Annotated in this window: 100 protein-coding genes, 4 pseudogenes and 1 riboswitch (2 of these 105 running past the window's edge); of the genes and pseudogenes, 68 read left to right on the forward strand and 36 right to left on the reverse strand. The window is 70.8% G+C overall.

Features of this window, described 5'->3' with window-relative positions; genetic code table 11:
• Window positions 1-1,209, forward strand: partial view of a DAK2 domain-containing protein gene (locus ACIRP2_RS33740; protein ID WP_404257049.1) — the 3' portion only. The gene continues 405 nt to the left of window position 1, outside the view; the window shows 1,209 of its 1,614 coding nt (coding positions 406-1,614); its start codon lies off the left edge, out of view; its stop codon occupies window positions 1,207-1,209.
• A 333-nt stretch (window positions 1,210-1,542) separates the two neighbouring features.
• Here the strand turns inward: ACIRP2_RS33740 and ACIRP2_RS33745 are convergent, their stop codons facing one another.
• Both ACIRP2_RS33745 and ACIRP2_RS33750 read right to left on the reverse strand, forming a co-directional pair.
• Window positions 1,543-2,475 (reverse strand): hypothetical protein, encoded by a 933-nt coding sequence (locus ACIRP2_RS33745; protein WP_404257051.1) that lies wholly within the window; start codon window positions 2,473-2,475, stop codon window positions 1,543-1,545.
• Window positions 2,476-2,528: 53 nt separating this feature from the next.
• Window positions 2,529-2,969: pseudogene (locus ACIRP2_RS33750) on the reverse strand (HSP90 family protein); the annotation flags it as partial.
• A 52-nt stretch (window positions 2,970-3,021) separates the two neighbouring features.
• On the opposite strand from ACIRP2_RS33750, the gene recG reads away from it, so the two are divergent.
• From recG to ACIRP2_RS33805, 11 genes are all read left to right on the forward strand, one after another.
• Window positions 3,022-5,253 (forward strand): ATP-dependent DNA helicase RecG, encoded by a 2,232-nt coding sequence (gene recG, locus ACIRP2_RS33755; RefSeq protein WP_404257053.1) that lies wholly within the window; start codon window positions 3,022-3,024, stop codon window positions 5,251-5,253.
• Between the two features lie 115 nt (window positions 5,254-5,368).
• A complete protein-coding gene (gene rsmD, locus ACIRP2_RS33760) occupies window positions 5,369-5,953 on the forward strand; it encodes a 16S rRNA (guanine(966)-N(2))-methyltransferase RsmD (protein WP_404257056.1) in 585 nt (194 codons plus the stop codon).
• Between the two features lie 26 nt (window positions 5,954-5,979).
• Window positions 5,980-6,459, forward strand: a complete 480-nt coding sequence (gene coaD, locus ACIRP2_RS33765; RefSeq protein WP_404257230.1) for a pantetheine-phosphate adenylyltransferase — start codon at window positions 5,980-5,982, stop codon at window positions 6,457-6,459.
• A gap of 98 nt (window positions 6,460-6,557) precedes the next feature.
• Window positions 6,558-7,631 carry a cell division initiation protein gene (locus tag ACIRP2_RS33770; protein WP_404257058.1) on the forward strand — a complete coding sequence of 358 codons (1,074 nt, stop codon included), beginning with the start codon at window positions 6,558-6,560 and terminating at the stop codon, window positions 7,629-7,631.
• Window positions 7,632-7,808: 177 nt separating this feature from the next.
• Complete coding sequence (locus ACIRP2_RS33775) at window positions 7,809-8,480, forward strand: YceD family protein (RefSeq protein ID WP_404257060.1); 672 nt, start codon at window positions 7,809-7,811, stop codon at window positions 8,478-8,480.
• A gap of 2 nt (window positions 8,481-8,482) precedes the next feature.
• Entirely contained in the window at window positions 8,483-8,656 is a 174-nt protein-coding gene (gene rpmF, locus ACIRP2_RS33780; RefSeq protein WP_003965982.1) for a 50S ribosomal protein L32, read from the forward strand.
• 19 nt (window positions 8,657-8,675) lie between these two features.
• On the forward strand, window positions 8,676-9,500 hold the full coding sequence (rnc, locus tag ACIRP2_RS33785) for a ribonuclease III (protein WP_404257062.1): 825 nt from the start codon (window positions 8,676-8,678) through the stop codon (window positions 9,498-9,500).
• A 101-nt stretch (window positions 9,501-9,601) separates the two neighbouring features.
• On the forward strand, window positions 9,602-10,471 hold the full coding sequence (gene mutM / locus ACIRP2_RS33790; RefSeq protein WP_404257064.1) for a bifunctional DNA-formamidopyrimidine glycosylase/DNA-(apurinic or apyrimidinic site) lyase: 870 nt from the start codon (window positions 9,602-9,604) through the stop codon (window positions 10,469-10,471).
• Between the two features lie 139 nt (window positions 10,472-10,610).
• Window positions 10,611-11,249 carry a LysE family translocator gene (locus ACIRP2_RS33795; RefSeq protein ID WP_404257066.1) on the forward strand — a complete coding sequence of 213 codons (639 nt, stop codon included), beginning with the start codon at window positions 10,611-10,613 and terminating at the stop codon, window positions 11,247-11,249.
• A gap of 269 nt (window positions 11,250-11,518) precedes the next feature.
• Window positions 11,519-12,124, forward strand: a complete 606-nt coding sequence (locus tag ACIRP2_RS33800) for an RNA polymerase sigma factor (protein WP_404257068.1) — start codon at window positions 11,519-11,521, stop codon at window positions 12,122-12,124.
• Window positions 12,114-12,473 carry a hypothetical protein gene (locus ACIRP2_RS33805; protein ID WP_404257070.1) on the forward strand — a complete coding sequence of 120 codons (360 nt, stop codon included), beginning with the start codon at window positions 12,114-12,116 and terminating at the stop codon, window positions 12,471-12,473. The genes ACIRP2_RS33800 and ACIRP2_RS33805 overlap by 11 nt, the downstream gene beginning before the upstream one ends.
• Window positions 12,474-12,655: 182 nt before the next feature.
• Here the strand turns inward: ACIRP2_RS33805 and ACIRP2_RS33810 are convergent, their stop codons facing one another.
• Window positions 12,656-13,060 (reverse strand): winged helix-turn-helix transcriptional regulator, encoded by a 405-nt coding sequence (locus tag ACIRP2_RS33810; RefSeq protein ID WP_404257072.1) that lies wholly within the window; start codon window positions 13,058-13,060, stop codon window positions 12,656-12,658.
• Between the two features lie 1,861 nt (window positions 13,061-14,921).
• Window positions 14,922-15,845, reverse strand: a complete 924-nt coding sequence (locus tag ACIRP2_RS33815) for a CAP domain-containing protein (RefSeq protein ID WP_404257074.1) — start codon at window positions 15,843-15,845, stop codon at window positions 14,922-14,924.
• Between the two features lie 145 nt (window positions 15,846-15,990).
• On the opposite strand from ACIRP2_RS33815, the gene ACIRP2_RS33820 reads away from it, so the two are divergent.
• The 4 genes from ACIRP2_RS33820 to ACIRP2_RS33835 all read left to right on the forward strand — a co-directional run bounded on the left by ACIRP2_RS33820 (window position 15,991) and on the right by ACIRP2_RS33835 (window position 22,708).
• Complete coding sequence (locus ACIRP2_RS33820) at window positions 15,991-16,272, forward strand: acylphosphatase (protein WP_404257076.1); 282 nt, start codon at window positions 15,991-15,993, stop codon at window positions 16,270-16,272.
• 439 nt (window positions 16,273-16,711) lie between these two features.
• On the forward strand, window positions 16,712-16,924 hold the full coding sequence (locus tag ACIRP2_RS33825) for a hypothetical protein (protein WP_018551753.1): 213 nt from the start codon (window positions 16,712-16,714) through the stop codon (window positions 16,922-16,924).
• A 316-nt stretch (window positions 16,925-17,240) separates the two neighbouring features.
• On the forward strand, window positions 17,241-21,065 hold the full coding sequence (locus ACIRP2_RS33830) for an AAA family ATPase (RefSeq protein WP_404257078.1): 3,825 nt from the start codon (window positions 17,241-17,243) through the stop codon (window positions 21,063-21,065).
• Between the two features lie 224 nt (window positions 21,066-21,289).
• Window positions 21,290-22,708 (forward strand): sugar porter family MFS transporter, encoded by a 1,419-nt coding sequence (locus ACIRP2_RS33835; protein WP_404257080.1) that lies wholly within the window; start codon window positions 21,290-21,292, stop codon window positions 22,706-22,708.
• Window positions 22,709-22,787: 79 nt separating this feature from the next.
• Here ACIRP2_RS33835 and ACIRP2_RS33840 read toward each other — a convergent pair whose 3' ends face one another.
• Window positions 22,788-23,753 carry an LLM class flavin-dependent oxidoreductase gene (locus tag ACIRP2_RS33840; RefSeq protein ID WP_404257082.1) on the reverse strand — a complete coding sequence of 322 codons (966 nt, stop codon included), beginning with the start codon at window positions 23,751-23,753 and terminating at the stop codon, window positions 22,788-22,790.
• A gap of 58 nt (window positions 23,754-23,811) precedes the next feature.
• Complete coding sequence (locus ACIRP2_RS33845; protein WP_404257084.1) at window positions 23,812-25,221, reverse strand: purine-cytosine permease family protein; 1,410 nt, start codon at window positions 25,219-25,221, stop codon at window positions 23,812-23,814.
• A 110-nt stretch (window positions 25,222-25,331) separates the two neighbouring features.
• Here ACIRP2_RS33845 and ftsY point away from each other — a divergent pair, with 110 nt between their 5' ends.
• Window positions 25,332-26,543, forward strand: a complete 1,212-nt coding sequence (gene ftsY / locus ACIRP2_RS33850; protein WP_404257086.1) for a signal recognition particle-docking protein FtsY — start codon at window positions 25,332-25,334, stop codon at window positions 26,541-26,543.
• Between the two features lie 166 nt (window positions 26,544-26,709).
• Here the strand turns inward: ftsY and ACIRP2_RS33855 are convergent, their stop codons facing one another.
• On the reverse strand, window positions 26,710-27,369 hold the full coding sequence (locus ACIRP2_RS33855; RefSeq protein WP_404257088.1) for a bifunctional DNA primase/polymerase: 660 nt from the start codon (window positions 27,367-27,369) through the stop codon (window positions 26,710-26,712).
• A gap of 425 nt (window positions 27,370-27,794) precedes the next feature.
• Between ACIRP2_RS33855 and ACIRP2_RS33860 the strand changes: the two genes are divergently transcribed.
• The 5 genes from ACIRP2_RS33860 (at window position 27,795) to ffh (ending at window position 35,532) form a co-directional block, all read left to right on the forward strand.
• Complete coding sequence (locus ACIRP2_RS33860) at window positions 27,795-29,267, forward strand: hypothetical protein (protein WP_404257090.1); 1,473 nt, start codon at window positions 27,795-27,797, stop codon at window positions 29,265-29,267.
• A 371-nt stretch (window positions 29,268-29,638) separates the two neighbouring features.
• Window positions 29,639-30,997, forward strand: coding sequence for an ammonium transporter (locus ACIRP2_RS33865; protein ID WP_404257092.1), 1,359 nt, complete (start codon window positions 29,639-29,641; stop codon window positions 30,995-30,997).
• Entirely contained in the window at window positions 30,994-31,332 is a 339-nt protein-coding gene (locus ACIRP2_RS33870; protein ID WP_093899110.1) for a P-II family nitrogen regulator, read from the forward strand. Before ACIRP2_RS33865 ends, ACIRP2_RS33870 begins: the two co-directional genes overlap by 4 nt.
• Window positions 31,333-31,391: 59 nt before the next feature.
• Window positions 31,392-33,854, forward strand: coding sequence for a [protein-PII] uridylyltransferase (locus ACIRP2_RS33875; protein WP_404257094.1), 2,463 nt, complete (start codon window positions 31,392-31,394; stop codon window positions 33,852-33,854).
• 130 nt (window positions 33,855-33,984) lie between these two features.
• On the forward strand, window positions 33,985-35,532 hold the full coding sequence (gene ffh, locus ACIRP2_RS33880) for a signal recognition particle protein (RefSeq protein ID WP_376285279.1): 1,548 nt from the start codon (window positions 33,985-33,987) through the stop codon (window positions 35,530-35,532).
• A 69-nt stretch (window positions 35,533-35,601) separates the two neighbouring features.
• Here ffh and ACIRP2_RS33885 read toward each other — a convergent pair whose 3' ends face one another.
• The 8 genes from ACIRP2_RS33885 to yhfZ form a co-directional block, all read right to left on the reverse strand.
• A complete protein-coding gene (locus ACIRP2_RS33885) occupies window positions 35,602-36,843 on the reverse strand; it encodes a phosphopentomutase (protein WP_404257096.1) in 1,242 nt (413 codons plus the stop codon).
• A gap of 26 nt (window positions 36,844-36,869) precedes the next feature.
• A complete protein-coding gene (locus tag ACIRP2_RS33890) occupies window positions 36,870-38,033 on the reverse strand; it encodes a YhfX family PLP-dependent enzyme (RefSeq protein WP_404257098.1) in 1,164 nt (387 codons plus the stop codon).
• A gap of 2 nt (window positions 38,034-38,035) precedes the next feature.
• Window positions 38,036-39,151, reverse strand: coding sequence for an aminotransferase class V-fold PLP-dependent enzyme (locus ACIRP2_RS33895; protein WP_404257100.1), 1,116 nt, complete (start codon window positions 39,149-39,151; stop codon window positions 38,036-38,038).
• Window positions 39,148-40,110: a phosphotriesterase gene (locus ACIRP2_RS33900; protein ID WP_404257102.1), complete on the reverse strand. Its 963-nt coding sequence runs from the start codon at window positions 40,108-40,110 to the stop codon at window positions 39,148-39,150. Before ACIRP2_RS33900 ends, ACIRP2_RS33895 begins: the two co-directional genes overlap by 4 nt.
• A gap of 35 nt (window positions 40,111-40,145) precedes the next feature.
• A complete protein-coding gene (locus tag ACIRP2_RS33905; RefSeq protein WP_404257104.1) occupies window positions 40,146-41,480 on the reverse strand; it encodes a YhfT family protein in 1,335 nt (444 codons plus the stop codon).
• 42 nt (window positions 41,481-41,522) lie between these two features.
• Window positions 41,523-41,879: a DUF2620 domain-containing protein gene (locus ACIRP2_RS33910; protein ID WP_361452592.1), complete on the reverse strand. Its 357-nt coding sequence runs from the start codon at window positions 41,877-41,879 to the stop codon at window positions 41,523-41,525.
• A 69-nt stretch (window positions 41,880-41,948) separates the two neighbouring features.
• Window positions 41,949-42,335, reverse strand: coding sequence for a PRD domain-containing protein (locus ACIRP2_RS33915; protein ID WP_391742861.1), 387 nt, complete (start codon window positions 42,333-42,335; stop codon window positions 41,949-41,951).
• 90 nt (window positions 42,336-42,425) lie between these two features.
• A complete protein-coding gene (gene yhfZ / locus ACIRP2_RS33920; RefSeq protein WP_404257107.1) occupies window positions 42,426-43,364 on the reverse strand; it encodes a GntR family transcriptional regulator YhfZ in 939 nt (312 codons plus the stop codon).
• A gap of 154 nt (window positions 43,365-43,518) precedes the next feature.
• Here yhfZ and ftsH point away from each other — a divergent pair, with 154 nt between their 5' ends.
• Window positions 43,519-45,432: an ATP-dependent zinc metalloprotease FtsH gene (ftsH, locus tag ACIRP2_RS33925; RefSeq protein WP_404257109.1), complete on the forward strand. Its 1,914-nt coding sequence runs from the start codon at window positions 43,519-43,521 to the stop codon at window positions 45,430-45,432.
• Between the two features lie 56 nt (window positions 45,433-45,488).
• On the opposite strand, the gene ACIRP2_RS33930 is transcribed toward ftsH, so the two are convergent.
• A complete protein-coding gene (locus tag ACIRP2_RS33930) occupies window positions 45,489-46,337 on the reverse strand; it encodes an SAM-dependent methyltransferase (RefSeq protein ID WP_404257111.1) in 849 nt (282 codons plus the stop codon).
• A gap of 238 nt (window positions 46,338-46,575) precedes the next feature.
• On the opposite strand from ACIRP2_RS33930, the gene proS reads away from it, so the two are divergent.
• The 18 genes from proS to ACIRP2_RS34020 all read left to right on the forward strand — a co-directional run bounded on the left by proS (window position 46,576) and on the right by ACIRP2_RS34020 (window position 61,125).
• Entirely contained in the window at window positions 46,576-47,991 is a 1,416-nt protein-coding gene (gene proS / locus ACIRP2_RS33935) for a proline--tRNA ligase (protein ID WP_404257113.1), read from the forward strand.
• A gap of 229 nt (window positions 47,992-48,220) precedes the next feature.
• The gene (locus ACIRP2_RS33940) at window positions 48,221-48,814 is read left to right on the forward strand and encodes a hypothetical protein (RefSeq protein ID WP_030928573.1); all 594 of its coding nucleotides are present in this window, start codon (window positions 48,221-48,223) and stop codon (window positions 48,812-48,814) included.
• Window positions 48,815-48,971: 157 nt separating this feature from the next.
• On the forward strand, window positions 48,972-49,415 hold the full coding sequence (rpsP, locus tag ACIRP2_RS33945; RefSeq protein WP_404257115.1) for a 30S ribosomal protein S16: 444 nt from the start codon (window positions 48,972-48,974) through the stop codon (window positions 49,413-49,415).
• A 2-nt stretch (window positions 49,416-49,417) separates the two neighbouring features.
• Window positions 49,418-49,657, forward strand: coding sequence for an RNA-binding protein (locus tag ACIRP2_RS33950; RefSeq protein ID WP_005311361.1), 240 nt, complete (start codon window positions 49,418-49,420; stop codon window positions 49,655-49,657).
• Window positions 49,658-49,736: 79 nt separating this feature from the next.
• Complete coding sequence (gene rimM / locus ACIRP2_RS33955; protein WP_404257117.1) at window positions 49,737-50,321, forward strand: ribosome maturation factor RimM; 585 nt, start codon at window positions 49,737-49,739, stop codon at window positions 50,319-50,321.
• On the forward strand, window positions 50,321-51,142 hold the full coding sequence (trmD, locus tag ACIRP2_RS33960; RefSeq protein WP_404257119.1) for a tRNA (guanosine(37)-N1)-methyltransferase TrmD: 822 nt from the start codon (window positions 50,321-50,323) through the stop codon (window positions 51,140-51,142). Before rimM ends, trmD begins: the two co-directional genes overlap by 1 nt.
• A gap of 167 nt (window positions 51,143-51,309) precedes the next feature.
• Window positions 51,310-51,660: a 50S ribosomal protein L19 gene (rplS, locus tag ACIRP2_RS33965; RefSeq protein WP_351083108.1), complete on the forward strand. Its 351-nt coding sequence runs from the start codon at window positions 51,310-51,312 to the stop codon at window positions 51,658-51,660.
• A gap of 45 nt (window positions 51,661-51,705) precedes the next feature.
• On the forward strand, window positions 51,706-52,476 hold the full coding sequence (lepB, locus tag ACIRP2_RS33970) for a signal peptidase I (RefSeq protein WP_404257122.1): 771 nt from the start codon (window positions 51,706-51,708) through the stop codon (window positions 52,474-52,476).
• A complete protein-coding gene (lepB, locus tag ACIRP2_RS33975; RefSeq protein ID WP_404257124.1) occupies window positions 52,469-53,548 on the forward strand; it encodes a signal peptidase I in 1,080 nt (359 codons plus the stop codon). Before lepB (ACIRP2_RS33970) ends, lepB (ACIRP2_RS33975) begins: the two co-directional genes overlap by 8 nt.
• Window positions 53,445-54,344, forward strand: a complete 900-nt coding sequence (gene lepB, locus ACIRP2_RS33980) for a signal peptidase I (RefSeq protein ID WP_404257232.1) — start codon at window positions 53,445-53,447, stop codon at window positions 54,342-54,344. Before lepB (ACIRP2_RS33975) ends, lepB (ACIRP2_RS33980) begins: the two co-directional genes overlap by 104 nt.
• Before the next feature lie 51 nt (window positions 54,345-54,395).
• Window positions 54,396-55,142 carry a signal peptidase I gene (gene lepB, locus ACIRP2_RS33985; protein WP_404257126.1) on the forward strand — a complete coding sequence of 249 codons (747 nt, stop codon included), beginning with the start codon at window positions 54,396-54,398 and terminating at the stop codon, window positions 55,140-55,142.
• Window positions 55,132-55,620: an NUDIX hydrolase gene (locus tag ACIRP2_RS33990; RefSeq protein WP_404257128.1), complete on the forward strand. Its 489-nt coding sequence runs from the start codon at window positions 55,132-55,134 to the stop codon at window positions 55,618-55,620. The genes lepB (ACIRP2_RS33985) and ACIRP2_RS33990 overlap by 11 nt, the downstream gene beginning before the upstream one ends.
• A gap of 64 nt (window positions 55,621-55,684) precedes the next feature.
• On the forward strand, window positions 55,685-55,993 hold the full coding sequence (locus tag ACIRP2_RS33995; RefSeq protein ID WP_003965949.1) for a DUF2469 domain-containing protein: 309 nt from the start codon (window positions 55,685-55,687) through the stop codon (window positions 55,991-55,993).
• A 126-nt stretch (window positions 55,994-56,119) separates the two neighbouring features.
• Window positions 56,120-56,479, forward strand: a complete 360-nt coding sequence (locus tag ACIRP2_RS34000; RefSeq protein ID WP_404257130.1) for a YraN family protein — start codon at window positions 56,120-56,122, stop codon at window positions 56,477-56,479.
• Window positions 56,479-58,104, forward strand: coding sequence for a YifB family Mg chelatase-like AAA ATPase (locus tag ACIRP2_RS34005; protein ID WP_404257132.1), 1,626 nt, complete (start codon window positions 56,479-56,481; stop codon window positions 58,102-58,104). The genes ACIRP2_RS34000 and ACIRP2_RS34005 overlap by 1 nt, the downstream gene beginning before the upstream one ends.
• A 149-nt stretch (window positions 58,105-58,253) precedes the next feature.
• Entirely contained in the window at window positions 58,254-59,363 is a 1,110-nt protein-coding gene (gene dprA / locus ACIRP2_RS34010) for a DNA-processing protein DprA (RefSeq protein WP_404257234.1), read from the forward strand.
• A gap of 242 nt (window positions 59,364-59,605) precedes the next feature.
• On the forward strand, window positions 59,606-60,442 hold the full coding sequence (whiG, locus tag ACIRP2_RS34015) for an RNA polymerase sigma factor WhiG (RefSeq protein WP_361452546.1): 837 nt from the start codon (window positions 59,606-59,608) through the stop codon (window positions 60,440-60,442).
• Window positions 60,443-60,558: 116 nt separating this feature from the next.
• Window positions 60,559-61,125, forward strand: a complete 567-nt coding sequence (locus ACIRP2_RS34020) for a TetR/AcrR family transcriptional regulator (protein WP_402286706.1) — start codon at window positions 60,559-60,561, stop codon at window positions 61,123-61,125.
• A gap of 80 nt (window positions 61,126-61,205) precedes the next feature.
• Here the strand turns inward: ACIRP2_RS34020 and ACIRP2_RS34025 are convergent.
• A pseudogene (locus ACIRP2_RS34025) lies at window positions 61,206-61,841 on the reverse strand (murein hydrolase activator EnvC family protein); the annotation flags it as partial.
• 277 nt (window positions 61,842-62,118) lie between these two features.
• Here ACIRP2_RS34025 and rpsB point away from each other — a divergent pair.
• The 10 genes from rpsB (at window position 62,119) to ACIRP2_RS34075 (ending at window position 72,700) form a co-directional block, all read left to right on the forward strand.
• Window positions 62,119-63,027, forward strand: a complete 909-nt coding sequence (rpsB, locus tag ACIRP2_RS34030; RefSeq protein WP_404257134.1) for a 30S ribosomal protein S2 — start codon at window positions 62,119-62,121, stop codon at window positions 63,025-63,027.
• 99 nt (window positions 63,028-63,126) lie between these two features.
• On the forward strand, window positions 63,127-63,963 hold the full coding sequence (gene tsf, locus ACIRP2_RS34035) for a translation elongation factor Ts (protein ID WP_351083129.1): 837 nt from the start codon (window positions 63,127-63,129) through the stop codon (window positions 63,961-63,963).
• 159 nt (window positions 63,964-64,122) lie between these two features.
• On the forward strand, window positions 64,123-64,899 hold the full coding sequence (gene pyrH / locus ACIRP2_RS34040) for a UMP kinase (RefSeq protein ID WP_351083131.1): 777 nt from the start codon (window positions 64,123-64,125) through the stop codon (window positions 64,897-64,899).
• Between the two features lie 178 nt (window positions 64,900-65,077).
• Entirely contained in the window at window positions 65,078-65,635 is a 558-nt protein-coding gene (gene frr / locus ACIRP2_RS34045) for a ribosome recycling factor (RefSeq protein WP_391742882.1), read from the forward strand.
• Entirely contained in the window at window positions 65,635-66,720 is a 1,086-nt protein-coding gene (locus tag ACIRP2_RS34050; RefSeq protein ID WP_404257138.1) for a phosphatidate cytidylyltransferase, read from the forward strand. Before frr ends, ACIRP2_RS34050 begins: the two co-directional genes overlap by 1 nt.
• 101 nt (window positions 66,721-66,821) lie before the next feature.
• Complete coding sequence (gene rlmN / locus ACIRP2_RS34055) at window positions 66,822-67,928, forward strand: 23S rRNA (adenine(2503)-C(2))-methyltransferase RlmN (RefSeq protein WP_351083138.1); 1,107 nt, start codon at window positions 66,822-66,824, stop codon at window positions 67,926-67,928.
• Window positions 67,929-67,969: 41 nt separating this feature from the next.
• Window positions 67,970-68,086, forward strand: a riboswitch (TPP riboswitch).
• Between the two features lie 73 nt (window positions 68,087-68,159).
• Window positions 68,160-69,272 (forward strand): thiamine ABC transporter substrate binding subunit, encoded by a 1,113-nt coding sequence (locus ACIRP2_RS34060; protein WP_404257140.1) that lies wholly within the window; start codon window positions 68,160-68,162, stop codon window positions 69,270-69,272.
• 128 nt (window positions 69,273-69,400) lie between these two features.
• Window positions 69,401-71,014 (forward strand): ABC transporter permease, encoded by a 1,614-nt coding sequence (locus ACIRP2_RS34065; RefSeq protein ID WP_404257237.1) that lies wholly within the window; start codon window positions 69,401-69,403, stop codon window positions 71,012-71,014.
• A 2-nt stretch (window positions 71,015-71,016) separates the two neighbouring features.
• Window positions 71,017-72,042, forward strand: coding sequence for an ABC transporter ATP-binding protein (locus ACIRP2_RS34070; protein ID WP_404257142.1), 1,026 nt, complete (start codon window positions 71,017-71,019; stop codon window positions 72,040-72,042).
• 205 nt (window positions 72,043-72,247) lie between these two features.
• Window positions 72,248-72,700: an SRPBCC domain-containing protein gene (locus ACIRP2_RS34075; protein ID WP_404257144.1), complete on the forward strand. Its 453-nt coding sequence runs from the start codon at window positions 72,248-72,250 to the stop codon at window positions 72,698-72,700.
• A gap of 226 nt (window positions 72,701-72,926) precedes the next feature.
• Here the strand turns inward: ACIRP2_RS34075 and ACIRP2_RS34080 are convergent, their stop codons facing one another.
• The 4 genes from ACIRP2_RS34080 to ACIRP2_RS34095 all read right to left on the reverse strand — a co-directional run bounded on the left by ACIRP2_RS34080 (window position 72,927) and on the right by ACIRP2_RS34095 (window position 77,023).
• Window positions 72,927-74,114, reverse strand: a complete 1,188-nt coding sequence (locus ACIRP2_RS34080) for a hypothetical protein (RefSeq protein ID WP_404257146.1) — start codon at window positions 74,112-74,114, stop codon at window positions 72,927-72,929.
• Window positions 74,096-74,833 carry an ABC transporter ATP-binding protein gene (locus ACIRP2_RS34085; RefSeq protein WP_404257148.1) on the reverse strand — a complete coding sequence of 246 codons (738 nt, stop codon included), beginning with the start codon at window positions 74,831-74,833 and terminating at the stop codon, window positions 74,096-74,098. The genes ACIRP2_RS34080 and ACIRP2_RS34085 overlap by 19 nt, the downstream gene beginning before the upstream one ends.
• A gap of 334 nt (window positions 74,834-75,167) precedes the next feature.
• Window positions 75,168-76,547, reverse strand: a complete 1,380-nt coding sequence (locus ACIRP2_RS34090; RefSeq protein WP_404257150.1) for an aspartate aminotransferase family protein — start codon at window positions 76,545-76,547, stop codon at window positions 75,168-75,170.
• Entirely contained in the window at window positions 76,532-77,023 is a 492-nt protein-coding gene (locus ACIRP2_RS34095; protein WP_176740396.1) for an Lrp/AsnC family transcriptional regulator, read from the reverse strand. The genes ACIRP2_RS34090 and ACIRP2_RS34095 overlap by 16 nt, the downstream gene beginning before the upstream one ends.
• A gap of 178 nt (window positions 77,024-77,201) precedes the next feature.
• Between ACIRP2_RS34095 and ACIRP2_RS34100 the strand changes: the two genes are divergently transcribed.
• Both ACIRP2_RS34100 and ACIRP2_RS34105 read left to right on the forward strand, forming a co-directional pair.
• The gene (locus tag ACIRP2_RS34100; RefSeq protein WP_404257152.1) at window positions 77,202-78,641 is read left to right on the forward strand and encodes a gamma-aminobutyraldehyde dehydrogenase; all 1,440 of its coding nucleotides are present in this window, start codon (window positions 77,202-77,204) and stop codon (window positions 78,639-78,641) included.
• A gap of 182 nt (window positions 78,642-78,823) precedes the next feature.
• A complete protein-coding gene (locus ACIRP2_RS34105; protein ID WP_404257239.1) occupies window positions 78,824-79,987 on the forward strand; it encodes a PotD/PotF family extracellular solute-binding protein in 1,164 nt (387 codons plus the stop codon).
• Between the two features lie 189 nt (window positions 79,988-80,176).
• Here ACIRP2_RS34105 and ACIRP2_RS34110 read toward each other — a convergent pair whose 3' ends face one another.
• On the reverse strand, window positions 80,177-80,674 hold the full coding sequence (locus ACIRP2_RS34110) for a carboxymuconolactone decarboxylase family protein (protein ID WP_404257154.1): 498 nt from the start codon (window positions 80,672-80,674) through the stop codon (window positions 80,177-80,179).
• Between the two features lie 97 nt (window positions 80,675-80,771).
• On the opposite strand from ACIRP2_RS34110, the gene ACIRP2_RS34115 reads away from it, so the two are divergent.
• On the forward strand, window positions 80,772-81,767 hold the full coding sequence (locus ACIRP2_RS34115; protein WP_404257156.1) for a pirin family protein: 996 nt from the start codon (window positions 80,772-80,774) through the stop codon (window positions 81,765-81,767).
• The gene (locus ACIRP2_RS34120) at window positions 81,764-82,102 is read left to right on the forward strand and encodes a GNAT family N-acetyltransferase (protein ID WP_404257158.1); all 339 of its coding nucleotides are present in this window, start codon (window positions 81,764-81,766) and stop codon (window positions 82,100-82,102) included. The genes ACIRP2_RS34115 and ACIRP2_RS34120 overlap by 4 nt, the downstream gene beginning before the upstream one ends.
• A 145-nt stretch (window positions 82,103-82,247) precedes the next feature.
• On the opposite strand, the pseudogene ACIRP2_RS34125 reads toward ACIRP2_RS34120, so the two are convergent.
• The 5 genes and pseudogenes from ACIRP2_RS34125 to ACIRP2_RS34145 all read right to left on the reverse strand — a co-directional run.
• Window positions 82,248-82,790 (reverse strand): annotated as a pseudogene (locus ACIRP2_RS34125) (ferritin-like domain-containing protein); the annotation flags it as partial.
• A pseudogene (locus ACIRP2_RS34130) lies at window positions 82,787-83,239 on the reverse strand (alpha/beta fold hydrolase); the annotation flags it as partial. The pseudogenes ACIRP2_RS34125 and ACIRP2_RS34130, both read right to left, overlap by 4 nt.
• Before the next feature lie 36 nt (window positions 83,240-83,275).
• Window positions 83,276-84,247, reverse strand: a complete 972-nt coding sequence (locus tag ACIRP2_RS34135) for an alpha/beta hydrolase (RefSeq protein ID WP_404257160.1) — start codon at window positions 84,245-84,247, stop codon at window positions 83,276-83,278.
• 488 nt (window positions 84,248-84,735) lie between these two features.
• The gene (locus tag ACIRP2_RS34140) at window positions 84,736-85,737 is read right to left on the reverse strand and encodes a helix-turn-helix domain-containing protein (protein ID WP_404257162.1); all 1,002 of its coding nucleotides are present in this window, start codon (window positions 85,735-85,737) and stop codon (window positions 84,736-84,738) included.
• 428 nt (window positions 85,738-86,165) lie between these two features.
• Window positions 86,166-88,463, reverse strand: a complete 2,298-nt coding sequence (locus tag ACIRP2_RS34145) for an ATP-binding protein (protein ID WP_404257164.1) — start codon at window positions 88,461-88,463, stop codon at window positions 86,166-86,168.
• Window positions 88,464-88,730: 267 nt separating this feature from the next.
• Between ACIRP2_RS34145 and ACIRP2_RS34150 the strand changes: the two genes are divergently transcribed.
• Entirely contained in the window at window positions 88,731-89,276 is a 546-nt protein-coding gene (locus tag ACIRP2_RS34150; RefSeq protein ID WP_404257166.1) for a hypothetical protein, read from the forward strand.
• Window position 89,277: 1 nt separating this feature from the next.
• On the opposite strand, the gene ACIRP2_RS34155 is transcribed toward ACIRP2_RS34150, so the two are convergent.
• The 6 genes from ACIRP2_RS34155 to ACIRP2_RS34180 form a co-directional block, all read right to left on the reverse strand.
• Window positions 89,278-90,471, reverse strand: coding sequence for a serine hydrolase domain-containing protein (locus ACIRP2_RS34155; RefSeq protein WP_404257168.1), 1,194 nt, complete (start codon window positions 90,469-90,471; stop codon window positions 89,278-89,280).
• 73 nt (window positions 90,472-90,544) lie between these two features.
• Window positions 90,545-91,273 carry a response regulator gene (locus ACIRP2_RS34160; RefSeq protein WP_404257170.1) on the reverse strand — a complete coding sequence of 243 codons (729 nt, stop codon included), beginning with the start codon at window positions 91,271-91,273 and terminating at the stop codon, window positions 90,545-90,547.
• Window positions 91,270-92,445 (reverse strand): sensor histidine kinase, encoded by a 1,176-nt coding sequence (locus ACIRP2_RS34165; protein WP_404257172.1) that lies wholly within the window; start codon window positions 92,443-92,445, stop codon window positions 91,270-91,272. The genes ACIRP2_RS34160 and ACIRP2_RS34165 overlap by 4 nt, the downstream gene beginning before the upstream one ends.
• Window positions 92,446-92,459: 14 nt before the next feature.
• Window positions 92,460-93,287, reverse strand: coding sequence for an SAM-dependent methyltransferase (locus tag ACIRP2_RS34170; RefSeq protein WP_404257241.1), 828 nt, complete (start codon window positions 93,285-93,287; stop codon window positions 92,460-92,462).
• 37 nt (window positions 93,288-93,324) lie between these two features.
• A complete protein-coding gene (locus ACIRP2_RS34175) occupies window positions 93,325-94,029 on the reverse strand; it encodes a glycerophosphodiester phosphodiesterase (RefSeq protein ID WP_404257174.1) in 705 nt (234 codons plus the stop codon).
• Window positions 94,030-94,051: 22 nt separating this feature from the next.
• Entirely contained in the window at window positions 94,052-95,086 is a 1,035-nt protein-coding gene (locus ACIRP2_RS34180; RefSeq protein WP_404257176.1) for an adenosine deaminase, read from the reverse strand.
• Between the two features lie 134 nt (window positions 95,087-95,220).
• Here ACIRP2_RS34180 and ACIRP2_RS34185 point away from each other — a divergent pair, with 134 nt between their 5' ends.
• A complete protein-coding gene (locus ACIRP2_RS34185; protein WP_404257178.1) occupies window positions 95,221-95,919 on the forward strand; it encodes a DUF4190 domain-containing protein in 699 nt (232 codons plus the stop codon).
• A 105-nt stretch (window positions 95,920-96,024) separates the two neighbouring features.
• Here the strand turns inward: ACIRP2_RS34185 and ACIRP2_RS34190 are convergent, their stop codons facing one another.
• Window positions 96,025-96,573: an NADAR family protein gene (locus ACIRP2_RS34190; RefSeq protein WP_404257180.1), complete on the reverse strand. Its 549-nt coding sequence runs from the start codon at window positions 96,571-96,573 to the stop codon at window positions 96,025-96,027.
• 206 nt (window positions 96,574-96,779) lie between these two features.
• Between ACIRP2_RS34190 and ACIRP2_RS34195 the strand changes: the two genes are divergently transcribed.
• From ACIRP2_RS34195 to ACIRP2_RS34230, 8 genes are all read left to right on the forward strand, one after another.
• Window positions 96,780-98,294, forward strand: a complete 1,515-nt coding sequence (locus tag ACIRP2_RS34195) for a gamma-aminobutyraldehyde dehydrogenase (protein WP_404257182.1) — start codon at window positions 96,780-96,782, stop codon at window positions 98,292-98,294.
• A gap of 43 nt (window positions 98,295-98,337) precedes the next feature.
• Window positions 98,338-99,588, forward strand: coding sequence for a spermidine/putrescine ABC transporter substrate-binding protein (locus tag ACIRP2_RS34200; protein ID WP_404257184.1), 1,251 nt, complete (start codon window positions 98,338-98,340; stop codon window positions 99,586-99,588).
• 52 nt (window positions 99,589-99,640) lie between these two features.
• Window positions 99,641-100,789, forward strand: coding sequence for an ABC transporter ATP-binding protein (locus ACIRP2_RS34205; protein WP_376284451.1), 1,149 nt, complete (start codon window positions 99,641-99,643; stop codon window positions 100,787-100,789).
• Window positions 100,786-101,715: an ABC transporter permease gene (locus ACIRP2_RS34210; protein ID WP_404257186.1), complete on the forward strand. Its 930-nt coding sequence runs from the start codon at window positions 100,786-100,788 to the stop codon at window positions 101,713-101,715. The genes ACIRP2_RS34205 and ACIRP2_RS34210 overlap by 4 nt, the downstream gene beginning before the upstream one ends.
• The gene (locus tag ACIRP2_RS34215) at window positions 101,715-102,515 is read left to right on the forward strand and encodes an ABC transporter permease (protein WP_093899058.1); all 801 of its coding nucleotides are present in this window, start codon (window positions 101,715-101,717) and stop codon (window positions 102,513-102,515) included. The genes ACIRP2_RS34210 and ACIRP2_RS34215 overlap by 1 nt, the downstream gene beginning before the upstream one ends.
• Window positions 102,516-102,539: 24 nt before the next feature.
• Complete coding sequence (locus ACIRP2_RS34220) at window positions 102,540-103,955, forward strand: NAD(P)/FAD-dependent oxidoreductase (RefSeq protein WP_404257189.1); 1,416 nt, start codon at window positions 102,540-102,542, stop codon at window positions 103,953-103,955.
• A 136-nt stretch (window positions 103,956-104,091) separates the two neighbouring features.
• Window positions 104,092-104,553: a hypothetical protein gene (locus ACIRP2_RS34225; RefSeq protein ID WP_404257191.1), complete on the forward strand. Its 462-nt coding sequence runs from the start codon at window positions 104,092-104,094 to the stop codon at window positions 104,551-104,553.
• 117 nt (window positions 104,554-104,670) lie between these two features.
• Window positions 104,671-106,497: a chitinase gene (locus ACIRP2_RS34230; RefSeq protein WP_404257193.1), complete on the forward strand. Its 1,827-nt coding sequence runs from the start codon at window positions 104,671-104,673 to the stop codon at window positions 106,495-106,497.
• On the opposite strand, the gene ACIRP2_RS34235 is transcribed toward ACIRP2_RS34230, so the two are convergent.
• Both ACIRP2_RS34235 and gabT read right to left on the reverse strand, forming a co-directional pair.
• Entirely contained in the window at window positions 106,448-107,263 is an 816-nt protein-coding gene (locus ACIRP2_RS34235) for a phosphatase PAP2 family protein (RefSeq protein ID WP_404257195.1), read from the reverse strand. The two genes, ACIRP2_RS34230 and ACIRP2_RS34235, sit on opposite strands and share 50 nt — an antisense overlap.
• A gap of 127 nt (window positions 107,264-107,390) precedes the next feature.
• The gene (gene gabT, locus ACIRP2_RS34240; RefSeq protein ID WP_404257197.1) at window positions 107,391-108,731 is read right to left on the reverse strand and encodes a 4-aminobutyrate--2-oxoglutarate transaminase; all 1,341 of its coding nucleotides are present in this window, start codon (window positions 108,729-108,731) and stop codon (window positions 107,391-107,393) included.
• A 300-nt stretch (window positions 108,732-109,031) separates the two neighbouring features.
• Between gabT and ACIRP2_RS34245 the strand changes: the two genes are divergently transcribed.
• The 3 genes from ACIRP2_RS34245 to ACIRP2_RS34255 form a co-directional block, all read left to right on the forward strand.
• Window positions 109,032-111,425: an ATP/GTP-binding protein gene (locus tag ACIRP2_RS34245; protein WP_404257199.1), complete on the forward strand. Its 2,394-nt coding sequence runs from the start codon at window positions 109,032-109,034 to the stop codon at window positions 111,423-111,425.
• Between the two features lie 123 nt (window positions 111,426-111,548).
• Window positions 111,549-113,138 carry a PucR family transcriptional regulator gene (locus ACIRP2_RS34250; protein ID WP_404257201.1) on the forward strand — a complete coding sequence of 530 codons (1,590 nt, stop codon included), beginning with the start codon at window positions 111,549-111,551 and terminating at the stop codon, window positions 113,136-113,138.
• Window positions 113,139-113,344: 206 nt separating this feature from the next.
• Window positions 113,345-114,325 carry the 5' portion of an aldehyde dehydrogenase family protein gene (locus ACIRP2_RS34255; RefSeq protein ID WP_404257203.1) on the forward strand. The gene runs 465 nt beyond the window's last position, so 981 of the gene's 1,446 nt are visible here — the first part of the coding sequence; its start codon is at window positions 113,345-113,347; its stop codon lies off the right edge, out of view.

Consider the following 114,325-nt stretch of genomic DNA (forward strand, 5'->3'; position numbering starts at 1 on the left):
CCCGTCGAGGGCACCGTGCTGACGGTGGCCTCCGCGGCCGCCGAGGCCACCGGGCGCACGGCGGACGACGCCGGGACCGCGGAGGTCGCACGGGCGGCGTACGAGGGGGCGCGGGCGGCCCTGGAGGAGACCCCCGGACAGCTTGAGGTCCTCGGGCGCGCAGGCGTCGTGGACGCGGGGGGCCGGGGCCTGGTGACGGTGCTCGGGGCGCTCGTCGAAGCGGTCTCCGGGAGGGCGCCCGAGCACATGTACACGGCCGCGCCCGCGCCCCAGGTCACGGTGGTGGAGAGCTGCGCGCAGGGCGGACCGGCCTTCGAGGTCATCTACCTGCTGGAGGCCGCGGACGACGCCGTGGACCGGCTGCGGAACCGGCTCGACCGACTCGGTGACTCGCTCGTGGTGGTGGGCGGCGACGGGCTGTGGAACGTCCATGTGCATGTCGACGACGCGGGTGCGGCGGTGGAGGCGGGCGTCGAGGCGGGGCGGCCGTACCGGATCCGGATCACCCACTTCGGCGCGGACCGGGTGCACACCCAGGCCGAACCCGTGCAGCGCGCGGTCGTCGTGGTGGTCCCCGGCGACGGGCTCCGCGGGCTGTGCAAGGAGGCCGGCGCGACGACGGTCCTGGCGCGCCCCGGCGAGCCGCCCGCCAGCGGCGAACTGGTCGATGCGATCCGCCGGGCACACGCCCGCGAGGTGGTACTGCTGCCCAACGACGCCGAGTTGCGCCACACCGCGGCCGCCGCCGCCGAACAGGCCCGCGCGGAGGGAGTCAGGGTCGCCCTGATCCCGACCCGGGCCGCCGTCCAGGGCATCGCCGCCCTCGCCGTCCACGAACCCGACCGCAGCTTCGACGAGGACGTGGTGGCGATGACCGCCGCCGCCGGCGCCACCCGCTACGCCGAACTGGCCGTCGCCGAGCGGCAGTCGTGGACCATGGCGGGCATCTGCCAGGCCGGCGACGTGCTGGGCCTGATCGACGGGGATGTCGCGGTGATCGGCGAGGACGTGCCGGAAACGGCCCGCACCGTGCTGGACCGCATGCTGGCGGCAGGCGGCGAACTGGTCACCCTGGTCCTGGGCGAGGACGTCCCCGACAGCCTGGCCGACGCGCTGGAGGAGCACGTGCGCGAGGGCCATCTGGCGGTCGACACGGTGGTGTACCGGGGCGGCCACCAGCGCGCTCCCCTGCTGATCGGCGTGGAGTAGGGCCGGGGCGGGACGTCCTCAGCCGCCGGACGGGCCCGATCTCCCGTCCGCGTACTTCAGCAGCGCCTCGGCCTCCGCACGACGCTCCCGGCCCGTCTCGTCCGGCTCCCCGGTCCGTGGATCTCAAGGACCCTGCGGGCCCGGGTCCGCGCGGCGTCCGGGTGGCCCAGGTCGGCCTCCGGCCAGGCGGCCGTCGGCTCGGTGGCGGTGCGCGGTCCGAGGAACTCGGGGCCGGCCTCCGTGAAGCGGTCGATCGCCCGGCGCACATGGCCGAGAGCCTCCTCGAACTCCGGTACCCGGCCCGGTTCGCCCCGGAAGAGGTGCGTGATCAGCTCACCGGCCTGGCGGTGGGTGTCCGCCGGCTCCGCCGGCAGCCGGGGCGCGCTGCGAAGGTCCGGACGCCGGCGCCGCCTCGCACTCCCGCTCGGCCGCCGCCATGAACTGCCGTGCCGCGTCCGGGCCCGACCGCCCCTTCCGGGTCGCGATCCGGGCCCGCACCCGCAGCGTCCGGACGAGCGCGAGGACGTCACCCAGCTCGCGCCAGAGCTCCCCGGCCTCCGGCGCGTGCTCGGTCGCCTCGTCGAACTGCCCGGCGGCGCCGAGGACTTCGGCGAGCCCGAGGTACAGCTGGGCCCGTCCCGGAGCCGGGACGAACGCCGCTCGGTGCTCCAGCGCGGCGCGTGCGGCGCGCTCGGCCCTGTCATGCTCGTCGAGCCGGGTGGCAAGTGCGGCGGTCCTGGCCTCGTACTCGACGGCGTACCACGGCAGCCCGGCGTCATGGATCCCGGCGGTGGCCCGCACGTACAGCTCCGGCCCGCCCCGCGGATCGCCCCGGTACCGCGTGACGTCGCCGAGAGGATCCAGCGCCTCCGTGAACCGGGTGACGACCGAACGCTCCGCGCGCAGCGGTTCGGTGAACGCCGGCAGTTCCCGCGCACCCTGCTCCGGACCGGCGACAGCCGCCTCGGCGGACTCCTCGTCCGGGGCCTCGCGCACCGGCCGGCCGAGGACGCGGGCCCGGCACATCAGCACGGTGCGCGTCTGCCGGGCGGTGGCCCCGCCCCCGGCGTGCGGGGCGAGGGCCCGGTCCAGGAGCGGCGCGAGCTCGGCCAGCGCCTCCCGCGCACGACCGGCCTCCAGCGAGCGGGCGTACGCGGCCCCGGCCGCCGCGGCCGTGGCCTCGCCCGGGTCGCCCGCGGCCTCGTACGGTCCCGAGGCGGTCCGGAAGGACGCGACCGCCTCGGCGGGCGGCAGGGAGCCGTCCATCGCCCGGTGGTCCTCGACGCATGCGCGGTCGTGGTCCGACAGCCCCGCGGATCGCCGGGCTCCGGACGGGCGCTGTCCGGCAGCGTACGCACGGTGTACGAACCGTCGTCGCGGGCGCACCACTCCACGGGCGGTGAGCCGGGTGTCCGCGCCGACCGGCCGATCACCCGGATCTCCGCCGCCGCCACGACGAAGCAGGCCAGCAGCCCGATGCCGAACTGGCCGAGGAACTCGGCACGCGCCGACGCCAGACCCTCGGCCCCGTCGCGTTCGGAACTGCGGCCGATCGTCGGGAGCAGGCTGTGCACATCGGTCTCGGTCGGCCCGGCCCCGCTGTCCTCGATCCGCAGCCGCCCGCCGTCCGCGTACAGCCGCGCCGGGGCGGGCGCGTCCGGCTGCTCGGCGCGGCGGGCCGTGACGGCGTCCACCGCGTTCTGCAGCAGCTCACGGAGGTAGACACGAGGGGAGGAGTAAAGATGGTGGCGACCAGGGATTCCGGTGATCCGGGTGGTGCCCGCCGGACATCTGTCAGTGGTGTGGTGTGCAATGGAACGCGTGTCTGCGTTCGATGAACCTCTCAAGAAGCTGCTCGGCGGAGCCACCGCGAAGGTGATGGCCGAACACCTCGACCTGCACACGGTCGGTGATCTGCTGCACCACTACCCGCGGCGGTACGAGGAGCGCGGCCGGCTCACCGCCCTGGCCGACCTTCCGCTGGACGAGCACGTGACGGTGGTCGCCCAGGTCGCCGACGCCCGCATCCTGATGTTCAACAACGGCCGCGGCAAGCGCCTCGAAGTGACCCTCACCGACGGCAACGGCCGCCTCCAGCTGGTCTTCTTCGGCCACGGCGTCCACAAGCCGCACAAGGAGCTGCTGCCGGGACGGCGCGCGATGTTCGCGGGCAAGGTCTCCGTCTTCAACCGGAAGATGCAGCTGGCCCACCCCACGTACCAGCTGCTCGACGCCGAGTCCATCGACGGGGCCGAGGCCGCGGAGGCGGTGGACGCCTTCGCCGGGCGGCTGCTGCCCATCTATCCGGCCTGCAAGCAACTGGACTCCTGGCGGATCGCCAAGGCCGTCGACACCGTGCTGCCCAGCGCCGCGGAGGCCGTCGACCCGCTGCCACCGGGTCTGCGCGAGGGCCGCGGATTCACCCCGCTCCCGGAAGCGCTGCTGAAGGTCCACCGCCCGCAGACCAAGGCGGACATCGCGCAGGCCAGGGACCGGCTGAAGTGGGACGAGGCGTTCGTCCTCCAGGTCGCGCTGGCCCGCCGCAGATACGCGGACGCCCAGCTCCCGGCGGTGGCGCGCAGACCCCGGCCCGACGGACTGCTCGACGCCTTCGACGCCAAGCTGCCCTTCACCCTCACCGAAGGACAGCGGAAGGTCTCCGGCGAGATCTTCGACGACCTGGCGACCGAGCACCCGATGCACCGGCTCCTCCAGGGCGAGGTCGGTTCCGGGAAGACGATGGTCGCCCTGCGCGCCATGCTCGGCGTCGTCGACGCGGGCGGACAGGCCGCCATGCTCGCGCCCACCGAGGTGCTCGCCCAGCAGCACCACCGGTCCATCACCGAAATGATGGGCGAGCTGGCCGAGGGGGGAATGCTGGGCGGTTCCGAGCAGGGGACGAAGGTGGTGCTGCTCACCGGCTCCATGGGGGTCGCGGCCCGCCGTCAGGCGCTGCTCGACCTCGTCACCGGCGAGGCCGGGATCGTGATCGGCACGCATGCGCTGATCGAGGACAAGGTGCAGTTCCACGACCTGGGCCTGGTCGTGGTCGACGAACAGCACCGCTTCGGGGTGGAACAGCGCGACGCCCTTCGGTCCAAGGAGAACTCCCAGGGGGAACGCAGGCCCCCGCATCTGCTGGTCATGACCGCCACCCCCATTCCCCGTACGGTCGCCATGACCGTCTTCGGCGACCTGGAGACGTCCGTGCTGGACCAGCTCCCGGCCGGCCGCTCGCCGATCGCCAGCCATGTCGTCCCCGCCAAGGACAAGCCGCACTTCCTCAGCCGCGCCTGGGAACGGGTCCGGGAGGAAGTGGAGAACGGGCACCAGGCCTACGTGGTCTGCCCCCGCATCGGTGACGACGCCGAGGACGAGGCGGCCGGCGGGAAGGGGAGGAAGAAGGCACTCGAGGACGACGGCGAGAAGCGCCCGCCGCTCGCCGTCCTGGAGATCGCCGAACAGCTCGCCAAGGGCCCCCTGGCCGGTCTGCGCATCGAGGTGCTGCACGGCAGGATGAATCCTGACGACAAGGACGACGTGATGCGCCGCTTCGCCGCGGGCCAGGTCGACGTCCTCGTCGCCACCACCGTCATCGAGGTCGGGGTCAACGTCCCCAATGCCACCGCCATGGTGATCATGGACGCCGACCGGTTCGGGGTCTCCCAGCTGCACCAGCTGCGCGGCCGGGTCGGCCGTGGCTCGGCCCCCGGGCTCTGTCTGCTGGTCAGCGAGGCCCATGAGGCCGGCCCCGCCCGTGCCCGGCTCTCCGCCGTCGCCGCCACGCTCGACGGCTTCGAGCTGTCCAGGATCGACCTCGAACAGCGGCGCGAGGGCGATGTCCTGGGCCAGGCCCAGTCCGGCGTCCGCTCCTCGCTGCGGATGCTCACCGTCATCGACGACGAGGAGGTCATCGCCGCCGCCCGCGAGGAGGCCGTGGCGATCGTCGCGGCCGACCCGGAGCTGGAGCGTCTGCCCGAGCTGCGGATCGCGCTGGACGCGCTGCTCGACAAGGAGCGCGAGCAGTACCTCGACAAGGGCTGACACGGTCGGCGGGGGGCGACGGGTGCGCGGGCTCGATCCGCCACGACGCCATATCGTGGGTGCCACGGCGCCGCAGCACCCTGTGGGCCACCCACGAACCGAGGACCAGACACCCATGACCCGCGTGATCGCCGGCTCGGCCGGCGGACGCCGCCTGGCCGTCCCGCCCGGCACCGGCACCCGCCCCACCTCCGACCGTGCGCGCGAGGGACTCTTCTCCACCTGGGAGGCGTTCCTGGGCAGTCTCCACGGCACCCGAGTCGCGGATCTCTACGCGGGCTCCGGCGCCGTCGGTCTGGAGGCGCTCTCCCGCGGCGCGGTCCACGCCCTGCTCGTCGAGGCCGACTCCAAGGCCGTCCGCACCGTCCGGGACAACGTCCGCACGCTCGGCCTGCCCGGCGCCGAGGTCCGCACCGGCAGAGCGGAACAGGTCGTGACCGGCCCGGCGCCCGCGGAGCCGTACGACGTGGTGTTCCTGGACCCGCCGTACGCCGTGACCGACGGCGATCTCGGGGAGATACTGCTCACACTCCGTGCTCAGGGGTGGCTCACGACCGACGCGCTCGTCACCGTGGAACGGAGCACACGAGGCGGAGAATTCAACTGGCCCGAGGGATTCGAGCCACTGCGGGCCCGTCGCTACGGCGAGGGAACGCTTTGGTACGGTCGCGCCGCCTCTACGTGCGAAGACGCACGATGACCGGACCGGAGAGCGAGGGAATCAAGTTGCGCCGCGCCGTCTGTCCGGGGTCATTCGACCCCATCACCAACGGACACCTCGACATCATTGGCCGTGCCTCGAAGCTGTACGACGTCGTACACGTCGCGGTGATGATCAACCAGTCCAAGAAGGGTCTGTTCACGATCGACGAGCGGATCGACCTGATCCGTCAGGTGACCGCGGACTTCGGCAACGTCCAGGTCGAGTCCTTCCACGGGCTCCTGGTCGACTTCTGCAAGCAGCGCGACATCCCGGCGATCGTGAAGGGCCTGCGGGCCGTCAGCGACTTCGACTACGAGCTGCAGATGGCCCAGATGAACAACGGCCTCTCCGGCGTCGAAACGCTCTTCGTGCCGACCAATCCCACCTACAGCTTCCTGTCGTCCTCCCTGGTCAAGGAGGTCGCCACCTGGGGCGGAGACGTCTCCCACCTGCTTCCCCCCGCGGTCCACCAGGCCCTCACCGAGCGTCTCGCCGGACGCTGAAGCACTGACTGTCCGTCACCAGGTGTCGGACGGGCGCCGACTGGCCGTACAGTCGTCCCGTCCGTCTCCAATCGGCTGTAGAGAGTGGCGAGCACACGGTGGACGTGCAGAAGAAGCTCGACGAGATCGTCGAGGCGGTCGGCAGCGCCCGGTCCATGCCCATGTCGGCTTCGTGCGTGGTCAACCGCGCCGAACTGCTCGCGATGCTCGATGAGGTGCGCGAGGCCCTGCCCGGCTCGCTCGCCCAGGCCCAGGAGCTCATCGGCGGGCACGAGCAGCTGGCCGAGCAGGCCCGTCAGGAGGCCGAACGGATCATCGAGGCGGCGCACGCCGAACGCACCTCGCTGATCGCCGGTACCGAGGTCGCCATGCAGTCGCGCAGCGAGGCCGACCGCATCCTCGAGGAGGCCCGCCGGGAGGCCGCGGAGGTCCGCGCCGAGGCCGACGAGTACGTCGACAGCAAGCTCGCCAACTTCGAGGTCGTCCTCACCAAGACCATCGGCTCCGTCGACCGGGGCCGCGAGAAGCTCCTCGGCCGCGGCCAGGCCTTCGACGAGCAGGGGTACGAGGACCCGGATTTCGCGGAGGCCCCCGAGCGCAGTACCGACCCGGCCACGCTCCAGCGCCGTGCCGACGAGTACGTGGACACCAAACTCGGTGCCTTCGAGGCCGTGCTCGCCAAGACCCTGGAGGCGGTCGGCCGCGGCCGGCAGAAGCTGCACGGACGGGTCGCCACCGACGAACTCGGCGTGCACATGGCCGCCCAGGACGCGGCGGGCAACCAGGGGCACATGAGCGACGAGGACCACTGGGCCGGCCTCGCCGAGCTCGCCACCCCGGAGCCGCAGCCCGCGCACCAGCAGGTCCAGCCGCACTTCCCGGCCCAGACCCAGCCGAGCTACGCGGAGACGTACGGGTACCAGGAGCAGCCGCAGCAGGACGTCTACCAGTACCAGCAGCAGCCGGACCCGTACGCCGCCTATCAGCAGCAGGGCTACGACCAGGGCCAGGCCCAGCCGCCGGCCCAGAACTACGACGGCTGGCAGCAGCAGCCCGTGCACCACCAGCAGACCCTTCAGCCGCAGGGTGAGAGCGCCCTCGACGAGACCAGCCTGTTCGACACCAGCATGATCGATCTGGAACAGCTCCGCCGGTACGAACAGGAGCGCTGACCGGTCCCCGCGGCGGCGGTCCGGTCGCCACGGCGGTCCGGGCCGTGCGGGGAGACCGGATTGGGAGCTGAGCGGCGCGTCCAGTATCCTGGCTCTTCGGTCGCGCGTATGACCGCGATCCCTGCTGCCCGATTCGAATCCGAATCCGGTCAGCCCTCCCCACGCTGCGTGACGCACATGATTTTGAAAGCAGGAAAAGCCCTGAACGGCCACCTCGACCACCGAAACCCCCTCGTGTTCGACACGCACGAGCTGGGTCGGCGTCCCGGTGCCCTCCAGCGGCTGACCCGCACGGTGGACGCACCCGGTTCGCCGGCCCTCGGTATCGACGGGGTCATCGGTGTGCCGGAAGGCGCGCCCGTGGAGCTGGATCTGCGCCTCGAATCCGTCATGGAAGGGGTGCTCGTCACAGGCACCGCCCGTGCGTCGGCCGAGGGGGAGTGCGTAAGGTGTCTGGAGCCGCTGCACCAAGAGGTCGCGGCGGACTTCCAGGAGATGTTCTCGTACCCTGACGCCGATGACCGTGGCCGCAGCAGCAAGGCGGAACCGGCCGACGACGCCGAGGACGACGAGGACAGGCTCTTCATCGAGGACGGCCTGTTCGACCTCGAACCAGTGCTGCGCGATGCGGTGGTGCTCGCACTGCCGATGCAGCCGGTGTGCCGGGAGTCCTGTGCCGGACTGTGTTCCGAATGCGGAATCAGGCTGGACGAGAACCCCGGTCACCACCACGATGCCGTCGACATTCGTTGGGCGGCACTGCAAGGACTCGCCGACACCGTTCAGGACGGCGAGAAGGACAACATGGGCGGCGCCGAAGCGGGCGTCGACGAGAAGCAGGAGAAGTAGCCGTGGCTGTTCCGAAGCGGAAGATGTCGCGCAGCAACACGCGCCACCGCCGGTCGCAGTGGAAGGCTGCGGTCCCCACCCTGGTTTCGTGCGAGCGTTGCCAGGAGCCGAAGCTGCAGCACATCGCGTGCCCCAGCTGCGGCACGTACAACAAGCGCCAGGTCCTCGAAGTCTGAGCGGCTGGTGAGAGGCCCGATGTCTGAGTTGTCCAACGCCAAGAAGCAGGCAGACAACGTCAACACAGCCTCGTCCCACACGCTTCTGGAAGGGCGGCTCGGGTATCACCTCGAGTCCGCCCTTCTGGTGCGTGCGCTGACCCATCGCTCCTACGCGTACGAGAACGGCGGTCTGCCCACCAACGAGCGGCTCGAATTCCTCGGGGATTCGGTGCTCGGCCTGGTGGTCACGGACACGCTGTACCGCACCCACCCCGACCTGCCCGAAGGCCAGCTGGCCAAATTGCGGGCCGCGGTGGTCAACTCGCGTGCGCTGGCGGAAGTGGGCCGCGGCCTCGAACTCGGCTCCTTCATCCGGCTCGGCCGCGGTGAAGAGGGCACGGGCGGCAGGGACAAGGCGTCCATCCTCGCCGACACCCTCGAAGCGGTGATCGGCGCGGTCTATCTCGACCAGGGTCTCAGCGCGGCCTCGGAGCTGGTCCACCGGCTCTTCGACCCGCTGATCGACAGGTCCTCCAACCTCGGCGCCGGCCTGGACTGGAAGACCAGCCTCCAGGAACTCACCGCGAGCGAGAGCCTCGGCGTCCCCGAGTACCTCGTCACGGAGACCGGCCCGGACCACGAGAAGACCTTTACTGCTGCTGCTCGCGTCGGTGGTGTCTCGTACGGCACCGGCACCGGCCGTAGCAAGAAGGAAGCGGAGCAGCAGGCGGCGGAGTCCGCCTGGCGCGAGATCAGCGCCGCCGCGGAAGCACGGGAGGCCGCGGCGAAGTCCGCTGCCGACGGAGGGGCCGCCGACACCCCTGCCGACCCCTCGCCGTCCACGGACGTCGCTCCGGCCTGACCCGAGAACCCCTCGGTGCCCTGCGCACCGAGGGGTTTTTCCTGCCCGGATATGCTTTTCATCTCCCCGTTCACTTCTCGCACTTCTCCAGGAGCGACACCGTGCCCGAGCTGCCCGAGGTCGAGGTCGTACGACGGGGTCTCGCGCGCTGGGTCACCGGCCGTACGGTCGGCGAGGTCGAGGTGCTGCACCCGCGTGCGGTCCGCCGCCATCCCGCGGGCGGCGTGGACTTCGCGGCCCGGCTGGGCGGTGCCCGCTTCGGAACGGCCATGCGCCGCGGGAAGTACCTCTGGATACCGCTGAACGACGCGTCCAGCTCGCTCCTCGGCCACCTCGGTATGAGCGGACAACTGCTCGTACAGCCGCAGGACGCCCCCGACGAGAAGCACCTGCGCGTCCGGATCCGCTTCGACGACGACCTCGGTACCGAGCTGCGCTTCGTCGACCAGCGGACCTTCGGCGGGCTCTCGCTCCACGAGTGCGCCGCCGACAGCACGGACGGGCTGCCCGACACCATCGCGCACATCGCCCGCGATCCGCTGGACCCGGCCTTCGACGACGCGGCGTTCCAGACGGCCCTGCGGCTGCGCCGGACGACGATCAAGCGCGCTCTGCTCGACCAGTCGCTGATCAGCGGCGTCGGCAACATCTACGCGGACGAGGCGCTGTGGCGCACCAAGCTGCACTACGACCGGCCGACCGCCACCCTCACCCGCCCCAGGTCCGCCGAGTTGCTGGGGCATGTCCGTGACGTGATGAACGCGGCGCTCGACCAGGGCGGCACCAGCTTCGACAGCCTCTATGTCAATGTGAACGGCGAGTCCGGTTACTTCGACCGCTCGCTCGACGCCTACGGACGCGAGGGCGAGCCCTGCCACCGCTGCGGTACGCCGATGCGGCGCCGGGCGTGGATGAACCGCTCCAGCTACTTCTGCCCGCGCTGCCAGCGTCCGCCGCGCACGGCTTCCTGAGGGCGGTCCGGCGAGTCGTCGCCGGAGGAGAGCCCCGGCGTCCGACGGCGTACGTCGCGGATGGGTCTCTCCGACCGGCGCGGGGCCGCTCCACGGAAACGGCTGCAGACATGCCTCGTTCCCGTGTTACATGGGTGTCATGGTGACCACCGACCGACTGCTGGCCTTCGCGGCCATGTCGTTCCTGCTGATCGTGGTTCCCGGCCCCAGCGTGCTGTTCGTGATCGGGCGGGCACTGGCGCAGGGGCGCCGGGCCGCGCTGACCACGGTCGCGGGGAACACGCTCGGAGCCTACGTGCTCGTCGTGGCCGTGGCGCTCGGGGTCGGGGCCGTGGTCGAGCGCTCGGTCCTCGTCTTCACGGCGCTGAAGCTCCTGGGCGCCGCGTACCTGGTGTATCTCGGTGTCAAGGCGGTGCGGCAGCGCGGGGCGCTGCACGCCGCGTTCACCGGTGACGGTCCCGCGCACGGCGGTCTGCGCACGTTGTGGGAGGGGTTCGCGGTCGGCGTGGCCAACCCCAAGACCATCGTGTTCTTCGCCGCCGTGCTGCCCCAGTTCGTCGACCCTCGTCAGGGGCACGTCACAGTTCAAATGCTGGTGCTCGGCCTGGTCTTCAATGTCATCGCGGTGGCCTCCGACAGCGTGTGGGGGTTGGTCGCGGCCACCACGCGAAGCTGGTTCGCCCGCTCACCGCGGCGGCTCGCCCTGATCGGCGGGGTCGGCGGGTTCACGATGATCGGCCTCGGTCTGACCGTCGCCGTGACCGGCCGCAAGGACTGAGGTCCCTCGGCCGGACCGTCGCCCGGCCGGACACCGCCGGGCTCGACCCCGGCTGCAGTTCGCACGCGCCGGGGCGCCCTGAACGACCGGACCGCGGACCGGGGTGAATCCTTCCGGGCCCGCCGCGCCTCTCATAGGCGTGCGGACGACCGCGTCCGCCGCAGCCCACCGGGAGGACCCCATGACCACCGTCGTCATCGCCGTCGCGGCCGCCGCGCTGCTGCTGTGCGCGTGCACCGTCACGCTGCTGCGCCGCCGGAGGCGTCAGCGTGGCTGACCACAGCTGGCCCGGCGCGACCCTGGTCGCCGCGGCGCAACGCGGCGACGTCGACGCGCTCACCGCGCTGGTGTACGGCTCCTACCCGCACGTGCACCGGTTCGCGCGCACGCTGTGCGCCACACCCCAGGACGCCGAGGACGCCGCCCAGGAAGCGCTGATCATCCTCTACCGCAAGATCGGCATGCTGCGCGCCTCCGGGGCGCTGGCCTCGTGGATGTTCCGGATCGTCCGCAACGAGTGCCTGCGCCGCACCCGCACCCTGGTTCGGCGCGGACCGGTCGACGAGCCCGGCCTGCTCGGCACGGCCGGCTGGTCGTCGGACGCGTTCGGCGGCACCGTGCAGTCCGCCGAGGAGGACGTCCTGCTGCGCCTGGAAGCCGAACGCGTCGCGGCCGCCGTTGCCGCCCTGCCCGACGACCAGCGGCAGGTGCTGGTCATGCGGGACATCCAAGGCCTGCCCGGCCGCACCGTCGCCGACCGGCTCGGGCTGAGCACCGCCGCGATGAAGTCCCGCCTGCACCGGGCCCGTTCGGCGGTACGCGAGGCACTGCGCGACGAACCGGCCAGAACGAGGGGAACCGACGATGACATCTGATCCGACCACCGCGACACGCACCGCCGTGCCCCCTTCCACACCCGCCGCCGTGCCCGCTTCCACACCCGCCGCCGGTGCACCCGATGCGCCGACGAGCGGCGGCTTCGCCGGCGACACCCTCCCGCGCCATCTGGCCATCGGAGTCATCGGGTTCGGCGCGCTCGCCGGGTCCCTGGCCCTGCTGCCGGTCGTCGGCCCGGCGAGCCTGCTGCTCGCCCCGGTCGGCCTGGTCGCGCTGCGCGGATGCCCGATGTGCTGGGTGATCGGCCTCATGGAGACCATCTCGGCCGGGCGGCTGCGTCGGTCCTGCGCGGACGGGAGGTGCGAACTGACCCGCGCCACGCCCTGAGGTCGTTCGTGCGCATCAGGCCGGATCGGCGGGTGGGTCCGATGCTGGGGATCGCACGGCGAGGGGACATCCGCATACCGGACGTATGCGGATGTCCCGACAGTACGTCGCGGTGCCGTGGCCGCCGTCGTGCGTCCGCCGGGAAATACGTCCGCCGGGGAATACCGGACAGCGACAGCCCTTCAGTCCCGGTTCCCAGGGCCCGGGTGGGCCTCGTCGTAGCGGTCGCGGGCCCGTAGCACCTCGGGCATCCGGCCCTCGACGAGCTGGATCAACCCGAGCAGCCGCTCGGCCACCTGTCGGCCCAGGGGCGTCAGCTCGTAGTCGACGCGCGGGGGATTGGTCGGCTGGGCCTCACGGTGCACCAGACCGTCCCGCTCCAGGGCGTGGAGCGTCTGCGAGAGCATCTTCTCGCTCACTCCGTCGACGCGGCGGCGCAACTCGTTGAAGCGGAAGCCGCCCTCGTACAGGGCTCCCAGCGTCAGGCTGCCCCAGCGCCCGGTGACATGCTCCAGCGTGCCGCGCGAGGGGCACTGCCGGGAGAACACATCGAAGGCGAGCGCGTCCAGACGGGAGTTCTCGTCCATACGCACGAGCTTACGCCCGCACAGCGCTTACCGGGGGGTGGCGCTTTCTGAGGGTGAGTGTGTGCTGTGGCTCGGGCGGGCTACAGGGCATCCTCCATGTTGGCACCGGGCGACAACGGGTAATTGGGCTAGCAGGACTGGCTGCTCGTGGGGCGACTACGACCGGCGATGCAGCGGTAGATCACGTTCGGTATCGGGGCGTTGCATGGGGGGCAGACAGGTGGACTCGGACACGGTCATTGCTACGGCCGCAACAACCATCGCGCTGGGTTCTCTCTGGGTCAGCTATACGCAGACCAGGGCTACACGGTTACATAACCGCCAGACCGTAAGACCCTTGCTTGTGATGCGACGCGTTAAGGAGCACGAAGGGCACGAGGCCGGCCTTCAGGTCATCAATGCCGGACTTGGGCCAGCCGTCGTAACAAACTCTGTGGTGCACTTGGACGGAGACCATATCGGCCAATGGCACTATCACCACGCAAGAACGTGTCCTAGCGCCGTTGCCTGTGCGGCCCAAGGCTCACTCCCTCCGTCCGGGTGCCGCGGTCCTTGCTGGACAGTCCGCCTTCTTGTTGCATCTCGACGAGTTCAGTGAAAACCAACACGGCTGGTTCTGGGATCTCATCACTCGGCGTCTGGTGATCGAGATTCGATACGAGTCGCTCTACGGTGGTGAGGATTTCAGGGCGACACCTCCACTGTTCTGACGTGGTCGAGGCCAGGAGCCTTCCGCCCGTCGCTCCTGTCGCCAACACGCGCACTTGGAGCGGTTCGAGCTGCCTTTCCCCGTGGTTCCCCGCCCGGTCGGGCACGGAATGGGCACGCGCCGCCTTCATCGCCCACCCCAACCCACCACTTACCTCAGCTCCCATCCCGTCCGCCTTCGACCCGCACACCGTGGAGCAGGCGTGGTTCAGGGCGTCAAGGTGGAGCGCGCCACTGTACGAACGACCTTGACGCCCTGGGTCGCGGCTGCTCGGCTCTGCCTGGGGCGAAGGTGGTCGGCATGGGAGCCCACGACGCTCGCCACGCTCCGGCCGACACTCGCGTACGGCGCCCCTGCCATGCCGGAGTCTGAGCGCCCCCGCTGGAGGCATGTCTGGAAGCCGCGGACTTGGTTCTCGTCTCATGCCCTCCGGGCCTGTCCACTGCGGGCGCGCGTCGGCAACGGCAGCGCCGAGCGGACCGGAGGCAGGAGCGCGGGCGCAGCCAGAGCTGGGAAGAGCGCCCGGCGGGGCGGAGCGCAACCGGGCGCTCGCGCAAGGTCAAGCCGTGGTCTGCTGACCGCGTGAAGGCTGTGCAGGCTGCTCTGCCTGAGAGGTACCGAGCCTTGGTGGACCCTGCTGCGGCCTTCGGCAGGGCGAGGTGTTCGGCCTCGCAGTCGAAGACGTGGATTTCCTCGGGAGCGTCGCCCACGTGGCCCGGCAAGTGAAGTTGCTCCGTAACCGGCCTGTGTTCGCCCCGCCCAAGGGGGGAAAGGAGCGGGATGTGGCCCTGTCCGAGTCCATCGCCTTCGCGTTGGCCGGCCACCTGACGCGCTTGCCCGTTGCGGAGGTGACATTGCCCTGGAAGACGTTGGATGGTGCGCCCGTCGCTAGGGCGCTGATCTTTCGAAGTCCCGAGGGTCTTTCCCTGAACCGCAATCGGTTCACGGTCGACAGTGGCGGCCCGCTCTGCGTGCTGCCGAATATTTGGGCCATTATGACCCCGGTTTCACGCTGCGGACCTACACGCACTTGATGCCGTCGAGCGGCACCCGTACGCGAGACGCTGTCGACGCGGTCTGGGCTGCTTCGGCGACCGATGACGACCCTGAGACGGCCCAGAAGGGCTCATAGCTCGATGACCTGCGGAAATCTCAGAAGCCGAAGTCCTGCGTCCACCAGGGGCCGCCCGCGCCGTGGTGCACGCCGACGCCGAGCGTCTTGTAGTCGCAGTTGAGAATGTTCGCCCGGTGACCGTCGCTGTTCATCCAGGAGTCCATGACGGCCTGCGCGTCGGCCTGGCCCCGGGCGATGTTCTCGCCCCCGAGCCCCTGCACACCGGCCTTCGAGGCGCGGTCCCAGGGGGTCCGGCCATCCGGGTCGGTGTGGTCGAAGAAGCCGCGCGCGGCCATGTCGTCGCTGAAGTTCTGGGCGAGCGAGGTCAGTGCGGAGCTGGTCGTCACCGGACTGCAGCCGACCTTCGCGCGTTCCTGGTTGACCAGGGCGAGCACGGCGGCCTGGGCGGAGTCGGCCGTGGCCGACGCCGTGGACCTGCGGGCGGCCGGAGACGAGGGTGCGGAGGCCTCCGGAGCGGCCGACGGCGCATCGGAAGCGGCCGGGGCGGCGCTCTTCCCGGTTTCCTCCGTGCCGGTCCTCGGTGCCGAGGTCGACGGGGACGGGTTCGCCCGTTCCTTCGGCCGGGACGTCTTCGACGGGGAACCGGACGACGGGGAGCCCGTCCGGGACCGCGCACTCGCCGGTCCATCGGTGCGTCCGGCATCGCGGCCTGCCTCGGCCGACGCGGTGGACGAGCCTCCCTGGCCCAGGAGATCCGGAGCCCCCTCGGTGCGCACCTGGTCGGCGGCCGAGCCGCCGTTCGTGTAGGTGTCACCGCCGGGCAGCAGACCGGAGGCGACCGCTACGGCCCCCACGGCAAGGGCCGCGGAGACGCCGACCAGCCCCGTACGAACAGGTGCTCCGGACCGCTTCCCGTGGCGCTTTCCCCGGTGCCGACCGGTGTCCCCCGTCCCGTGGTCCTGAGCGGCAGGAACTGCTGCGGAGCGTCGATGACGTCCCATGTGCCGAGCCCTTCCGACGATCCGGACGCCGCTCTCGGCGTCAACGTGCCTCACTCGATCGGGTGAGGCTATTGCGACGGGACTGTACGCCATGGGCTATAGGGGGAAGGTGCTCCGAGAGCAATTGGCCGGTTAGCGTTCGGGCATGAACGAAGACGTACGACTCACCGCCTGGGTACGCGGCCGAGTGCAGCAAGTCGGGTTCCGCTGGTTCACCAGGGCAAACGCCCTGGAGATCGGTGGTCTCACCGGTTTCGCCCTCAATCTCGACGACGGCAGGGTGCAGGTCGTCGCCGAGGGGCGGCGTGAGAATTGCCACCGTCTGCTGGAGTGGCTGCGCTCGGACGACACACCCGGGCGCGTTGACGGAGTCACTGAGATCTGGGACACGCCGCGCGGCGGTTACGACGGTTTCGCGATCCGCTGATACGGGCTTGCAACGGGTCCGACGCGAGCGCCGTGTTCGGACGGTGTTCGACGGACGGCGCGGGGTGACGGGGCGGGGGGCTCATCTGCGTACACATGAAATGACCTGCGAAATGACCGGGTGGTTGCCAAGATTCGGTTGGCGTGCCAGGCTGCGGCAGTAAGGATGATCTCCACGCCCTCCAGGGCCCCGCAGGAGAGTCGCGCCGCATGATTGTGAAGCCGCGCGCCCCAGGGCCGCCCGTCTCTACGGGGTGTGATCGTGTTGACCGTCAAACTTTTTGGTGAGACGCTGAAATCCCCGCGCACCTTAGCTGTTCGGCAGAGCTGTTTGGCAGCAGAACAGCAGTGAATACAGAGCACTGCCGAGCACCGCGGGTGCGAATCCCTCACGACCCACACCGCATCGGTCGGTCACTCAGTGTGGAGGACCATCCATCATGGCAAAGGCGCTTCTCGGTTACGTCGGCGGTTCCGACCCGCGACTCCTCGCCGAGATGCGACGGCTCCAGCAGCGCGTCCAGGATCTCGAATCCGAGCTTGTACGGATTCAGGACGAGAACGACGCGCTCAATGCCGCCGCCCAGCACCAAGAGTCGCTGCTCGACAGCATCGACATCGACGTACCTCAGGCGGAGCCGGCGCTGACCTGACCGATGGCCACAGGGCCGGTCGGGCTGTCCCGCGTCAGCCGTCCGAGATCATCACCCGGATCGTCGCCGGATCATTGAAGATCACTGCTCTTGATCTGTCACCTTCGTGACATGTCCTTGATCCGTCATGTGCCGCTGCACCACTACACCGCACACGCAACACCGCACAAGATTTAAAGGGGCGCTTCGGCGTCCCTTCTTTCTTTCTGCTCGGACCTGTGCGGCCCCGCCCCGGACGTGCACCCCTTCCCTTAACGTCTGATGTGCCCTGCACCTTCATCAGCGAAACCGAGAGTGAAAGGTAGAGTCCGGCGGCGTGCACCTCAAGGCCCTGACCCTGCGCGGTTTCAAATCGTTCGCCTCCGCCACGACGCTGCGGTTCGAACCCGGCATCACGTGCGTCGTCGGTCCCAACGGGTCGGGCAAGTCCAATGTGGTGGACGCGCTCTCCTGGGTCATGGGAGAACAGGGTGCCAAATCTCTGCGCGGCGGCAAGATGGAGGACGTCATCTTTGCCGGCACCACCGGGCGGCCGCCGCTCGGGCGGGCGGAGGTTTCGCTGACCATCGACAATTCCGATGGAGCGCTGCCCATCGAGTACGCCGAAGTGACGATCACTCGGATCATGTTCCGCAACGGTGGCAGCGAATACCAGATCAATGGCGACACCTGCCGACTCCTGGACATCCAGGAACTCCTCTCGGATTCCGGTATCGGCCGGGAGATGCATGTCATCGTCGGGCAGGGGCAGCTGGACTCCGTGCTCCACGCCGATCCGACGGGGCGGCGCGCATTCATCGAGGAAGCCGCGGGCGTGCTCAAGCACCGCAAGCGGAAAGAGAAGGCGCTGCGGAAACTGGACGCGATGGGAGCCAATCTGGCCCGCGTCCAGGACCTGACCGACGAGCTGCGGCGCCAGTTGAAACCGCTGGGCCGGCAGGCGGCCGTGGCACGCCGGGCCGCAGTCATCCAGGCCGATCTGCGCGACGCCAGGCTGCGACTGCTCGCCGACGACCTGGTGCGACTGCACACCGCGTTGCGCAGCGAGATCGCCGACGAAGCGGCGCTCAAGCAGCGCAGGGAGGCCGCGGAGGCGGAGCTCAGGGCGGCCCTGGCGCGCGAGGCGGAGCTGGAGGACGAGGTACGGCGGCTGGCGCCGCGGCTGCAGCGGGCCCAGCAGACCTGGTACGAGCTGTCCCAGCTGGCCGAGCGGGTGCGCGGCACGATCTCGCTGGCCGACGCCCGGGTCAAGAGCGCCGGAGCGGCGCCGGAGGAGGAGCGGCGCGGCACGGGATTCAGGGACCCTGAAAGCATGGAGCGGGAGGCGGCCCGCATCCGTGAGCAGGAGGCGGAGCTGGAGGCCGCGCTGGAGGCGGCGGAGCACGCGCTGCAGGACACCGCTGCCCACCGCGGTGACCTGGAACGGGAGTTGGCGGCCGAGGAGCGCAGGCTCAAGGACGCCGCGCGGGCCATCGCGGACCGCCGCGAAGGGCTTGCCCGGTTGAACGGGCAGGTCAACGCGGCCCGCAGCCGGGCCGGTTCGGCGCAGGCGGAGATCGACCGGCTGGCCGCATCCCGTGACGAGGCGCAGGAGCGGGCGGTCGCCGCACAGGAGGAGTACGAACAGCTCAAGGCCGAGGTCGAGGGACTGGACGCGGGCGACGCCGAGCTGGGCGAGCGGCACGAGGCCGCCAAGCGGGAACTCGCGGAGGCGGAGGCGGCGCTCTCCGAGGCCAGGGAGTCCGCCACCGCCGCCGAACGGAAGCGGGCGGCGGTGGCGGCTCGCCACGATGCTCTGGCCCTCGGCCTGCGCCGCAAGGACGGCACGGGCGTGCTGCTCGGCGCGCAGGACCGCCTGACGGGCCTCCTCGGCCCGGCCGCCGAACTCCTGACGGTGGCGCCGGGGCACGAGGTGGCGGTGGCGGCGGCCCTGGGCGCGGCGGCGGACGCGGTCGCGGTGACGGATCCGGCCACGGCCGCGGAGGCGATCCGGCTGCTGCGCAAACGGGACGCGGGCCGGGCGGCGATGCTGCTGGGCGGGGTGCGCGTCGGCGTCCCCGATCAGGGAGGGGTCTCTGATGCCGGTGTCGCTGCTGGGGATTCTGGTGCCGGTGAGGCCGGTGAGGCCGGTGAGGCCGGTGAGGCCGGTGAGGCCGGTGAGGCCGGTGAGGCCGGTGAGGCCGGTGGTGCCAGCGGTGGCTATGACGCTGCTGACGGCGGGGCCGGCGGAGCCGATGCGTCTGCTGTGCACCTGCCGGGCCAGACACACGGCCGGGCGGGCGGGCTCCACGCGCCCGCCCACCCCTCGCACGTCGCCGTGGCCGGAGCGCCCGCCGGAGGTCCGCCCGCCGTGGCCGACCTCGTCCGCGGGCCCGTCGAACTGGTGGACGCCGTGCGGAGGCTGGTGCGGGACATGGTGGTCGTCGGCACCTTGGAGGATGCCGAGGACCTTGTTGCCGTGCGCCCGGAGCTGACGGCTGTGACCGCTGAGGGGGACATCCTCTCGGCGCACTTCGCGCACGGCGGTTCCGCCGGTGCGCCGAGCCTCCTCGAAGTGCAGGCCTCGGTCGACGAGGCCGCCCTCCAGCTGGAGGAACTGGCAGTGCGCTGCGCGGAGTTGACCGAAGAGCAGCGCCTCGCGACGGAGCGGCGCCGAGCGTGTGCCGGACTGGTCGAGGAGCTGGGGGAGCGGCGCCGGGCCGCCGAGCGGGAGAAGTCCGGGGTGGCCCAGCAGCTCGGGCGGCTCGCCGGGCAGGCCCGTGGCGCCGCAGGCGAGGCCGAGCGGATGACCGCGTCCGCCGCCCGAGCCCAGGAGGCACTGGAGCGGGCGACGGAGGAAGCGGAGGAACTGGCCGAGCGGCTGCTCGTCGCCGAAGAGATGCCGGTCGAGGAGGAGCCGGACACCTCCGTGCGCGACCGGCTCGCCGCCGACGGTGCCAACGCCCGTCAGACCGAGATGGAGGCCCGCCTCCAGGTACGTACTCACGAGGAGAGGGTCAAGGGGCTCGCGGGGCGTGCGGAAGCCCTCGACCGGGGCGCCCGAGCAGAACGGGAGGCCCGCGCCCGAGCCGAGCGGCGCCGCGCCCGGCTGCGGCACGAGGCGGAGGTGGCGTCGGCCGTCGCGTCGGGCGCCCGTCAGCTGCTCGCCCATGTCGAGGTGTCCGTCGTGCGGGCCGAGCAGGAGCGGGGAGCGGTCGAGGCGGCGAAGGCGGAACGGGAGCGGGAGCTGGCGGCCGAGCGCAACCAGGGCCGCGAGCTCAAGAGCGAGCTGGACAAACTGACCGACTCCGTCCACCGCGGCGAGGTGCTCGGCGCCGAGAAGCGGTTGCGCATAGAGCAGCTGGAGGCGAAGGCGCTGGAGGAACTGGGCGTCGAGCCGACCGGGCTGGCCGCCGAGTACGGCCCCGACCAGCTCGTACCGCCGTCGCCGGCGGCGGAGGGCGAGGAGCTGCCGGAGGATCCGGAGCATCCGCGCAACCAGCCGAAGCCCTTCGTCAGGTCCGAGCAGGAGAAGCGGCTGAAGTCGGCCGAACGGGCGTACCAGCAGCTCGGAAAGGTGAATCCGCTCGCCCTTGAGGAGTTCTCGGCGCTGGAGGAACGGCACAAGTTCCTCTCCGAGCAGCTGGAGGACCTGAAGAAGACCCGGGCCGATCTGATACAGGTCATCAAGGAGGTCGACGAGCGGGTCGAGCAGGTGTTCACCGAGGCGTACCGGGACACGGCCCGCGAGTTCGAGGGTGTCTTCTCACGGCTTTTCCCGGGAGGCGAGGGGCGGCTCGTCCTGACCGACCCGGACAACATGCTCGCGACCGGTGTGGACGTCGAGGCCCGGCCGCCCGGCAAGAAGGTCAAGCGGCTCTCGCTGCTGTCCGGCGGGGAACGCTCACTGACGGCGGTGGCATTGCTGGTCTCGATCTTCAAGGCCCGCCCGAGCCCGTTCTACGTGATGGACGAGGTCGAGGCGGCGCTCGACGACACCAACCTGCAGCGGCTGATCCGGATCATGGAGGAGCTCCAGGAGAGCTCGCAGCTGATCGTGATCACGCACCAGAAGCGGACGATGGAGGTCGCCGACGCACTGTACGGCGTCTCGATGCAGGGTGACGGGGTCTCCAAGGTCATCAGCCAGCGGCTGCGCTGAGCCCTCCTGTCCTTCAAGGCTTCAACTTACTCGCCGGTTGCTTCTTGGCTGACTCACGCGAATGGTCGAATATTGACTTCGCAACTTGAACGCATATTCTCTGCATCGTCGTCTTTATCTTCAAGTGGTGGCAGGCGGAAAGTTATGCCCCACTTGGAGGAGCTCGCGCCCCACAAGAGCTCGCCCCCCACACCTGACGACGCGGCAAGGCATCAGGAGTTCAAGTGACCAGCACCTCTCAGGGACCGGCGTCCGGAGCCCGAGCGGCCCATCCGGACCACCTCGGCCATGTCATCTTCATCACGGCGGCCGCGGCGATGGGCGGTTTCCTGTTCGGCTACGACAGCTCCGTCATCAATGGCGCCGTCGAGGCCATCCGCAGCCGGTACGAGATCGGTTCGGGAACGCTCGCCCAGGTCATCGCCATCGCCCTGATCGGCTGTGCGATCGGCGCGGCCACGGCGGGACGCATCGCCGACCGTATCGGCCGCATCCGCTGCATGCAGATCGCCTCCGTGCTGTTCACCATCAGTGCCGTCGGTTCCGCGCTCCCGTTCGCGCTCTGGGACCTGGCGATGTGGCGCATCATCGGCGGCTTCGCCATCGGCATGGCCTCGGTGATCGGCCCGGCGTACATCGCCGAGGTCTCGCCGCCCGCCTACCGCGGTCGCCTCGGTTCCTTCCAGCAGGCCGCGATCGTCGTCGGCATCGCCATCTCCCAGCTGGTCAACTACGGCATCCTGCAGCTCGCCGACGGCGATCAGCGCGGCAAGATCGGCGGCATCGAGGCCTGGCAGTGGATGCTCGGCGTGATGGTCGTCCCCGCCGTGCTGTACGGGCTGCTGTCGCTGGCGATCCCCGAGTCGCCGCGGTTCCTGATCTCGGTCGGCAGGAAGGACCGCGCCCGGCAGATCCTGGCGGAGGTCGAGGGCACGTCCGTCGACCTCGACGCCCGGGTCTCCGAGATCGAGACCGCCATGCGCCGTGAGCACAAGTCCACGTTCAGGGACCTGCTCGGCGGACGCGTCGGCTTCCTGCCGATCGTCTGGGTCGGCATCGGCCTCTCGGTCTTCCAGCAGCTCGTCGGCATCAATGTGGCGTTCTACTACTCGGCGACGCTCTGGCAGTCCGTCGGTATCGACCCGTCGGCCTCGTTCTTCTACTCGTTCACCACGTCCATCATCAACATCATCGGCACCGTGGTCGCCATGGTTCTGGTGGACCGGGTGGGCCGCAAGCCGCTCGCGCTGGTCGGCTCGACCGGTATGGCCATCGCCCTCGCCTTCGAGGCCTGGGCCTTCTCGGCCCACCTGGTCGACGGCAAACTGCCCCACGCCCACGGAGTCGTGGCACTGGTCGCGGCCCATGTGTTCGTGCTCTTCTTCGCCCTGTCGTGGGGTGTCGTGGTCTGGGTCTTCCTCGGCGAGATGTTCCCGAACAGGATCCGCGCCGCGGCGCTCGGTGTCGCCGCGTCCGCGCAGTGGATCGCCAACTGGGCCATCACCGCGAGCTTCCCGAGCCTGTCCGACTGGAACCTGTCGGGCACGTACATCATCTACGCATGCTTCGCCACGCTCTCGATCCCCTTCGTGCTCAAGTTCGTGAAGGAGACCAAGGGCAAGGCGTTGGAGGAGATGGGCTGATCCCCGCTGTCCCTCTCCTCGTACACGGAACGCCCCGGCCCGCACCCGCGGAGCCGGGGCGCTTCCGGGTCGGGCGCGGTCAGCGCGCGACCGCGCCGCAGAACAGCCGCAGACTGCGCCATCCCTCCTCGACCGGCATCCCGCCGCACAGCGGATGCAGCACCAGGCTCTCCGCTTCCCCGGCCGCGGCGGCGCACTCGTCCGGGGTGACGACCCGGTAGACCCCTTCGTCCCGCAGCTCCGTCACCGTCGTCGCCGCCGAACGCACGGCCGAGCGGATGTCCTTGGACTGCCAGGAGGCGTACGTGCGCGCCTCGTGGAGGAAGTGCTCGCCGTACTTCGCCCATGTCCGGTCCGGGTCCTCGGAGACGTGGAGCAGCGGTGTCCGGGCGGCCGGCATCATGCAGAAGCCGTCCGTCCCGAACCGCTCGCGCTGCTCGTGGTAGTACGCCTCCAGCTCCGGCAGGTGTGCGCTCGGGAAGAACGGCAGCCCGTACCGGGCCGCCCGCCGCGCCGCGGCCCGCGAACTGCCGCCCACCAGCAGCAGCGGATGCGGCCGGGTGTACGGGCGCGGAGTGATCCGGACCGTACGGCCCCGGTACGGGAACGGCTCCCCGGTCCATGCCCGCAGCAGGGTCTCCAGCAGCTCGTCCTGGAGCCTGCCGCGCCTGCCCCACTCGACGCCCGCCTGTTCGTACTCCTCCGGCCGGTAGCCGATCCCCGCCACGGTGACCAGCCGGCCCGCGCTCAGCAGGTCCAGGACCGCGATGTCCTCGGCCAGCCGCAGCGGGTCGTGCAGCGGACCGATGATCGCCGAGACGGTGACCGCGATCCGGCGGGTGGCGCCGAAGACCGAGCCCGCGAAGACGAAGGGGGAGGGCAGCCAGGAGTCGGCGACGCCGTGGTGCTCCTCGGTCTGTACCGTGTCGACGCCGTGCTCGTCGGCGTACGCGGCCATCTCCAGCGCGGCGCGGTAGCGGGCCGAGAGCGACTCGTGGGTGGCGTCGGGATCGACGAGATTGAACCGGACCACGGTGAAAGCCATGACGCTTGTCCCCTTCGTCGGGCGGGCTCGGCGAGCCGGGACACTAGCTGACGCAGCGTCAGAAGTGTAGGGGTGCGTCGCCTCCGGGCTCGCTCCCGCCCTTCCGTACGGCGGGGCGCGGCAGGATCGCGTACAGCGCGGCGGAGACGGCGATCGTGGCCGCCCAGCCCAGTCCGTGGCGCCCGATCCAGGTGTCGGCGAACGGGCCGGAGAACCACCGCACACCGGTGAAGAGCAGTCCCACCACGAGGCCCACGAGCCACGCGGTCACGGCCGTGACGGCGAAGCCTCCCGTGTACCAGTAGGCGCCGGACGGCGTGGTGTCCAGGAGCGCCGCCGGATCGTAACTGCGCCCCCTCAGCCGATCCACGCCGAAGACCCCGATCCACGCCGAGAACGTCACCGCGAGGAGTGTCAGAAAGGAGACGAAGGAATTCGTGAAGCCCGCCGTCGTCATCATCAGCAGTGCGCCCAGCAACAGACTGATGCCGGCGTTCACCCCGACCGCCCATGCCCGCGGGATCCCGAATCCCAGCGTTTGCGCGGTAAAGCCGCCCGAATAGAGCGACATCGCATTGATCAGCACCATGCCGATGACGGCCATCAGCAGATACGGCACCGCGAGCCAGCCGGGCAGCAGAGCCCCGATGAACGACACCGGGTCGTGAGTGACGGCCAGCCCCGGCGTGGCGATCGCCATCACGGCGCCCATCAGCGCCAACGGCAGGCACACGACCCCGGCGCCGCTCACGGTCGCCCCGACCACGGCGGCGCCGGACGCGGTGCGGGGCAGATAGCGGGCGAAGTCGGGACCCGCCGGAACCCAGCTGATCCCGCCGCCGACCAGTGTGCCGACCCCGGTGATCACCATCGCCGTCGACCCGGTGGGCCTGTCCAGGACGTCGTGCCAGTCGGTCCTGCCGATCAGATGGATCAGTACCAGGACGCTGAAACAGGCGAAGAGGTACATCGACCAGATGCAGCAGGCCCGCACCGCCCGCATCCCCAGCCCCGACACCAGGAAGCTGCTCCCCACGAAGGAGACCAGGGTCACGATGATCAGGGTGCTGCCGCCGGTGATGGAGAAGAGCAGATTCAGCACGGCCAGCAGGGCGTAGGTGCCGGTGACCGCGTTCACCGTCTCCCAGCCCCAGCGGGCGATCCAGATCAGCGCGCCCGGCAGCAGGTTGCCGCGCTGGCCGAAGACGGCCCGGGAGAGCGCCATGCCGGGAGCCCCGCCCTCCCGGCCCGCGACCGAGACCAGGCCGACCAGTCCGAAGCTGATGACCGGCGCCACGATCGCGACGGTGAGCACCTGCCAGAAGTTCAGTCCGTTGAAGACGATGAGCCCCGCGCCCATCGTGAGCAGCAGCACGGTCAGATTCGCACCGGCCCAGGTGGCGAAGAGGGTCCGGACCCGGCCGGTGCGCTCGCTGTCGGGGACGGGCTCCAGGCCGCGGGTCTCCACGGACAGGATCGTACATTTACCGCCAAAAGGTGCATAACGGTTGGAGTGGATGCGGGGGTGGTCGTTCGGGGCGGTCCGTGCGGGCGGTCGTGGCTGATACTGGGTGGGTTATGGAATTCGTCATCCTTGCTGTAGTCATCGCCCTGGTCGCGGTCGGCGTGATCAGCGGGCTCGTGGTCAGCGGCCGCAAGAAGAAGCAGCTGCCCCCGGCGCCGTCGAGCACGCCGACCATCACTCCTCCCGCCGAACCTCATGTCGGCGAGGAGGCCGAGACGCCGCGCGAGGAACCGCGCCGCACCATCGAGGAGGTCGGCCCCCCTTCGGCCGAGGCTCCCGCCGAGGAGGCCCCCGAGGCCGTCGAGCCGGAGGCGCCCGCCGCCCCCGCCCTCGAAGTGCCCGAGCCCACCGCAGGCCGACTGGTACGGCTGCGTGCCCGGCTCGCCCGCTCGCAGAACTCCCTCGGCAAGGGGCTGCTCACGCTCCTGTCCCGTGACAACCTCGACGAGGAGACCTGGGAGGAGATCGAGGACACGCTCCTCACCGCCGATGTGGGCGTCGCACCCACCCAGGAACTGGTGGAGCGGCTCCGGGAACGCGTCCGTGTCCTCGGCACGCGAACCCCCGAAGGGCTGCGCACGTTGCTGCGCGAGGAGCTCCTCACCCTGCTGGGCACGGACTTCGACCGTGAGGTCAAGACGGAGAGCGGCGTCGACACCCCCGGTGTCGTGATGGTCGTCGGCGTCAACGGGACCGGCAAGACCACCACCACCGGCAAGCTGGCCCGGGTGCTCGTCGCCGACGGCCGCAGTGTCGTGCTCGGTGCGGCCGACACCTTCCGGGCCGCCGCCGCCGACCAGCTGCAGACCTGGGGCGAGCGCGTCGGTGCCCGCACCGTGCGCGGTCCCGAGGGCGGTGACCCCGCGTCGATCGCCTTCGACGCGGTGAAGGAGGGCATCGCCGAGGGTGCGGATGTCGTCCTCATCGACACCGCGGGACGCCTGCACACCAAGACCGGGTTGATGGACGAGCTCGGCAAGGTGAAGCGGGTCGTCGAGAAGCACGGGCCGCTGGACGAGATCCTGCTCGTCCTCGACGCCACGACCGGGCAGAACGGCCTCGTGCAGGCCCGGGTGTTCGCCGAGGTCGTCGACATCACCGGCATCGTGCTCACCAAGCTGGACGGCACCGCCAAGGGCGGCATCGTCGTCGCCGTCCAGCGCGAACTGGGTGTGCCGGTGAAGCTGGTCGGTCTCGGTGAGGGGCCGGACGATCTGGCTCCGTTCGAGCCGGGGGCGTTCGTGGACGCCCTGATCGGGGACTGACGCCGCGCGCACACGAGAAGCCCGACCGCATGAGGCAACTGCGGTCGGGCTCTTCCGTTCTCAGGAGCGGCCGTTCTCGGGAGCGGCCGCCGGTCGCTTCGGGGGCGGCCGCCCGCGGAGCGATGGCGCCGTCGGCGGGCGCCTTCTTCTTCGCGGAGGAGGTGGTTCAGCCGCAGAGAGGGGTGCGATGACAGCTGTATGCCAGCGTGCCCAGCAGCAGCCGTGCCTGCGGCGGCGCGGCCGCCGTGTCCAGCACCGGCGGGCGCAGCCACCGGACGGGGCCGAGGCCGCCCTCGTCGGACGGCGGGGCGGTGATGTGACAGCCGGGCCCCAGCGCCCTCAGATCGAGCCCCGCGTCGTCCCAGCCCATCCGGTACAGCAGCTGGGGGAGTTCGGCGGCGGCCCCCGGGGCCACGAAGAACTGTGCCCGCCCGGACGGCGTCACCGCGATCGGGCCGAGCGGCAGCCCCATCCGCTCCATGCGGACCAGGGCCCGGCGTCCGGCCGCTTCGGTGACGTCGAGGATGTCGAAGGTGCGGCCCACCGGCAGCAGCATCGAGGCGCCCGGGACCCGGGCCCAGGCCGCTGCCGCCGCGTCGAACGTCGCGCCGGCGGGGACCTCGGGCGCGAAGTCCAGCGGATGGGCGCCGGGGGAGGGGCACGTCCGCTCCCCGCACGAGCAGCGGCCGGAGGCGGCCCGCGTCCCCGGCACGACGGCCCAGCCCCACAGTCCCGTGTACTCGGCCAATGCCATGCACTCGGCCGCACGGCCGCGGCGCCGTGAGCCGGTGCGCATCTCGCGGATGCCGCCGATCGTGAAGCCCATGCCCCCTCCAACGGGTCCGACTTGCCGGTGGTTACGACGCGGAGCCGAGGTGTGACACTCCGGAGTCTCCGTCGAGCCGTGGTGCGCCCGGCGCGCTCGGGGGCGTGCGACGCCGGGTGCGCGCTCCGAGGTGCGTCACTGCACCGACTGGCGATCGTCGTGTGTCAAGTGAATCGCGCCGGGTGGTGGTGGCGTTCATCCGAAGGGGTGGCGAATGGTGGCGTTTCCGTCGGCGCCCTCGTCGGGGTGGTGATCGTAGGATTACCGTCGGTACACGAACCATGGAAGTATGTGCGCCCATGGGTATGCCGGAGGCAACCCGATTTCCTGTTCCATTGCGCGCGACCTCCGTATGGGCGGCATGGGGCCAGGGCATTCTGATAGTGGTTCGCGCGACAACATTTCGGCGGGATGGGGGCGTTCCAGTGAGTGGCAGCGGCGCAGGCGATGCGAATGCCGGTAAGCGCCCCAATGAGCAATTGAGCTCATGGTTCGTGCGCAGCGGCTGGTCGAAGGGCGAGCTCGCGCGGCAGGTGAACCGCCGGGCGCGCCAGATGGGCGCCCACCACATCAGCACCGACACCTCCCGGGTGCGGCGCTGGCTCGACGGCGAACAGCCGCGCGAGCCGATCCCGCGCATCCTCTCGGAGCTCTTCTCGGAGCGCTTCGGCTCCGTCGTCGCGATCGAGGACCTCGGACTGCGCTCGGCGCACCAGTCACCATCCGTGGCCGGTGTCGACCTGCCCTGGGCGGGTCCGCAGACCATCGCCCTGCTCAGTGAGTTCTCCCGCAGCGATCTGATGCTCGCCCGTCGCGGGTTCCTCGGCTCCTCCCTCACCCTGGCCGCGGGGCCCGCCCTGATCGAACCCATGCAGCGCTGGCTGGTGCCCGTCGCCGCCGTACCGGCGGATCCGGAGCCGTCCGCCGCGGACCGCCGCCCCTCCAGGCTCTCCGGACCCGAACTCGACCTGCTGGAGTCCACCACCGCGATGTTCCGCCAGTGGGACGCGCAGTGTGGCGGCGGACTGCGTCGCAAGGCCGTCGTCGGGCAACTCCACGAGGTCACCGACCTGCTGCAGGAACCGCAGCCGGCCGCCACCGCCGAGCGGCTCTTCCGCTGCGCCGCCGAACTGGCGGAGCTGGCGGGCTGGATGAGCTATGACGTCGGCCTCCAGCCCACCGCCCAGAAGTATTTCGTTCTCGCGCTCCATGCCTCGAAAGAGGCCGGCGACAAACCGCTCGGTTCGTATGTTCTGTCCAGCATGAGCCGCCAGATGATCCATCTCGGCCGGCCCGACGACGCGCTCGAACTGATCCATCTGGCGCAGTACGGCAGCCGGGACTGCGCCACCCCGCGTACCCAGGCCATGCTGTATGCGATGGAGGCCCGCGCGTACGCCAACATGGGCCAGCCCAGCAAGTGCAAACGAGCCGTCCGGATGGCCGAGGACACCTTTCTCGACGTCGGCATCGACGGCGAGCCCGAGCCCGACTGGATCCGTTTCTTCTCCGAGGCCGAGCTCAACGGCGAGAACTCCCACTCGTTCCGCGACCTCGCCTATGTCGCGGGCCGCAGCCCCACCTACGCCACACTCGCCGAATCCCGCATGCAGAAGGCCGTCGAGCTCTTCGGCGAGGACGACGAGCACCAGCGGTCGTACGCGCTCAACCTGATCGGCCTCGCCACCGTCCATCTCCTCAAGCGCGAGCCCGAGCAGTCCACGGTGCCGGCCGAGCAGGCCCTGCGCGTGGCCAGGAAGATCCGCTCCGAGCGCGTCAACACCCGGCTCCGCAAGACGGTCGACACCGCCGCCAGGGACTTCGGGGACATCCCCGATGTCGCCCGGCTCACCGAGATGCTCACCGAGCAACTGCCCGAGACCGCAGAGGCGGTCTGAGCGACACCCCCTGACCCCGGCCACGACGACCACCCCGCACAGACCGACTTCGGCTCCCCCCATCGCCGGGTCAGCGGGTGGTCGGCGTGGCCGGTTCGCGTTGCCGTTCCCGTACGGGAGAGTCGTAACCGCACCGTATGCGGACCCGGCCGCGGAGCAGGCACCGCACCGGATGCGCCACCACCGGTTCATGGGGACGTAACACACCCGACCTCTTCGTCACTTCCGCGAAACACCGGGCGGCATCGGCGGAAACCGCGCCGGGCGAGGCTCATGGCGCATAACCGGCCCGCACCTTTTCCCCAGTGGTCCCGCACGTGGTGCAGCTCATCCCGCCCGCACGCGGCCGCACCGACGACGAGGAGACGCCGATGCCCCCAGGCATCACGACGCTTGCCGCAGACACCCCGACGCTGTCTGCCGCCAACACCGGGTTCATGCTCATCTGCTCCGCCCTGGTGATGCTCATGACCCCGGCCCTGGCCTTCTTCTACGGAGGCATGGTCCGCGTCAAGAGCACCCTCAACATGCTGATGATGAGCTTCATCAGCCTCGGGATCGTCACGATCCTGTGGGTGCTCTACGGGTTCAGTCTCGCCTTCGGCACCGACATCGGGTCCGTCCTCGGCTGGAGCTCGGACTACGTCGGCCTCAGCGGGATCGGCATCACCCAGCTCTGGGACGGATACACGATCCCGGTCTACGTCTTCGCCGTCTTCCAGCTGATGTTCGCCGTCATCACTCCCGCGCTGATCAGCGGCGCCCTCGCCGACCGGGTGAAGTTCACCTCCTGGGCCCTGTTCATCACGCTCTGGGCCACCGTCGTCTACTTCCCCGTCGCCCACTGGGTCTGGGGCGCGGGCGGCTGGCTGTTCGAGCTCGGTGTCATCGACTTCGCCGGGGGCACGGCGGTCCACATCAACGCGGGTGCCGCCGCGCTCGGCGTGATCCTCGTCATCGGCAGGCGCGTCGGCTTCAAGAAGGACCCGATGCGCCCGCACAGCCTGCCGCTCGTCATGCTCGGCGCCGGACTGCTCTGGTTCGGCTGGTTCGGTTTCAACGCGGGCTCGTGGCTCGGCAACGACGACGGCGTCGGCGCGGTCATGTTCGTCAACACCCAGGTCGCCACCGCCGCCGCGATGCTCGCCTGGCTCGGCTACGAGAAGCTCCGCCACGGCTCCTTCACCACCCTCGGCGCGGCCTCCGGCGCGGTCGCCGGCCTCGTCGCCATCACCCCGTCCGGCGGCGCGGTCAGCCCGCTCGGCGCCATCGCGGTCGGTGCCGTCGCCGGTGTCCTGTGCGCCATGGCCGTCGGCCTGAAGTACAGGTTCGGCTACGACGACTCCCTGGACGTCGTCGGCGTCCACCTCGTCGGTGGTGTCGTGGGCTCCCTCCTCATCGGCTTCTTCGCCACCGGCGGTGTCCAGTCGGACGCCAAGGGCCTCTTCTACGGCGGCGGCCTCGACCAGCTCGGGAAGCAGGCCGTCGGGGTCTTCGCCGTCCTCGCGTACTCTCTGGTCGTCTCCGCGCTCCTCGCCTTCCTCCTGGACAGGACGATCGGGATGCGGGTCGACGAGGACGACGAGATCTCCGGCATCGACCAGGTCGAGCACGCCGAGACGGCGTACGACTTCAGCGGGGCGGGCGGCGGCGCGGCCCCGCGCACCACGGCCTCCGCGACGGCACCGGGTACGACGGCAGGAACGCAGACCAAGAAGGTGGACGCATGAAGCTCATCACCGCAGTCGTGAAGCCGCACCGGCTCGACGAGATCAAGGAGGCCCTCCAGGCCTTCGGCATCCAGGGCCTCACGGTGACGGAGGCCAGCGGGTACGGGCGTCAGCGCGGCCACACCGAGGTCTACCGGGGCGCCGAGTACACCGTCGACCTCGTCCCCAAGATCCGTATCGAGGTCCTGGTCGAGGACGAGGACTCCGAACAGCTCATCGACGTCGTCGTGAAGGCCGCCCGGACCGGCAAGATCGGTGACGGCAAGGTCTGGAGCGTGCCGGTCGACACCGCGATTCGCGTACGAACGGGCGAACGCGGCCCGGACGCCCTCTGACCGACGGCCCCGACGACCACCGTCCGAAGACCGACGGTCCCGAAACGAAAGGCAGCCGGGTGACGAGCACCGAAGCGACCACCGAATCCGAGGACTCGGAACCCAGCGGCTACGCGGCGGCCCGGCTGCGCCTCCTCCAGGGGAAGGCGCGGTCCGGGCCGCCGCGCCGTGCGGCCCTCGCCTCGCTCACCGACGACTGGCTCACCGCGCTGTTCACCACAGCCGCCGAACAGACCGGCGTCCGCGGCGCCGCCCTCGTCGCCGTCGGCGGCTACGGCCGCGGTGAACTCTCCCCGCGCAGCGACCTCGACCTCCTGCTGTTGTACGACGGCCACGCCGACGCGGCCGCCGTCGCCGCCCTGGCCGACCGCGTCTGGTACCCCGTCTGGGACCTCGGCCTCTCCCTCGACCACTCCGTGCGCACCCCCGCCGAGGCCCGCAGAACGGCCGGCGAGGACCTCAAGGTCCAGCTCGGACTGCTCGACGCCCGGCCCGTCGCCGGAGACCTCGGCCTCGTCGCCACGCTGCGCACCGCGATCCTCGCCGACTGGCGCAACCAGGCCGCCAAACGCCTCCCCGCACTCGACGAGCTCTGCCGCGAACGCGCCGAACGCCAGGGCGAGCTCCAGTTCCTCCTCGAACCCGACCTCAAGGAGGCCCGCGGCGGACTGCGTGACCTCACCGCACTGCGCGCCGTCGCCGCCTCCTGGGTTGCCGACGCCCCCCGCGAGGGCCTCGCCGAAGCCCGCCGCGTCCTCCTCGACGCCCGCGACGCCCTCCACCTCACCACCGGCCGCGCCACCGACCGGCTCGGACTCCAGGACCAGGACCAGGCCGCCGCCGAGCTCGGCCTGCTCGACGCGGACGCCCTGCTCCGCCAGGTGTACGAGGCCGCCCGCACCGTCTCGTACGCCACCGACGTCACCTGGCGCGAGGTGACCCGCGTGCTGCGGGCCCGCTCGGCGCGCCCCCGGCTGCGCGCGATTCTGGGCGGCGGCAGGACCACCGCGGCCGAACGCACCCCGCTCGCCGACGGCGTCGTCGAGGCGGACGGCGAAGTCGTGCTCGCACGCACCGCCCGCCCCGAGCGCGACCCCGTGCTGGTGCTGCGGGCCGCCGCGGCCGCCGCACAGTCCGAACTCCCGCTCTCCCGGCACCTCGTACGTCACCTCGCCACCACCGCCCGCCCGCTGCCGGTGCCCTGGCCCGCCGAGGCCCGTGAGGAACTCGTCACCCTCCTCGGCGCGGGCGAGGCCACCGTTCCCGTCTGGGAGGCGCTCGAAGCGGAGGGCCTGATCACCCGGCTGCTCCCCGACTGGGAACGCGTCCACTGCCGCCCCCAGCGCAACCCCGTCCACACCTGGACCGTCGACCGTCACCTCGTCGAAGCGGCGGTCCGCGCCTCCTCGCTCACCCGTCGCGTCGGCCGCCCCGACCTGCTCCTCGTCGCCGCGCTCCTGCACGACATCGGCAAGGGCTGGCCCGGCGACCACTCCGCCGCCGGGGAGGTCATCGCCCGGGACATGGCCGCCCGGATCGGCTTCGACCAGCATGACGTCGGAGTCATCGCCACCCTCGTGCGCCATCATCTGCTGCTCGTCGAGACCGCCACCCGCCGTGACCTCGACGACCCGGCGACCGTCCGCTCCGTCGCGAACGCCGTCTCCACCGCCTCCACCCTGGAACTGCTGCACGCCCTCACCGAGGCCGACGCCCTCGCCACCGGGCCCGCGGCCTGGTCCTCCTGGCGTGCCGCCCTCGTCGCCGACCTCGTCGAGCGCGTCGCCGCCGTCCTCGCGGGCCAGGCCCCCGAAGAGCCGGCACCCGCCGCACCCAGCGCCGAACAGGAACGCCTCGCCGTGGAGGCCCTGCGCACCGGCGAACCCGTCCTCGCCCTGCACACCCAGGCGGCCGGGACCCCGGACGAGGACGGCGAACCGGAACCGGTCGGCGTCGAACTCCTCATCGCCCTGCCCGACCGCCCCGGCGTGCTGCCGACCACGGCAGGCGTCCTCGCCCTGCACCGCCTCACCGTGCGCGCCGCCGACCTGCGCGCCGTGGAACTCCCCACCGAACTCGGCGCGGACGAATCCGCCGACCTGCTGCTGCTCAGCTGGCGGGTCGCGGCCGAGTACGGCACACTCCCGCAGGCGGGCCGCCTCCGCGCCGACCTCGTGCGCGCCCTGGACGGCTCCCTGGACATCCGTGCCCGGCTCGCCGAGCGCGAGGCCGCCTGTCCCAGGCGGCGCGGGGTGAAGGCCCCGCCGCCGAGGGTGACGGTCGCCGCGGCCGGTTCACGGCTGGCGACGGTGATCGAGGTGCGGGCCCAGGACGCCCCGGGACTGCTGCACCGGATCGGCCGGGCGCTGGAAGGGAGCGGGGTCCGGGTGCGCAGCGCGCACGTGTCGACGCTGGGCGCGAACGCGGTGGACGCCTTCTACGTCACGGACACCGACGGGGAGCCGCTGCCCGAGGCGCGGGCGGCCGAGGTGGCCCGGGAGGTCGAGAAGGCGCTGGGCTGAGCGCCGCGGCCCGGCCCGCGAGCCCCCGTACGGCCGAGAACCGGGCGAGGGCTTCGTGATTCCCGGGGTCCGGATACCCTTGGGGACGACTGACCTGCCCCGCCCCCGACCCTGAGGACCGACGAGCGCCGTGTTCGATACTCTCTCCGACCGCCTTAGCGCGACTTTCAAGAACCTCCGGGGCAAGGGCCGCTTGTCCGAGGCGGACATCGACGCCACGGCCCGCGAGATCCGTATCGCCCTGCTCGAGGCCGATGTCGCGCTGCCCGTCGTCCGGGCCTTCATCGCCAACGTCAAGGAGCGGGCGCGCGGCGTCGAGGTCTCCCAGGCGCTGAACCCCGCCCAGCAGGTCGTCAAGATCGTCAACGAGGAGCTCGTGGGCATCCTCGGTGGCGAGACCCGGCGGCTGCGGTTCGCCAAGAACCCGCCCACCGTGATCATGCTCGCCGGTCTCCAGGGTGCCGGTAAGACCACCCTCGCCGGAAAGCTCGGCCTCTGGCTCAAGGGCCAGGGCCACTCCCCGCTGCTCGTCGCCTGCGACCTCCAGCGCCCCAACGCCGTCAACCAGCTCAGCGTCGTCGCCGACCGCGCCGGTGTCGCGGTGTACGCGCCCGAGCCGGGCAACGGCGTCGGCGATCCGGTCCAGGTGGCCAAGGACTCGATCGAGCACGCCAGGTCCAAGCAGTACGACGTCGTCATCGTCGACACCGCCGGCCGCCTCGGCATCGACCAGGAGCTGATGCAGCAGGCCGCGGACATCCGCGACGCCGTCGGCCCCGACGAGATCCTCTTCGTCGTCGACGCGATGATCGGCCAGGACGCGGTCAACACCGCCGAGGCCTTCCGCGACGGCGTCGGTTTCGACGGCGTGGTGCTCTCCAAGCTCGACGGTGACGCCCGCGGTGGTGCGGCTCTGTCGATCGCCCACGTCACGGGCAAGCAGATCATGTTCGCGTCGAACGGTGAGAAGCTCGAGGACTTCGACGCCTTCCACCCCGACCGCATGGCGTCCCGCATCCTCGACATGGGTGACCTGCTCACCCTGATCGAGCAGGCGGAGAAGACCTTCAGCCAGGAAGAGGCCGCCAAGATGGCCTCCAAGCTGGCGTCCAGCAAGGGCAAGGACTTCACGCTCGACGACTTCCTGGCCCAGATGGAGCAGGTCAGGAAGATGGGCTCCATCTCCAAGCTGCTGGGGATGCTGCCCGGCATGGGGCAGATCAAGGACCAGATCAACAACATCGACGAGCGCGACGTGGACCGTACCGCCGCGATCATCAAGTCGATGACCCCGAAGGAGCGCGCCGAGCCGACGATCATCAACGGCTCGCGCCGGGCCCGTATCGCCAAGGGTTCGGGTGTCGAGGTCAGCGCCGTGAAGAATCTGGTGGAGCGGTTCTTCGACGCCCGCAAGATGATGTCGAAGATGGCGCAGGGCGGCGGCATGCCGGGAATGCCCGGGATGCCGGGCATGGGTGGTGGCCCCGGCCGCCAGAAGAAGCAGGTCAAGCAGGCCAAGGGCAAGCGCAAGAGCGGCAACCCGATGAAGCGCAAGGCCGAGGAGCAGGCCGCGGCGGCCCGTCGTGAGGCGGCGGCGCAGGGCGGCGCGTTCGGCCTGCCGGCGCAGGAGGACAAGAACTTCGAGCTGCCGGACGAGTTCAAGAAGTTCATGGGCTGATCGCCCGACGACATGCGTGAGGGGCGCCCACCGGTGGTGGGCGCCCCTCACGCATGTTCAAACGTGTCGCTACGCGGCATGCCGTCCCGGCCGCAGCGCCGTGCCGTTGGCCAGTCCGCCCGGGTCCAGGGACAGCGACACGGCCGCGGTGGCGCCCACGTCCGCGAGGCTCTCCGCGTCCGGCAGCAGCTCCACGCCCTCCGTGCCGGGCCGGTGGATCAGCACGGGCACGTACTCACGGGTGTGGTAGGCGTGCCCGATCGTGGGGTCGTTCCCGTGGTCGGCGGTGACGATCAACCGGTCGCCGGGGCCGTCGAGCAGTGCCACGAGTCCGGCCAGTCCGGCGTCCACCTGTTCCAGCAGGCGTCCGTAGCGTCGGGTGTCCTGCTGGTGCCCCGCCAGGTCGGTCTCCTGGACGTTGGCGACGACGAGCGCGGCGCCGGGGGCGCGTACCGCTTCGAGGGTGTGCGCGAGCACGTCGGCGGTCTCGACGGCCGGGTGCCGCCGCGCCGCCTCGCACGCCAGGATGTCCGCGGCCTTCCCCACCAGGGTGACCGGGACACCCGCGCGGGCGGCCAGATCGGGGAGCTGGCGGGTGTGGTCGAGCGCGGCGCCCAGGTGCTGGACCTCCAAGCCGCCGTTGCGGTAGAAGCCGCTGGCGGGGGTGTCGAGGCCGACGGTTCCCGCGTCGCCGGGGCGCACGAACCGCCCGAGCGGGCCGTCCGCGTGGCCGCCGACCGCGATGACCCGGGCGACGGGCGCGACCGCCCGGACGGCACGGGCGATGGCGAGGATGCCGCCGGGGCCTTCGAAGGGCAGATCGTCGAGGCGTCCCGAGGCGTTCCAGTTGATGCCGGGGTCGGCCTCCAGGTTGTCGTGGACGAGGACCGCCCCGTCGACGACGAGGAGCGGTTTGCCGTCCAACGGGACGACATGGTGCCCGGCCGCCTCCAGGGCCCTGGTCACCTCGTCGAGGTGATCGGCGAGCCGGGCGACGGTGACCCGGCTGAAGTCGGCGCCCATCATGGTCTGATGGCCCGCGAAGGTGTCGGCGCCGGGATAGCCGAGCGCGGCCCGGCCCGCGGCGACGGGCAGAAGGGTGCGACGGGCGAGATCCGGGTGCGGGTGGACCAGGCCGAGACCCAGCGCGCCGAGCACCGGCAGACGCAGCGGGCGGCCGAGGGCCGCGCGGCAGTGGTCGAGGACGTGTCCGCAGGTGTCGGCGGTGAGATCGCCGGGGCGCAGGGCGCCCGCGTCGGGCATGGCGCCGATGCCGAACCCGTCGATGACGACGATGACGGTCTTGGCCATGGAGGCCTCCTCTTCCGGGCCGGGCCTCACAGGCCGCGGCCCTGGGCGTCGTACAGCCCGTTCAGCCGAGGGACGCCGCGGGAGAGTCCGGAGACGACGGCGACGGTCGAGCGGGTGACGAAGATCTGGGTGCGGAAGGCGAGCAGCGCGGTGTCCCCGAGCCGGACGTCCTGGCCGTCGGCGGGCGCGTCGAGCAGCCGGTAGTAGTCGATGTTCTCGGCGGGCGCGTCCTGTACCCCGAGGCGTGCGCCGGTGCGCGGCAACAGGGCGTCGCGGATGTGGGACCGGGCGTAGAAGCCGCCGCCGCGGATCGCCGGGCGGCCGTCGTCGAGGGTGTGGGCGATCTCGCTGACGTACACGTAAGCGGGCTTCTCGGGCTGGTGCGGGTCGATGGCGTGCAGCGGGGTGGTGCCGGTGAGGGCGTGGCCGGGTTCGCCGTGGGTGGCGCCGAGTTCGGCGAGCAGGGGGAGGGAGGCCATCGAGGTGGCGCTGGGCGCGCTCAGCTTGAGGTGCTCGTGCCCCCGGGAGGCCAGGACCTCGCGGGCCTTGAGGGCGAGCGCGAAGTTGGGGGTGGCGCGGGGAACGCCGGTCGTCGGGTCGCACAGGACACAGGGGAAGGCGGTGACGCCCGCGATCCGGATGCCGGGCAGCCGTTCGGCGGCCTCGGCGAAGGTGTCCAGCCGGCCGAGCGGGACGCCGCCCTCCTGACCGGGGTAGACCGAACCCTGGGCGCCTTCGAGACGTACCAGAACGTCCTGGACGATGCCCAGCCGCTGGGCGGCCTCGGACACGGCCTGCGCGTTGGCGAGGTCGAAGACGGTGACGGCCTCGGGGCGCCAGGCCAGCATCCGGGGCAGTGCGCGGCGGGGGATCTGGACGAGGTGGCCGAGGTTGCCGGCCCGTGCGCCCGCGGCGTGCAGGGTGCGGGCCTCCGGCGGGTCGATCGCGGCGAACGCGGGGATGTGCCGGGCGACGGCCCTGATCAGCTCGGGGTTGCGGCCCAGCTGCTTGACGACGAACCAGAGGCCGACGCCCAACCGTTCGGCCTCCGTCGCCAGCAGTGCGGCGTTGCCCTCGATGGCGTCGAGGTCCATCACATAGGTGTCGGGCGGGATCTCGCCGCGCCGGTGAAGGGTGGCCGCGGCGTCGACGAGCTCGGGATTGCGGGTGAGCACGGTGTCGAGAAACACGGTCAGTCGTCCTTCGGGTCGTTCAGCGCGTCGAGCGAGCGGCGCAGGATGTCGATGACGAGATCCGCGCCGGCCCGCATCGGATTGACGCGCACGGTCCAGTCGGCCAGCTCGGGGGAGTCGTCCAGGGCGGAGCTGGACATCCGGTAGAACAGCGGCGCGATCTCGTAGCGGGAATTGGAGCCGACGGGGTAGGGCGCGGCCCCGAAGCGGGCGGCCACGGCGGGCAGTTCCCGCGCGACCGGCCGGTCGAGGCGGATCAGCAGGCAGCGGTCCTGGGCATTGGCGATCCGTACCTCGGCGACGCCGTCCACCTCGCCCGCGGCCAGCCGCTCGGCGACCTCGGCGCCCACCCGGGACTGCACGGACCACATGACCGGTACGTGCGTGAGGGCGCGCAGGGCGTCGAGCGCCTGCCAGCCCTGGACCTGACCACCGCCGGAGTAGTTGTCGCGGCGGATGTGTCCGACCAGGTCGCGGGCGCCGACCACGATGCCGACGCCTTCGGGGCCGTGCAGTTTGAAGAGGGAGAAGCAGGAGGCGTCGGCGCCGAGCTCCACGCCCGCGGCGGGGGTGCGCATGACGGCGTAGTTGTCGTCGACCAGGGTGCGGACCCCGGCGGCCCGGCAAGCGGCGAGGACCTCCGCCGGGTCGTACGAGTCGGCGAGCCGCTGGCGGGTGTGCTGGACGTAGGCCCACCGGAAGCGGCCGGACCCCAGGGCCTCGCGCAGCGCCCGCGCGTCGTTGAAGTCGACCTCGACGGTCGTCACGCCGATGCCGCGCAGGGTGACCTCGGTGGTGCGGTAGACGGGGGCCCGGTGGATGAGCAGCGGGTCGCCCGCGCGCACGGCGGCGTTGAGGGCGGCGCGGATCGCGCCGGTGCCCGCGCCCTGGACGAAGGCGGCGTCCTCGGCGCCGAAGAAGTCCGCGAGTACGGCCTCGACCCGGGCGGTGGTGCGGGGGCGGCCGAGGCCCGGGACGACCCCGGCGTCCGCGTCGAAGAGCTGGGGGCCCTCGAAGTGCGTGGCGGTGGCCTCCAGGAGGCGGAACTGTCTGGCGATCGCGTCGTCCAGCTCCACGGTCGCCAGCGGGAAGGTCTGCGGAAGTACGGGACTCATGCTCGGATCTCCTCCACGCGTGCGCCGGTCAGGAAGCGCAGCGGATTGCGACGGGTCATCAGGTCGATCAGTTCGTCGTCGACCCCGGCGGCACGGACCTCGGGCAGGAAGCTCCGGAAGAGATGTCCGTACCCTTGGCCGCCCTCGTCCAGGAGGTAGCCGTGGCGGGAGATGTCACAGCTCAGCAGTACCCGGTCGGCGTGCCCGGCCTCGATGAGGGCGAGCAGCAGCCGCAACCGGGTGCCGTCGCTCTGGTAGCCGTCCTTGCCGACGGTGTCGAACGCGACGTACGCCCCGCTCGCCGCCAGTTCCTCGTGGACGGCGGGATCGTCCAGCAGATCCTGATGACCGATGCTGACGCGGTGGGCCGGCAGGCCCTCGCCGGTCAGCAGCTCCAGCTGGGCGATTCCGCCGCGGCCGAGCTGGGCGTGGGTGGCGACGGAGAGGCCGGTGGCGAGGGCGGCCCGCGCACTGGCGCGCAGCACCTTGGCCTCGGGCGCCGTCGGGGTGTCGCCGTGGCTGCCGATCTCGCCGAGGACACCGGGGCGGATGCCGGTGGTGCCGATGCCGCCGGCGATCTCCCGGACCAGTGTGTCGGTGAGCTCCTCGACGCTGCTGCCGTCGATCTCCGGGGTGTGGAACGGCTCGTAGTACCAGCCGGTCGCGGCCACGACCGCGATCCGCGCTTCCCTGGCGATGCGGGCCAGGGCACGGACGTCGCGACCCATGCCGCGGCAGGTCAGCTCGACGACGAGACCGAGGCCGAACTCCTCGCGCAGCGAGGTGAGCTCGGCGGTGACCGCCGTGGTGTGACGGGCCGGGTCGAGGACGGCCGCGCCGTCGCCCCTGTGGTCCAGGTCGAGGACCAGGTGCTCATGGGCGAGGGCGGGGCCGGTCACGGAACCGGCCGGGAGGTCGCCGGTGACGGTGCGCAGGGTGGGCGGGGCGGGGTGGTTCATCGTGGGGGGTTCCTTCTTCGTGTACGCGGCCGGCCTCAGCCCTTGATCGGGGTGAACAGATCGAGCCAGTACAGGACGTTGAGGAGGATGCCGCCGACGATCACCGCGGCGGGGGCGGCGGCCATCTTCACGACCGGTCGGCCCATCGCCTCGTTCAGCAGGTAGAGCCCGCCGACGACGAGGATGCCGAGCCCGCCGCCCATGGCGTTGGCGGCCATCAGCGAGCCGAAGAGGATCGCGAGCTGCAGGGTGTCGCCGATCGCGCTGCGCAGGTGCTCCGAGGAGTCACGGACGCTGGGCAGCTTGCCGAGAAGCTTGCCGATGTACGAGAGGGCCAGGACCTCGGCGGCGAAGACGGCGGCACCGACGACCGCTGCCAGGAACGGGTTCGGCATCAGATAGCCGATGGGGTACACCAGGGTGAATCCCGCGATGCCGTACGCACCGGAGGCGAGCGCGGTCGTCGCGATCAGCGGGATGAAGCCGAAGACCCGATAGAAGTCGACCTGGGCGGCCTCGGAGTACTGGCCCTTGGCGATCAGGAAGCTGGTCGCCTCGCCGCCGCCGAATATGTGCATCTGAGCCAGCACACAGACTCCGGCGCCGAGCACCATGAACAGCGGGAGGTACTTGCGCAGGCGGGCCGCGCTGGCGCTGAAGAGCGAGGCCATCGGGTCGTCCTCCAGGACGACCTCGGTGACACCCGCGGCCCGGTCGGCCCTGCGCTGCTTCATGTCCTTGGCGACGGCCAGGGCGATCAGCATCAGCACGCCGACGGCCATGGCCAGCGCCCCGGCGAACATCTTCGGCCAGACCTTCATGGTCATGACCACCAGGGCGAGTTCCAGGACTCCGGCGATGCCGCCCCACTTGCGGCCGAACTGCTTGGTGATGGCGAGCACCGGGAACAGCGTGAAGAGGAAGAGGATCGGCGTCGACATCTGCTGCATGGCGGTGATGAAGTCGACGGGCAGGTCGTGCGCGACGTTGTTGGCGCCGTTCAGTCCGAAGACGACGACGGCGCCCCAGGCGCCGCCGAGGATCGGCGCGAGCCACTTCTTCGGCGCCAGCATGCCGAGGATGTCGGTGGGCAGGAAGACCAGCCACGGGTTGAGCACGCCGGTGGAGAGCGCCATCGGGGCGCCGAGTCCGAAGATGAACCCGGCGGAGAGGCCGAAGGAGACCGCCGTCGTCGCGCTGCGGGTGGTGCGCCCCTGGATGAAGTCCAGCAGGAACGGGCGTACGCCGTCGTTGAAGACGGCCAGAGCCATGTGCGAGATGTACGCGGTCAGCGCGCACAGGGCTATCACGGTCAGTTGCTGCGCCAGCGTGAAATCAAGGCTGGTGCCGGCGGCGAGTGTGGTGCTCACGAGTCACTCCTTCGTGCCCGGGACGGGGGAGGGGCGGCCGGATCAGCCGCGGGCGGCGATGGCGCGCGCCATGAGTGGGGCGATGGCGTCGATCTGGTCCATCGAGAAGCCGAAGACCTTCTTGCCGTCGGCGATCAGGGCGGTGATCTCCTCCTCGGTGGGCACGCTGCGGCCGAAGGTGTGGCAGGCGGCGCTGCCCATGAGGCCGACGAGGACGCCGAGGGAGGCGCCGGCACCCGTGTGGCAGGTGCCGAGGTAGTAGTCGGCCTGTCCGACGCGGAGCTTCATCGCGGCGTCCATGTCGCTGGAGGTGACGACGTCGAGGGAGTCGATGCCGAGCTTGCCGATGGCCTGGGTGACCTCGACCTTGCCGACTCCACCGGTGAGGATCTTCGTCATTTCTGTCTCTTCTCTCTGTGCGTCTGTTTCCGCGCGCCGGGACGTGTCCGTTCCACGTGCCGGGGCCGGTCAGGAAGTGGGGGCCGCCGGTGACTGCTGGGCCAGTACGGCGAGGTGCATGCCGAGGAAGTTGACCTCCGAGTCGGGGAGCGCGGCGCCGAGCTCCCGCTCCGCCCGCGCGGACACGGCGCGGGCGCGTTCGACCGCGTCGGGGTGTCCGGCCAGTTCGGCGGCGACCTGGTCGTCGGTGAGGAACTGCTCGATCGGTTCGCCGTCGAGGAGCCGGGTGAGCGCCATCATCAGATGGCTGGTCAGCATGCCCGCGGTCGCTTCGGTGACGGTGCGGCCGTCGGCTTCGAGGGCGGTCAGCTCGGCGGTGACGAAGTCGGCCACTTCGGGCCGGACCTGGCCGCCTTCGCGGAAGAGCTGGATCCGCAGTGCGAGCTGGTCGTCCATGATGATCCTCCTAAAATCGACAATAACCAGGATTCTGTATTTTGAGATCGACGGCCGTTCGGGACGAGCGAGACGTCCGTCACCCGCCGGTCAGTACGAGGGCATGCGCTCGCCCCGCAGCACTTCGCTCTGCAGTCGGGTCACCAGGGACAGGTCGAGCGCGTCCCGGACCGCGGCGAGCGCCTTCGTCCCCTCGGTCCGTCCGATGACGGCCGCGCTGGAGTTGCGCAGCGACAGCTCGCGGGTGACCTCGTCGCCGAGCGGGAGCACGTCGACGCCGGGCCCGATCCGGTCCTGCGCCTCGTCCAGGTTCCAGACGGTGGCGTCGACCTCGTCGCGGGCGAAGAGATCGCGCAGCTGCATGTACGAGGCCTCCAGCCACTCGATGTCGTCCCGGTCGGCGAAGACCCGCTCCACGAGCATCCGCAGATCCTCGGACGCGTGGTCGACGGCCACGCGCAGTCCGGGGGAGTCCAGGTCGACGCCGTGCCGCACCAGCATCCCGTGCGCGCCGACGTAGGTGGCGGGGCCGAGATCTGCGACGAGTTCCACCGGGTGCTCGGCGATCAGCTGGTCGGCCGCGAAGCGGGACAGGATGACGAGGTCGACCTTGCCCTCCAGCAGTGCGGCCGTACGGGCTCCGGCGCCCCGCATGAACGTGATCGCGAAGGGGGCGCCCGCCTCCTCGAAGGCGCTGCGCAGTCCGGTCGCCAGCCCTTCGTACCTGCGCGAGTACGGGAGTGGCATCGCGGCGAGCAGTGTGCCGAGTCCGGACAGCCGCCAGAGGACGGAGCGGTCGGACCGGACGAGGAAGGTGCCGAGATGGCCGCGGGCCGTCGTCTCGATCGCGCCGGAATCCTCCAGCAGCTGCAAGGCCGCCTGAACGGTCCCGTTGCCGCAACCCAGCTCCTCGGCGAAGTCGCGCACGCGGGGCAGGCGGGTGTCCGGCTCATGGTTGAGCAGCAGGACGGCGAGCTGCCGGGCGGCGAGGCCGTTTCGAGTGAGGAAGCGATCATCGAAATCGTTCACGAATCAAACAGTAAACAGGATTCTGGATATTGACAAGGAATTCACCCGGGCGACCTTGTTTCCCCCTGGGGGCCCACTGAGGAGGCCCACAGGGGGCTTGGCGTCGTTTTCTCATCTAATGTCACGATTGATGGCTGTCGGAAGAGGAGCACGCGTGACCAACCCCGTACCTCCCCGTGATCGAACCGACCAGCCGTGGCGCTCCGAGGGTGCCCCACCACCCCCGCCGACGGGCCGGAAGATGCCCGGGGGCTGGGGCGGGCTGCTGCTGACCGCGCTCGCCGTGTATCTGATCGCCAATCTGGTGCTGTCCTTCTTCAACGGGGCGGAGGAGCGGACGATCGCGTACACGGAGTTCAGCAAGCAGGTCACCTCGGGCAATGTCTCCAAGATCTACGCCAAGGGCGACGCCATCCAGGGGCAGCTCAAGAAGGAGGCGAAGGTTCCGGGAAGCGACAGGACGTACACCAAGTTCGTCACCCAGCGGCCCGCCTTCGCTGACGACAACCTCTGGGCCGAGCTGGTCAAGGACGATGTCACCGTCACCGCCGAGCCGGTCGTCCAGCAGCGCAGCTTCCTGGCCAATCTGCTGATCTCGCTGGCCCCCATGCTGCTGCTCGTCCTGCTCTGGGTGTTCATCGCCCGGCGGATGGCGAGGGGCATGGGGGGCGGGATGGGCGGTTTCGGGCGCAAGGCGCCGCCCAAGCCCGTGGAACTGGAGGGTGCCAAGCGCACCACTTTCCAGGACGTGGCCGGGATCGACGAGGTCGAGGGCGAACTCGACGATGTCGTGGACTTCCTGAAGAACCCGCAGGCCTATCGGAAGATGGGCGCCCGGATGCCCGGCGGAGTCCTCCTCGCGGGACCTCCCGGCACCGGCAAGACCCTGCTCGCGCGGGCCGTCGCCGGTGAGGCCGGAGTGCCGTTCTTCTCGGCCTCGGCCTCCGAGTTCATCGAGATGATCGTCGGCGTCGGTGCGAGCCGGGTACGGGAACTCTTCGCGGAGGCGCGCAAGGTCGCCCCCGCCATCATCTTCATCGACGAGATCGACACCATCGGCCGGGCCCGCGGCGGCGGCTCCGGCATGGGCGGTCACGACGAACGCGAGCAGACGCTCAACCAGATCCTCACCGAGATGGACGGTTTCTCCGGTTCGGAGGGCGTCGTCGTCCTTGCCGCCACCAACCGCGCCGACGTCCTCGACCCCGCCCTCACCCGGCCCGGCCGCTTCGACCGGATCGTCCAGGTCAGCCCGCCGGACAGGAGCGGCCGGGAGGCCATCCTGGAGATCCACACCCGGCAGATCCCGCTCGCCGAGGACGTGAACCTGGCCCAGGTGGCCGGCACGACCCCCGGAATGACCGGCGCCGATCTCGCCAACCTGGCCAATGAGGCCGCGCTGCTCGCCGTCAAGCGCCGGCAGTCCGAGGTGAGCCAGTCCGACCTCTCGGACGCCCTGGAGAAGGTCCAGCTCGGGGCGGAACGCTCGCTGGTCATGTCGGACGAGGAGCGCCACAGGACCGCCTACCACGAGAGCGGGCACGCCCTGCTCGGCATGGTCCAGCCGGGGGCCGATCCGGTCCGCAAGGTCACCATCGTCCCGCGCGGCCGGGCCCTGGGCGTCACCCTCTCGACGCCGGACGCCGACAAGTACGCCTACACCGAGGACTACCTGCGCGGGCGCATCATCGGCGCGCTCGGCGGGATGGCCGCCGAGCAGGTGGTCTTCGACGTGATCACCACCGGTGCGGAGAGCGACCTGGAGCAGGTCACCAACCTGGCCCGCGGCATGGTCGGCCGCTGGGGCATGAGCCACAAGGTGGGCAGGCTGACCGCCATCCCGGGCGATGCCCAGCAGGCGTACGGCCTGTCGGCCGCCCCCGCGACGCTCGACGCGGTGGACGACGAGATGCGGCGGATCGTCGACGAGTGCTACGAGGCGGCATGTCGGCTCCTGCGCGAGAACCGGGACCGGCTGGACTCGCTGGCCGCGGCCCTGCTGGAGCACGAGACGCTGGACGAGGCCGCGGCCTACCGGGCGGCCGGTATCACCCGTTCGGCCAAGTAGCGGCCGCCCTGCCCCGTGCGCGCACGGGGCTCACCCGCCGCACCGCCGGATCACGATCACGTGGTGCACACGAGATAGCGGAAGACGTTCGGCATCCAGATCGTGCCGTCCCGGCGCCGGTGCGGATGCAGGGCCTTTGCGACCTCCTTCTCCACCTGGGCCCGGTCCGTCGCCCGTACCGCCGCGTCGAAGAGCCGCGTCGACAGCAGCCCCCGCACCGCGCTGTCCAGGTCCGCGTACCCGAACGGGCACGCCACACGTCCGGAACCGTCCGGTTTCAGACCGGCCCGGAACGCCACTTCCTCCAGGTCGTCCCGGCGCGCCACGCGCCAGCCGTCCGTGCGGGGCGTCGGCGCCCCGTCGGAGAGCCGGTCCGCCACCCGCAGCACCGGCGCCGTCGCACACCGCTCCGGTGGACCCCACCCGGTCAGCACCACCGTGCTGCCGCGGGCGGCCAGCGGAACGGCGGACCGCAGCGCGCACACCAGCCCTTCCGCGTCCCCGGACGAGCAGCCGATCGGGGTGAACGAGGTGAGCAGGTTGTACGGCGTTCCGTCGGCCGGGGCGGCCTCGGACGGATCACCGGCGAGCAACCGGGGATGCCCGGCCCCGTTCCCCGGGTCGGGCAGCAGACGGGCCCGCGCGAGTGCCAGTCGGTCGGGGTCGGTGTCGACCCCTGTGACGAGGGCCCCGCGGCCGGCCGCCATCAGCAGCGCGAGACCGGAGCCGCAGCCGAGGGAGAGCAGCCGGGTGCCGGTTCCCACTTCGAGCCGCTCGTACACCGCTTCGTACAGCGGTGCGAGCATCCGCTCCTGGATCTCGGCCCAGTCCCGGGCACGGATGTCGGGGTCCACCGGGGTGGCCGTGTCCGCGTGGCTGTGGTGCCGGACGAGCGTAGGTGTCATGGAAGCGCCCCAATCCGCCGAGAGGTCGGTCGTGTCCGATCGGTCGTGCCCCGAGTGGATGCCCCCCTCTGTGTGTGCGCCCGTGCCCCCCGTACGTCAGAGAACTGCGCATCGGCCCCCGCGTCCAGGGGTCCGACGACACCGGCCGGGTGCTCGGCCGGTGCACCCGGGGGGACGGACCGCGGCAGCGGGGCCCGTCGCCCCGGGTGGTGTGCGGTGTCGCCGTACGATGCGCGCCATGGCAAAGGCACCCGTTCTCACGCCCCAGGCCGAGGACTTTCCCCGCTGGTACCAGGATCTGATCAACAAGGCCGAACTCGCGGACAACGGTCCGGTGCGCGGCACCATGGTCATCCGGCCGTACGGATACGGCCTGTGGGAGCGGATGCAGCAGGAGATGGATGCCCGGATCAAAAAGGCGGGCGCCCGGAACGCCTACTTCCCGCTCTTCATCCCCCAGTCTTACCTGACACGCGAAGCCGAGCACGTCGAGGGCTTCGCGCCGGAGCTCGCGATCGTGACCCACGGAGGCGGAAAAGAGCTCGAAGAGCCCGTGGTGGTGCGGCCGACGTCCGAAACGATCATCAACGAGTATTTCTCGAAATGGGTGCGGAGCTACCGGGATCTGCCGCTACTGATCAACCAGTGGGCGAACGTGGTGCGCTGGGAGATGCGGCCTCGGGTCTTTCTCCGCACGACGGAATTCCTCTGGCAGGAGGGCCACACCGCCCATGCCACCTACGAGGAGGCCCGGGAGTACGCCGCGTACATCCATCGGGACGTCTACGCGGACTTCATGGTCAATGTCCTGGGCATCGATGTGGTCCTGGGCCGCAAGACCCCGGCCGAGCGGTTCGCCGGCGCCGTCAACACCCTGACGCTCGAAGGCATGATGCGGGACGGAAAAGCCCTGCAGATGGGCACGAGCCACGAGCTCGGCACCAATTTCGCCAAGGCCTTCCACACCGGCTACCTGTCCAGGGAGGGCAGGCGGGAGCTCGTCTGGCAGACCTCATGGGGCTCGTCGACCCGCATGGTCGGCGGTCTGATCATGGCGCACGGCGACGACCACGGCCTCCGGGTGCCGCCGCGGCTCGCCCCCGTCCAGGCGGTCGTCCTCGCGGTCAAGGGGGACGAGGCGGTGCTGGCCGCGGCCCGTTCCGTCGGGGAGCGGCTGGGCGCCGCGGGGATCAGGACCGAGGTCGACGACCGCACCGACACCCCGTTCGGCCGCCGCGCGGTCGACTGGGAGCTGAAGGGCGTGCCGGTACGGATCGAGATCGGTCCGCGCGATCTGGAGCACGGCACCGCGACCCTGGCCAGGCGCGTTCCCGGCGGGAAGGAGCCGGTGGCGATCGAGGCCGTGCCCGCGCTCCTTCCGGCGATCCTGGAGGAGGACCAGGCGGCGCTGCTGCGCGAGTCCCGCGACCGGCGCGAGTCGTCCACCGTCGAGGCCGCCTCCGTCGAGGAGGCCGCGGAGGCGGCGGCAGCGGGCGGCTGGGCACGTATCGCCTGGTCGGCCCTCGGCCCGGCGGGGGAGGCCCGGCTCGCGGAACGGGGGGTCTCGGTGCGGTGCCTGGTCGCGCAGGACGGGTCGGTGCCGGATTCGGACGACGCCCCCGGTAATGTCGCGCTGGTGGCCCGCGCCTACTGACGCCCCGCCCGTCCACCGGGCCGGCTCGGTACCCCGGCATACGCCGGTCGACTACGCGTCCGGGCGTACAGGGCGCTACGTACCGGCTTGGTGCGAGCTGTGAGACTTCTCCGCAGATCTGCGCACCCGCCCTCGTCAGGACGCATCAACGGCAACTGACTGGTACGTGCAAATTATTTGGGATGGCCCGGAATCGGAACACCGGGGCACTCGCGCTCGTTGTCACGACGTGAGCACGACACCACCTGTACTTGCCGCAGAGCTGGCGCAGGCGTGGGCCGACATTCAGCGGTACCACCCCGAGCTGCCGGATCTAGCCGCGCCCGAGTCCCTGATCGGAGAGTCCTCGTCCGCCTGTGGCGCCGAACTCTCCTTCGAGCGACTGCTGCATGAGGCAGTCCATGGCATCGCCGCCGCGAGAGGTGTCCGCGACACCTCACGGGCAGGCCGTTACCACAACCGCCGATTCCTCGCGATCGCCGAGGAGTTGGGCCTCGACCACGCCGAGGAGCCCCACCCCAGCAGTGGCTTCTCCCTGGTCACGCTCAACCCCGAGGCCAAGCGCAGGTACCGGCCGACGATCGAGCGGCTGCAGCGTGCCCTCAAGGCGCACACGGTCGCCACCGCCGCCGACACCAAGCGTTCCTTCCGCGGGCCGGCCGCCCGGCACGGTTCCTCCGGCGGAGGCGTTCGCGTCAAGGCCGTCTGCGACTGCGGACGCAATGTGCGGGTCGTCCCGTCGGTCCTGGCGCAGGCGCCGATCGTCTGCGGTGGCTGCGGAAAGCCGTTCCGCATCCCGGAAGCCGCGGTCGCGGTGGGGTGACCCGATGCGGTGTGGCACAATGTCTAGCTGTACTCGACAGTCGCACAGGACCCCTCTCTCCTCCGGCTGACGCGTCCATCGGGCACCCGAGTACCGCAACCCCACGTGGCATCTTCGTTGTGCCCAACCACGTCATAGACCAGGAGACACCACTCCCGTGGCAGTCAAGATCAAGCTGAAGCGTCTGGGCAAGATCCGTTCGCCTCACTACCGCATCGTCGTCGCCGACTCCCGTACCCGCCGTGACGGCCGGGCCATCGAGGAGATCGGCCTGTACCACCCGGTGCAGAACCCCTCGCGCATCGAGGTCAACTCGGAGCGTGCGCAGTACTGGCTGTCCGTCGGCGCCCAGCCGACCGAGCCGGTTCTCGCGATCCTGAAGCTCACCGGTGACTGGCAGGCCCACAAGGGTCTCCCGGCCCCCGCGCCGCTGCTGCAGCCGGAGCCCAAGGCGGACAAGCGCGCCCTGTTCGAGGCCCTGGCCAAGGACGGCGGCGAGGAGTCCAAGGGCGAGGCCATCACGCAGAAGGCGAAGAAGTCCGACAAGAAGGCGGGCGAGGCTGCTGACGCGGCTGCGGCCGCCGAGTCGACCGAGGCCTGAGCATGCTCGAGGAGGCTCTCGAGCACCTCGTGAAGGGCATCGTCGACAACCCCGACGACGTGCAGGTCGCCTCGCGCAACCTGCGCCGTGGTCGCGTGCTTGAGGTCCGGGTCCACCCCGACGACCTCGGCAAGGTGATCGGCCGCAACGGCCGCACCGCGCGCGCACTGCGTACCGTCGTGGGCGCCATCGGCGGCCGTGGTATCCGTGTCGACCTCGTCGATGTGGACCAGGTTCGCTGACAGAGTTGAACACCGGCACGGGCCGGGGAGGGCCAAGCGCCCGCCCCGGCCCGTCGTCGTATGACAGGAGAGACACAAGGTGCAGTTGGTAGTCGCGCGGATCGGCCGTGCCCATGGCATCAAGGGCGAGGTCACCGTCGAGGTGCGTACGGACGAGCCGGAGCTGCGGCTCGCGCCCGGGGCCGTACTCGCCACCGAACCGGCCGGTGCCGGACCGCTCACGATCGAGACCGGCCGGGTGCACAGCGGACGGCTGCTGCTCCGGTTCGAGGGCGTACGCGACCGTACGGCTGCCGAGGCCCTGCGCAACACACTTCTGATCGCCGAGGTCGACCCGGCGGAACTCCCCGAGGATCCCGAGGAGTTCTACGACCATCAGCTCATGGACCTCGACGTGGTCCTGACCGACGGCACCGCGGTCGGCCGGATCACCGAGATCACACATCTGCCGTCCCAGGACCTCTTCATCGTGGAGCGGCCGGACGGCAGCGAGGTGATGATCCCGTTCGTCGAGGAGATCGTCACCGAGATCGATCTGGCGGAGCAGCGCGCGGTGATCGTCCCGCCGCCCGGTCTGATCGACGAGAGCCAGGCCGTGATCGCCTCCTCGCGCGACGAAGAGGGCGACGGGGACGGGACGCCCGAGTCCGGGAAGGACGCCTGATGCGCCTCGACGTCGTCACGATCTTCCCGGAGTACCTGGAACCGCTGAACATCTCGCTCGTCGGCAAGGCCCGCGCGCGCGGCCGTCTCGATGTCCACGTCCACGATCTGCGGGACTGGACGTACGACCGGCACAACACGGTCGACGACACCCCCTACGGCGGCGGCCCCGGCATGGTCATGAAGACCGAGCCGTGGGGCGAGGCGCTGGACGACGCCCTGGCGGGCGGGTACGAGGCCGGGGCGCACTCCCCGGTGCTCGTGGTCCCCACGCCCAGCGGCCGTCCGTTCACCCAGGAACTCGCCGTCGAGCTCTCCGAACGGCCGTGGCTGGTCTTCACTCCGGCCCGCTACGAGGGCATCGACCGCCGGGTGATGGACGAGTACGCGACCCGGATGCCGGTCGTCGAGGTGTCCATCGGTGACTACGTGCTGGCCGGCGGGGAAGCCGCGGTGCTGGTGATCACCGAAGCGGTGGCCCGGCTGCTTCCCGGCGTGCTCGGCAACGCCGAGTCGCACCGGGACGACTCCTTCGCCCCCGGCGAGATGGCCGATCTCCTGGAGGGGCCCGTCTACACCAAGCCGCCCGAGTGGCGCGGCCGGGGCATCCCGGACGTCCTGCTCAGTGGTCACCACGGGAAGATCGCGCGCTGGCGGCGGGACGAGGCGTTCCGCCGTACGGCACTCCACCGGCCCGATCTCATCGAACGCTGCGAGGCGAGCGGCTTCGACAAGAAGGACCGCGAGATCCTCTCCATCCTCGGCTGGTCACCGGAGCCCGGGGGCCGATTTTGGCGCAGGCCCGAGGCCGTGGAAGAATAGGCCGCTGCTGTACGTCCGACGTGCGCCCCTGCCACAGGGGGAAGCGACCGCCGTGTTCTCCATGTGCATGGGGAACGGTCCCGACGCCCGTCCGGCGCGATTAGCAACTCCAGCTCCTCACTACCTCCCGTCGATGACCTGTGGCATCGGCGAAGAAAGCAGACAACATGGCTTCCCTGCTCGACGACGTCAACGCCGCATCGCTGCGTACGGACGTCCCGGCGTTCCGCCCCGGTGACACCGTCAACGTCCACGTGCGAGTGATCGAGGGCAACCGCTCCCGTATCCAGCAGTTCAAGGGCGTGGTCATCCGCCGCCAGGGCTCCGGCGTCAGCGAGACCTTCACGGTCCGCAAGGTCTCCTTCAGCGTCGGCGTGGAGCGCACCTTCCCGGTGCACAGCCCGATCTTCGAGAAGATCGAGCTCGTCACCCGCGGTGACGTCCGTCGCGCCAAGCTGTACTACCTCCGTGAGCTGCGCGGCAAGGCCGCGAAGATCAAGGAGAAGCGCGACAACTGAGCTAGCTCCCAGGTCCACAGGACGGCCGGATAAGCTCTGGCCCCGATGGACACGGAAGCCAAGCCCTCGGAGCGCGACCGCTCCTCCGCACCCGCGACAGGGTCGGAGGAGGGGTCGCGCTTCTCGCGTATCCCGGACCGGATGGCCGCTTCGCTGTCGTGGCGGCGGACCGCCGCGCTCGGCGCGGTCTGCGCGGTCTTCGTACTGCTGCTCAGCGCCTTCGTGGTGCAGCCCTTCCTGATTCCCAGCGGCTCGATGGAGTCCACGCTGCGGGTGGGGGACAGGGTGATGGTGAACAAGTTGGCGTACCGTTTCGGCTCCGTGCCGCAGCGCGGCGACGTGGTGGTCTTCGACGGCACCGACTCCTTCGTGCAGGAGGCGCCGCAGGAGAATCCCGTCACCGGCCTGCTGCACGGCGTGGCGGCGTCCCTCGGCCTGGTGAGTCCCGCCGAGACCGACTACGTGAAGCGGGTGGTGGGTGTGGGCGGCGACCGGGTGGTCTGCTGCGACAGGCGCGGGAGGATCGAGGTGAACGGCCGTCCCGTCGACGAGGACTACCTGTATCCGGGAGACGCGCCGTCCCGGGTGCGCTTCGACATCGTCGTCCCCGACGGCAGGCTGTGGATGATGGGCGACCACCGCAGCAATTCCCGCGACTCGCGCGACCACCTGGGAGAGCCGGGGGGCGGCATGGTTCCGGTGGGCCGGGTGATCGGCCGGGTGGATTGGATCGGCTGGCCGCTGGGCCGGCTGGGCTCGCTGCCGGACACTGCAGCCTTCACCGGGGTACGGGCGCCGGGCGGGGCCCATGGGTAGCCGCGGGCGGCGGGACGGCGGGTCCGACCCGGAGATACCGCTGCCGGAGGGCACCGGACGGACGGCCGCGCGCTCACTGCCGACCAGGGCGGAGCGGCGCAGACTGGCACGCAAGGTCAGGCGGCGGCGGCGCGGCTCGGCCGTGCGGGAGATCCCGCTGCTCATCACCGTGGCGCTGCTGATCGCGCTCGTGCTCAAGACCTTCCTGGTGCAGGCCTTCGTGATCCCGTCGGGATCGATGGAACAGACCATCCGGATCGGCGACCGGGTGCTCGTGGACAAGCTGACGCCCTGGTTCGGGTCCAGGCCCGAGCGCGGCGACGTCGTCGTCTTCAAGGACCCGGGGAACTGGCTGAACCAGGAGAACGTCGGCAAGAAGGACTCGCCCGTCGTCGTCAAGCAGGTGAAGGAAGCGCTGACGTTCATCGGGCTGCTGCCCTCCGACGACGAGCAGGATCTGATCAAGCGGGTGGTCGCGGTCGGCGGCGACACGGTGAAGTGCTGTGACAAGGACGGCCGGATCACCGTCAACGGCGTGCCGCTCGACGAGCCGTATCTGCACCCCGGCAATCCGCCCTCCCTCATCAAATTCGAGGTAAAGGTTCCGGCCGGACGGATCTTCGTGATGGGCGACCACCGGTCCAATTCGGCCGATTCGCGGTATCACCTGGAGGAGCCCGAGCACGGCACGGTTTCCGAGGACGAGGTCGTGGGACGGGCCGTGGTCATCGCCTGGCCCTTCGGCCACTGGCGAAAACTGGAGGAACCGGCGACATTCGACTCGGTCCCTGACGCGCGCGCCGGGACGGCTGCTGGGTCGGGCCCGTCGAATAGTGTGTCGTCCAAGGATCCCAACGGAATGATCCCTCTCCCGACCCCTGCGGAACTCCCGCTCGTTATGGGAGTGGTGGGCCTGCACCGGCTAGGGCGCGGGCGGTGGCACGGAGTAAGGAGTGGATGTGGGGGATTTGGCGGTCGGCGCGCGATCCGGACACGAGGAACCCGAGGACCGGCCGGGCAATGCGGAGAATGTCGAGTCCGCCGGGGCTGCGGCGGACGGTGCGGGGAGTGACGGCGACTCCTCGGGCGGCGGTGATTCGGCTCTGAAGAAGCCGCGCTCCTTCTGGAAGGAGCTGCCTCTGCTCATCGGTATCGCGCTGGTTCTCGCGCTGCTGATCAAGACGTTTCTGGTGCAGGCCTTCTCGATCCCCTCGGACTCGATGCAGAACACCCTGCAGCGGGGTGACCGGGTGCTGGTCGACAAGCTGACGCCGTGGTTCGGCGCGGAGCCCAAGCGCGGCGAGGTCGTGGTCTTCCACGACCCGGGCGGCTGGCTGGAGAGCACCCAGACCAGCAACCCGAATGTGGTGCAGAAGTTCCTCAGCTTCATCGGACTGATGCCGTCCGCCGAGGAGAAGGACCTGATCAAGCGGGTCATCGCGGTCGGCGGCGACACGGTGGAGTGCAAGAAGGACGGCCCGGTCGTGGTCAACGGCAAGGCACTGGACGACAAGTCGTTCATCTTCCCGGGGAACACGCCCTGCAATGACGAGCCGTTCGGGCCGATCAACGTGCCCGAGGGGCGCATCTGGGTGATGGGCGACCACCGCCAGAACTCCCTCGACTCCCGCTACCACCAGGGGCTGCCGGGCGGCGGCACGGTCTCCAACAAGGAGGTCGTCGGCCGGGCCATCGTCGTGGCGTGGCCGATCAACCGCTGGGCGACTCTGCCGGTCCCGAAGACCTTCGACCAGCCGGGGATCAACGCGGCGATGGGCCTGGCCCCCGGCGCACTCGGTGTAGCCGGTGCGGTGCCCCTCGTGATGTGGCGTCGCAAGAGGCTGACCAGCGGACGTACCGCCGGGTAGGGTGCCGACTCGGATCAGCGAATGTCGATCTCCGAGGTGGGGGACGCTGGGATGAGTGGAACAGGACGTACAGGTGACGGCCACGGCCGGCTCGGCAGCAGGCTGTCGGGGCTGGCCGTGGCCGTCGGCTGTGTGCTCTTCCTCGGCGGCTTCGGCTGGGCGGCCGTGGTGTACAAGCCGTACACCGTGCCGACCGAGTCGATGACACCGACGGTGCACGCCGGCGACCGGGTGCTCGCGGAGCGGATCGACGGCAGCGAGGTGCGCCGCGGCGACGTGGTGGTCTTCACCGATCCGACGTGGGGCGCCGTGCCGATGGTGAAGCGGGTCGTGGGGATCGGCGGCGACACGATCGCCTGCTGCGACAAGGGTCGGCTCGAGGTCAACGGCAAACCCATTGAAGAACCGTATCTGCACACGAAGAACCTCGCCTCGGTGAACGACTTCACGGCGGATGTGCCCAAGGGGCAGCTCTTCCTGCTCGGGGACGAACGCAGCGCTTCGCTGGACTCGCGGGTCCATCTGGACGACCCGGGACAGGGGTCCGTGCCGCGCAGCGCGGTGCAGGCCAGGGTGGACGCCATCGCCTGGCCGCCGAACGGCATGGTCGGGCGACCGCAGGCCTTCGCCTCCCTCCCCGGCGGGGTGTCGTCGCCCGGACCGCTGCGGCTGCAGCTCGGTGCCGTGGCGGTGGGTGCGGTGCTCATCCTCGGCGGAGCGGCGTACGGTCCGCTCAAGGCATGGTCCGTGCGGTCGGCACGGAGGAGGAGCGAACGGGTGACCGCCGATGCGCACTGAGAAGCGGAAGGTCGCCCGTGTGGTGCTGCTGGACCCCGACGACCGCATTCTCCTGATGCACGGGTTCGAACCGGAGGACCCCGCAAGCACCTGGTGGTTCACCCCCGGTGGCGGTCTGGAGGGCGACGAGACCCGGGAACAGGCCGCGCTGCGCGAACTCGCCGAGGAAACGGGGATCACCGACGTCGAGCTGGGCCCGCTGCTCTGGCAACGGATGTGCTCGTTCCCGTTCGACGGCCGCCGCTGGGACCAGGACGAGTGGTACTACCTGGCACGTACGACGCAGACCGCCACCGACACACGCGGGCTGACCAGGCTGGAGCAGCGCAGCGTCACGGGTCTGAGGTGGTGGACCTCCGCCGAACTGTCGGCAGCGCGTGAGACGGTGTACCCGACCAGGCTCGCCGAGCTGCTGCGCACGCTGCTCGCCGAGGGGCCTCCGCGTACGCCAATGGTTCTGGCCCCCGAATTCGCCTAAGCGCCCGGGGATGCCCGGGTCTGGCGCACAATGGGGGCACGCACGGCTGAAGGGGAACATGCCAATGAGCGCCGAGGACCTCGAAAAGTACGAGACCGAGATGGAGCTGAAGCTCTACCGGGAGTACCGAGACGTCGTCGGTCTGTTCAAATACGTGATCGAGACCGAACGGCGCTTCTACCTCACCAACGACTACGAGATGCAGGTGCACTCGGTTCAGGGCGAGGTGTTCTTCGAAGTGTCCATGGCGGACGCCTGGGTCTGGGACATGTACCGGCCCGCACGCTTCGTCAAGCAGGTACGGGTGTTGACGTTCAAGGACGTCAACATCGAGGAGCTCAACAAGAGCGATCTCGAACTTCCGGGCGGCTGAGCCCCGTATTCCGGAGGGTGATTCCCACTTCCGGGTGGCTGGGTTGTCCACAATTGCGGACTTGTCCACCAAGATCCACCGGCTGGGGCCGAACACGTCAGAGTCGGTCCCGGAGGTGGTGCCGATATGAACGCACGGGGGGCACTCGGGCGGTACGGCGAGGATCTGGCGGCGCGGCTGCTGATCGGTGCGGGCCTGTCCGTACTGGAACGGAACTGGCGCTGCCGCGCCGGTGAGATCGACATCGTCGCGATGGACGGCGACACACTCGTGGTCTGCGAGGTGAAGACCCGAAGCGCGGGTGCCTTCGAGCATCCGATGGAGGCCGTCACACCGGTCAAGGCGGAGCGGCTGCGCAGGCTGGCCGGGATCTGGCTCCACCGGAACGGCGGTCCGCCGCCCGGCGGGGTGCGGATCGATCTGGTGGGCGTGCTGCTGCCCAGACGAGGAGCACCCGTCGCCGAGCATGCGCGCGGGGTGGCCTGATGGGGTTCGCGCGGGCGTGTTCGGTGGCGCTCGTCGGCGTCGAGGGCGTGGTGGTGGAGGTCCAGGCGGACCTGGAGGCGGGGGTGGCCGCGTTCACCCTGGTGGGGCTGCCGGACAAGAGTCTGGTGGAGAGCCGGGACCGGGTCAGGGCCGCGGTCGTGAACTCCGGGGCCGAGTGGCCGCAGAAGAAGCTCACGGTGGGGCTGTCGCCCGCCTCCGTGCCGAAGGGCGGCTCCGGTTTCGATCTGGCGGTCGCCTGCGCGGTGCTGGGTGCCGCCGAGCGGATCGATCCGGCGGCCATCGCCGATGTGGTGATGATCGGTGAGCTGGGGCTCGACGGCCGGGTGCGGCCGGTGCGCGGCGTGCTGCCCGCCGTGCTCGCCGCGGCGGAGGCCGGGTACCGCCAGGTGGTCGTGGCCGAGCAGACCGCGGAGGAGGCGGCGCTGGTGCCCGGGGTCTCGGTGCTCGGGGTGCGGAGCCTGCGGCAACTGATCGCGGTCCTCTGCGACGAGCCGGTGCCGGACGAGCGGATGTCCTGCGACGAGGGGCGGCCCGACGCCATGCTGGCCGGGCTGATGGTGCCCGGTGCGGGTATGGGCACCGGACTCGCCCGGGGGGCCGGACCCGGTGACGGCAGCACGCCGGACCTGGCGGACGTGGCGGGGCAGGAGCGACCGCGCAAGGCGCTGGAGGTCGCCGCGGCGGGCGGTCACCACCTGCTGCTCTCCGGACCGCCGGGCGCCGGCAAGACCATGCTGGCCGAGCGGTTGCCGGCGATCCTGCCGACGCTGACCAGGAAGGAGTCGCTGGAGGTCACCGCGGTGCACTCGGTGGCGGGCATTCTGCCGCCCGGGGAACCGCTGATCACCCGGGCGCCGTACTGCGCACCGCACCACTCGGCGACGATGCAGTCCCTGGTCGGCGGTGGCAACGGCCTGCCGCGGCCCGGTGCGGTCTCCCTGGCGCACCGGGGGATTCTCTTTCTGGACGAGGCGCCGGAATTCTCCGTGCGGGCGCTCGACGCGCTGCGCCAGCCGCTGGAGTCGGGGCACGTGGTGGTGGCCCGCAGCGCCGGGGTGGTGCGGCTGCCCGCCAGGTTCCTGATGGTCCTCGCCGCCAATCCCTGCCCGTGCGGACGGCACACCCTCAGTGGCGCCGGTTGCGATTGCCCGCCCTCGGCGGTCAGGCGCTACCAGGCGAGGCTCTCCGGGCCGTTGCTCGACCGGGTGGACATCCGGGTGGGCGTCGACCCGGTCGGGCGTCGTGACCTGATGGGGCAGGGCGGCAGGGGAGAGTCGACGGCCACGGTGGCGGCCCGGGTCCGGGAGGCCAGGGCGCGCGCCGCGGACCGGCTGGCCGGCACCGCGTGGACGACCAACAGCGAGGTGCCCGGCCATGAGTTGCGCACCAGGCTGGCCGCGGCACCGGGCGCGCTCATGGAGGCCGAGCGGGACATGGAGCGGGGCCTGCTCACCGCGCGCGGCCTGGACCGGGTGCTCAGGGTGGCGTGGACGGTCGCCGATCTACGGGGCGCCCACCGTCCGGAGGCCACCGACATCGCGGTGGCACTGGAATTGCGGACCGGGATTCCACGGGGCGCGGCGACGAAGGCCGGGGCGTCATGACGCCCCGGGCCAGCAGCGGCCGGGAGCAGGAGCCGGGAGACCTTCCGGGGCGGCGCCCGGAGCATGGCCCTGTGCCGGGGCCCCCGAGCCGGCCGGGAGCGGCGGTGAGCGATCGGGAACGGGTGGCACGGGCCGCACTGACCCGCGTCATGGAACCGGGGGACGAACGGGGCGGACGCTGGCTGCGCGAGTGCGGCGCCGTCGAACTGATACGGCAGATCACCACCAGGGACGGGACCGCGGAGCAACTGAGCCGGATGACGGCGAAACGTCTCGACGGATACCGGTTGCGGGCCGAGAACGTCGATCCCGAACGGGACCTGGCGGCGATCGCCGCGCTCGGCGGTCGGTTCGTCTGTCCCGGCGAGTTGGAGTGGCCCAGCCAGCTCGACGACCTGGGGGACGGCAGGCCGATCGGCCTCTGGGTACGGGGGCCGCGCGATCTGCGGCTCTGGGCGCTGCGTTCGGTCGCCGTGGTCGGCGCCCGCGCCTGCACGCCGTACGGCTCCCACATGGCGGCGAGTCTCGGATCAGGGCTCGCCGAGCTGGGGTGGGTCGTCGTGTCGGGGGCGGCGTTCGGCGTGGACGGGGCCGCGCATCGTGGGGCGCTCGCGGTCGGTGGGGCGACGATGGCGGTCCTGGCCTGCGGGGTGGACGTCGCCTATCCGCGGGGACACGCCGAACTGATCGGGCGGATGGCGGAACAGGGGCTCGTCATCGGTGAATTGCCACCATCCGATCATCCGACTCGCAGCAGATTCGTTCTTCGGAACAGAGTCATCGCCGCGTTGACGCGCGGGACGGTCGTGGTCGAGGCCCAGTACCGCAGCGGTTCTCTGGTCACCGCACGCTGCGCGCAGCGGCTCGGACGGTTCACCATGGGGGTGCCGGGCCCTGCCACCAGCGGACTGTCGGCAGGGGTCCATGAGCTCCTCCGGGGGGAGGGCGTCCTGGTGACGGATGCCGCCGAAGTCGCCGAGCTGGTGGGGGACATCGGTGAGTTGGCTCCGCCCAGACACGGCCCCGTCCACCCCAGGGACCTGCTGGACGCGGTCTCCGCCAGGGTCCTCGACGCGCTGCCGTCCCGCGGCACCGTCGGCGGGCGGGACGTGGCCCGCGCCGCGGGTACCGGCGCCGACGAAGCGCTCGGCAGACTGTACGAACTGCACTCACTGGGGTTCGTCGAACGCGATGGCGACGGATGGCGGTTGACGCCGCGACCGACATGCAATGGCGACGCGCGGCGAGGCGGTACTTGACCTGGAGCATTCGGGTGAAAAGGTGATGCCGATGACCTCGGCGGATCCTTCAACGACGCCTCCGGGGCCGACGCGCGAGGCGGCGGTCCCGGACCCCAGTCATGTCCGACCGGTCGGGATCACACAGCGCCGATCCGCCGTCCTGCGCGGACCGCGACGCCTCAGTCACGCTACGCTCACAAGGATTCCGACTCACACACAAGTCCTCCAGCACTTCACGGCAGAACGGCTCAAGGCACCACATGCCCCAGCACACCTCCGGGTCTGACCGCGCGGCAGTACCACCGGCTGCGCGTGGCACTGTGCGCCCCACCGCCCCGTCCTCGCTCGACGAGTTGTGGCGTTCATACAAGTCCACGGGCGACGAGCGGTTGAGGGAGCAGTTGATCCTGCACTACTCGCCGTTGGTGAAGTACGTAGCGGGCCGGGTGAGTGTGGGCCTGCCCTCCAACGTCGAGCAGGCGGACTTCGTCTCCTCGGGGGTGTTCGGACTGATCGACGCGATCGAGAAGTTCGACATCGAGCGCGCGATCAAGTTCGAGACGTACGCGATCACCCGCATCCGGGGCGCGATGATCGACGAACTCCGCGCGCTGGACTGGATCCCGCGCTCGGTGCGCCAGAAGGCGCGGGCGGTGGAGCGTGCCTACGCCACGTTGGAGGCCCAGCTGCGGCGCACCCCCTCCGAGCCGGAGGTGGCCGCGGAGATGGGCATCGCACTGGAGGAACTGCACGCGGTTTTCAGCCAGTTGTCGCTGGCGAACGTGGTGGCGCTGGAAGAACTGCTGCATGTCGGCGGCGAGGGCGGCGACCGGCTGAGCCTGATGGACACGCTGGAGGACACGGCCGCCGACGACCCGGTGGAGGTCGCCGAGGACCGTGAGCTCAGACGGCTGCTCGCCCGAGCGATCAACACGCTTCCGGAACGCGAGAAGACGGTCGTCACGCTCTACTACTACGAGGGCCTCACTCTCGCCGAGATCGGCAATGTCCTCGGAGTCACCGAGAGCCGCGTGAGTCAGATCCACACGAAATCGGTGCTGCAACTGCGCGCGAAACTGGCCGACGCGGGGCGCTGAGACCGCGGGCGCCCGACGCGGGTGAGTCCGCTTCGGCCATCGGGCGGAGCCGTACGCACCCTCTCGAACACGGGTCGCCGTAGAGTGGACGCGTGCCCAGGATTCGAGCGGCCTCCGTGGCCGAGCACCGGACCATGCAGCGCGGCGCCCTCCTGGACGCCGCCCGCTCCCTGCTGTCCGAGGGCGGTACGGAGGCGTTGACCTTCCCCGCCCTCGCCGAACGCACGGGTCTCGCCCGGTCCTCCGTCTACGAGTACTTCCGCTCCCGGGCGGCCGTCGTCGAGGAACTCTGCGCCGTCGACTTCCCCGTCTGGGCGGCCGAGGTCGAGAGCGCGATGGAGCAGGCCACCACGCCCGAGGGCAAGATCGAGGCCTATGTGCGCCGACAGCTGGACCTCGTCGGGGACCGCCGCCACCGAGCGGTCGTCGCGATCTCGGCGAGCGAACTGGACGCGGGCGCACGCGAGAAGATCAGGGCCGCGCACGGCGGGCTGATCGCCATGATCGTCGAGGCACTCGGCGATCTCGGCCATGAACAGCCGCGGCTGGCGGCGATGCTGCTGCAGGGCTCGGTGGACGCCGCGGTCCGGCGTATCGAACTCGGCGTGGCGGAGGGGCCGGCCGTGATCGCGGACACCGCCGTGGCCATGATCCTGCGAGGCGTGCGAGGCGTGCGGGACTGACGTCGGCGCCCTGCCGCGGCGACGACGGGCAGAGCGGCGGAGACGGCGAGTCCGTTCCCGGCCCCGTCGGCGGAGGGCCGGGGCTCCGGCACGCCGAACACCGGCAGCAGCCGGGACGGCCCCCGTCGCAGCAGCGCGGGCGGCAGCAACGAGAGCGGATCAAGATACGCGTCACCGCGCCGCAGCCCCCAGTGCAGACAGCCCGACGTGCAGTGGAAGGGGCCCGCCTCCACGATCCCCACGGCCTGTCCCGCCGTCACCCGCTCGTCCTTCGCGACCGTTGCGCGCACCGGCTCGTACGTGGTCCGCAGCGGTGGATCGCCGGTCCCGGCCACCTCGACCGCCACCACCCCGCGCCCCGCCACACGTCCTGCGAACGAGACCCGACCCGAGGCCGCGGCGAGCACCCGCGTGCCCGGCCCGGCGGCGAGATCGATCCCGCGGTGGCCCCGCCCGTAGGCGTCGGCGGGCGGCTCCCACCCCCGTGCGACCACGGGCCGCCCGGCGAGCGGCCACGACCGCGCACCGTCCGGCCCGGGCGCCGGTACGGGTGCGGGAACGGGCACCGGGGGTGAGGGCGTGGGTGGAGGCGCCTCGGCTGCCACGACCCGCGTGCCGCACAGCACCGCGAGAAGAGCGACCACCACGAGCGCGGCCGTACGCAAACGCAGTCCGTGCCCGAGGCGGGGCGAGGTCGGATCCGTTGTGCATCGCATGGCAGAACCGTCCCGCGCCGCACCGGATCGCGGGGATCATGAACCGGATCTGTGGACTACCGACCGGTTGTGGACAGCGCCGTCACCCGGCACCCGACCCGTCCCGTACACTTCCTATGGCGATCCGGGTCACCGGGTCGACTTCGCACGCCCCGCCACCTCCCTCTCTGCGGACGGTGGCCGCGCTCCTCGGTCCCTCGTGGCACGGCGCGTCGGGGCGTCAGGCGCGACAGCAATCCTGCGGTCGCGACAACCGAGCACCTCAAGGAGTACGGCCATGGCCGTCGTCACGATGCGGGAGCTGCTGGAAAGCGGCGTCCACTTCGGTCACCAGACCCGTCGCTGGAACCCGAAGATGAAGCGCTTCATCTTCACCGAGCGCAACGGCATCTACATCATCGACCTGCTCCAGTCGCTGTCGTACATCGACCGCGCCTACGAGTTCGTCAAGGAGACCGTCGCGCACGGCGGCTCCATCATGTTCGTCGGTACCAAGAAGCAGGCCCAGGAGGCCATCGCCGAGCAGGCGACGCGCGTCGGCATGCCGTACGTCAACCAGCGTTGGCTCGGTGGCATGCTCACCAACTTCTCCACCGTCTACAAGCGCCTTCAGCGTCTGAAGGAGCTCGAGCTCATCGACTTCGAGGACGTGGCCGCCTCCGGCCTCACCAAGAAGGAGCTCCTGGTCCTCTCCCGCGAGAAGGCCAAGCTGGAGAAGACCCTCGGTGGTATCCGCGAGATGCAGAAGGTGCCGAGCGCCGTCTGGATCGTCGACACCAAGAAGGAGCACATCGCCGTCGGTGAGGCGCGCAAGCTCCACATCCCGGTCGTCGCGATCCTCGACACCAACTGCGACCCCGACGAGGTCGACTACAAGATTCCGGGCAACGACGACGCGATCCGCTCCGTCACCCTGCTCACCCGCGTGATCGCCGACGCCGTCGCCGAGGGCCTCATCGCCCGCTCCGGTGCCGCCACCGGTGACTCGAAGCCGGGCGAGAAGGCCGCTGGCGAGCCGCTCGCCGAGTGGGAGCGCGACCTGCTCGAGGGCGACAAGAAGGCCGACGCCGAGGTGCAGTCCTCCGCCGAGACCGAGAAGGCCGCCGAGACCGAGAAGGCCGCGGACGCCGAGAAGCCGGCCGAGGCCGCTGCCGAGGCTCCGGCCGCGGACGCCGAGCAGGCCTGACACCCGTCACGGCTGATGACGGCGGGGGCGGGTGCCACAAGCATCGCCCCCGCCGTTCACCCGTAGATCTTTCAGACTTCGAGAGAGAAACACAGACTCATGGCGAACTACACCGCCGCTGACGTCAAGAAGCTCCGCGAGCTGACCGGCGCCGGCATGATGGACTGCAAGAAGGCGCTCGACGAGGCCGACGGCAACGTCGACAAGGCCGTCGAGGAGCTCCGTATCAAGGGTCAGAAGGGCGTCGCCAAGCGCGAGGGCCGTTCTGCCGAGAACGGCGCCGTCGTCTCCCTCATCTCCGAGGACAAGACCTCCGGCGTTCTGCTCGAGCTGAAGTGCGAGACGGACTTCGTCGCCAAGGGCGAGAAGTTCCAGACCGTCGCCAACACGCTCGCCGCCCACGTCGCCGCGACCTCCCCGGCCGACCTGGCCGCGCTGCTCGCCTCCGAGATCGAGGCCGGCAAGACCGTCCAGGCGTACGTCGACGAGGCCAACGCCAACCTCGGCGAGAAGATCGTCCTGGACCGCTTCGCGCAGTTCACCGGCGGTTATGTGGCTGCGTACATGCACCGCACGATGCCCGACCTCCCGCCGCAGGTCGGTGTCCTGGTCGAGCTCGACAAGGAGAACGCCGAGGTCGCCAAGGACGTCGCGCAGCACATCGCCGCCTTCGCTCCGAAGTACCTCAACCGCGACGAGGTCCCGGCCGAGACGGTCGAGAACGAGCGTCGTGTCGCCGAGGCCACCTCTCGCGAGGAGGGCAAGCCCGAGGCCGCCCTTCCGAAGATCGTCGAGGGTCGCGTCAACGGCTTCTTCAAGGAGGTCGTCGTCCTGGAGCAGGCGTTCGCCAAGGACAACAAGAAGTCCGTCCAGAAGGTTCTGGACGAGGCCGGTGTCACCCTGAAGCGCTTCTCGCGCATCAAGGTCGGCATCTGAGTCCGTCCGCGAACCACGGTGGACCCCGATAGGGTCTAGTGCAGTCGTCGGCCGCACACATGCCGTACGACCGCAGATCTGACGAGGAGGCCATTGCCGCAGGGGAACACCAGACCCACCGGCAATGGCCTTCTTCGTATGTGCACGAGGAGAATCTCCATGAACAAGGGCGCGGACGCCGCAAAAGGTGACCACAAGCGCGACGACGGCAAGGTGCCCGGACGCTTCATGCTGAAGCTGTCCGGAGAGGCGTTCGCCGGCGGCGGGGGTCTCGGTGTCGACCCCGACGTCGTGCACGCCATCGCCCGGGAAATCGCGGCAGTCGTCCGCGACGGTGCGGAAATCGCGGTCGTCATCGGCGGCGGCAACTTCTTCCGCGGTGCCGAGCTCCAGCAGCGCGGCATGGACCGGGCCCGGTCCGACTACATGGGCATGCTCGGCACGGTCATGAACTGCCTGGCGCTCCAGGACTTCCTGGAGAAGGAAGGCATCGACTCGCGCGTCCAGACCGCCATCACCATGGGGCAGGTCGCGGAGCCGTACATCCCCCTGCGCGCCGTGCGCCACCTGGAGAAGGGCCGCGTCGTCATCTTCGGCGCCGGTATGGGGATGCCGTACTTCTCCACCGACACCACTGCCGCCCAGCGCGCCCTGGAGATCGACGCCCAGGGGCTGCTGATGGGCAAGAACGGGGTGGACGGGGTCTACGACTCCGACCCGAAGACCAACCCCGACGCGGTGAAGTTCGACGCGCTCGAGTACAGCGAGGTGCTCGCCCGCGATCTCAAGATCGCCGACGCCACCGCCATCACGCTCTGCCGCGACAACCAGCTGCCGATCCTCGTCTTCGAGCTGACCGCGACGGGCAATATCGCCCGTGCGGTCAAGGGTGAGAAGATCGGCACGCTCGTGAGTGACCAGGGCACCCGGACCTGAGAACCGGGGGACCTTCCCGGGAAGCGACGGGAGGGTCCGGGGCCTGCCGGGAACACCCCGGTACAGGTGCCGAAGGATGGACAACGGCCTGCCGGTCGGACACCGTGCAGGTGAGGACGCGACGCAGGACCCGCCGGGCCCGAGCAGCCGGGCCCACTCAGACACGCAGGAGCACGTGGTGATCGAAGAAACCCTCCTTGAGGCCGAGGAGAAGATGGAGAAGGCCGTCGTCGTCGCGAAGGAGGACTTCGCCGCGATCCGTACCGGCCGTGCGCACCCGGCGATGTTCAACAAGATCGTCGCCGACTACTACGGCGCGCTGACCCCGATCAACCAGCTCGCCTCGTTCTCGGTGCCCGAGCCGCGCATGGCCGTCGTGACGCCGTTCGACAAGAGCGCGCTGCGCAACATCGAGCAGGCCATCCGTGACTCGGACCTGGGCGTCAACCCGAGCAACGACGGCAACATCATCCGGGTCACCTTCCCGGACCTCACCGAAGAGCGTCGTCGCGACTACATCAAGGTCGCGAAGTCGAAGGCCGAGGACTCGAAGATCTCCATCCGGGCCGTGCGCCGCAAGGCCAAGGAGACCCTCGACAAGCTGGTCAAGGACAAGGAGTCCGGCGAGGACGAGGTGCGTCGCGCGGAGAAGGAGCTCGACGACACCACCGCGAAGTACGTCGCACAGGTCGACGAGCTGCTCAAGCACAAGGAAGCCGAGCTGCTCGAAGTCTGATGAACGACTCTTCCCGGGGCGCCCCACAGGGAGCCGGTCGCTGGGGTGCGCCCGAGATGCAGGCCGCCCCGGCGGGTCCTGCATACGATGTGCATGACGCCCAGCAGACTCGGCCCATGCCCATCGTGCCGGACGTTCCCGACGCAGGTAGAGACGCTGACGACCGTGATGACCGGGACCAGGGGGCCGCACGCCTGAGCGGCGGCCCCCTGTTTCGTGACGAGAAGCCGCAGGAGCTCATGTCCACCGCGCCACCGCCCCCGCAGAAGAAACGTGCGGGCCGTGATCTGCGAGCCGCGATAGGGGTCGGTGTGGGGCTCGGCGCCGTCATCGTCGCCTCGCTGTTCATCGTGAAGGCCGTCTTCGTCGGTGTGATCGCCGTCGCCGTCGTCGTGGGGCTCTGGGAACTCACCTCACGGCTGGAGGAGCGCAAGGGCATCAAGGCGCCGCTCGTTCCGCTTGCGGTCGGTGGCGCGGCGATGGTGGTGGCCGGATATGCCCGCGGCGCCGAGGGTGCCTGGGTGGCGATGGCACTGACCGCGCTCGCGGTGCTCGTCTGGCGGATGACCGAGCCGCCGGAGGATTACCTCAGGGACGTCACGGCCGGCATGTTCGCCGCGTTCTACGTGCCGTTCCTGGCGACCTTCGTCGCGATGCTCCTGACCGCGGACGACGGGCCGCAGCGGGTGCTCACCTTCCTGCTGCTGACCGTGGTCAGCGACACGGGCGCGTACGCCGTCGGCTGGCGCTTCGGGAAGCACAAGCTCGCGCCGCGCATCAGCCCCGGAAAGACCCGCGAGGGGCTGTTCGGGGCGGTCGCCTTCGCGATGGTCGCCGGCGCGCTGTGCATGCAGTTCCTGATCGACGGCGGTTCCTGGTGGCAGGGACTGCTGCTGGGGCTCGCGGTCGCGGTCAGCGCCACCCTCGGTGACCTGGGCGAGTCGATGATCAAGCGGGACCTCGGTATCAAGGACATGGGCACGCTGTTGCCGGGGCACGGCGGAATCATGGACCGGCTGGACTCGCTGCTGCCGACCGCCCCGGTGGTCTGGCTGCTGCTGGTGCTGTTCGTGGGTTCCGGCTGATCCGCGAGATCCACCTTCCTGACCTGGGCATTCACGTGTGAGGGTCCGTCGTCCACAGGGCGGCGGGCCCTCATCGTTCTGTCTGCGACACTGGATGGACCATGCCTAAGCCAGGAGAACTCACTTTCGTCGCGCCCCGCGGAGCCAAGAAGCCGCCGCGGCACCTCGCCGACCTCACACCCGCCGAGCGCAAGGAAGCGGTCGCCGCGATCGGCGAGAAGCCGTTCCGCGCCCAGCAGCTCTCGCAGCACTACTTCGCGCGGTACGCGCACGACCCGGCCGAGTGGACCAACATCCCGGCCGGTTCGCGGGACAAGCTCGCCGAGGCGATGTTCCCCGACCTGATGTCCGTGGTCCGCCACATCAGCTGTGACGACGACACCACGCGCAAGACGCTGTGGAAGCTGCACGACGGGACGCTCGTCGAGTCCGTTCTGATGCGCTACCCGGAGCGGGTGACGATGTGCATCTCGTCTCAGGCGGGATGCGGGATGAACTGCCCGTTCTGTGCGACGGGGCAGGCCGGTCTCGACCGCAATCTGTCGACCGCCGAGATCGTTCACCAGATCGTGGACGGCATGCGGGCCCTGCGCGACGGAGAGGTTCCCGGAGGCCCGGCACGGCTCTCCAACATCGTCTTCATGGGCATGGGCGAGCCGCTCGCCAACTACAACCGGGTGGTCGGCGCGATCCGTCGGCTGACCGACCCGGAGCCGGACGGCCTGGGGCTCTCGCAGCGCGGGATCACCGTCTCCACCGTGGGGCTGGTGCCCGCGATGCTGCGCTTCGCCGACGAGGGTTTCAAGTGCCGTCTCGCCGTGTCCCTGCACGCCCCGGACGACGAACTGCGCGACACGCTCGTCCCCGTGAACACGCGGTGGAAGGTGCGCGAGGTGCTGGACGCGGCGTGGGAGTACGCGGAGAAGTCCGGCCGCCGCGTTTCCATCGAGTACGCGCTGATCCGGGACATCAACGACCAGGCGTGGCGCGGTGACCTGCTCGGCCGGCTCCTCAAGGGCAAGCGGGTGCACGTCAATCTGATCCCGTTGAACCCGACGCCCGGCTCCAAGTGGACCGCCTCGCGGCCCGAGGACGAGAAGGCCTTCGTCGAGGCGATCGCGGCCCACGGGGTGCCGGTGACGGTGCGGGACACCCGCGGCCAGGAGATCGACGGAGCCTGCGGACAGCTGGCGGCGGCCGAGCGCTGAGGCCGGGGCGGCCCGTGTAACCTGGGCCTGAAATCAACTTCATATTCCGACAGGGGAGCGCCACAGCGCTGAGAGTGCGGCACCGAGGACAGGTCGTCCGCAGACCCTCTGAACCTCGCCCGGGTCATTCCGGGTAGGAAGTTCGGTCATCAACTCATGCTGTTGCGCCCTGCCCGCATTGCGCGGGCGGGGCCGCGTCTCTTCCTGGCCAAAACCCAGGAGGAATCCACAATGAGCACCACACGCAGAACCAAGCAGCTCGCGGCGACCGCTGCCGCTGCCGCGCTCGGCGTCACGGCACTGGCCGGATGCGGGAGTTCCGACAAGTCCGCCTCCGGTTCCGGGGGCACGAAGGGCTCCGGCTCGAAGACCGTGACGCTCGTCAGCCATGACTCCTTCAACGCCTCCCCCGACGTGCTGAAGGAGTTCACCAAGGAGACCGGCTACACCGTCAAGGTGCTGAAGAGCGGCGACGCCGGTGTCGCGCTCAACCAGGAGATCCTGACCAAGGGGTCCCCGCGCGGCGATGTGTTCTTCGGCGTCGACAACACCCTGCTCTCCCGGGCCCTGGACAGCGGGCTCTTCACGCCGTACGAGGCGAAGGGTATCGACCGGGTGGCGGCCGACACGCGGCTGGACGGCACCGAGCACCGGGTCACCCCGATCGACACCGGCGACATCTGCGTCAACTACGACAAGAAGTACTTCGCCGACAAGAAGCTGGCACCGCCGCGGTCCTTCGACGACCTGGCGAAGCCCGCGTACAAGAACCTCCTCGTCACGGAGAACGCCGCGACCTCCTCGCCCGGCCTCGGCTTCCTCCTCGGTACCGTCGCCACCTACGGCGACAAGGGCTACCAGGACTACTGGAAGAAGCTGAAGAGCAACGGCGTCAAGGTCGTCGACGGCTGGGAGCAGGCCTACAACGAGGAGTTCTCCGGATCCGCGGGCGGCCGTAAGGCCAAGGCCGACCGCCCGTTGGTCGTCTCGTACGCCTCCAGTCCGCCGGTCGAGGTGCTCTACGCGAAGCCGCAGCCGGCCGAGGCCCCCACCGGCGTCGCCACCGGGACCTGCTTCCGGCAGATCGAGTTCGCCGGTCTGCTGAACGGCGCGAAGAACGAGGCGGGCGGCAAGGCCTTGCTGGACTTCCTGATCAGCAAGCGGTTCCAGGAGGACATGCCGCTCAACATGTTCGTGAACCCGGTCACCAAGGGTGCGGAACTGCCGGAGCTCTTCACGAAGTTCGGCGCGACGATCGACAGGCCGACGACCGTCGCCCCTGATCGGATCTCCAAGAACCGTGAGCAGTGGGTCCAGTCGTGGTCCTCGCTCGTAGTGAAGTAGCGAAGACTCCCGTACGCGGATCGGACGCGGGCGGGAAGGGTGCGCACGAGGAGCCGCGCGGCCGTTTTGGGCGCGTGGACCCGGTGCGCGCGAAGGCGTGGCGCGGGAGCGCGGTGCGGCTCGGCCTGATGGCCGTGCCCGTCGCGTTCTTCGCGCTGTTCTTCGCCTACCCCGTCACCGCCATCGTCGCCCGCGGGCTGAAGACGGACGGCGTCTGGCAGTTCGGCCGGATCGGCGAGGTGCTGACCCGGCCGGACATCCGTGACGTCCTCTGGTTCACCACCTGGCAGGCGCTCGCCTCGACCGCGCTGACCCTGCTGATCGCGCTGCCCGGCGCCTATGTCTTCGCCCGTCTCGACTTCCCCGGGAAGCAACTGCTGCGGGCGGTCGTCACCGTTCCGTTCGTCCTGCCCACCGTCGTCGTCGGGACGGCCTTCCTGGCGTTGCTGGGACGCGGCGGGTTCCTCGACCAGCTCTGGGGCGTACGGCTCGACACCACGGTCTGGGCGATTCTGCTCGCCCACGTCTTCTTCAACTACGCGGTGGTCGTGCGGACCGTGGGCGGGCTGTGGTCACAGCTCGACCCGCGGCAGGAGGAGGCCGCCCGGGTGCTGGGCGCCGGACGGTTCGCCGCCTGGCGGCGGGTCACCCTGCCGGCCCTGGCACCCGCCGTGGCCGCCGCCGCGCTGATGGTCTTCCTCTTCACCTTCACCTCCTTCGGGGTCGTGCAGATCCTCGGCGGTCCGGGCTACGCCACGCTGGAGGTGGAGATCTACCGGCAGACCGCCCAACTGCTCGCCCTGCCGACGGCCGCCGTACTGACGCTGGTGCAGTTCGCCGCCGTCGGAGCGATCCTCGCCGTGCACGCGTGGACCGTACGGCGCAGGGAGACCGCGCTGAAGCTGGTCGATCCGGCACGGACCGCCCGCAGGCCTCGTGGTGCCGGGCAGTGGTCGCTCCTCGGCGGGGTGCTGCTGACCGTGCTGCTGCTGATACTGCTGCCGCTCGGGGTACTGGTGGAACGCTCGCTGGACACTCCCGGGGGCCATGGCCTGGACTTCTACCGTGCCCTGCGGTCCGTGGACGCGGGCGGCGGTACCTTCCTCGTCGCGCCGCTCGAAGCGATCCGGAACTCACTGCAGTACGCCCTGGTCTCGACGGTCGTCGCGCTGGTCGTCGGCGGGCTCGCCGCCGCGGCGCTGACCCGGCGCGCCGGGCGGCTCGTCCGCGGCTTCGACGCTTTGCTGATGCTGCCGCTCGGGGTCTCCGCGGTCACCGTCGGCTTCGGCTTCCTGATCACGCTGGACAAGCCCCCGCTGGACCTGCGGACTTCATGGATCCTGGTGCCGCTGGCCCAGGCGCTGGTCGGTGTGCCCTTCGTCGTACGGACGATGCTGCCGGTCCTGCGGGCGGTGGACGGCCGGCTGCGGGAGGCGGCGGCGGTGCTCGGGGCGTCCCCGCTGCGGGCCTGGCGGGAGGTCGATCTGCCCTTGGTGCGACGCGCGTTGCTGGTCGCGGCCGGCTTCGCGTTCGCCGTGTCGCTCGGTGAGTTCGGCGCGACGGTGTTCATCGCGCGGCCCGACCGCCCGACGCTGCCGGTCGCGGTGGCCCGCCTGCTGGGGCGGGCCGGGGAGCTCAACTACGGCCAGGCGATGGCGCTGAGCACCATTCTGATGGTGGTCTGCGCCGTCTCGCTGCTGCTGCTCGAACGTATCCGTACCGACCGATCCGGGGAGTTCTAGGGATGCTGACACTGGAATCGGCCACGGTTCGCTTCGGTGAGCGGGCAGCACTCGACAGGGTGGATCTCGACGTCGCCGAGCACGAGATCGTGTGCGTGCTGGGGCCGAGCGGGAGCGGCAAGTCGACCCTGCTGCGGGTGGTCGCCGGGCTGCGTCCGCCGGACGGGGGCCGGGTGCTGCTGGACGGCGCGGACCAGGCCGGGGTGCCGGTGCACCGGCGTGGTCTCGGCCTGATGTTCCAGGACCACCAACTGTTCCCGCACCGGGACGTCGGCGCGAATGTCGCCTTCGGGCTGCGGATGCGTGGGATCTCGCGGCGGAACCAGGAGCTCAGGGTCGCGGAACTCCTCGACCTGGTGGGCCTGCCCGGCGCGGAGCGCCGGGCCGTCGCCGCGCTGTCCGGCGGTGAGCAGCAGCGGGTGGCCCTCGCGCGGGCCCTCGCCCCGCGCCCCAAGCTGCTGATGCTGGACGAGCCGCTCGGCCAGCTCGACCGAGGCCTGCGCGAGCGGCTCGTCGTCGAACTGCGGACGCTCTTCGGACGGTTGGGCACGACGGTGCTCGCCGTCACCCATGACCAGGGCGAGGCGTTCGCCCTGGCCGACCGGGTGGTGGTGATGCGCGAAGGCCGGATCGCGCAGGTGGGCACCCCGCTGGAGGTCTGGCAGCGGCCGGCGTCCGCCTTCGTCGCCCGGTTCCTCGGTTTCGACAACGTGGTGGAGGCGACGGTGTCCGGCACGGCCGCCGACACGGTGTGGGGCAGGGTCCCGGTGGCCGAGGGCTCGCCGCAGGGGGCGTGCGACCTGCTGGTGCGTCCCGCCGGGGTCCGGATCGGTGCCCCGGACGAGGGGCTGCGCTGCACGGTCGGGACGCGTACGTTCCGGGGCAACCACGTCGCCGTACGGCTGATGCCGGAGCACGGTCCGGTCCTGGAGGCGGAGTGCGCGCTGCGGGACGCGCCCGAGGAGGGCGCGACGGTGGGGGTCGGCTTCGACGCGACGGAGACCGTCGTGCTGCCCGCCGTTCTCTGACCGGTCGTGCGGCCGGCGCCGGCCGTGGCCGCGTTCACTGGACCGGCCGAGGCGCGTCCGGCGCTCCGGTCCGCCCCTTTCCGGTCTCCGGAACTGCCGGAGCGCGCCGGGTGGAAGGCGCGCGCCGGGTCGGAGCAGTGGTCTGCGTGCAAGCTGGGGGAGGAGACGCGCCAGGTCCGGAAGGATTCCGGGAAGGACGGGAACAATGACCGAGTCAGCACGCGAGGGCATCGACCTCACCCGCGTCCTCGACGCCCCGCGGGAACGGGTCTTCGAGGCCTGGACGACACCCGAGCACTTCGCCGCCTGGTACGGCGGGGACGCCGAGGTCCCGCTCGACCGGGTGTCGATGGACGTCCGGCCGGGCGGCGCCTGGAGCCTGGTCATCGTGGTGCCGGGTACCGAGATGCCCTTCCACGGGGTGTACCGGGAGGTGGTAGCCCCCGAGCGGCTGGTCTTCACGCTGAAGGACGCCACCGCGCCCGCCGATGCCGAGGGCGAGACCGTCACCGTCACTTTCACCGACCGCGGCGGCAAGTCCACCGAAATGGTCTTCACACAGCGCGGCGGCAACCTCACGGCCGAGCAGTACGCGGCGGCCGAGGACGGCTGGGACGCCTTCTTCGACGCGCTCGTGACCCGGTTGGCCTCGCTCTGAACCGGCCCGGGCCGCCGGCCCGCCGGGCGGGCGGCCACGGGCGGCCCCGGCGGCCGTCGCCCGCTCGGTGACCGGGCGGGGTGAACAAGGGCCCGGCGGCCCGGTCCCGGGCAGACGGCGGCGGTTCGAGGACACGACCTCGCCGGACGCGGCGGGCGACCCGGTCCCCGGACAGGGCGGCGCCGATGTCCACGTCTCCCGGCCGACGCGGCGGGAGACGGTGGACTCAGGTCGTCAGCGGCAGTGCCGCCAGCTCGGCGATCAGCCAGGTCAGCGGGGCGAAGACGAGCAGCAGGGCGGCGGCGCGCAGCACCGTCGCGAACCGCAGGGCCGAGACCGGGGCGCCGAGCCGCAGCACCGCCTGCGTCGTCCGGGTGCGGTCCTGCCTCGCCTCCAGCGCCGAGGTCAGCAGCGTCGCCGTCGTACAGCCGAGGACGAGCACCGCGCCGAGTGCCGTGAGCGGACCGAAGGGGCGCGGCCCCGTTCCGTACAGCGCGTAGGCGGCGATCGCCGCGGAGAGCACCGCACAGACCACCCCGAGCGGCCCGCCGATCCGGCGCGCCTCGTCCATCAGCACCCGTCCCGCCAGCAGGCGCACGGCACCGGGGCGCACCGCCTGCAGCAACCGCCCGCAGTGATACGCCAGGCCTGGGCCGGCCATGGCCAGGCCGATCGCCGTCAGCGTCCACCCCGCCAGCACTCCGGCCGGGGTGGCGTCCAGCCTGCCGGGGAGCGGGAGCAGGCTCCGCCCTTCGCCGCCGCTCATGTACGCCTCGACGGCGAGACCGGCCGCGGTCAGCGCCACCCCCCAGGGCAGCCCGGTCGGGGGCGCGGCCGGGGCGGCCGGCTCGGCCACCGGTGGGGTCTTTGCGGAGGCGTCGTCGTCCCCGGCCGCCGTCGCGACCGGTCGGCTGCGCAGCGCCAGCGCGCTCGCCGTCGCCGCGGCCACCGGGACCAGGGCCAGCAGCACGAGCACGCCCGCGAGTGGCAGCGGGGCGTCCGCGTCGAGCATTCCGGCCGCCGCGCCGTCGAAGGGCAGCCCGGACAGATCACCGCGCAGATGCAGGAAGAGCAGCAGCGCCACCATGGACCCGAGGGTGCAGGAGACGGCGGTGGAGACCGCGGCGAGCACGGTGAGCCTCACCGGTCCGAGGCCCACGGCGGACAGTCCGGTGCGCGGCCGGGTACTCGGGTCGGTACGGGCCACCGCGACCGCGAACTGCACGGTGGCGGCCAGCGGGACGAAGCACCACAGCAGCCGCAGCACGGCCCCGGTGGAGTGCGCGGGGTGCCCCGACGCGTAGCCCAGGGCGCACAGCAGCAGGAAGCCGACTCCGGCGGAGGCGGCCGCGACCAGCAGCCGCCGCATCAGGACCAGTGGGTGGGAACCCCGGGCTAGACGGAGAGCGAGCACGCCGAGCGGCCCTCCGCATCGGATACGGCGGGCAGGGCGACGGTGGCGACGCGGCGGCCGTCCAGCAGCGGGACCGTGCGGTCGGCGAGGGCGGCGACCTCCGCGTCATGGGTGGCCAGCACGATGGTGATGCTGTGCGAACGGGCCGCGCTGGTGAGGGTGCGCAGCACATGGGACCGGTCGGTGCGGTGCAGGGTCGCGGTCGGCTCGTCGGCGAAGATCACCGCGGGTGAGGCGGCCAGCGCGCGAGCCACGGCGATCCGCTGGCGCTGTCCCTGGGTCAGGGTGTGCGGTCGCTGCTTGGCGCACCCGCCGATGTCCAGCCGCTCCAGCCACTCCAGGCCCGTCCGCTTCGCCTCCCGGTGCGAGGAGCCGCGCAGCAGCAGCGGAAGAGCGACGTTCTCCCAGGTGTTCAGCTCCGGCACCAGTTGGGGCTCGGGGGCGATCCAGCCGAACCTGTCGCGGCGCAGCCGCTCGCGCAGCCGGGGGCCCATGGTGTGGACGGGGACGCTGTTGAACCACACCTCGCCCTGCTGGGGCACCAGTTGACCGGAGAGGCAGTGCAGCAGGGTCGTCTTGCCGCTGCCCCGGGGGCCGGTCACGGCGAGGATCTCGCCGTCCCGGACACCCACGGAGACTCCGCCGAGCGCGGGTGAGCCGTTGTGGGAGTGCTGCAGGGAACGTGCCCAGATCACGTCGTTGTCCGGCGGGGCCACCATGGCGTACACCTCGGTTCAGATCGTAATTCCCTTCCCCCGTACGGGGGAACGAAGAGGGGGCCGATCGGTCACTCGGCACCGTAGGGATTCGAACCGCGGTGTGGGCACAGCACACGGCCCGGATGCGCCCCTTCCCACTCGAATGGGCTCATCCGGGCCGTGCGGACCGTATGAAACGACCGGCGGAGGCCGGTCGAATGGTGGTCAAGCGAGGGCCAAGCCCTGGGGGCCGTCCGGCCGATCGCGGCCGGACGACCCCCGGTCCGCCGACAGACGGCCGGGCCGTCGTACGGCTGTCCGATCCGTGGTCGGACAGCCGGACGAAGAGCGTCGGTCAGAGCTTGGTCCACGCCTCGGTGAGGACGGTCCGCAGAATGCCCTCGATCTCGTCGAACGTCGACTGGTCCGAGACCAGCGGCGGCGCGAGCTGGACGACCGGGTCGCCGCGGTCGTCGGCCCGGCAGTACAGGCCGTTGTCGTAGAGCGCCTTGGAGAGGAAGCCGTACAGGACGCGCTCGGTCTCCTCGTCGGTGAAGGTCTCCTTGGTGGCCTTGTCCTTCACCAGCTCGATGCCGTAGAAGAAGCCGTTGCCGCGGACGTCGCCGACGATGGGCAGGTCGAGCAGCTTCTGCAGCGTCGTGAAGAAGGCGTTCTCGTTGTCCAGGACGTGCTGGTTGAGGCCCTCGCGCTCGAAGATGTCGAGGTTGGCGAGGCCCACCGCCGCGGAGACCGGGTGGCCACCGAAGGTGTAGCCGTGCAGGAAGGTGTTGTCACCCTCGTAGAACGGCGCGGCGATGCGGTCCGAGACGATGCAGGCACCGATCGGGGAGTAGCCCGAGGTCATGCCCTTGGCGCAGGTGATCATGTCCGGCACGTAGCCGAACTTGTCGCAGGCGAACATCGTGCCCAGACGGCCGAAGGCGCAGATGACCTCGTCGGAGACGAGCAGCACGTCGTACTTGTCGCAGATCTCGCGCACGCGCTGGAAGTATCCGGGCGGCGGCGGGAAGCAGCCACCGGCGTTCTGCACCGGCTCCAGGAAGACCGCTGCGACGGTGTCCGGACCCTCGAAGAGGATCTGCTGCTCGATCTGGTCGGCGGCCCAGCGGCCGAAGGCCTCCGGGTCGTCGCCGTGGATCGGGGCGCGGTAGATGTTGGTGTTCGGCACCTTGTGCGCGCCGGGGACCAGCGGCTCGAAGGGGGCCTTCAGGGCCGGCAGGCCGGTGATCGACAGGGCGCCCTGCGGGGTGCCGTGGTAGGCGACCGCACGCGAGATGACCTTGTACTTGGTCGGCTTGCCCTGGAGCTTGAAGTACTGCTTGGCCAGCTTCCAGGCGGTCTCGACGGCCTCGCCGCCACCGGTGGTGAAGAAGACCTTGTTGAGGTCGCCCGGCGCGTAGTCGGCGAGGCGCTCGGCCAGCTCGACGGCCTTCGGGTGGGCGTAGGACCAGACCGGGAAGAAGCCCAGCTCCTGGCCCTGCTTGTACGCCGCCTCGGCGAGCTCGTGACGGCCGTGACCGGCGTTGACCACGAACAGGCCCGACAGGCCGTCGAGGTAGCGCTTGCCTGCGTCGTCGTAGATGTAGGTGCCCTCGCCACGCACGATGGTGGGAACGGGCGCGGTCTCGTAGTCCGACATGCGGGTGAAATGCATCCACAGGTGGTCGTACGCGGTTCGGCTGAGGTCCTTGCTCACGGCTATCGGGTTCCCCACATATAGGTCTGCTTCTTGAGCTTCAGGTACACAAAGCTCTCGGTGGAGCGCACACCGGGGATGGCCCGGATGCGTTTGTTGATCGTTTCCAGCAGGTGGTCGTCGTCCTCGCAGACGATCTCCACCATCAGGTCGAAGGAGCCCGCGGTCATCACCACGTACTCGCATTCGGCCATGGCCGACAGCGCCTCGGCGACGGGATCGAGGTCGCCGTCGACATTGATGCCCACCATCGCCTGCCGCCGGAATCCCACGGTGAGCGGGTCCGTGACGGCGACGATCTGCATCACGCCCTGGTCGAGCAGCTTCTGAACGCGCTGCCGCACGGCCGCCTCGGAGAGGCCGACGGCCTTGCCGATCGCGGCGTACGGACGACGCCCGTCCTCCTGGAGCTGCTCGATGATTGCGAGGGACACGGCATCGACCGCTGGGGACGATCCGTTCCCTGTCCTGGAGTCTGCGCTGCGACTGGCCACGCATCCACTCTGCACCGGGACTCGTCTGTCTGGCAACCCCAGATCGATGAAATTCGTTGTCTGAGGGGCTTGATCTCACTGAATCCGAAGTTCACGGCGGGTAGGCATGTCGAAAGCGACACCCGAGCGACTACGCTGGTCATCTCATCCACTGGACGTGTCGACAGGAGGGGTGGTTGTGACCACCGAGGTGCGCCGTCTGCGCAACTACATCAACGGAGAGTTCCGGGACGCCGCTGACGGGCGGACCATCGACGTGGTCAACCCGGTGACGGAAGAGGTCTACGCGACCTCGCCGCTCTCCGGCCAGGCCGACGTCGATGCCGCGATGGACGCCGCCGCGGCCGCCTTCCCCGCCTGGCGCGACTCCACGCCCGCCGAGCGCCAGAAGGCCCTGCTGAAGATCGCGGACGCCTTCGAGGAGCGCGCCGAGGACCTCATCGCCGCCGAGTCGGAGAACACGGGCAAGCCGATCGAGCTGACCCGCACCGAAGAGATCCCGCCGATGGTGGACCAGATCCGCTTCTTCGCGGGCGCCGCGCGCATGCTCGAAGGCCGCTCGGCCGGTGAGTACATGGAGGGTCTCACCTCCATCATCCGCCGCGAGCCGGTCGGCGTCTGCGCGCAGGTCGCGCCGTGGAACTACCCGATGATGATGGCCGTCTGGAAGTTCGCCCCGGCGCTCGCCGCGGGCAACACCGTCGTCATCAAGCCGTCCGACACCACCCCGGCGTCGACCGTGCTGATCGCCGAGATCATCGGCCAGATCCTCCCCAAGGGCGTCTTCAACGTCATCTGCGGCGACCGCGACACCGGCCGTGCGATGGTCGAGCACGCGACCCCGGCGATGGCCTCCATCACCGGTTCGGTACGGGCCGGCATGCAGGTCGCCGAGTCCGCCGCCAAGGACGTCAAGCGGGTCCACCTGGAGCTCGGCGGCAAGGCCCCGGTCGTCGTGTTCGAGGACACCGACATCGCCAAGGCCGTCGAGGGCATCTCCGTCGCGGGCTACTTCAACGCGGGCCAGGACTGCACGGCCGCGACCCGGGTCCTGGTCCACGAGTCCATCCACGACGAGTTCGTCGCCGCCCTCGCCAAGGCCGCCGCCGAGACGAAGACGGGGCAGCCGGACGACGAGGACGTGCTGTACGGCCCCCTCAACAACGCCAACCAGCTGAAGCAGGTCAGCGGCTTCATCGAGCGGCTCCCCGCCCACGCCAGGGTCGAGGCGGGCGGCCACCGGGTCGGCGAGAAGGGCTACTTCTACGCCCCGACCGTCGTCTCCGGCCTCGAGCAGGACGACGAGATCATCCAGAACGAGGTCTTCGGCCCGGTCATCACCGTCCAGAAGTTCACGGACGAGGCCCAGGCCCTGGAGTACGCCAACGGCGTCGAGTACGCCCTGGCCTCCTCGGTGTGGACCAAGGACCACGCACGGGCGATGCGGATGTCCAAGAACCTCGACTTCGGCTGCGTGTGGATCAACACCCACATCCCGCTCGTCGCCGAGATGCCGCACGGCGGGTTCAAGAAGTCCGGCTACGGCAAGGACCTCTCCGCGTACGGCTTCGAGGACTACACCCGCGTCAAGCACGTCATGACCTCGATCGAGGACTGACCCTCGATCAGCTGTCGCGTACGGCCCCGGGCTCGTTCCCGGGGCCGTTCCCGTGTCCCGGAACCCGCGGCGGCATCGACAGGGTGTGCGGACGGAGCGGCTGCCGCTGGACGGTTGGTCCATTGCCCGCACCGTCCCCCGACCGGCATCCTGCGCAGGTGCGAGCAACCCCGAAGAACCCCATGTCCCGCCGGTCCCTGCTGCGCGCCTTCGGGGCCACGGCAGTCGGTGCCACACTGGCCGGCTGCGGAGTGCCCGCCGCCTATGTGGCGCCCGGCGACCGCGCCGGACGCGACATCTCCGCGAGCGACCACTCCCTGCACTTCGCGAACTGGCCCCTCTACATCGACACCGATGACAAGAACACCTCGAAGCGGCCCACCCTCGACGCGTTCAGCAGGCGCACCGGGATCTCCGTCACCTATACCGAGGAGATCAACGACAACGACGAGTTCTTCGGGAAGATCAGCCCGGCGCTGATGAACCACCAGGAGACCGGCCGGGACCTGATCGTCATCAGTGACTGGATGGCCGCCCGGTTCGTACGGCTCGGCTGGGTGCAGGAGATGGACCGGACCAAGCAGCCCAACGTCGCCAAGTACCTGGATCCGCAGCTGCGTTCGCCCGCCTTCGACAAGGGCCGGACGCACAGCGTGCCCTGGCAGTCCGGGATCACCGGCATCGCGTACAACCGCAAGAAGCTCGGCCGCGAGATCAAGCACCTGAGCGACCTGTGGGCGAACGACCTGCGCGGCAAGGTGACGCTGCTGTCCGGGCTCGACGAGTCCTTCGCCCTCCTGATGCAGGGCAACGGCGTCGACATCACCCGCTGGAAGCGGGACGACTTCTACCAGGTGTGCGACCAGGTGGAGAAGCTCGTGAGGACGAAGCACATCCGCCGCTTCACCGGCAACGACTACATCAAGGACCTGTCGACCGGTGATGTGCTCGCCTGCCAGGCCTACTCCGGCGACGTCATCCAGCTCCAGGCCGACAATCCGGAGATCGAGTTCGTGGTGCCCGAGGAGGGTGCCGAGCTCTGGGCGGAATCGCTGATGATTCCCAACCTCGCCCGTCACAAGCGCAATGCCGAGAAGCTCGTCGACTACTACTACGAGCCGGAGGTGGCCGCGGAGCTGGCGACCTGGGTGAACTACGTCTGCCCCGTCCCTGCCGCCCGCGAGGTACTGGCCTCCTCCAAGGACGAGGAGACCGCCGCGCTCGCCGAGGACCCGCTGATCTTCCCCGACGACGCCATGCGCAAGCGGCTGGCGATCGCCCGGGACATCACGTCCGAGGAGCGCACCGAGTTCGCGAAGAAGTGGAACGCCGTCGTCGGTCTGTGAGCCGCACCGGGACGGGCCGGCACCGGGTGGCCGGCCCGGTCCCGGGCAGCCGCGTCCGGCGCGGTCCGCGGAAACGGCTGGTGGACGGAGGGCCGGGCGGACGCCGGGCCCCCTCGGTGGCGGAACCGGCGCGGTCCCTCGCGGGACACGGCCGCTCGCGGACGTGGTGTGCCGAGGCCGCCCCTCGGGTCACGCCGAAGGCTTTGCGGCGGTGCGGCGCACCGGGTGCTTGCTCATGATCGACACCCGGTTGAAGGCGTTCATGGTGATCGCCACCCAGATCACCGCCGAGATCTCCTCGTCGGACAGAGCGGCACGCGCCGCGTCGTAGGCGGCCTCCTGCGCTCCGGCGTCCGCGGGATGCGTGGTGGCCTCGGCCAGAGCGAGTGCCGCCCGCTCCCGGGCGGTGAACAGTGCGGTGTCACGCCAGGCGGGCAGCACTCCCAGGCGCTGTGTGGTCTCGCCCGCGCGCAGGGCTGTCCGGGTGTGCAGATCGAGGCAGAACGCACAGCCGTTGAGCTGGGACACCCGTATGTTGATCAGCTCGACGAGTGTCCGGTCGAGGCCGGCCTCGGCGGCGACTCCCCGAACCGCCTCGGCGGTGGAGGTCAGTGCGCGGTACGCCTCGGGGCTCTGCTTGTCGACGAACACGCGCCCGCCGGTGGCTGCCACTGCTGTTTCCGTCACATGAACTCCCTCATCGTGCGAACCCTCGTCGCCCGGCCTATCATCGACCAATGAATGTTGAAAGTGTAACTTTTCTTGGTGGAGGGGTAGCCGCCCGGTGAGCAACACGGAAATCCGTCCCGCCGGTTCGAACGACGGGACCCCCTCGGAGAGCGTGTCGCGACCGGGGATCGAGGTGCTCACCGCACGGGACGTCCCACTGGGCGGCCCCCGCGCGATGACGGTGCGGCGCACGCTGCCCCAGCGGGCCCGGACGTTCATCGGCGCCTGGTGCTTCGCCGACCACTACGGTCCCGACGACGTCGCCCGGACCGGCGGCATGGACGTCGCGCCCCATCCGCACACCGGTCTGCAGACGGTGAGCTGGCTCTTCAGCGGCGAGATCGAGCACCGCGACAGCCTGGGCAGCCACGCGTTCGTCAGGCCCGGTGAGCTGAACCTCATGACGGGCGGCCGGGGGATCAGCCACTCCGAGACGTCCACCCCGCGGACCACGGTGCTGCACGGCGTGCAACTGTGGGTGGCCCTGCCCCAGGAGCACCGCCACGCCGACCGGGACTTCCAGCACTACGTCCCGAGTCCCGTGGAACGGGAGGGCGGTGAAGTCCGTGTGTTCCTCGGCTCGCTCGTCGGCGACACCTCTCCCGTACGGACCTTCACGCCCCTGCTCGGCGCGGAAATCTCCCTTCGGCCGGGCGCCGGCCTGACCTTCGACGTCGACACGGGCTTCGAGCACGGTGTCATCGTCGACAGCGGCGACATCCGGATGGACGGCACGACCCTGCGACCGGCCGAACTGGGCTACGCGGCTCCCGGCCGCGCGACGATCACCCTGACGAACGTCTCCGACGAGGACGCGCGACTGATCCTGCTGGGCGGGCCGCCGTTCCGGGAGGAGATCGTCATGTGGTGGAACTTCATCGGCCGCAGCCACGAGGACATCGTGCAGGCCCGGGAGGCATGGCAGGCCGAGTCGGACCGCTTCGGCCGGGTCGAGGGCTATCCCGGCGACCGGCTTCCCGCGCCCGCGCTGCCCAACGCCGTCATCACCCCGCGGAAGAACCCCGCCCCGCCCACGAAGGAATCACGATGACGGACCAGACCCCCGCACCCATCGTCCGGAACGTCGCCGACCGGCACCGCTACGAGATCCTGGTCGCCGATGAGTCCGCAGGCTTCACGGCGTACCGCGACCGCGGTGAGCAGCGCGTCTTCTACCACACCAAGATCCATGAGGCCTTCTCCGGCCGGGGGCTGGCCTCCCAGCTCGTGCGCGAGGCCCTGAACGACGTACGGGCCGCGGGCAAGCGGGTGGTTCCCGTCTGCCCGTACGTCAAGAAGTTCCTGAGCAAGCACGAGGAGTTCGCGGACGTCACGGACGCCGTGACGCCCGAGATCCTGCAGTGGCTGGACGCGGAGCTGAAGTGACACCGCGCACGGCGTCACCGGCCACGACGCGCTGAGTGCCGCCCGGTGGTACGTCCTCGGGAGGACGTACCACCGGGATGTCGGGCGGAACGCGGTCCGCGGCGGCCGGTCCGCCCCGCCCGCGCCGGTGTCCGGCGCTCCCTCGGGCGCGGACCAGCGGTGTGTCGACCAGATGCTCGGCCAGGAACCACGACTGCAGTTCGCCGGTCCTTATCACCTGTGAGACCAGCAGGTCGTTGGTGCCGTCGTCCTCCGGCCCGGCGGCCCGGGCGGCGGCGTCGTGGGCTTCGACGAGGATGGCCCCATGGGCCTCCAGCAGCCGGGACAGCATCGCCGGCACCTCCTCGACACCGTTCGGAGGCCGGGGGATCGACGTGATCTCCGCCGCGTGCCGGGGTCGCCCACCGCAACCCGCCCCCCTGGGACTTGTCGGTCCTGATCCGCCTCCTGCGGTGCCGTGCTGTGCGTACCCCGGCGACGCCAGGCGCCCGTGCGGGGCAGCGGTTGCCCGGAAGCGCATGCGGTGATGCCTGTCAGTGCACTGTGCACTGTGCCCGGTGTCCGTGCGGTCGTGTCCCGGCGCGATTCGGCACGCCCGGACGGAACGGGGACCGGGCGACGACACGGCGAAGCCGCGCGGACGCGCCCGAGGCGATGCGTCCGCGCGGCAGCCCGGGCCCTTCGTCAGCTCGTCGAGCGCACCGCGTCACGGATCAGCTCGGCGACCTCCTCGGGGCGGGACACGGCCACGGCGTGGGAGGCACCCTCGAGCTCGACGATCGTCGCCCCGGCCCGCTCGGCGCCGAAGCGCTCGACCTCGGGGTTGATCGCCCGGTCCGCACCGGCCACGAGCGCCGAGGAGGGCTTGGTCCTCCACGCGGCGGCCGCGGCCTTCTCCTCGAACGCGGCGATCGCCAGCGGGCGCTGCGTCGTGGCGAGGACCTCGGTGACGGCGGGCGCGACGTCCGCGGCGAGGACCGCGGGGAACACCTCGGGCTCGATGGTGACCTCGACCGCGGGCTCCCGGCCCTCGACGGGGTAGGTCGCCTCCCGCAGGGTGCTGACGAGCGGCGAGAGGGGGAAACGCCCCTGCAACTCACCGAGGCTCTCGCCCTCTTCGAGGACGTACGCCGTGACGTCTTCTCCTTGGTGAAGTGAGGCGGGGCCGCCGCGTCAGCGGTTGTCGAGGGCGGTGCGCAGAGTGCCGACGGCCAGGGTGATGGCGGCCTCGGCGGCGTGGGTCTCGCGCAGGGCGTCGAGCATGACGAAGTCGTGGATGATGCCCTGGAAGCGCACCGCGGTGACGGGGACACCGGCTTCACGGAGCTTGTTGGCATAGGCCTCGCCCTCGTCGCGCAGGACGTCGGCCTCGCCGGTGATGACGAGGGCGGGCGGCAGACCGGTGAGCTGCTCGGTGGTGGCCCGCAGCGGGGACGCGGTGATGTGGGCGCGTTCGGCCTCGTCGGTCGTGTACTGGTCCCAGAACCACTGCATGCCGTCGCGGCGCAGGAAGTAGCCGGTGGCGAACTGGTGGTAGGAGCCGGTGTCGAAGTTCGCGTCGGTGACCGGGTAGAAGAGCACCTGCTGCACGAGCGGGACGTCGCCGCGTTCCTTGGCCATCAGCGTCAGTGCGGCGCTCATGTTGCCGCCGACGGAGTCGCCGGCCACCGCGAGGCGGGAGCCGTCGAGGTTCTTGGACGCGCCCTGCTGGACGATCCAGCGGGCGACGGTGTAGTTCTGCTCGATGGCGACCGGGTAGCGGGCCTCGGGGGAGAGGTCGTACTCGGGGAAGACGACGGCGGCGCCCGTGCCGACGGCGAGTTCGCGCACCAGGCGGTCGTGGGTGTGGGCGTTGCCGAAGACCCATCCGGCGCCGTGGATGTAGAGGATCACCGGCAGGGGGCCCTGCGCACCGGCCGGCCTGACGACACGCGCGCGGACGCTGCCCGTCGGACCGCCCGGGACCGTGACCCACTCCTCGTCGACGTCCGGCTTCGCGATCTCGCCGGACTGCACCTCGTCGACCGCCTTGCGACCCTCGGCGGGCGGAAGGTCGAACAGATAGGGCGGATTGGCGGTCGCTTCGGCGAACGCGGCCGCCGCCGGCTCCAGCACCGGCCGCACCGGCTCCACAACATGGGACATGTCGAACTCCTGAGTTTCCTGTGGTGTGCCGGTCTTTCCGGCGGGACAACCGCGCGGCGGACACAAAGGGTCTGCGGGGTGCCGGTCGCAACGGTAAGCCGCAGGGCCGGGAGGAATGTCCCATCAGCGCACCGCATCCGACCTCGCAGTGCACTGAACGGCCAGTGCGTTCTCGGCACGTATCCAGTGCGCTCCCGGTACACACGGTCGCGTCGGGGAGACCCGAGCCGGCCGCAGACCGGAGCGATCGCCGATCGGCAGGTCCGCGCGTCGCACGGCGTTCGTCACGTGGCCGCGGAACAGGGTGGACCGTCGGCTCCGGATCGATGCCACCGTCCGGTGGTCGCACCCTCCCTCGTCGGCGGGCCGGGGTTCGTACATCATGGCTCCCCGAGCCGCCCGACGGATGGGTGACGGCGCGCGGCGCCGGTCTGCACACCTCCACAGGGTGTTCCACACGGTTGTCGTCGGCGACGGGTCGTCGCCGCTCAGGAAATCGCCGTTCCGCACGCCGCGGGGTTGCCGTGCGTCGCCGCTTCCGCGACGCGCACCCTGCGCCATTCGCGCGGAGCGAGGCCGTAGACACCACGGAACGCCCGACTGAAATGCGCGGGGTTGACGAAACCCCACCGCTGGGCCACCGACGACACCGTCGGGGCCGTCCTCCCGCTCCGGGCCAGTTCGCGCGCGCACTGCTCCAGCCGGCGCCGCTGGATCAGTCTGCCGACGGTGATGCCCTCGTCCTCGAACAGCCGGTGCAGGTAGCGCACCGAGATGTGGTGCGCCTTCGCGATGACCTCCGGCGACAACGCCGGGTCCCCCAGGTTCCTTTCGATGTGGTCACGGACGCGCAGCACGAGCTGACCGTGCGAGGTCTCCCGCCCCGGCGCCGCGTGCCCGGTCCGCTCGGCCACCAGGGTGGCCAGGAGGTCGACGACACCGGCGGCGAGCCGCCGCCCGACAGCGGGGGAGTACGAGTGCGCGGAGGAGCCCAGCGTCGCCAGGAAGGGCATCAGGACCGCACCGAACCCCTCCTCGGTGCCGATCACGGTGCCGGCGACCCGGCGGATCTCCTCGTCCGGCAGGCCCAGTACGTGGTGCGGCACATGGACGAGGCGGGCGGAGAAGCGTTCCGGATAGTCCAGGCAGTAGGGCCGTGCCGTGTCGTACACGACGATGTCGCCCGTGCCCGCGGTGGCCTGCCGGCCGTCCTGGGCGAGCGTGACCGTGCCCGACGTCTGGATACCGACCACCAGGAACGTGCCGGGGGTGCGTGCGATGTGCGTCGCCGTCCGGCTGGTGCGCTGCGCGTCGGCCTCGACCGTGGAGACCCGGAGGCATCCGATCCGGTCGGTGGTGATCCGTCCGGCGAACGGACCGTCGCCCCGCGGGGTGACGGTCATCGGCTCCAGGGCTTCGCCCATCGCGTCGCGCCAAAAGGTCAGTTTGTCCCGGTCGGGGACCGAAGCAGTCGTCAACACCAGGCTCATCCGGCTTTCCTCTCCATCCATGCGATACGGGCGGAGAGCTCGGATCCGCGGAGCACGCGGATCGGGGCAGGCGCCCGCTGCTGCCGGGAGATGCCGGCCGGTGCCTCGTCATGTGCGGATGTCCTGTCGCACGGTCGACAGATCCCGCAACAGGAGCCAGGCAGCGACGGCGCGGCCCGGTTCCCCGCCACGAGCAGCCAAGCAGCGGGCTGCTCCGGTCTCCAGGCACAAGGCAGGCAGAAAGACGGCCGCGGAGGAATCGGCGCGGGGCTGTGCGCCGAGAGAACAGCCCCGTGCGCGGGGAGGAAAGAAATGAGTGCCCCGACACGGATACCGTGGACGGGACGTCGTCGGAACTCCCGGACCGTCGACGCGCTTCGCGGTCCGTCCCCCGGGCCGCACCGGCGAGGGGCGGCGCGTGAGCCGGTTCAGTGGGTTTCGAGGCGGGCGAGCGAACCGCGCGCGTCGGCGATGCCCTGCGGGTCGGCGTCGGGGCCGAGACGGACGCAGTGGGTCAGTGCCTCGCGTGCTTCCGCCCGTCGTCCGGCGGACAGCAGAGCATTGCCCAGGTGGACGAGCTGACGGCTCTCCAGAGCGGTGTTGCCGCTGTCACGGCACATGTCGACGGCGGTCTGCAGGTGGACGACGGCCTCCTCCCATCTCTCCATCCGGACATAACTGCTGCCCATGCCCGAGTGCAGTCCGAGCCGGGTGATTTCGGCGCTGTGCGGTTCGATACGGTCGCCGGCCCGGTCCAGGAAGGCGAGTGTGCGGCGGAACGACGCCAGGGCTTCCTCGGGCAGTCCCTGCTCCAACAGGCTCAACCCGTCGCCGTGCTTGGCCTGGAGGCTGCCGTGGAGGTCGCCGACGCCTTCGAACAACTCGGCGGCCAGACGGGTGTGCTCGGCGGCCGACGCGTAGGTACGGAGCTTGCGGAACGCCCAGGCGCGGTAGACGTGGGCCCAGGCCTGCTGGCGGACGTCGGCGGCGCGCTGTGCGGCGAGGAGAGCCTGGGCGGACCGGTCGAGGCTGTCGTCGAAGCGGCTCTCGCACAGGAGCAGGGCCCAGGCGTGGTAGTTGAGCTGGGTCGCTTCGAGGAGCGGGTCGCCCAGAGCCTGCGCGCACCGGGCGGCCGTGTCGAAGATCTCGGGCCAGTGCCCCCAGAAGATCCATTGGTCGGAGAACCAGTGCAGCGCCTCGGCCACTTCCACCACCCTGGCGTGCTCGCCGGCCGCGGCGGCCGTACGCAGGGCGGCCAGCCAGTTGGCACCCTCGTCCTGCAGCCACTGGCGTCCCCTGTCCGCGGAGGACAGGTCGACCATCCCCTGCCAGGTGGGAGGCGGAGCACCGTGATCGGGCTCGAACCAGCGGCCGGCGACGATCGTGGTGTCCAGCAGCCACCGGTCCAGCGCGGCCCGGGCCCGTTCGGTGTCCTCGGCTTTCTCCTCGGCCTCCAGGCGGGTCCGGGCGAAGAGCCGCAGCAGGTCGTGGAGACGGTAGCGGTCCCGGTCCGCACCCAGCAGCCCGGCCTCGACCAGCTCCTCCAGGGCGTCCTCGGTGTCGAACAGCTGCTGCCCGGTCAGCTGGGCGGCGCAGGCGGCGCCGGTGTCCGCCCCCGGGATCAGGGCGAGGCGCCGGAAGAGGCGGGCAGCCGGGGGAGTGAGCTGGCGGTAGGACAGGTCGAAGGCGGCGGACACCCGTACGTCCCCGGCCGCCAGCGCGTCCAGGCGACGGTCGTCGAGCGCGAGGCGGTCGGCGAGCCGGCGCACCGACCACCCCGTGCGGGTGGCCAGCCAGTTGCCCGCCACCCGCAGCGCCAGCGGCAGGTGTCCGCAGCGACGGGCGACGGCGGCGAGCGACTCCGGGTCGGCCGCTGCCCGCTCCGCCCCGACCAAGGTGCCCAGGAACGCGGCTGCCTCCTCCTCGCTCAGCTCCCCCAGCGGAAGGCGCTGCACGCTCTCCAACCCGGTGAGCATGCGTCGGCTGGTCACCACCACCATCGTCGCACCGGCCCCCGGCAGCAGCGGGCGGATCTGGGCCTCGTCGCGGGCGTTGTCCAGCACCAGCAGGCACCGCCGGTCGGCCAGCAGCTGCCGGTACAGCCCGGGGTGGCCCTGCGGCCCGGCCTTCGCCAGCTCCCGGTCGGCCACCTGGAGGGCTTTGAGCACGCCGAGCATGAGTTCGGCCGGTCCGGGCGGGGCGTCGTCCATGCCGCGGAGGTCCAGCACCAGCTGGCCGTCCGGAAACCGGTCGGCGAGTTCCCGCGCGGCGTGCAGCGCGAGCGTGGTCTTGCCCGTCCCCGGCGGTCCGGACACCGCCACCACCACCGGCTGGGCGGCCGGGCGCCCCGCCGCGGCGGGTTCGCAGGGAACGGGCCGGGCGGCGGCCCGGCCCGCGAGCTCCGCGAGCCGCGCCAGTTCCCGCTCCCGGCCGACGAAGTCGTCGATGCCGCGGGGGAAGGACCGCACACCTGCCGGGCTGTACCCGGTGCCACGCCCGGCGCGGGCGGCCGCCAGCAGCCGCTCCCGCTCCGCCTCCTCCAGCCCGAGTCCGTCCGCGAGCGCCGCCACCGTCCGTCGCTGCGGAGCCGCCCGCCGCCCCCGTTCCAGATCTCCGATGCCCCGCACGCTCACGCCCGACGCCTCGGCGAGCCCCTCGATGGTCAGCGACGCCGCCAGCCGCAGCTCCCGCAGCACAGCTCCGAACGCCGCGTGCTCCCCGGTCACCCCGCACCCCCCTGGTCACCGTGCTTCCGCCGGAATCCTCGGTCATGATCGATCAAATTCTAGAAGAGATCCGGAATGAGGTCGTCCGGTAGCACTCGCAGGGGCTGCCGCGCGCAGCGGCTGCGACCGCCTCCGGCCGGTCCAGGTGGCCGGTCGGCCCGGAGGAGCGCACCGCGTTCGCCGAGACGCGGCACTCCGTCGTCGGCCTGTGAAGTCCTGTCGGGGGGTGACATCAAGGGCCGGTAAATCCCGTCGTACGCTGCGGACATGAGCGAGCGACGCGCCCTTCGAAGGCGTATACGCGTGTGGTTGGTCGTCTTCATCGTCTGTCTGGTGCTGAGCGGGCTGACCGCCTTCCCGCTCGTCCACGAACTCCGCTGGGCCGAGGAGTTGCTGAGCTCCTCGGCCTCGCCCGTTCCCGAGCACTTCCCCGCCCTGATGGAGTGGATCACCCGCGTCCGGACCGGACTCGACGAGGCCGACGCGAAGTACCCCTTCGTGCTGTACGGCACCGACTGGCTGGCCTTTGCCCACCTGGTCATCGCGGTCGCCTTCTACGGTCCGTACCGCGATCCGGTCCGCAACATCTGGGTGATCGAGTTCGGCATGATCGCCTGCGCCGGGATCGTCCCGCTCGCCCTGATCTGCGGACCTGTCCGCGACATTCCCTTCTGGTGGTCGGTCATCGACATGTCGTTCGGCGTCTTCGGGGTGATTCCGCTGCTGGTCGTGCACCGCAAGATCAAGCGGCTCGAGGCCATGGATCGGGCACCGCAGCCGGTGTCCGCCCCGACGGCCTCACCGGCTCTCTGAGTCAGCCGGACGACGGGGTGCCGAAGGCGGCCACCACGATGTTCATCGCTGTGGGATTCATGCCCTCACCCTTCGCGTCCGTCGCGTCGACGCTGTAGACGAGGGTCCGGGAGAGATCACGGGTGGCCGCGACGGCCGTGTTGTAGCCCCAGCGGCCACCCGTCTTGCCCCAGACCTCGCGCCCGCCCAGCTTCATCACCGACAGGCCCGCGCTGTACGCGGCCGGGCCGCCCGTGCCGTACTCGCGCACCGACGCGTCGGGCAGCGTGAACATCTCCTCCAGCAGCGGACCGCGCACCACCTTCCCGCGGAACAGGGCCCGGACGAAGCGCTCCAGATCGGCGGTGGTGGAGATCAGGTCGCCCGCCGCCCAGGCGTCCGTCGCCCCCCACACCGACACATCGCGCAGCTCGCCGCTCCCGTCCGCCCCGGCGAAGACCTGGTAGCCGTGGTTGTACGGGCCGCGGATCGTCGGGTCGGTGCCGGGGAAGTACGTGTCCTTCAGGTGCAGAGGCCGCAGGATGCGGCGGGAGACCTCCCCCGCGTAGGTGTGGCCGGTGACCTTCTCGATCAGCAGGCCCGCCACGGTGTAGCCGATGTTGTCGTAATGCTGCTGCGTACCGGGAGCGAAGTCGGGCCGCAGGGAGGTGGCTTCGCGGACCATGTCCGCCGCGTCGTGCAGATCGAAGCGGTGCGCGTACCACGCGTCGAGGTTGTCGCCGCCGGAGCCGACGGACGGGATGCCGCTGGTGTGGTTCAGCAGCTGGCGCACCGTGACCTCCTGGTACGCCGCAGGGATCAGCTCCGGCAGATAGTGCCGGACCGGCCGGTCCGGATCGAGCTTCCCCTCACCTGCCAACTGGAGCACGACGGCCGCCGTGAAGACCTTGGTGACCGAGCCGGCCCGGAAGCGGCCGTCGGGGTCCGCCGGACGGCCCGACGTCAGATCGTGCACACCGGAGCTTCCCCGCCAGCTTCCCGCGGTGCCCGCGACCCGCACCAGCGCGGCCGTGGCATCGGCCCTCGGGAGCCCTGCGATCGCTTCCCGCAGAGCCTCGGCGTCCGGAGCCTGCCGGGTGGTCGCGGCGGCGGCCGCCGGGGCTCGGCCCGCCGCGAGCGCGGTTCCGGCCGGGCCGACGGCCACGCCGAGGACCAGAGCGGCTGCGACGACGGTGCGGGAAGTGCGGGCGTTCATGTCGGTGCCTCCTGGGCATGGAATCCGTAACTGCTACCGGAATCCATCCTGTTGAAACGCGCGACCCGGCGGATCACCCGCCCGAGCGGTCCTCACCGGGCGCTCTTCTCACCTGTGCGGGGGAGGCGGCGGGAGACCGTCCCTCCGGCGAGGGAGTGACGACACCGCACTCGTACGCGCAGATGACCGCCTGGATCCGGTCGCGCAGCCCCAGCTTGGACAGCACATTGCCGACATGGGTCTTCACCGTGTGCTCACTGACGACCAGCGCGGCCGCGATCTCCGCGTTCGACAGCCCGTGGGCCAGGTGCAGCAGGGTTTCGCGTTCGCGCGCGGTCAGCACGTCGAGGCGCGCCGACGGTGGTGCGGCCGGGGCCGCCGGACGCGAGGTGTAGTCGGCGATCAGCCGGCGGGCCACCGAGGGCGCCAGCAGCGAGTCCCCGGCGGCCACCACCCGTACCGCATGCACCAGATCGTCGCGGCGGACGTCCTTGAGGAGGAATCCGCTCGCCCCCGCGTGCAGCGCCTCGTAGACGTACTCGTCCGAGTCGAAGGTGGTGAGCATGACCGTCCGGCAGCCGGTCTCCGCACAGATGGTCCGGCACGCCTCGATGCCGTCCGTGCCGGGCATCCGGATGTCGAGCAGTGCCACGTCGGGCGCCAGCCGGCGTACCGCGTCGACCGCCGCGGCGCCGTCGCCCGCCTCGGCCGCCACCTCGATGTCCGGCTGCGCGTCCAGGATCATCGCGAAGCCGCTGCGCACCAGCTCCTGGTCGTCGGCCACCACCACACGGATCGTCAATGTGCCACTCCTGCATGCGTGTCGGACCACGGAATCGTCACCCTGACCCGGAACCCCCGGCCCTCCGGACCGGGGCCGGTGACGGCGGTACCGCCGTGTGCTGCCGCGCGTTCCCGGATTCCGATCAGCCCCATGCCCGTGCCGCTCCCGGAACCGCGGCCGTCGTCGGTGACGGTGAGGGTGAGCGCCTCCGCTCCGTACGCCAGTTGCACGGAGACCGTCTCGGCGGCCGCGTGTCTGACGACGTTCGTCAGCGCCTCCTGCACGATCCGGTGGACGGTGGTCTCGACGGCCGGGCCGAGCGGCCTGACCGCGCCGGTGACTTCGTACGGGATCTCCAGGCCGCTGCCGCGCACCCGCTCGATGAGGCCCGGCAGTTCGGCCAACGAGGGCTGGGGCCGGCGCGGCGCATCCGGCGGGCTCTCGTTCTCACGCAGCACGCCGAGCATCCGGCGCAGCTGCGCCATGGCGTCGCGGCCGGCCTCCGAGATCGCGTCGAACGCCGCCTCGGCGCGTTCCGGCGCGGTACGGACCGCCACCGGTCCGGCCTCCGCCTGCACGATCATCAGGCTCACCGCGTGCGACAGGATGTCGTGCATCTCCCGGGCGATCCTGGCCCGTTCGCGGGCCGCCGCCCGCTCGGCCTCGATCCGGTGCGTCAGCTCCAGCTGTCGGGCCCGGTCCTCCACAGCGTTGAGATAGGCCTCGCGCGTCACGGTGAACCGGCCGAACGCGTAGGCCGCGGAGAACACGAAGAGGGAGAAGAACAGCTCCCGGGCCTCACTGCTCTCGAGTCCGACCGAGAACACCACCGTCACGGTCGTGAGCACCCCGATCGCGAGCCGCTTCAGCGGCGAGGAGAGTTCGGCCACCGTGTAGAAGGCCACGAGGCCGGAGTACGGAAGCGGCTGGCCCGGACCGTCGACGGCGAACTTGTACAGGCCACCGGCTACGAGCACGGCGAGCAGGACCGCGACCGGCGCCCGCCGCCGGGCCACCAGCGGCAGCACGGTCAGCGTGGTCAGTCCGTACGCCGCCCACGTCGCCTCCGGCAGCTCCGGGGCGCGTGGGACGACGAACGGCATGGTCACCGCGGCCTGCACCAGCAGCGCGACGGTGAGGTCGACGGCCCCGGGACCGACGCCGCGCGGTCCCGGGGCGCGTTTCCGCATCCCCCGTATGCCCACTACGGCTTCCGGGCCACCGCGCCGAACTGGGCGACCTCCGCCGCGCCGGGCTCCGCGCGCCAGCGCGCGCAGGACACGATGCCCGGCTCCACGAGTTCGAGCCCGGTCAGGAACGAGGCGAACTCGGACCGGCTGCGCGCGGTGATCGCAGGGGTGGCGTTCTCGTTCCAGAAACGCATCGCCGCCTCGTTGCCCTCGCCGCCCAGTTCCAGCGTGGGATGGGTCAGCACCAGATAGCTGCCGGACGGCATCGCGTCCATCAGCTTGCGCACGATGTCCCGCGCCTCGCCGGTGTCGAGGACGAAATTGAGGATGCCGAGCAGCATGACCGCGACCGGCTTCCTCAGGTCCAGCGTCGGCTCCACGGACCGCAGGATCTCCTCCGGGTGGTGGGCGTCCGCGTCGATGTATTCGGTCGCGCCCTCGGGCGAGCTGGTGAGCAGCGCGCGGGCGTGCGCCAGCACGATCGGGTCGTTGTCGACGTACACGACGCGGGAGTCGGGCGCGGTGTGCTGGGCGACCTCGTGCGTGTTGTCGGCGGTCGGCAGGCCGGTGCCGATGTCCAGGAACTGGCCGATCCCGGCCTCCCCGGCCAGATACCGGACGGCCCGCCCCAGGAACGCCCGGTCGGCGCGGGCCACTTCGCCGATGCTCGGATACATGCCGGTGACCTGGTCGCCGACCGCACGGTCCACGGGGTAGTTGTCCTTGCCGCCGAGCCAGTGGTTCCAGACCCGCGCGTTGTGGGCGATGTCGGAACGGATCCGCTCGGGGGTGGTGTTCTCTTCGGTCACGTCTCTGCTCCTCTGGCTCCGGGCGCCCGGCATCACGCGGGATGCGGCGTGGTCCATGATGCCGGACCGATCAAGCGGGGCCGGTGAGCGCGGAGTTGCCGAGGAGCGCGCGCAGGATGTCGACCCGGTTGGTGGTGATCGAGTCGACCCCCTGGCGGACGAGGCGGCGCATGGTGCGCCTCGTGTCGACGGTCCAGACCGAGACCAGCAACCCGTCCGCGTGGAGACGGTCCGTCAGTTCCCGGTCCACCAGGCCGAACCGGTAGTTCAGCCAGCGGGGCCTCACCGCTTCGAGCAGTGCGGCGCGCGGCGGCGCGAGCGTCGTCCAGGTCAGCGCGATCTCGGCGGAGGGATCGGCGGCGCGCACCCGCAGCATGGCTTCGGCGCCCGCGCAGTAGTACGCCCGCTCGCCGGCGCCGCACTCGCGCACCACACCGACGGCCTTGCGTACGGAGTCGTCGGTGGAGTCGGGCAGATCGACCATGACGCGGTGCGCCCCGGCGGCGAGCAGTGCCTCGCGCAGCGTGGGCACACCAGCCCCGGTCAGCTCGTCGAGCTCCTTGTGGGTCAGTCCGTCGAGCCGCAGGTCGTGGCCCCACAGCCGCTTCAGCGTGGCGTCGTGCAACAGCACCGGCACGCCGTCGCGGGTGACCCGGACATCGACCTCGACCGCGTCCGCCCCCCGTTCGAGGGCGGAGCGGATCGAGGGGAGTGTGTTCTCGCGGACACGGTAGGGATCCCCGCGGTGGGCTACGGCGGTGACAGTGGTGGCCATGGGGTCATTGTCACCACCGGGCTCACCGGCCCGCGCGTTCCAGCCAGTTCGCCGTGTATGTGTCGATCTCGGCGCTCAGCGTCCGCTTGCCGGCCGCGTCGAGGTACGACGCCTCGACCGCGTTCTTCGCCAGCGCCGCGAGACCCCGCTCGTCCAGACCGAGGAGACGGGCGGCGACGCCGTACTCGTTGTTGAGGTCCGTGCCGAACATCGGCGGGTCGTCGCTGTTGATGGTGACCAGGACCCCGGCCTGCACCATCTCCTTCACCGGGTGCCGCTCGATGTCGGTGACCGCGCGGGTCGCTATGTTCGAGGTCGGGCAGACCTCCAGCGGGATGCGGTGCTCGGCGAGGTGGGCCAACAGCCTCGGGTCCTGGACGGAGTTGGTGCCGTGGCCGATGCGCTCGGCGCGCAGATGGGTCAGCGCGTCCCAGACGGTCTGCGGCCCGGTCGTCTCCCCGGCGTGCGGCACGGAGTGCAGGCCCTCCGCGATGGCCCGGTCGAAGTAGGGCTTGAACTGCGGGCGCTCCACGCCGACCTCCGGACCGCCGAGCCCGAACGAGACGAGCCCCTCGGGCCGCAGGTCCACGGCGAGCCGGGTGGTCTCCTCGGCCGCTTCGAGCCCGGCCTCGCCGGGAATGTCGAAGCACCAGCGCAGGACGATCCCGAGCTCGGCCTCGGCGGCCTTGCGGGCGTCCTCTATCGCCTCCATGAACCCCTGCTCCGGGATGCCGCGCCGGGTCGAGCTGAACGGGGTGACGGTCAGCTCCGCGTAACGGATGTTCTGCCGGGCCATGTCACGGGCGACCTCGAAGGTCAGCAGCCGCACGTCCTCCGGGGTGCGGATCAGGTCCACGACGGAGAGGTACACGTCGATGAAGTGACCGAAGTCGGTGAAGGTGAAGTAGTCGGCCAGCGCCTCGGGGTCGGTGGGCACCTTGGAGTCGGGGTGGTGCGCGGCCAGCTCGGCGACGATACGCGGCGAGGCCGAGCCGACATGGTGGACATGCAGTTCGGCCTTGGGCAGCCCCGCGATGAAGGGGTGCAGATCGGTCATCGGATTCTCCGGGGCTCGGGACGGGCGGCAGTGCCGGGTGCGGACGACCCGGCGGGGGACGGAGTTCATCGTAGGCGGGGTCCGGTGGTGGGGGGACGGGCCGTAGCATGACGGGATCACGATGGGGGAGGCCCATGTCAGACAACACAGAGCAGCCCGTGGGCGGGGGCGCGCCGCGCGATCCGTGGGCTCCGCCGGACAGCAGGGTGCCGCTGCAGAAGCCGACCGGTGATCCCCGGCTGCCCGCTGCGCACGATCAGCCGACCGTGACCTCGATGCCAGGGGCCGGGGACGCCCCCGAACCCGCCGCGGCACCGGGATTCGGCGCGCCGACGCAGACCGGGCCGGTGCCCGGACCGGGCCCCGCGTTCGGCCCCGGAGAGGTGCCGCCACCGCCTGTCGCACCGAACGGACCGGGCCAGTCGGTCCCGCCGGCCGCGGGGCAGTACGGCTACCCGGCCGCACCGGCCGCGCAGTACGGCGGCTACCCGGGATACCCCGGCTACGGCCAGACGCCATGGGGCGGGCCGGCGCCCGCGAACGGTCTCGGCATCGCCGCGATGGTGCTCGGCATCATCGCTGTCGTGGGGTTCTGCATGTGGGGCCTGGGGGTCGTTCTCGGTGTCCTCGCGCTGATCTTCGGCATCATCGGCCGCGGCCGGGTCAGGCGGAACGAGGCGACCAACGGCGGCATGGCGCTCGCCGGGATCATCCTCGGATCGATCGGGATCGTCATCAGCGGGGCGTTCCTCGCACTGATGATCTGGGGCATAGCCAGCGGCGACTTCGAGGAGGGCGGTACGACCGTCTACGAGGAGCCCTACGCGTCGTAGCCCGTCGGTGCCTCGCATCGAACGCTGCAGCGACGACAGCAGTCTCCACCCGAGGGCCGGGTGGTCCGGAGCCCGGACCACCCGGCCCTCGGGCATCCGGCCGTCTCATGCGGCGCGCAGCTGTGCCCGCGCGTCCATCAACGCGAAGCCCAGCAGATTCAGCCCCCGCCAGGTCGCCGGATCCTCCGCACGCGGGTCGTCCGCCGCCAGCCCTATGCCCCAGATCCGGTCCATGGGGCTCGCCTCGACCAGGACCCGGTCCCCGGTGTTCAGCAGGAACTCCCGCAGCTCCGGGTGGTGGCCGAATTTGTGGACGCTGCCGGCCACCACCAGGGCGTACCGCTCGCGCACCCACACCGCCTCGTCGAAACCCCGGACCAGCCGCCCCACCTTCTTCGCCTGGGCCGGGCTCTTCGCCGACACGGCCCGCTCCTGCGACTCCGTGTCGCCGAAGAGCCGTGCCTTGGAGGCCATCATCCAGTGCTCGGCCGATGCGTACGTCACGCCGTCGACCGTGAAGGGCGCCGGCCACCACTGACTGAGGCAGCTCGCACCGATGCGGCCGTCGGGCCGCGGACGGTGCCCCCAGAAGCGCAGATACTTCACCTTCTCGCCGCGCCTGGTCCGCGCCAGGAGTTCGTCCATGTGTTCCATGACACGCGAGTCTGGCATCCGCCACGGACACTCCGTACGGGGAATTCCGCGCCGACGCGACACATGGTCGAAGGATTCCGTCGCGTAACCAAAAGGCAACAACGGAATCACTTGTTGGGGTCGATCCCCTCTGTCAGGATCGGCACTCAAATCGAGCAGAGACTACGCCGCCCCGCACTCCGGGGAACGCGGCGGAGGAGAACGTCATGGGCAACGGCATCCAGGTGCGGGACCGCTTCGCGGACGGCGCACAGTACATCGGCGGAAAGCTGCGGTCCGGTACATCGGGACGTCACCACGACGTGGTGGACCCGGCCACGGGCGAGACCGTCTACACCTACGAGCTGGCGGGCACCGCCGACGTCGACGCGGCGGTCGCCGCCGCGCGCGAGGCGTTCCCCGGCTGGTCGGGCGCGACTCCGGCCGAGCGGGCCGAGGCGATGCACCGCTTCGCCGCCGTCCTCGCAGAGCAGGCCGACGACTTCGCGTACGTCGAGTCCCTCCAGTGCGGCAAGCCGATCAAGCTCTCCACCGAGTTCGACGTGCCCGGCACCGTCGACAACACCTCCTTCTTCGCGGGCGCCGCCCGGCATCTGGAGGGCAAGTCGGCCGCCGAGTACGACGGTGACCACACCTCGTACGTACGCCGTGAGGCGATCGGTGTCATCGGCTCCATCGCGCCCTGGAACTACCCGCTCCAGATGGCCGCCTGGAAGGTCCTCCCGGCCATCGCCGCGGGCAACACGATCGTGCTGAAGCCCGCCGAGATCACCCCGCTCACCTCGCTGATGTTCGCCCAGGCGGCCACCGCGGCGGGCATCCCGGACGGTGTGATCAACATCGTCACCGGCGCGGGCAAGGACGCCGGCGAGCACCTCGTCGGCCACCCGGACGTCGTCATGACCTCGTTCACCGGCTCCACCGCCGTCGGCAAGCGCGTCGCGGAGATCGCCACCTCCACCGTCAAGCGCCTCCACCTCGAACTCGGCGGCAAGGCCCCCTTCGTGGTCTTCGACGACGCCGACCTCGAAGCCGCCGTCCACGGCGCGGTCGCCGGAGCGCTCATCAACACCGGCCAGGACTGCACCGCCGCCACCCGCGCCTACGTCCAGCGCCCGCTGTACGACGCCTTCGTGGAGGGCGTCGCCGCGCTCATGGAGACCGTCCGGCTCGGCGACCCCTTCGACCCGTCGACCGACCTCGGCCCGCTGATCAGCCACGCCCAGCGGGACCGGGTCGCGGGATTCGTCGAGCGCGCCCGCGCGTACGCCACCGTCGTGACCGGCGGGGAGGCCCCCGGCGGCGCGCTGGCGGACGGTGCCTACTACCGGCCGACCCTGGTCGCGGGAGCCGCCCAGGACAGCGAGATCGTCCAGTCGGAGATCTTCGGCCCGGTCCTGGTCGTCCTGCCCTTCGACACGGACGACGAGGGCATCCGCCTCGCCAACGACACCCCCTACGGACTCGCCGCGTCCGCCTGGAGCCGCGATCTGTACCGGGCGAACCGCGCCACGCGCGAGATCAAGGCCGGCTGCGTCTGGGTCAACGACCACATTCCGATCATCAGCGAGATGCCGCACGGCGGATACAAGGCCAGCGGTTTCGGCAAGGACATGTCGTCGTACTCCTTCGAGGAGTACACGCAGATCAAGCACGTCATGTACGACAACACCGCGGTCGCCCGCAAGGACTGGCACCGCACGATCTTCGGGGACCGATAACCCGGCCGACCCCCGGCCACACACACCCGAAAGGGCAACGCGCATGGAGCAGTACGAGCCCGAGCGCCTCTCCGCGGCCCAGCTGGCCGCGATGCGGCGCAGCCTGACCAGTGGCCGGGGCGCCCTGACCCGCCGATCGCTGCTTCGCGCCTCCGGCCTGGGGGCGCTCGCGATCGGCGGGCTGGGCACGCTGAGCGCCTGCGGCATCCCGCCCGCGAAGCGGGAGGGGGATGCCGCGGCGGCCTCGGACGACCACTCGGCCCGGGAGAAGCAGGTCAACTTCTCCAACTGGACCGAGTACATGGACGTCACCGACGACGGCAAGCACCGGCCCACCCTGGAGGCGTTCACCGAGCGCACCGGGATCCAGGTCAAGTACACCGAGGACATCAACGACAACGTCGAGTTCTTCGGCAAGATCAAGCCGCAGCTCGCGGCCGGCCAGGACACCGGCCGCGACCTCATCTGCGTCACCGACTGGCTGGCCGCCCGCATCGTCCGCCTCGGCTGGGCGCAGAAGCTCGACCCCTCGAACCTGCCGCACGCCTACGCCAACCTCTCGGGCCAGTTCCGCTCCCCGGACTGGGACCCCGGCCGCGCCCACTCGTACCCCTGGGCGGGCATCCCCACCGTCATCGCCTACAACTCCAAGGCGACCGGAGGCCGCAAGGTCGATTCCGTCAGCCAGCTGCTCGACGACCCGAAGCTCAAGGGACGGGTCAGCTTCCTCTCGGAGATGCGGGACTCCATCGGGATGACCCTGCTCGACATGGGCAAGGACCCCGGCCACTTCACCGACGCCGACTACGACGCCGCGATCGGCCGGCTCCAGAAAGGCGTCGACAAGAACCAGATCCGGCGCTTCACCGGCAACGACTACACGGCCGACCTCGACAAGGGCGACATCGCCGCCTGTGTCGCCTGGGCGGGCGACATCATCCAGCTCCAGGCCGGCAATCCGGACATCAAGTACGCCATCCCGGCCGCCGGTTACGTCATATCCAGCGACAACCTGCTCGTCCCGGTGAAGGCCCGGCACAAGACCAACGCCGAGAAGCTCATCGACTACTACTACGAACCGCCGGTTGCCGCCAAGCTCGCCGCGTACATCAACTTCGTCTGTCCGGTCGACGGGGTCCGCGACGAACTGGCCAGGATCGACCAGGCCATGGCCGACAACGTCCTGATCCTTCCGGACAAGGAGATGGCGGCCAAGTCGCGAGCCTTCCGGTCCCTGACCGCCGAGGAGGAGACGGCGTACGAAGAGAAGTTCGCCAAGCTCATCGGCGCCTGACCACCTCGCCCTTCCTCCACGACCTCCCCTGACACCACCGGGACTCCGACCCATGACACAGCAGCAGACAGGCGGCGACGTCCGCCTCACCGGGATCAGCAAGACGTACGGCTCCTTCACCGCCGTCCAGCCGCTCGATCTGACCGTTCCGCAGGGCTCCTTCTTCGCGCTGCTCGGCGCGTCGGGCTGCGGCAAGACCACCACCCTGCGGATGATCGCGGGCCTGGAGGAGGCGACCACCGGCACCGTCTCGCTCGGCGGCCAGGACATCACCGACCTGCCCCCGTACAAGCGGCCCGTCAACACGGTCTTCCAGAGCTATGCGCTCTTCCCGCACCTCGACATCTCCGAGAACGTCGCCTTCGGCCTGCGCCGGCGCGGCATCAAGTCGGTGAAGAAGCAGGTCGACGAGATGCTGGAGCTCGTTCAGCTCGGTGACTTCGCCAAGCGCAAACCGCACCAGCTCTCCGGCGGCCAGCAGCAGCGCGTCGCCGTCGCCCGCGCCCTGATCAACCACCCGCAGGTGCTCCTGCTCGACGAGCCGCTCGGCGCCCTCGACCTCAAGCTGCGCCGCCAGATGCAGTTGGAGCTCAAGCGCATCCAGACCGAGGTCGGCATCACGTTCATCCATGTCACCCACGACCAGGAGGAGGCCATGACCATGGCCGACACCGTCGCGGTGATGAACGGGGGCCGGGTCGAGCAGCTGGGCGCCCCCGCCGACCTGTACGAGAACCCGAAGACGACCTTCGTCGCCAACTTCCTCGGCACGTCGAACCTGATCGAGGGCGAGATCGTCTCCGCGGACACGGACGTCGTCGTGACGGTCGGCGGCGGAAAGCTGCGGCTGCCCACCGGCCGATGTACGGCCCCCACCGCGAACGGCGGCAAGCTGCTGCTCGGCGTGCGCCCCGAGAAGATCTCGCTCGCGCACGCCGACGACGCGGACGCGATAGCCGACGGCCGCAACCGGGTCACCGGCCGGATCGTCGACTCCAGCTTCATCGGAGTCTCCACCCAGTACGTGGTGGAGAGCCCGGCGGGCAAGGCGCTCCAGGTCTATGAGCAGAACATCGAGCGTGACGCCCGGCTCGCCCCCGGTGCCGAGGTCGTCCTGCACTGGAATCCGGCGCACACCTTCGGCCTGGACGCCGCCCAGGACATCGACGCCGGTGTGGAGACGGTGGAGGACGCGGCGTGACCGTCACCAAGGAGGCGCCACCCGCCGCGCCCGTCGCAGAGCTGAAGGTGCGCAAGGCCTCCGCCCGTAAGCGCCTTGTTCCTTACTGGCTGCTGCTCCCCGGCATCCTGTGGCTCGTCGTCTTCTTCGCGCTGCCGCTGGTCTACCAGGCGTCGACCTCCGTACAGACCGGATCCCTGGAGAAGGGATTCGAGGTCACCTGGCACTTCCAGACGTACTGGGACGCGCTGAAGGACTACTATCCGCAGTTCATCCGGTCCCTGCTGTACGCGGGCACCGCCACGATCCTGTGCCTGCTGCTGGGCTACCCGCTCGCGTACCTCATCGCCTTCAAGGCCGGCCGCTGGCGCAATGTCGTCCTCGTACTGGTCATCGCGCCGTTCTTCACCAGCTTCCTGATCCGTACGCTCGCCTGGAAGACGATCCTCGCGGACGGCGGCGCGGTCGTCGACGTACTGAACACCCTGCACATCCTGGACGTCACCAGCTGGCTCGGCTGGACCGAGTCGAACCGGGTCCTGGCCACGCCGATGGCGGTGGTGTGCGGTCTGACGTACAACTTCCTGCCGTTCATGATCCTGCCGCTCTACACCTCGCTGGAGCGGATCGACGGCAGACTCCACGAGGCGGCCGGCGACCTGTACGCCACGCCCGCCACCACCTTCCGCAAGGTGACCTTCCCGCTCTCGATGCCGGGCGTCGTCTCCGGAACGCTGCTGACGTTCATCCCGGCCAGCGGCGACTACGTCAACGCGGAACTGCTGGGCTCCACCGACACCAAGATGGTCGGCAGCGTCATCCAGACCCAGTTCCTGCGCGTCCTCGACTATCCGACGGCGGCCGCGCTCTCCTTCATCCTCATGGCGGTCGTCCTGATCATGGTCACCGTCTACATCCGCCGCTCCGGGACGGAGGACCTGGTCTGATGCCCGTACTGCGCTGGATCCGCCGGAATCTGATCGTCATCGCGGGTCTGCTGACCCTCGCCTACATGATCCTTCCGAACATCGTCGTGATGGTGTTCTCGTTCAACAAGCCGAAGGGCCGCTTCAACTACGCCTGGCAGCACTTCTCACTGGACGCCTGGAAGGACCCCTGCGGCGTCGCCGACATGTGCGGCTCGCTCTCCCTGTCCCTGCAGATCGCCACCTGGGCCACCGTCGGCGCGACCGTCCTCGGCACGATGATCTCCTTCGCGCTGGTCCGCTACCGCTTCCGGGCTCGCGGCGCGATCAACTCGCTGATCTTCCTGCCGATGGCGATGCCCGAGGTCGTCATGGCGGCCTCGCTGCTCACGCTCTTCCTCAACATGGGCGCGCAGCTGGGCTTCTGGACGATCCTCATCGCGCACATCATGTTCTGCCTGAGCTTCGTCGTGACGGCCGTCAAGGCACGCGTGATGTCGATGGACCCGCGACTGGAGGAGGCGGCGCGCGACCTGTACGCAGGCCCCGTGCAGACCTTCCTGCGGGTGACGCTGCCGATCGCCGCCCCCGGAATCGCGGCGGGAGCGCTGTTGGCCTTCGCGCTCTCCTTCGACGATTTCATCATCACCAATTTCAACGCGGGCTCCACCGTGACCTTCCCCATGTTCGTCTGGGGATCGGCACAGCGCGGAACGCCCGTGCAGATCAACGTCATCGGTACGGCGATGTTCATCATTGCGGTACTGGTGGTTGTCGTCGGCCAGCTCATCGCGAACCGGCGGAAGAACACCGCACGATAGAAAGCCCTGAAGGAGTTGGAAACCATGGCCCCAGCTGCCATGCGTACTGCTGCACGATCACTCTCCGACGCCAAGCCGGTCTCGTTCTGGCTGGACGACCCCGGCAAGCCCGACGCGCTCCCCGCGCTCACCGGCGACGAGCACTGCGATCTCCTCGTCATCGGCGGCGGCTACAGCGGGCTGTGGACCGCGCTGATCGCCAAGGAACGCGACCCGGAGCGGGACGTCGTACTGATCGAGGGGCACGAGGTGGGCTGGGCCGCCTCGGGCCGCAACGGCGGATTCTGTGCCGCTTCCCTCACCCACGGCCTGCCCAACGGTCTGGAGCGCTGGCCGGACGAGATCGCGAAGCTGGAGGAGCTGGGCGAACGGAACCTCGACGCCATCGAGGCCGCCGTCGCCCGCTACTCCATCGACTGCGAATTCGAGCGGACCGGCGAAATCGATGTCGCCACCCAGCCGCATCAGCTCGAAGAGCTTCAGGAATGGCACCAGGAGGCCGAAAAGCTCGGCTTCACCGGGCTGGAATTCCTGGACCGGGACGCGCTGCGCGCCGAGGTCGACTCGCCCACGTTCCTGGGAGGTCTCTGGGACCGGCGCGGGGTCGCCATGCTGCATCCCGCCAAGCTGGCCTGGGGCCTGAAGCGGGCCTGCCTCGACCTCGGGGTGCGGATGTACGAGCACACCCGGGGCCTCGAACTAGCCAGGTCCACCAGCTCGATGGCGGTCCGCACGCCGTACGGAAGGATCTTCGCGCGCCGTGTCGCCCTCGGCACGAACATCTTTCCGTCCCTGGTCAAGCGGGTACGCCCGTACACCGTGCCGGTCTACGACTACGCGCTGATGACGGAACCGCTCACCGCCGACCAGCTCGCGTCGATCGGCTGGAAGAACCGGCAGGGGCTGGGCGACAGCGCCAATCAGTTCCACTACTTCCGGATGTCGGCCGACAACCGGATTCTGTGGGGCGGCTATGACGCGATCTATCCGTACGGGGGCCGGCTGAGCGCCGATCTCGATCAGCGTCCGGAGACCTTCCTCAAGCTCGCGGGTCAGTTCTTCGAGTGCTTCCCGCAGCTGGCCGGGGTCCGTTTCAGTCACGCCTGGGGCGGGGCGATCGACACCTGTTCCCGCTTCTCCGCGTTCTTCGGCACGGCCCATCAGGGCCGGGTCGCCTATGCCGCCGGATACACCGGGCTGGGCGTCGGAGCCACCCGTTTCGGGGCCGATGTGATGCTCGATCTGCTGGCGGGCGAACAGAATGAGCGGACCACCCTGGAGATGGTCCGCAGCAAGCCGATGCCCTTCCCGCCGGAGCCCTTCGCCTGGGCCGGGATCGAACTCACCAAGAGGTCCCTCGCCAGGGCGGACGACAACGGCGGGCACCGCAACCTGTGGCTGCGGACGATGGACCGGCTGGGGCTCGGCTTCGACAGCTGAGCGCGGCCGGCACGACGTGACCAGGGTCACCGTCGACCGGTGGCCCGAAGTCGCGTAATGGATCACCGTCACCCCTCTCTCCCGTGTGGACGCACCGGCAACGCATGGCCGGCACACACGGGATCGGAGGCCGGTCATGGCTGGCGCAGGGGCCGAAGCAGCACTCGATTGGCTCGCATCGGTGGCACCGGACCCGGACGCCTGTCGGGGGGAGTGGGAGCGCAATCCCCCGGGGATCGCGCTCCTTCCCGCCGGCAGGCGCTGGGACGTACTGATTCTCCCGGGGGAGCTGGGCCATCCCACGCTCGATGTGCTCACCCGGCTCGTCGACCGGCCCGGACCGGTCCTCTCCGATCTGGGCGAAGCCCGCATGGGCTTCTTCGTGCCCCCGGGCACCGCCGCCCGCTGGGTCGGCACGGGCGTACGGGGAGCGGGGCAGGGGACCTGGATCGTGGTGCCGTACCCCGGGCGGGAGGCCGCCGGTGCCGTGCGCTGGCTGATTCCGCCCGACGGCTCGGGCACGCTCAACGACGCGACACTCCTGGAGTTCGCGATGCATGAGGCGGCGGCCGTACGGGCCGGGATCCGCGGGGACTGACGGCGACGCGGACGGGGCCCGGGTGCGGCCGGGACACTGACAGAGGTCTTGACAACCTGATTGGTCTGGACCATGTTGTGGCCGCCGCACTCAATTCCCCCATGCACGGAGGCCGTTGTGGAACGCACGGGACCCCCCGCCCGATTTGCCGGATTTCTGGCCGCCTTCTCGGCCGCCCTGCTCGCCGCAGGCGGCCTCGCCGCCACCGCGCCGTCCGCCGCCGCTGCCGACACCGACCAGGCGCGCAACGGCGGCTTCGAGTCCGGCCTGGACGGCTGGACCTGTACCGGCGGCAGCGGAGCGGTCGTCAGCACGCCCGCGCACAGCGGCACTTCGGCGCTGAAGGCGACCCCGGCCGGCGCCGACAACGCCAAGTGCTCCCAGCAGGTGGCGGTCCGGCCGGACTCCACCTACACGCTGAGCGCCTGGGTGCAGGGCTCCTACGTCTACCTCGGCGCGGACGGCACCGGCACCACCGACGTGTCCACCTGGACCCAGTCCTCCGCCGACTGGAAGCAGCTCACCACCACGTTCAGGACCGGCCCGTCCACCACCAAGGTGACCGTCTACACCCACGGCTGGTTCGGCACCCCCGCCTACTACGCCGACGACCTCACCCTCGTCGGTCCGGGCGGCGCCCCCGCCGAACTCCCGGCCGCCCCCACCGGACTCAAGGCCGGCACGGCCACCGCCTCCTCGGTCGACCTCTCATGGGCCGGTTCCTCGGGGGCCACCGGCTACAACGTCTACCGGGGCGGCACGAAGGTCCTCTCGGTCACCGGCACCTCCGCGACCGTCACGGGGCTGACCGCCTCGACCGCGTACAGCTTCCAGGTCGCCGCGACCAACTCCGCCGGTGAGTCCGCCAAGTCCGCCGCGGTCTCCGCCACCACCACGGCGGGCGGGGGCGGCGGCACCGGCGGCGGCCTGCCCGCGCACGCACTCGTCGGCTATCTGCACTCCAGCTTCGCCAACGGCTCCGGCTACACGCGGATGGCGGACGTGCCCGACTCCTGGGACGTCATCGACCTGGCCTTCGGCGAACCGACCTCGGTCACCTCGGGCGACATCCGCTTCTCGCTCTGCCCGGTCACCGAGTGCCCGAACGTCGAGTCCGAGGCCGAGTTCAAGGCGGCCATCAAGGCCAAGCAGGCCGCGGGCAAGAAGGTGCTGATCTCCATCGGCGGCCAGAACGGCCAGGTGCAGCTCTCCACCACCGCCGCCCGCGACACCTTCGTCTCCTCGGTCGGCAAGATCATCGATGAGTACGGTCTCGACGGCCTCGACATCGACTTCGAGGGCCACTCGCTCTCGCTGAACACCGGCGACACCGACTTCCGGAACCCCACCACCCCGGTCGTCGTCAACCTCATCTCCGCGGTGAAGTCCCTCAAGGCCAAGTACGGCGACAAGTTCGTCCTCACCATGGCCCCCGAGACCTTCTTCGTCCAGCTCGGCTACCAGTACTACGGCTCGGGCCCCTGGGGCGGCCAGGACCCCCGGGCCGGCGCCTACCTCCCGGTCATCCACGCGCTGCGCGACGACCTGACCCTGCTGCACGTCCAGGACTACAACTCGGGGTCCATCATGGGTCTGGACAACCAGTACCACTCGATGGGCGGCGCGGACTTCCACATCGCCATGACCGACATGCTGCTCACCGGCTTCCCGGTGGCGGGCGACCAGGCCAAGGTCTTCCCGGCGCTCCGCCCCGACCAGGTCGCCATCGGCCTGCCCGCCTCCACCCAGGCCGGCAACGGCCACACCTCGCCCGCCGAGGTCACCAAGGCGCTGAACTGCCTGACGAAGAAGACCGACTGCGGTGCGTACGCCACCCACGGGACATGGCCGGGGCTGCGCGGACTCATGACGTGGTCGATCAACTGGGACCGCTTCAACAACGGGGAGTTCGCGAAGAACTTCGACGCCTACTTCGGCGGCTGAGGGCCCACGGCAGCAGCAGCGGGCCGCACAGGAACCAGCTGCCCAGCACGTCCAGCGGCCAGTGGTAGCCGCGCAGCACCAGACCGATGCCCGTCGCCGCCGTCAGCGAGACGGCGGCGACGGGCATCACCCACGACCGGCGTACGTACGGCGCGACCAGCAGCGCCGCCGTCCCGTACGCCACCGCGGCCGTCGCCGCGTGGCCGGAGGGGTAGTAGCCGGTGGCGTCGGTCAGCGGCCCCGGTCGGGCGATCCAGTCCTTCAGCGGGACGACCAGCAGGGGTACCACCGCCATGGTGAGCACCGCGTACAACGGCTCACGGCGTGCGCCGCGCACCAGGGCCCAGACGATCGCGCAGCCCAGCACCGGGAGCGCGAGCTGCATATTGCCGAGATCGGCGAGGAGTTCGGTCAGCCGGCCGGGGCCGTGTCCGACGACGGCACGTCCGATCCGCTCGTCCAGGCCGCGCAGCGGACCGGCGGCCGCGACCTGCCAGGTGGTGAGCGCGAGAAGAGCGAGGAAGGACGTCACCAGGGAAACGAGAAGAGCCGGCCGCCCGGGAACAGGGGGGGTGGTTCCGGGGCGGCCGGTCGGATCGGTTTGCCGCGCGCCCCGGGGGGTTTGGGGCGAGCGGCCATCCGATCGGTGAGGAGTTCCGGAGCCGAAGGCCCCAGTGGTGTGCGCGAAGGCACGGCCAGGACGGTGCTGGGGAAGCTCCGACCCGGCGTCGCCGGCAGTCCCCTGCGGGCGGGGTGTTTCTCTCATCTGCGGAAACCGTACGTCAGCCGATGGGGGACCGACAGACGGAAACGGATCCCGCCATCGGCCCCCCACACACTCTTCACAGGCCCTCACGCGGCCCCCCTGCGACCCCGCCGGGGGTTCGCACGGATCAGATCTGGCCGAAAGCCTGCTCGATGACGTCGAGGGCCTCGTTCAGCAGGTCCTCGCCGATCACCAGCGGCGGGAGGAAGCGCAGGACGTTGCCGTACGTGCCGCAGGTGAGGACCAGCACGCCCTCCGCGTGGCAGGCCTTGGCGAGCTTGGCGGTGGCCTCCGGGTTCGGGTCCTTCGTGCCGGACTTCACCAGCTCGATCGCGATCATCGCGCCCCGACCGCGGATGTCACCGATGACATCGCCGTTCGGCAGCTTCGCCTGCATCTCGGCGAGGCGGCCCTTCATGACCTCCTCGATGCGCTTCGCCTTCCCGTTCAGGTCCAGCTCGCGCATCGTCTCGATGGCACCGAGCGCGCCCGCGCAGGCCACCGGGTTCCCGCCGTAGGTGCCACCGAGGCCACCGGAGTGCGCGGCGTCCATGATCTCGGCGCGGCCGGTCACGGCGGAGAGCGGGAGACCGCCCGCGATGCCCTTGGCGGTGGTGATCAGGTCGGGGACGATGCCCTCGTCCTCACAGGCGAACCACTGGCCGGTGCGGCAGAAGCCGGACTGGATCTCGTCGGCGACGAAGACGATGCCGTTGTCCTTGGCGAACTGGGCGATCGCAGGGAGGAAGCCCTTGGCCGGCTCGATGAAGCCGCCCTCGCCGAGCACCGGCTCGATGATGATCGCGGCGACGTTGTCCGCACCGATCTGCTTGGTGATCTGGTCGATGGCCTGGGCGGACGCCTCCGCACCGGCGTTCTCGGCGCCGGTCGGCCAGCGGTAGCCGTACGCCACCGGCACCCGGTAGACCTCGGGCGCGAACGGCCCGAAGCCCTGCTTGTACGGCATGTTCTTGGCGGTCAGCGCCATCGTGAGGTTGGTGCGGCCGTGGTAGCCGTGGTCGAAGACGACGACCGCGGAGCGCTTGGTGTAGATGCGGGCGATCTTCACCGCGTTCTCGACGGCCTCGGCGCCCGAGTTGAACAGCGCGGACTTCTTGGCGTGGTCGCCCGGCGTCAGCTCGGCGAGCTGCTCACAGACCTCGACGTACCCCTCGTACGGCGTGACCATGAAACAGGTGTGGGTGAAGTCGGCGAGCTGCGCGGACGCACGGCGTACGACGGCCTCGGCGGAGGCGCCGACCGACGTCACGGCGATGCCGGAACCGAGGTCGATCAGACGGTTGCCGTCCACGTCCTCGATGATCCCGCCACCGGCGCGGGCGGTGAACACCGGCAGGGTGGAGCCCACACCTGCGGCAACCGTCTCCAGACGGCGGGCCTGCAGCTCCACCGACTTCGGGCCGGGAATGGCAGTGACGACGCGGCGCTCCTGCGGAATTGCGGTCATGAGGGGCTCCTGGGGGGTGTTTCGGACGCTTCTCTGTCTGCAGGTTATGGGCGGGGCCCGGGGTCCGGCATGTTCCGTTCGGGAGTGATGGCCGGACGCGGTTGTCCGTCACGGACATAGCGAGGGGGTCCGGGGCCGGGCCGCGGCGGTGGGCGGACGGGACGACGGCTCCCCGGGTGCGGCCGAAGACATCCCGCCGGACCGCGTCCGACGGGGTGGCGCGGGGCACTAGATTGATGACTTCGGGCGCAGGCGCCCGGAGTTACCGGTCGGCGCTGGTCAGGGGACGAGGGACAGCACATGGACACCGAGGGCACGTACGACTCGCGCGGCACCCGCTCCGGTCCACCGGTGCCGCGCCCGGCCGGCCCGCCACCGCCCGAACTGCCCCCGAGGCCGGGATACGCTCCCGCGTCCGGCCCCTCCCTGGGGGACTGGCTCCGCACCCCGAGGCCCGCCGCGGAACCCGGTGTCTGGCGGCTCGGCCACACCCCCCGGCCCGCCGAGGAGAAGGAGCGCCCCCCGGACCGCGCGCTGGTGAGCGGCGCGGTGATCTCGCTGCTGGCCTGCGTCCTCGTCTGGTCGCTCCTGCGCAACAACTACATCCCGTACTGGCGGGTTCCGCTGAAGCTCTTCACCCCCGGCGACTGGTGGGGGCCGTTCGACGACCGGCCGCAGACCCGTGGAGCGGTCCGCGCGCTCGACATCTACCGCCTGCTGGTCATCGGGGGTCTCGTCTACGGATTCGGCCGCCTGGGCAACTGGCCGACCGCCTTCGAGCGGTGCGTCGCGGCCAGGGGAGCCGCGGCGCGGGCGGGCGGCGCGGCGATCGGCGCGCTGCTGGTCTGGATGCTCGTCTGGAACGGGACGGTGCCCGGGATGGGACTGGCCTTCGGCCTGGTTCCCGGTGCCTGGCTGGGCCCCGACCGACCGCTGTCCCCGGTGATCAGCTACGGACTGTACGTCCTGCTCACCCTGGTGATCGTGTGGCCGTTCGCCAGGCTCGGGCGCTGGGCCGAGGCATGGCGCGCCCGCAGGCCCGCGCGGCCGGCACCGGGCCGGGAACAGCGCGACCCGTCGAAGCCGACCGCACCCGGCGGTGCGGAAGCCGTCGAGGCGGGCGGCGAGGACGACCCGGCCGAATGGCCCGACCTGCGCGCCGCCGGACAGCAACGGGTCGCCGCCGAGCTCGCCGAGGAGACCCGGTCCGGGCGGATGAACGACGTCGACTACGTCCGCATCCGCCGCGCGTGGACCTCCGTGCGGGCCGACCGGTCCCGGCTCTCCGCCTTCACCGACACCGTGCTGAGCAACGGCTCCGCCGCCTGTGCCCACCCCTCCGGCGCACGCGACCTCCCGGTCCGCGCCGCCCGGCACGATCTGCTGGTCCAGCAGGTCAGGCTCGGCGCCGTCCAGGACGGCGAACGCAACCCCTACGCCCGCCGCGGCAGCGGCATCGCCCTCGATCCCGGGCTGCTGGGCACCTCCCTGCTCGCCGTCGGGCCGCCCGGAGCGGGCAAGAGCCGGGCACTGATCCGGCCCGTCGTCGAGGCCCTCGCACTGCAGGCGCTCGCCGGACAGGCCGCCGTCGTCGCCGTGTGCGCGGCCGGCACCCGGCTCGGCGGCGACCAGGGCTTCGACGTCGTCATCAAGATCGGCGACGCGTCCTCCGTCCACGACCTCGACCTGTACAGCGGCACCACCGACCCCGACGAGGCCGCGACCGTCCTCGCCGAGGGCCTGGTCGGCGACCTTCCCGAGGTGGACAGCCGGCGTGCCGCCACGGCCCTCGCCCAGCTCCTCGGCCCGTTCCGGGCAGCCCACGGCCGCTTCCCCTCCGTACCGGAACTGCGTGAACTCCTCGACGGGGTGCCCGAGGTCCTCACCGCTCTGCGGGAGGCGCTCGATGCGACGGGAGACCTCGGCATGCGGCGCGAGCTGGATGCCCGCGCACGCCAGTCCGGTGCGCCCGGCGACCCGGGCCCCGCTCTCGCCGACCGGGTGGCGCTGCTCGACCGGCCGGCCTTCGCGGGATTCTTCGACACCACGGGCAAGTCCCGCCCGTTCTCGCCGCGGGCCCTGGAACACCCGCTCCGGGTCCGTATCGATCTGCCCGAGCGCGGCCACGCCGAGGCGTCCCGGGTGCTGGCGCGCCTCGTCCTCGCCCAGTTCACGGCGAGCGCCGCGGCGCGTGCCGACCGTTCCCTGTTCGCCTGTCTGGTCCTCGACGACGCGACCCACACCCTGACGCCCGACACCGTCCGCGGAATCCAGCGGTTGCGCTCCGCCCACGCCGGGGCGGTACTCACCCTGCGCACCCTCGACGACGTGCCGGAGCAGCTGCACACGGCGCTGCTCGGCGCGGTCGGCTGCCGGATGGCGTTCTCCGGGATCACGACGTGGGACGGGAAGAAGTTCGCCGAGGCATGGGGGACGGAGTGGGTCGAGACGCGCGATGTCACCCAGCGCACGGTCTTCGCCGACCAGCCCATGACGCGGGCCATCCACGCCTTCCGCAAAATGGTCACCGGCAAGGCGGTCACCACCGACGCGGTGACCGTGCGGCAGGTCGAACGGGAACGCTGGTCGGCCTCCGAGCTGGCCCACCGGGTACCGGCCGGACACGCGGTGCTGTCCCTGACCACCGTGCGGGGGGAGCACGCGCCGCCCCTGCTGGTGGACCTGAACGGCTGAGCGGTTCGGGGACGGGGCCCGCGGCGCGGGAGCGGTTACCCCGGACCCTGCCGCCCTGGCAGAATCGAGAGGAGCCGTTCGTACGGGACGGCGAAAATCGATTTCCGAGGTCCCACGGTCCCCATGCCCCCCACTCTCGCCTCGCTCGTCCAGCATTCGGCGCTCAAGCTCACGGTGCGTGCGGGGGCGGACCGGCTCGACGCGCCCGTCCGCTGGGCGCACGCCAGCGAGCTGACCGACCCCGTCCCGTACATGGAGGGCGGTGAGCTCCTGCTGGTCACCGCCACCAACCTCGACGCGGAGAATCCCGAGGCGATGCGGCGGTACGTGCGGCGGCTGGCCGGGGCCGGAGTCGTCGGGCTGGGGTTCGCCGTCGGCGTCAACTACGACGACGTGCCGCAGGCGCTGATCGACGCCGCCGAGGAAGGGGGACTGCCGCTCCTCGAAGTGCCGCGTCGCACGCCGTTCCTCGCCATCGCCAAGGCGGTGTCGTCGGCGATCGCCGCCGATCAGTACCGGGCGGTGACAGCGGGGTTCGAGGCCCAGCGGGAGCTGACGAAGGCCGCGCTCGCGGGCGACGGCCCCGGCGAACTCCTCTGCCGGCTCGCCACACACGTCGACGGCTGGGCGGCGCTGTACGACGCCTCCGGCGCGGTCGTCGCCGTGGCCCCCGAGTGGGCCGCGCGCCGGGCCGCCCGGCTCACCCCGGACGTGGAGCGGCTGCGGGAACGCCCCGCCCCGGCCAGCGTGGTCGTCGGCGACACCGACGACCGGGTCGAGCTCCAGTCCCTGGGCACCGGCCGCCGCGTCCGGGGCGCGCTGGCCGTCGGCACCGGCGCGGCACTGGGTACCGCCGAGCGGTACGCCGTGCACTCGGCGGTCGCCCTGCTGACCCTGACCACCGCCCGCTCCCGGGCCCTCCAGGGCGCGGAGCAGCGGCTGGGCGCGGCGGTGCTGCGCATGCTGCTCGCCGGCCAGCCCGACCACGCGCGGGCCGTCGCCGGGGATCTGTACGGGGGGCTGCTCGACGCCCCGTTCCGGCTGCTCATCGCGGAGGCGTCGGCCCCCTCGGCGACCGCGTCGCTGGGTGAGGCGATGGAAGCGGCGGCGTTCCGGACCGGGGAGGCCCTGCTCAGCGTGCCCGAGGGCGAGCGGCTCGTCGTCCTGGCCGCGGACGGCGGGGCGGCGGTCGCCGCGTGCGCGGCGTACGCGGAGGCGCAGGAGGCCCGGGAGGCGCGGCCCCCGCGCGAACCGGCGACGGCGGAGGAGGAGGCACAGGTCGTCGTGGGCCTGTCCGCACCGGCGGGCCCCATCGCCGTCTCCGCCGCGTACAAGCAGGCCGAACAGGCCTTGTCGGTGGCCCGCCGCCGGGGCAGGGCACTGGTCGAGCACGAGGAGCTGGCGGCGGGTTCGGTGCTCCCGCTGCTCGCGGACGACGCCGTGCGGGCCTTCGCCGACGGAATGCTCCGCGCCCTGCACGAACACGACGCCAAGGGCCGCGGTGACCTGGTGGCGTCGCTGCGGGCCTGGCTCGCCCATCACGGCCAGTGGGACGCGGCCGCGGCGGAACTGGGAGTCCACCGCCACACCCTGCGCTACCGGATGCGCCGCGTGGAGGAGATCCTGGGCCGCTCACTGGACGATCCGGACGTCCGGATGGAGCTGTGGCTGGCCCTGAAGGCCACGGGTTCCCCCGCGACGCCGGAGCCGTAGCGGCCGCCCGGAGGGCAGGGCACCGCCCGTCGGCTCCGGATCCGTACCCGCTGCCGCACGGCCCCGCCCCCGCGGTCCCTTCGGCGCATCCGACAAAGCGGCGTGTCGTCGTCGTGCTCTGCTCCACCTCGGACAAACGCCAGGTCGGCCGCACGGCCCTACGGTGGGGGCAGCACACCCCACGACTTCGAAGGGCCGGACCCGCCATGACTTCCACCCATGCCTTCTGGCTCGCCGGCCGCCAGGCCACCGGCGAGGACAGCTTCGACGTCACCAACCCCTGGGACGGCCGTCTCGTCGGCACCGTCAGCGTGCCGACCGACGCGCAGATCGAGGAGGCCGTCGCGGCCGCGCACGCCGTGCGCGAGGAGTTCGCCGCGACCCCGGCGCACGTCCGGGCCGCCGCACTCGACCACGTCGTACGGCGTCTGGTGGAGCGCACCGAGGAGATCGCCCAGCTGATCTCCGCGGAGAACGGCAAGCCCATCAAGTGGGCCCGTGGTGAGGTCGGCCGTGCCGTCTCCGTGTTCCGGTTCGCCTCCGAGGAGGCCCGTCGCTTCAACGGCGGCGACGCCCAGCGTCTCGACACCGACGCCGGCGGCACCGGCCGTCTCGGTCTGACCCGACGCTTCCCGCGCGGCACGGTCCTCGGCATCGCGCCGTTCAACTTCCCGCTGAACCTGAGCGCCCACAAGGTGGCCCCGGCCATCGCCGTCGGTGCCCCGATCATCCTGAAGCCCGCCCCGGCCACCCCGATCTCGTCGCTGATCCTGGGTGAACTGCTGGCCGAGACCGACCTGCCGGCCGGTTCGTGGTCCGTGCTGACGGTCCCGAACGACCGGATGCCCGCCCTGGTCCAGGACGAGCGCCTGCCGGTCATCTCCTTCACCGGTTCCGGCCCGGTCGGCTACTCGATCATGGAGTCGGTGCCGCGCAAGCACTGCACCCTGGAGCTCGGGGGCAACGGCGCCGCGGTCGTCCTCGGCGACTACGCCTCCGACGAGGACCTGGACTGGGCCGCGAACCGCATCGCGACCTTCTCCAACTACCAGGGCGGCCAGTCCTGCATCTCCGTGCAGCGCGTCATCGCGGACGCCTCGGTCTACGACCGGCTCGTCCCGAAGATCGTCGCGGCCGTCGAGGCCCAGGTCACCGGCGACCCGTCCGACGCGGCCACCGATGTCGGC

It is taken from the genome of Streptomyces sp. NPDC101194, assembly GCF_044767885.1.
Classification (GTDB): Bacteria; Actinomycetota; Actinomycetes; order Streptomycetales; family Streptomycetaceae; genus Streptomyces.

Bases quoted from the DNA above. Each gene is read 5' to 3' on its own strand.
- ACIRP2_RS33745 (WP_404257051.1), bottom strand. From the start codon at position 2,475: ATGGACGGCTCCCTGCCGCCCGCCGAGGCGGTCGCGTCCTTCCGGACC.
- recG (WP_404257053.1), top strand. From the start codon at position 3,022: ATGGAACGCGTGTCTGCGTTCGATGAACCTCTCAAGAAGCTGCTCGGC.
- rsmD (WP_404257056.1), top strand. From the start codon at position 5,369: ATGACCCGCGTGATCGCCGGCTCGGCCGGCGGACGCCGCCTGGCCGTC.
- ACIRP2_RS33775 (WP_404257060.1), top strand. From the start codon at position 7,809: ATGATTTTGAAAGCAGGAAAAGCCCTGAACGGCCACCTCGACCACCGA.
- rnc (WP_404257062.1), top strand. From the start codon at position 8,676: ATGTCTGAGTTGTCCAACGCCAAGAAGCAGGCAGACAACGTCAACACA.
- ACIRP2_RS33795 (WP_404257066.1), top strand. From the start codon at position 10,611: ATGGTGACCACCGACCGACTGCTGGCCTTCGCGGCCATGTCGTTCCTG.
- ACIRP2_RS33805 (WP_404257070.1), top strand. From the start codon at position 12,114: ATGACATCTGATCCGACCACCGCGACACGCACCGCCGTGCCCCCTTCC.
- ACIRP2_RS33810 (WP_404257072.1), bottom strand. From the start codon at position 13,060: ATGGACGAGAACTCCCGTCTGGACGCGCTCGCCTTCGATGTGTTCTCC.
- ACIRP2_RS33815 (WP_404257074.1), bottom strand. From the start codon at position 15,845: ATGGGACGTCATCGACGCTCCGCAGCAGTTCCTGCCGCTCAGGACCAC.
- ACIRP2_RS33820 (WP_404257076.1), top strand. From the start codon at position 15,991: ATGAACGAAGACGTACGACTCACCGCCTGGGTACGCGGCCGAGTGCAG.
- ACIRP2_RS33825 (WP_018551753.1), top strand. From the start codon at position 16,712: ATGGCAAAGGCGCTTCTCGGTTACGTCGGCGGTTCCGACCCGCGACTC.
- ACIRP2_RS33840 (WP_404257082.1), bottom strand. From the start codon at position 23,753: ATGGCTTTCACCGTGGTCCGGTTCAATCTCGTCGATCCCGACGCCACC.
- ftsY (WP_404257086.1), top strand. From the start codon at position 25,332: ATGGAATTCGTCATCCTTGCTGTAGTCATCGCCCTGGTCGCGGTCGGC.
- ACIRP2_RS33855 (WP_404257088.1), bottom strand. From the start codon at position 27,369: ATGGGCTTCACGATCGGCGGCATCCGCGAGATGCGCACCGGCTCACGG.
- ACIRP2_RS33865 (WP_404257092.1), top strand. From the start codon at position 29,639: ATGCCCCCAGGCATCACGACGCTTGCCGCAGACACCCCGACGCTGTCT.
- ACIRP2_RS33870 (WP_093899110.1), top strand. From the start codon at position 30,994: ATGAAGCTCATCACCGCAGTCGTGAAGCCGCACCGGCTCGACGAGATC.
- ACIRP2_RS33885 (WP_404257096.1), bottom strand. From the start codon at position 36,843: ATGGCCAAGACCGTCATCGTCGTCATCGACGGGTTCGGCATCGGCGCC.
- ACIRP2_RS33895 (WP_404257100.1), bottom strand. From the start codon at position 39,151: ATGAGTCCCGTACTTCCGCAGACCTTCCCGCTGGCGACCGTGGAGCTG.
- ACIRP2_RS33900 (WP_404257102.1), bottom strand. From the start codon at position 40,110: ATGAACCACCCCGCCCCGCCCACCCTGCGCACCGTCACCGGCGACCTC.
- ACIRP2_RS33910 (WP_361452592.1), bottom strand. From the start codon at position 41,879: ATGACGAAGATCCTCACCGGTGGAGTCGGCAAGGTCGAGGTCACCCAG.
- ACIRP2_RS33915 (WP_391742861.1), bottom strand. From the start codon at position 42,335: ATGGACGACCAGCTCGCACTGCGGATCCAGCTCTTCCGCGAAGGCGGC.
- ACIRP2_RS33930 (WP_404257111.1), bottom strand. From the start codon at position 46,337: ATGACACCTACGCTCGTCCGGCACCACAGCCACGCGGACACGGCCACC.
- proS (WP_404257113.1), top strand. From the start codon at position 46,576: ATGGCAAAGGCACCCGTTCTCACGCCCCAGGCCGAGGACTTTCCCCGC.
- ACIRP2_RS33950 (WP_005311361.1), top strand. From the start codon at position 49,418: ATGCTCGAGGAGGCTCTCGAGCACCTCGTGAAGGGCATCGTCGACAAC.
- trmD (WP_404257119.1), top strand. From the start codon at position 50,321: ATGCGCCTCGACGTCGTCACGATCTTCCCGGAGTACCTGGAACCGCTG.
- rplS (WP_351083108.1), top strand. From the start codon at position 51,310: ATGGCTTCCCTGCTCGACGACGTCAACGCCGCATCGCTGCGTACGGAC.
- lepB (WP_404257122.1), top strand. From the start codon at position 51,706: ATGGACACGGAAGCCAAGCCCTCGGAGCGCGACCGCTCCTCCGCACCC.
- lepB (WP_404257124.1), top strand. From the start codon at position 52,469: ATGGGTAGCCGCGGGCGGCGGGACGGCGGGTCCGACCCGGAGATACCG.
- lepB (WP_404257126.1), top strand. From the start codon at position 54,396: ATGAGTGGAACAGGACGTACAGGTGACGGCCACGGCCGGCTCGGCAGC.
- ACIRP2_RS33990 (WP_404257128.1), top strand. From the start codon at position 55,132: ATGCGCACTGAGAAGCGGAAGGTCGCCCGTGTGGTGCTGCTGGACCCC.
- ACIRP2_RS33995 (WP_003965949.1), top strand. From the start codon at position 55,685: ATGAGCGCCGAGGACCTCGAAAAGTACGAGACCGAGATGGAGCTGAAG.
- ACIRP2_RS34000 (WP_404257130.1), top strand. From the start codon at position 56,120: ATGAACGCACGGGGGGCACTCGGGCGGTACGGCGAGGATCTGGCGGCG.
- ACIRP2_RS34005 (WP_404257132.1), top strand. From the start codon at position 56,479: ATGGGGTTCGCGCGGGCGTGTTCGGTGGCGCTCGTCGGCGTCGAGGGC.
- dprA (WP_404257234.1), top strand. From the start codon at position 58,254: ATGGAACCGGGGGACGAACGGGGCGGACGCTGGCTGCGCGAGTGCGGC.
- whiG (WP_361452546.1), top strand. From the start codon at position 59,606: ATGCCCCAGCACACCTCCGGGTCTGACCGCGCGGCAGTACCACCGGCT.
- rpsB (WP_404257134.1), top strand. From the start codon at position 62,119: ATGGCCGTCGTCACGATGCGGGAGCTGCTGGAAAGCGGCGTCCACTTC.
- tsf (WP_351083129.1), top strand. From the start codon at position 63,127: ATGGCGAACTACACCGCCGCTGACGTCAAGAAGCTCCGCGAGCTGACC.
- pyrH (WP_351083131.1), top strand. From the start codon at position 64,123: ATGAACAAGGGCGCGGACGCCGCAAAAGGTGACCACAAGCGCGACGAC.
- ACIRP2_RS34050 (WP_404257138.1), top strand. From the start codon at position 65,635: ATGAACGACTCTTCCCGGGGCGCCCCACAGGGAGCCGGTCGCTGGGGT.
- rlmN (WP_351083138.1), top strand. From the start codon at position 66,822: ATGCCTAAGCCAGGAGAACTCACTTTCGTCGCGCCCCGCGGAGCCAAG.
- ACIRP2_RS34060 (WP_404257140.1), top strand. From the start codon at position 68,160: ATGAGCACCACACGCAGAACCAAGCAGCTCGCGGCGACCGCTGCCGCT.
- ACIRP2_RS34065 (WP_404257237.1), top strand. From the start codon at position 69,401: ATGGCCGTGCCCGTCGCGTTCTTCGCGCTGTTCTTCGCCTACCCCGTC.
- ACIRP2_RS34070 (WP_404257142.1), top strand. From the start codon at position 71,017: ATGCTGACACTGGAATCGGCCACGGTTCGCTTCGGTGAGCGGGCAGCA.
- ACIRP2_RS34075 (WP_404257144.1), top strand. From the start codon at position 72,248: ATGACCGAGTCAGCACGCGAGGGCATCGACCTCACCCGCGTCCTCGAC.
- ACIRP2_RS34085 (WP_404257148.1), bottom strand. From the start codon at position 74,833: ATGGTGGCCCCGCCGGACAACGACGTGATCTGGGCACGTTCCCTGCAG.
- ACIRP2_RS34105 (WP_404257239.1), top strand. From the start codon at position 78,824: ATGTCCCGCCGGTCCCTGCTGCGCGCCTTCGGGGCCACGGCAGTCGGT.
- ACIRP2_RS34120 (WP_404257158.1), top strand. From the start codon at position 81,764: ATGACGGACCAGACCCCCGCACCCATCGTCCGGAACGTCGCCGACCGG.
- ACIRP2_RS34135 (WP_404257160.1), bottom strand. From the start codon at position 84,247: ATGTCCCATGTTGTGGAGCCGGTGCGGCCGGTGCTGGAGCCGGCGGCG.
- ACIRP2_RS34140 (WP_404257162.1), bottom strand. From the start codon at position 85,737: ATGAGCCTGGTGTTGACGACTGCTTCGGTCCCCGACCGGGACAAACTG.
- ACIRP2_RS34150 (WP_404257166.1), top strand. From the start codon at position 88,731: ATGAGCGAGCGACGCGCCCTTCGAAGGCGTATACGCGTGTGGTTGGTC.
- ACIRP2_RS34155 (WP_404257168.1), bottom strand. From the start codon at position 90,471: ATGAACGCCCGCACTTCCCGCACCGTCGTCGCAGCCGCTCTGGTCCTC.
- ACIRP2_RS34165 (WP_404257172.1), bottom strand. From the start codon at position 92,445: ATGCGGAAACGCGCCCCGGGACCGCGCGGCGTCGGTCCCGGGGCCGTC.
- ACIRP2_RS34170 (WP_404257241.1), bottom strand. From the start codon at position 93,287: ATGCCGGGCGCCCGGAGCCAGAGGAGCAGAGACGTGACCGAAGAGAAC.
- ACIRP2_RS34175 (WP_404257174.1), bottom strand. From the start codon at position 94,029: ATGGCCACCACTGTCACCGCCGTAGCCCACCGCGGGGATCCCTACCGT.
- ACIRP2_RS34180 (WP_404257176.1), bottom strand. From the start codon at position 95,086: ATGACCGATCTGCACCCCTTCATCGCGGGGCTGCCCAAGGCCGAACTG.
- ACIRP2_RS34185 (WP_404257178.1), top strand. From the start codon at position 95,221: ATGTCAGACAACACAGAGCAGCCCGTGGGCGGGGGCGCGCCGCGCGAT.
- ACIRP2_RS34190 (WP_404257180.1), bottom strand. From the start codon at position 96,573: ATGGAACACATGGACGAACTCCTGGCGCGGACCAGGCGCGGCGAGAAG.
- ACIRP2_RS34195 (WP_404257182.1), top strand. From the start codon at position 96,780: ATGGGCAACGGCATCCAGGTGCGGGACCGCTTCGCGGACGGCGCACAG.
- ACIRP2_RS34200 (WP_404257184.1), top strand. From the start codon at position 98,338: ATGGAGCAGTACGAGCCCGAGCGCCTCTCCGCGGCCCAGCTGGCCGCG.
- ACIRP2_RS34205 (WP_376284451.1), top strand. From the start codon at position 99,641: ATGACACAGCAGCAGACAGGCGGCGACGTCCGCCTCACCGGGATCAGC.
- ACIRP2_RS34215 (WP_093899058.1), top strand. From the start codon at position 101,715: ATGCCCGTACTGCGCTGGATCCGCCGGAATCTGATCGTCATCGCGGGT.
- ACIRP2_RS34220 (WP_404257189.1), top strand. From the start codon at position 102,540: ATGGCCCCAGCTGCCATGCGTACTGCTGCACGATCACTCTCCGACGCC.
- ACIRP2_RS34225 (WP_404257191.1), top strand. From the start codon at position 104,092: ATGGCTGGCGCAGGGGCCGAAGCAGCACTCGATTGGCTCGCATCGGTG.
- ACIRP2_RS34235 (WP_404257195.1), bottom strand. From the start codon at position 107,263: ATGAGAGAAACACCCCGCCCGCAGGGGACTGCCGGCGACGCCGGGTCG.
- gabT (WP_404257197.1), bottom strand. From the start codon at position 108,731: ATGACCGCAATTCCGCAGGAGCGCCGCGTCGTCACTGCCATTCCCGGC.
- ACIRP2_RS34245 (WP_404257199.1), top strand. From the start codon at position 109,032: ATGGACACCGAGGGCACGTACGACTCGCGCGGCACCCGCTCCGGTCCA.
- ACIRP2_RS34250 (WP_404257201.1), top strand. From the start codon at position 111,549: ATGCCCCCCACTCTCGCCTCGCTCGTCCAGCATTCGGCGCTCAAGCTC.